Annotated in this window: 105 protein-coding genes and 1 pseudogene (1 of these 106 only partly in view); 69 read left to right on the top strand and 37 right to left on the bottom strand. The window is 62.8% G+C overall.

Going from position 1 to position 114,040, the window contains the following annotated elements:
• Positions 1-403 (bottom strand): annotated as a pseudogene (locus tag NFJ07_RS02140) (HNH endonuclease signature motif containing protein); the annotation flags it as partial.
• Positions 404-456: 53 nt separating this feature from the next.
• On the bottom strand, positions 457-660 hold the full coding sequence (locus tag NFJ07_RS02135) for a hypothetical protein (protein ID WP_442865266.1): 204 nt from the start codon (positions 658-660) through the stop codon (positions 457-459).
• A gap of 235 nt (positions 661-895) precedes the next feature.
• Between NFJ07_RS02135 and NFJ07_RS02130 the strand changes: the two genes are divergently transcribed.
• Entirely contained in the window at positions 896-1,480 is a 585-nt protein-coding gene (locus NFJ07_RS02130; RefSeq protein WP_269992136.1) for a dihydrofolate reductase family protein, read from the top strand.
• Between the two features lie 140 nt (positions 1,481-1,620).
• Here NFJ07_RS02130 and NFJ07_RS02125 read toward each other — a convergent pair whose 3' ends face one another.
• From NFJ07_RS02125 to NFJ07_RS02115, 3 genes are all read right to left on the bottom strand, one after another.
• Positions 1,621-1,887 (bottom strand): CUE domain-containing protein, encoded by a 267-nt coding sequence (locus NFJ07_RS02125; protein ID WP_269992135.1) that lies wholly within the window; start codon positions 1,885-1,887, stop codon positions 1,621-1,623.
• Between the two features lie 142 nt (positions 1,888-2,029).
• Positions 2,030-2,182: a hypothetical protein gene (locus tag NFJ07_RS02120; RefSeq protein WP_269992134.1), complete on the bottom strand. Its 153-nt coding sequence runs from the start codon at positions 2,180-2,182 to the stop codon at positions 2,030-2,032.
• 407 nt (positions 2,183-2,589) lie between these two features.
• Entirely contained in the window at positions 2,590-3,291 is a 702-nt protein-coding gene (locus tag NFJ07_RS02115) for an acVLRF1 family peptidyl-tRNA hydrolase (protein WP_269992133.1), read from the bottom strand.
• A gap of 41 nt (positions 3,292-3,332) precedes the next feature.
• On the opposite strand from NFJ07_RS02115, the gene NFJ07_RS02110 reads away from it, so the two are divergent.
• The 27 genes from NFJ07_RS02110 to NFJ07_RS01980 all read left to right on the top strand — a co-directional run bounded on the left by NFJ07_RS02110 (position 3,333) and on the right by NFJ07_RS01980 (position 32,247).
• On the top strand, positions 3,333-4,817 hold the full coding sequence (locus NFJ07_RS02110) for a replication-associated recombination protein A (RefSeq protein WP_269992132.1): 1,485 nt from the start codon (positions 3,333-3,335) through the stop codon (positions 4,815-4,817).
• 170 nt (positions 4,818-4,987) lie between these two features.
• Complete coding sequence (gene rpsD / locus NFJ07_RS02105) at positions 4,988-5,608, top strand: 30S ribosomal protein S4 (RefSeq protein WP_028267147.1); 621 nt, start codon at positions 4,988-4,990, stop codon at positions 5,606-5,608.
• Between the two features lie 148 nt (positions 5,609-5,756).
• Entirely contained in the window at positions 5,757-6,131 is a 375-nt protein-coding gene (locus NFJ07_RS02100) for a DUF948 domain-containing protein (protein ID WP_269992129.1), read from the top strand.
• A gap of 58 nt (positions 6,132-6,189) precedes the next feature.
• Positions 6,190-6,402 carry a hypothetical protein gene (locus tag NFJ07_RS02095; RefSeq protein ID WP_269992153.1) on the top strand — a complete coding sequence of 71 codons (213 nt, stop codon included), beginning with the start codon at positions 6,190-6,192 and terminating at the stop codon, positions 6,400-6,402.
• A gap of 135 nt (positions 6,403-6,537) precedes the next feature.
• Complete coding sequence (gene alaS, locus NFJ07_RS02090) at positions 6,538-9,216, top strand: alanine--tRNA ligase (RefSeq protein ID WP_269992127.1); 2,679 nt, start codon at positions 6,538-6,540, stop codon at positions 9,214-9,216.
• A 2-nt stretch (positions 9,217-9,218) separates the two neighbouring features.
• The gene (gene ruvX, locus NFJ07_RS02085) at positions 9,219-9,809 is read left to right on the top strand and encodes a Holliday junction resolvase RuvX (RefSeq protein WP_269992126.1); all 591 of its coding nucleotides are present in this window, start codon (positions 9,219-9,221) and stop codon (positions 9,807-9,809) included.
• Positions 9,806-11,443 (top strand): endolytic transglycosylase MltG, encoded by a 1,638-nt coding sequence (mltG, locus tag NFJ07_RS02080; RefSeq protein ID WP_269992125.1) that lies wholly within the window; start codon positions 9,806-9,808, stop codon positions 11,441-11,443. The genes ruvX and mltG overlap by 4 nt, the downstream gene beginning before the upstream one ends.
• The gene (locus NFJ07_RS02075; RefSeq protein ID WP_269992124.1) at positions 11,440-12,348 is read left to right on the top strand and encodes a shikimate dehydrogenase; all 909 of its coding nucleotides are present in this window, start codon (positions 11,440-11,442) and stop codon (positions 12,346-12,348) included. Before mltG ends, NFJ07_RS02075 begins: the two co-directional genes overlap by 4 nt.
• Positions 12,349-12,374: 26 nt before the next feature.
• The gene (gene aroC, locus NFJ07_RS02070; protein ID WP_269992123.1) at positions 12,375-13,574 is read left to right on the top strand and encodes a chorismate synthase; all 1,200 of its coding nucleotides are present in this window, start codon (positions 12,375-12,377) and stop codon (positions 13,572-13,574) included.
• On the top strand, positions 13,574-14,140 hold the full coding sequence (locus NFJ07_RS02065) for a shikimate kinase (protein WP_269992122.1): 567 nt from the start codon (positions 13,574-13,576) through the stop codon (positions 14,138-14,140). Before aroC ends, NFJ07_RS02065 begins: the two co-directional genes overlap by 1 nt.
• Positions 14,137-15,228 carry a 3-dehydroquinate synthase gene (gene aroB, locus NFJ07_RS02060; protein ID WP_269992120.1) on the top strand — a complete coding sequence of 364 codons (1,092 nt, stop codon included), beginning with the start codon at positions 14,137-14,139 and terminating at the stop codon, positions 15,226-15,228. The genes NFJ07_RS02065 and aroB overlap by 4 nt, the downstream gene beginning before the upstream one ends.
• Positions 15,225-15,746 (top strand): tetratricopeptide repeat protein, encoded by a 522-nt coding sequence (locus NFJ07_RS02055; RefSeq protein WP_269992119.1) that lies wholly within the window; start codon positions 15,225-15,227, stop codon positions 15,744-15,746. The genes aroB and NFJ07_RS02055 overlap by 4 nt, the downstream gene beginning before the upstream one ends.
• A 167-nt stretch (positions 15,747-15,913) precedes the next feature.
• Entirely contained in the window at positions 15,914-16,477 is a 564-nt protein-coding gene (efp, locus tag NFJ07_RS02050; RefSeq protein WP_269992117.1) for an elongation factor P, read from the top strand.
• Positions 16,477-16,887 (top strand): transcription antitermination factor NusB, encoded by a 411-nt coding sequence (gene nusB / locus NFJ07_RS02045; RefSeq protein WP_269992115.1) that lies wholly within the window; start codon positions 16,477-16,479, stop codon positions 16,885-16,887. The genes efp and nusB overlap by 1 nt, the downstream gene beginning before the upstream one ends.
• Before the next feature lie 197 nt (positions 16,888-17,084).
• The gene (gene pyrR / locus NFJ07_RS02040; RefSeq protein WP_269992114.1) at positions 17,085-17,666 is read left to right on the top strand and encodes a bifunctional pyr operon transcriptional regulator/uracil phosphoribosyltransferase PyrR; all 582 of its coding nucleotides are present in this window, start codon (positions 17,085-17,087) and stop codon (positions 17,664-17,666) included.
• A complete protein-coding gene (locus NFJ07_RS02035; RefSeq protein WP_269992113.1) occupies positions 17,663-18,676 on the top strand; it encodes an aspartate carbamoyltransferase catalytic subunit in 1,014 nt (337 codons plus the stop codon). Before pyrR ends, NFJ07_RS02035 begins: the two co-directional genes overlap by 4 nt.
• On the top strand, positions 18,676-20,037 hold the full coding sequence (locus NFJ07_RS02030) for a dihydroorotase (protein WP_269992112.1): 1,362 nt from the start codon (positions 18,676-18,678) through the stop codon (positions 20,035-20,037). Before NFJ07_RS02035 ends, NFJ07_RS02030 begins: the two co-directional genes overlap by 1 nt.
• A complete protein-coding gene (locus NFJ07_RS02025) occupies positions 20,037-20,555 on the top strand; it encodes a PH-like domain-containing protein (RefSeq protein WP_269992111.1) in 519 nt (172 codons plus the stop codon). Before NFJ07_RS02030 ends, NFJ07_RS02025 begins: the two co-directional genes overlap by 1 nt.
• Entirely contained in the window at positions 20,536-21,825 is a 1,290-nt protein-coding gene (gene carA, locus NFJ07_RS02020) for a glutamine-hydrolyzing carbamoyl-phosphate synthase small subunit (RefSeq protein WP_269992110.1), read from the top strand. The genes NFJ07_RS02025 and carA overlap by 20 nt, the downstream gene beginning before the upstream one ends.
• The gene (gene carB, locus NFJ07_RS02015) at positions 21,825-25,145 is read left to right on the top strand and encodes a carbamoyl-phosphate synthase large subunit (RefSeq protein WP_269992109.1); all 3,321 of its coding nucleotides are present in this window, start codon (positions 21,825-21,827) and stop codon (positions 25,143-25,145) included. Before carA ends, carB begins: the two co-directional genes overlap by 1 nt.
• Positions 25,138-26,034: an orotidine-5'-phosphate decarboxylase gene (pyrF, locus tag NFJ07_RS02010; protein ID WP_269992108.1), complete on the top strand. Its 897-nt coding sequence runs from the start codon at positions 25,138-25,140 to the stop codon at positions 26,032-26,034. The genes carB and pyrF overlap by 8 nt, the downstream gene beginning before the upstream one ends.
• Positions 26,035-26,143: 109 nt before the next feature.
• A complete protein-coding gene (gene mihF / locus NFJ07_RS02005) occupies positions 26,144-26,470 on the top strand; it encodes an integration host factor, actinobacterial type (protein WP_269992107.1) in 327 nt (108 codons plus the stop codon).
• A gap of 21 nt (positions 26,471-26,491) precedes the next feature.
• Complete coding sequence (gmk, locus tag NFJ07_RS02000; protein ID WP_269992105.1) at positions 26,492-27,064, top strand: guanylate kinase; 573 nt, start codon at positions 26,492-26,494, stop codon at positions 27,062-27,064.
• A gap of 39 nt (positions 27,065-27,103) precedes the next feature.
• Positions 27,104-27,364: a DNA-directed RNA polymerase subunit omega gene (gene rpoZ / locus NFJ07_RS01995; RefSeq protein WP_078109003.1), complete on the top strand. Its 261-nt coding sequence runs from the start codon at positions 27,104-27,106 to the stop codon at positions 27,362-27,364.
• A 27-nt stretch (positions 27,365-27,391) separates the two neighbouring features.
• The gene (gene coaBC, locus NFJ07_RS01990) at positions 27,392-28,639 is read left to right on the top strand and encodes a bifunctional phosphopantothenoylcysteine decarboxylase/phosphopantothenate--cysteine ligase CoaBC (protein WP_269992101.1); all 1,248 of its coding nucleotides are present in this window, start codon (positions 27,392-27,394) and stop codon (positions 28,637-28,639) included.
• A 92-nt stretch (positions 28,640-28,731) separates the two neighbouring features.
• Positions 28,732-29,961, top strand: coding sequence for a methionine adenosyltransferase (gene metK, locus NFJ07_RS01985; RefSeq protein ID WP_269992100.1), 1,230 nt, complete (start codon positions 28,732-28,734; stop codon positions 29,959-29,961).
• A gap of 102 nt (positions 29,962-30,063) precedes the next feature.
• On the top strand, positions 30,064-32,247 hold the full coding sequence (locus NFJ07_RS01980; protein ID WP_269992098.1) for a primosomal protein N': 2,184 nt from the start codon (positions 30,064-30,066) through the stop codon (positions 32,245-32,247).
• On the opposite strand, the gene NFJ07_RS01975 is transcribed toward NFJ07_RS01980, so the two are convergent.
• The 4 genes from NFJ07_RS01975 to NFJ07_RS01960 are packed head-to-tail and all read right to left on the bottom strand — an operon-like array spanning position 32,244 to position 36,182.
• A complete protein-coding gene (locus NFJ07_RS01975) occupies positions 32,244-33,329 on the bottom strand; it encodes a glycosyltransferase family 4 protein (RefSeq protein ID WP_269992096.1) in 1,086 nt (361 codons plus the stop codon). The genes NFJ07_RS01980 and NFJ07_RS01975 overlap by 4 nt on opposite strands.
• On the bottom strand, positions 33,326-34,273 hold the full coding sequence (locus NFJ07_RS01970; protein ID WP_269992093.1) for an alpha/beta fold hydrolase: 948 nt from the start codon (positions 34,271-34,273) through the stop codon (positions 33,326-33,328). Before NFJ07_RS01970 ends, NFJ07_RS01975 begins: the two co-directional genes overlap by 4 nt.
• 10 nt (positions 34,274-34,283) lie before the next feature.
• On the bottom strand, positions 34,284-35,165 hold the full coding sequence (locus NFJ07_RS01965) for an aldo/keto reductase (RefSeq protein WP_269992091.1): 882 nt from the start codon (positions 35,163-35,165) through the stop codon (positions 34,284-34,286).
• A 54-nt stretch (positions 35,166-35,219) separates the two neighbouring features.
• Entirely contained in the window at positions 35,220-36,182 is a 963-nt protein-coding gene (locus NFJ07_RS01960) for a sugar-binding transcriptional regulator (protein ID WP_269992089.1), read from the bottom strand.
• A 124-nt stretch (positions 36,183-36,306) separates the two neighbouring features.
• Between NFJ07_RS01960 and NFJ07_RS01955 the strand changes: the two genes are divergently transcribed.
• From NFJ07_RS01955 to NFJ07_RS01925, 7 genes are all read left to right on the top strand, one after another.
• Positions 36,307-38,124, top strand: coding sequence for a glycerol-3-phosphate dehydrogenase/oxidase (locus tag NFJ07_RS01955; RefSeq protein WP_269992087.1), 1,818 nt, complete (start codon positions 36,307-36,309; stop codon positions 38,122-38,124).
• A gap of 174 nt (positions 38,125-38,298) precedes the next feature.
• Positions 38,299-39,048, top strand: coding sequence for an MIP/aquaporin family protein (locus NFJ07_RS01950; RefSeq protein ID WP_269992085.1), 750 nt, complete (start codon positions 38,299-38,301; stop codon positions 39,046-39,048).
• A gap of 59 nt (positions 39,049-39,107) precedes the next feature.
• Positions 39,108-40,622: a glycerol kinase GlpK gene (glpK, locus tag NFJ07_RS01945; protein ID WP_269992083.1), complete on the top strand. Its 1,515-nt coding sequence runs from the start codon at positions 39,108-39,110 to the stop codon at positions 40,620-40,622.
• 401 nt (positions 40,623-41,023) lie between these two features.
• Positions 41,024-43,552 carry a leucine--tRNA ligase gene (gene leuS, locus NFJ07_RS01940; protein ID WP_269992151.1) on the top strand — a complete coding sequence of 843 codons (2,529 nt, stop codon included), beginning with the start codon at positions 41,024-41,026 and terminating at the stop codon, positions 43,550-43,552.
• 57 nt (positions 43,553-43,609) lie between these two features.
• Positions 43,610-44,608, top strand: coding sequence for a DegV family protein (locus NFJ07_RS01935; protein ID WP_269992081.1), 999 nt, complete (start codon positions 43,610-43,612; stop codon positions 44,606-44,608).
• Positions 44,609-44,729: 121 nt separating this feature from the next.
• Complete coding sequence (locus NFJ07_RS01930; protein WP_269992080.1) at positions 44,730-46,556, top strand: HNH endonuclease signature motif containing protein; 1,827 nt, start codon at positions 44,730-44,732, stop codon at positions 46,554-46,556.
• Between the two features lie 263 nt (positions 46,557-46,819).
• Positions 46,820-47,155, top strand: coding sequence for a hypothetical protein (locus tag NFJ07_RS01925; protein WP_269992078.1), 336 nt, complete (start codon positions 46,820-46,822; stop codon positions 47,153-47,155).
• Here the strand turns inward: NFJ07_RS01925 and NFJ07_RS01920 are convergent.
• From NFJ07_RS01920 to NFJ07_RS01910, 3 genes are all read right to left on the bottom strand, one after another.
• Positions 47,145-47,633, bottom strand: coding sequence for a hypothetical protein (locus NFJ07_RS01920; protein ID WP_269992077.1), 489 nt, complete (start codon positions 47,631-47,633; stop codon positions 47,145-47,147). The two genes, NFJ07_RS01925 and NFJ07_RS01920, sit on opposite strands and share 11 nt — an antisense overlap.
• Positions 47,633-48,160, bottom strand: coding sequence for a hypothetical protein (locus tag NFJ07_RS01915; RefSeq protein WP_269992076.1), 528 nt, complete (start codon positions 48,158-48,160; stop codon positions 47,633-47,635). Before NFJ07_RS01915 ends, NFJ07_RS01920 begins: the two co-directional genes overlap by 1 nt.
• A 62-nt stretch (positions 48,161-48,222) precedes the next feature.
• The gene (locus NFJ07_RS01910; RefSeq protein WP_269992075.1) at positions 48,223-48,888 is read right to left on the bottom strand and encodes a hypothetical protein; all 666 of its coding nucleotides are present in this window, start codon (positions 48,886-48,888) and stop codon (positions 48,223-48,225) included.
• Between the two features lie 349 nt (positions 48,889-49,237).
• Between NFJ07_RS01910 and NFJ07_RS01905 the strand changes: the two genes are divergently transcribed.
• The 8 genes from NFJ07_RS01905 to NFJ07_RS01870 all read left to right on the top strand — a co-directional run bounded on the left by NFJ07_RS01905 (position 49,238) and on the right by NFJ07_RS01870 (position 56,581).
• Complete coding sequence (locus NFJ07_RS01905; RefSeq protein ID WP_269992074.1) at positions 49,238-49,612, top strand: hypothetical protein; 375 nt, start codon at positions 49,238-49,240, stop codon at positions 49,610-49,612.
• Between the two features lie 188 nt (positions 49,613-49,800).
• A complete protein-coding gene (locus NFJ07_RS01900) occupies positions 49,801-50,532 on the top strand; it encodes a hypothetical protein (RefSeq protein WP_269992073.1) in 732 nt (243 codons plus the stop codon).
• Between the two features lie 41 nt (positions 50,533-50,573).
• Positions 50,574-51,554 (top strand): hypothetical protein, encoded by a 981-nt coding sequence (locus NFJ07_RS01895; RefSeq protein ID WP_269992072.1) that lies wholly within the window; start codon positions 50,574-50,576, stop codon positions 51,552-51,554.
• On the top strand, positions 51,532-51,786 hold the full coding sequence (locus NFJ07_RS01890; protein ID WP_269992071.1) for a hypothetical protein: 255 nt from the start codon (positions 51,532-51,534) through the stop codon (positions 51,784-51,786). Before NFJ07_RS01895 ends, NFJ07_RS01890 begins: the two co-directional genes overlap by 23 nt.
• 489 nt (positions 51,787-52,275) lie before the next feature.
• Entirely contained in the window at positions 52,276-52,779 is a 504-nt protein-coding gene (locus NFJ07_RS01885) for a helix-hairpin-helix domain-containing protein (RefSeq protein ID WP_269992149.1), read from the top strand.
• A gap of 16 nt (positions 52,780-52,795) precedes the next feature.
• A complete protein-coding gene (locus NFJ07_RS01880; protein WP_269992069.1) occupies positions 52,796-54,487 on the top strand; it encodes a ComEC/Rec2 family competence protein in 1,692 nt (563 codons plus the stop codon).
• Between the two features lie 55 nt (positions 54,488-54,542).
• Entirely contained in the window at positions 54,543-55,559 is a 1,017-nt protein-coding gene (gene holA, locus NFJ07_RS01875; RefSeq protein ID WP_269992068.1) for a DNA polymerase III subunit delta, read from the top strand.
• A 458-nt stretch (positions 55,560-56,017) separates the two neighbouring features.
• Positions 56,018-56,581, top strand: a complete 564-nt coding sequence (locus NFJ07_RS01870; protein ID WP_269992067.1) for a hypothetical protein — start codon at positions 56,018-56,020, stop codon at positions 56,579-56,581.
• Positions 56,582-56,762: 181 nt separating this feature from the next.
• On the opposite strand, the gene rpsT is transcribed toward NFJ07_RS01870, so the two are convergent.
• Positions 56,763-57,023 (bottom strand): 30S ribosomal protein S20, encoded by a 261-nt coding sequence (rpsT, locus tag NFJ07_RS01865; RefSeq protein WP_269992066.1) that lies wholly within the window; start codon positions 57,021-57,023, stop codon positions 56,763-56,765.
• A 170-nt stretch (positions 57,024-57,193) separates the two neighbouring features.
• Positions 57,194-57,763: a type II toxin-antitoxin system PemK/MazF family toxin gene (locus tag NFJ07_RS01860; RefSeq protein ID WP_269992065.1), complete on the bottom strand. Its 570-nt coding sequence runs from the start codon at positions 57,761-57,763 to the stop codon at positions 57,194-57,196.
• 217 nt (positions 57,764-57,980) lie between these two features.
• On the opposite strand from NFJ07_RS01860, the gene lepA reads away from it, so the two are divergent.
• Together lepA and hemW are read left to right on the top strand one after the other, a co-directional pair.
• Positions 57,981-59,834, top strand: a complete 1,854-nt coding sequence (gene lepA, locus NFJ07_RS01855) for a translation elongation factor 4 (protein WP_269992064.1) — start codon at positions 57,981-57,983, stop codon at positions 59,832-59,834.
• 78 nt (positions 59,835-59,912) lie between these two features.
• Entirely contained in the window at positions 59,913-61,142 is a 1,230-nt protein-coding gene (gene hemW / locus NFJ07_RS01850) for a radical SAM family heme chaperone HemW (protein ID WP_269992062.1), read from the top strand.
• A gap of 40 nt (positions 61,143-61,182) precedes the next feature.
• Here the strand turns inward: hemW and NFJ07_RS01845 are convergent, their stop codons facing one another.
• Positions 61,183-61,596 (bottom strand): DUF4870 domain-containing protein, encoded by a 414-nt coding sequence (locus tag NFJ07_RS01845; protein ID WP_269992061.1) that lies wholly within the window; start codon positions 61,594-61,596, stop codon positions 61,183-61,185.
• Between the two features lie 102 nt (positions 61,597-61,698).
• The gene (locus tag NFJ07_RS01840; RefSeq protein ID WP_269992060.1) at positions 61,699-62,556 is read right to left on the bottom strand and encodes a DUF3097 family protein; all 858 of its coding nucleotides are present in this window, start codon (positions 62,554-62,556) and stop codon (positions 61,699-61,701) included.
• Between the two features lie 233 nt (positions 62,557-62,789).
• Here NFJ07_RS01840 and hrcA point away from each other — a divergent pair, with 233 nt between their 5' ends.
• The 3 genes from hrcA to NFJ07_RS01825 all read left to right on the top strand — a co-directional run bounded on the left by hrcA (position 62,790) and on the right by NFJ07_RS01825 (position 65,780).
• Positions 62,790-63,803, top strand: coding sequence for a heat-inducible transcriptional repressor HrcA (hrcA, locus tag NFJ07_RS01835; protein ID WP_269992059.1), 1,014 nt, complete (start codon positions 62,790-62,792; stop codon positions 63,801-63,803).
• A 67-nt stretch (positions 63,804-63,870) separates the two neighbouring features.
• Positions 63,871-65,001, top strand: coding sequence for a molecular chaperone DnaJ (gene dnaJ / locus NFJ07_RS01830; RefSeq protein ID WP_269992057.1), 1,131 nt, complete (start codon positions 63,871-63,873; stop codon positions 64,999-65,001).
• Between the two features lie 2 nt (positions 65,002-65,003).
• Positions 65,004-65,780, top strand: coding sequence for a 16S rRNA (uracil(1498)-N(3))-methyltransferase (locus tag NFJ07_RS01825; protein WP_269992056.1), 777 nt, complete (start codon positions 65,004-65,006; stop codon positions 65,778-65,780).
• A gap of 57 nt (positions 65,781-65,837) precedes the next feature.
• Here NFJ07_RS01825 and NFJ07_RS01820 read toward each other — a convergent pair whose 3' ends face one another.
• Complete coding sequence (locus NFJ07_RS01820) at positions 65,838-66,725, bottom strand: GerMN domain-containing protein (RefSeq protein ID WP_269992055.1); 888 nt, start codon at positions 66,723-66,725, stop codon at positions 65,838-65,840.
• Positions 66,726-67,146: 421 nt separating this feature from the next.
• Between NFJ07_RS01820 and NFJ07_RS01815 the strand changes: the two genes are divergently transcribed.
• From NFJ07_RS01815 to NFJ07_RS01795, 5 genes are all read left to right on the top strand, one after another.
• A complete protein-coding gene (locus NFJ07_RS01815; protein WP_269992054.1) occupies positions 67,147-68,235 on the top strand; it encodes a PhoH family protein in 1,089 nt (362 codons plus the stop codon).
• Positions 68,232-68,705, top strand: coding sequence for an rRNA maturation RNase YbeY (ybeY, locus tag NFJ07_RS01810; RefSeq protein WP_269992052.1), 474 nt, complete (start codon positions 68,232-68,234; stop codon positions 68,703-68,705). Before NFJ07_RS01815 ends, ybeY begins: the two co-directional genes overlap by 4 nt.
• Positions 68,702-70,033, top strand: coding sequence for a hemolysin family protein (locus NFJ07_RS01805; RefSeq protein WP_269992051.1), 1,332 nt, complete (start codon positions 68,702-68,704; stop codon positions 70,031-70,033). The genes ybeY and NFJ07_RS01805 overlap by 4 nt, the downstream gene beginning before the upstream one ends.
• The gene (era, locus tag NFJ07_RS01800) at positions 70,017-70,979 is read left to right on the top strand and encodes a GTPase Era (RefSeq protein WP_078105123.1); all 963 of its coding nucleotides are present in this window, start codon (positions 70,017-70,019) and stop codon (positions 70,977-70,979) included. Before NFJ07_RS01805 ends, era begins: the two co-directional genes overlap by 17 nt.
• Before the next feature lie 74 nt (positions 70,980-71,053).
• On the top strand, positions 71,054-72,631 hold the full coding sequence (locus NFJ07_RS01795; protein ID WP_269992047.1) for an LCP family protein: 1,578 nt from the start codon (positions 71,054-71,056) through the stop codon (positions 72,629-72,631).
• A 13-nt stretch (positions 72,632-72,644) separates the two neighbouring features.
• Here the strand turns inward: NFJ07_RS01795 and NFJ07_RS01790 are convergent, their stop codons facing one another.
• Entirely contained in the window at positions 72,645-74,633 is a 1,989-nt protein-coding gene (locus NFJ07_RS01790; RefSeq protein WP_442865265.1) for a M13 family metallopeptidase, read from the bottom strand.
• 215 nt (positions 74,634-74,848) lie between these two features.
• Between NFJ07_RS01790 and leuA the strand changes: the two genes are divergently transcribed.
• The 3 genes from leuA (at position 74,849) to NFJ07_RS01775 (ending at position 78,248) form a co-directional block, all read left to right on the top strand.
• Positions 74,849-76,588 carry a 2-isopropylmalate synthase gene (gene leuA, locus NFJ07_RS01785; protein ID WP_269992046.1) on the top strand — a complete coding sequence of 580 codons (1,740 nt, stop codon included), beginning with the start codon at positions 74,849-74,851 and terminating at the stop codon, positions 76,586-76,588.
• Between the two features lie 83 nt (positions 76,589-76,671).
• Complete coding sequence (gene recO, locus NFJ07_RS01780; protein ID WP_269992044.1) at positions 76,672-77,427, top strand: DNA repair protein RecO; 756 nt, start codon at positions 76,672-76,674, stop codon at positions 77,425-77,427.
• Between the two features lie 2 nt (positions 77,428-77,429).
• Positions 77,430-78,248: an isoprenyl transferase gene (locus NFJ07_RS01775; protein WP_269992042.1), complete on the top strand. Its 819-nt coding sequence runs from the start codon at positions 77,430-77,432 to the stop codon at positions 78,246-78,248.
• A 38-nt stretch (positions 78,249-78,286) separates the two neighbouring features.
• Here NFJ07_RS01775 and NFJ07_RS01770 read toward each other — a convergent pair whose 3' ends face one another.
• From NFJ07_RS01770 to NFJ07_RS01760, 3 genes are read right to left on the bottom strand one after another with little or no spacing between them, the layout of a single operon-like run.
• Positions 78,287-79,360 (bottom strand): alpha/beta hydrolase, encoded by a 1,074-nt coding sequence (locus NFJ07_RS01770; protein WP_269992041.1) that lies wholly within the window; start codon positions 79,358-79,360, stop codon positions 78,287-78,289.
• Positions 79,357-80,403, bottom strand: coding sequence for an alpha/beta hydrolase (locus NFJ07_RS01765; RefSeq protein ID WP_269992040.1), 1,047 nt, complete (start codon positions 80,401-80,403; stop codon positions 79,357-79,359). Before NFJ07_RS01765 ends, NFJ07_RS01770 begins: the two co-directional genes overlap by 4 nt.
• A 9-nt stretch (positions 80,404-80,412) precedes the next feature.
• On the bottom strand, positions 80,413-82,095 hold the full coding sequence (locus tag NFJ07_RS01760; protein WP_269992038.1) for an FAD-binding dehydrogenase: 1,683 nt from the start codon (positions 82,093-82,095) through the stop codon (positions 80,413-80,415).
• A gap of 68 nt (positions 82,096-82,163) precedes the next feature.
• On the opposite strand from NFJ07_RS01760, the gene NFJ07_RS01755 reads away from it, so the two are divergent.
• Positions 82,164-83,231, top strand: a complete 1,068-nt coding sequence (locus NFJ07_RS01755; RefSeq protein WP_269992036.1) for a quinone-dependent dihydroorotate dehydrogenase — start codon at positions 82,164-82,166, stop codon at positions 83,229-83,231.
• Positions 83,232-83,362: 131 nt separating this feature from the next.
• Here the strand turns inward: NFJ07_RS01755 and NFJ07_RS01750 are convergent, their stop codons facing one another.
• Entirely contained in the window at positions 83,363-83,956 is a 594-nt protein-coding gene (locus NFJ07_RS01750; protein WP_269992034.1) for a DUF3043 domain-containing protein, read from the bottom strand.
• A 121-nt stretch (positions 83,957-84,077) separates the two neighbouring features.
• On the opposite strand from NFJ07_RS01750, the gene NFJ07_RS01745 reads away from it, so the two are divergent.
• The 5 genes from NFJ07_RS01745 to NFJ07_RS01725 all read left to right on the top strand — a co-directional run bounded on the left by NFJ07_RS01745 (position 84,078) and on the right by NFJ07_RS01725 (position 89,243).
• Positions 84,078-85,505 carry a dipeptidase gene (locus NFJ07_RS01745; RefSeq protein ID WP_269992032.1) on the top strand — a complete coding sequence of 476 codons (1,428 nt, stop codon included), beginning with the start codon at positions 84,078-84,080 and terminating at the stop codon, positions 85,503-85,505.
• Between the two features lie 169 nt (positions 85,506-85,674).
• Complete coding sequence (locus NFJ07_RS01740) at positions 85,675-86,061, top strand: HesB/IscA family protein (RefSeq protein ID WP_059390004.1); 387 nt, start codon at positions 85,675-85,677, stop codon at positions 86,059-86,061.
• A 182-nt stretch (positions 86,062-86,243) separates the two neighbouring features.
• On the top strand, positions 86,244-87,116 hold the full coding sequence (gene ctaC / locus NFJ07_RS01735; protein WP_269992029.1) for an aa3-type cytochrome oxidase subunit II: 873 nt from the start codon (positions 86,244-86,246) through the stop codon (positions 87,114-87,116).
• 10 nt (positions 87,117-87,126) lie between these two features.
• Positions 87,127-88,845 (top strand): aa3-type cytochrome oxidase subunit I, encoded by a 1,719-nt coding sequence (gene ctaD, locus NFJ07_RS01730; protein ID WP_269992028.1) that lies wholly within the window; start codon positions 87,127-87,129, stop codon positions 88,843-88,845.
• A complete protein-coding gene (locus tag NFJ07_RS01725; protein WP_269992027.1) occupies positions 88,842-89,243 on the top strand; it encodes a cytochrome c oxidase subunit 4 in 402 nt (133 codons plus the stop codon). Before ctaD ends, NFJ07_RS01725 begins: the two co-directional genes overlap by 4 nt.
• 103 nt (positions 89,244-89,346) lie before the next feature.
• On the opposite strand, the gene NFJ07_RS01720 is transcribed toward NFJ07_RS01725, so the two are convergent.
• Positions 89,347-89,640 (bottom strand): HPr family phosphocarrier protein, encoded by a 294-nt coding sequence (locus NFJ07_RS01720; RefSeq protein ID WP_269992026.1) that lies wholly within the window; start codon positions 89,638-89,640, stop codon positions 89,347-89,349.
• A gap of 164 nt (positions 89,641-89,804) precedes the next feature.
• Between NFJ07_RS01720 and NFJ07_RS01715 the strand changes: the two genes are divergently transcribed.
• Positions 89,805-90,596 (top strand): GntR family transcriptional regulator, encoded by a 792-nt coding sequence (locus tag NFJ07_RS01715; RefSeq protein WP_269992024.1) that lies wholly within the window; start codon positions 89,805-89,807, stop codon positions 90,594-90,596.
• 95 nt (positions 90,597-90,691) lie between these two features.
• Here NFJ07_RS01715 and qcrB read toward each other — a convergent pair whose 3' ends face one another.
• The 4 genes from qcrB to ctaE form a co-directional block, all read right to left on the bottom strand.
• On the bottom strand, positions 90,692-92,365 hold the full coding sequence (gene qcrB / locus NFJ07_RS01710) for a cytochrome bc1 complex cytochrome b subunit (protein ID WP_269992023.1): 1,674 nt from the start codon (positions 92,363-92,365) through the stop codon (positions 90,692-90,694).
• On the bottom strand, positions 92,343-93,413 hold the full coding sequence (qcrA, locus tag NFJ07_RS01705; RefSeq protein WP_269992022.1) for a cytochrome bc1 complex Rieske iron-sulfur subunit: 1,071 nt from the start codon (positions 93,411-93,413) through the stop codon (positions 92,343-92,345). Before qcrA ends, qcrB begins: the two co-directional genes overlap by 23 nt.
• A 99-nt stretch (positions 93,414-93,512) precedes the next feature.
• Positions 93,513-94,301, bottom strand: a complete 789-nt coding sequence (gene qcrC, locus NFJ07_RS01700) for a cytochrome bc1 complex diheme cytochrome c subunit (protein WP_269992021.1) — start codon at positions 94,299-94,301, stop codon at positions 93,513-93,515.
• An 87-nt stretch (positions 94,302-94,388) separates the two neighbouring features.
• Complete coding sequence (ctaE, locus tag NFJ07_RS01695) at positions 94,389-95,027, bottom strand: aa3-type cytochrome oxidase subunit III (RefSeq protein ID WP_269992019.1); 639 nt, start codon at positions 95,025-95,027, stop codon at positions 94,389-94,391.
• A 148-nt stretch (positions 95,028-95,175) separates the two neighbouring features.
• Here ctaE and trpD point away from each other — a divergent pair, with 148 nt between their 5' ends.
• On the top strand, positions 95,176-96,234 hold the full coding sequence (gene trpD / locus NFJ07_RS01690; RefSeq protein WP_269992018.1) for an anthranilate phosphoribosyltransferase: 1,059 nt from the start codon (positions 95,176-95,178) through the stop codon (positions 96,232-96,234).
• A gap of 23 nt (positions 96,235-96,257) precedes the next feature.
• Here the strand turns inward: trpD and NFJ07_RS01685 are convergent, their stop codons facing one another.
• Positions 96,258-96,539, bottom strand: a complete 282-nt coding sequence (locus NFJ07_RS01685) for an Lrp/AsnC family transcriptional regulator (RefSeq protein WP_269992017.1) — start codon at positions 96,537-96,539, stop codon at positions 96,258-96,260.
• A 61-nt stretch (positions 96,540-96,600) separates the two neighbouring features.
• Positions 96,601-96,999, bottom strand: coding sequence for a DUF3054 domain-containing protein (locus NFJ07_RS01680; protein WP_269992015.1), 399 nt, complete (start codon positions 96,997-96,999; stop codon positions 96,601-96,603).
• A gap of 153 nt (positions 97,000-97,152) precedes the next feature.
• On the opposite strand from NFJ07_RS01680, the gene NFJ07_RS01675 reads away from it, so the two are divergent.
• On the top strand, positions 97,153-97,527 hold the full coding sequence (locus tag NFJ07_RS01675; RefSeq protein ID WP_269992014.1) for a VOC family protein: 375 nt from the start codon (positions 97,153-97,155) through the stop codon (positions 97,525-97,527).
• 118 nt (positions 97,528-97,645) lie between these two features.
• Positions 97,646-98,065: a VOC family protein gene (locus NFJ07_RS01670; RefSeq protein ID WP_269992012.1), complete on the top strand. Its 420-nt coding sequence runs from the start codon at positions 97,646-97,648 to the stop codon at positions 98,063-98,065.
• Between the two features lie 61 nt (positions 98,066-98,126).
• On the opposite strand, the gene NFJ07_RS01665 is transcribed toward NFJ07_RS01670, so the two are convergent.
• Complete coding sequence (locus NFJ07_RS01665) at positions 98,127-99,653, bottom strand: LCP family protein (RefSeq protein ID WP_442865268.1); 1,527 nt, start codon at positions 99,651-99,653, stop codon at positions 98,127-98,129.
• A 118-nt stretch (positions 99,654-99,771) separates the two neighbouring features.
• Between NFJ07_RS01665 and NFJ07_RS01660 the strand changes: the two genes are divergently transcribed.
• The 3 genes from NFJ07_RS01660 (at position 99,772) to NFJ07_RS01650 (ending at position 105,396) form a co-directional block, all read left to right on the top strand.
• Entirely contained in the window at positions 99,772-100,404 is a 633-nt protein-coding gene (locus NFJ07_RS01660; protein ID WP_269992011.1) for a LysE family translocator, read from the top strand.
• A gap of 79 nt (positions 100,405-100,483) precedes the next feature.
• On the top strand, positions 100,484-102,574 hold the full coding sequence (locus tag NFJ07_RS01655) for an Ig-like domain-containing protein (RefSeq protein WP_269992010.1): 2,091 nt from the start codon (positions 100,484-100,486) through the stop codon (positions 102,572-102,574).
• A 20-nt stretch (positions 102,575-102,594) separates the two neighbouring features.
• The gene (locus NFJ07_RS01650) at positions 102,595-105,396 is read left to right on the top strand and encodes a LuxR family transcriptional regulator (RefSeq protein WP_269992009.1); all 2,802 of its coding nucleotides are present in this window, start codon (positions 102,595-102,597) and stop codon (positions 105,394-105,396) included.
• A 56-nt stretch (positions 105,397-105,452) separates the two neighbouring features.
• On the opposite strand, the gene NFJ07_RS01645 is transcribed toward NFJ07_RS01650, so the two are convergent.
• From NFJ07_RS01645 to NFJ07_RS01615, 7 genes are all read right to left on the bottom strand, one after another.
• Positions 105,453-107,075 carry an ABC transporter permease gene (locus tag NFJ07_RS01645; RefSeq protein WP_269992008.1) on the bottom strand — a complete coding sequence of 541 codons (1,623 nt, stop codon included), beginning with the start codon at positions 107,073-107,075 and terminating at the stop codon, positions 105,453-105,455.
• On the bottom strand, positions 107,072-108,058 hold the full coding sequence (locus NFJ07_RS01640) for an ABC transporter ATP-binding protein (RefSeq protein ID WP_269992007.1): 987 nt from the start codon (positions 108,056-108,058) through the stop codon (positions 107,072-107,074). Before NFJ07_RS01640 ends, NFJ07_RS01645 begins: the two co-directional genes overlap by 4 nt.
• A gap of 139 nt (positions 108,059-108,197) precedes the next feature.
• A complete protein-coding gene (locus tag NFJ07_RS01635; RefSeq protein WP_269992006.1) occupies positions 108,198-108,881 on the bottom strand; it encodes an alpha/beta fold hydrolase in 684 nt (227 codons plus the stop codon).
• 78 nt (positions 108,882-108,959) lie between these two features.
• Positions 108,960-111,692: a helix-turn-helix transcriptional regulator gene (locus NFJ07_RS01630; protein ID WP_269992005.1), complete on the bottom strand. Its 2,733-nt coding sequence runs from the start codon at positions 111,690-111,692 to the stop codon at positions 108,960-108,962.
• Between the two features lie 129 nt (positions 111,693-111,821).
• Positions 111,822-113,300 carry an MFS transporter gene (locus NFJ07_RS01625; RefSeq protein ID WP_269992003.1) on the bottom strand — a complete coding sequence of 493 codons (1,479 nt, stop codon included), beginning with the start codon at positions 113,298-113,300 and terminating at the stop codon, positions 111,822-111,824.
• Positions 113,297-113,863: a cysteine hydrolase family protein gene (locus tag NFJ07_RS01620; protein WP_269992001.1), complete on the bottom strand. Its 567-nt coding sequence runs from the start codon at positions 113,861-113,863 to the stop codon at positions 113,297-113,299. The genes NFJ07_RS01625 and NFJ07_RS01620 overlap by 4 nt, the downstream gene beginning before the upstream one ends.
• Positions 113,864-113,868: 5 nt before the next feature.
• Positions 113,869-114,040 carry the end of a MarR family winged helix-turn-helix transcriptional regulator gene (locus NFJ07_RS01615; RefSeq protein ID WP_269992000.1) on the bottom strand. 278 nt of this gene lie beyond the right edge of the window, so 172 of the gene's 450 nt are visible here — the last part of the coding sequence; its start codon lies beyond the right edge, outside the window; it ends in the stop codon at positions 113,869-113,871.

Here is a 114,040-nt window from a genome sequence, read left to right as displayed (position 1 = left end):
GGAGGGCCGCGGCGGTTCGTTCGCTGATGGTCAGGACGCAGGCGACCTCGGCGACCAGGGCAAGCTCCTGGGCGGTGGCTTCGGCCGGTGATGCCACCGGCGGTGCGAGGAGCGTGGCTGCCTGGACGTAGTGCGCGGCTAGCTCCGCTTTCAGCGCGGCGGTCCGGGCTTCCAGCCGGGCGACTTCGGCGAGGCCGTCCAGGCAACCGTCGGCCAGGCTCCGCAGTGGATCGGTGCTTTCGGAGGAACCAGCGTCTGCCCGGAAGTCAGCGTCTTGCGGGGAATCGGGGCCGGGCTGATCGAAGCGGTCCGCGCCGGTGAAGGCGGCAAGCACGGCAACGGACGCGGCAATGGCCTCCACGGCCGCCTTGCTATCCGCGCTCCAAGCTGTCCTTCGATCCATGCAAACAGCATCTCAGGAGGCACCGACAATTTAGTGCAGCTGCTCGGGCAGCCTCACATCGATCCCCGCCGGGTGACCGATTTGCTGCTGATACCTTGCGAAAGCTCCGCCTCCAGCTCGCTAATGCTGGGCAGAATTGAAGCGAATTCCGGCAGCGACCCCGCGATCTCAGCTTCCCATTCCGCGATGCCAACGGGCTTGTTGAACCCGCGGAGGGCGTATTCGGCCACAACATTGCTCTTGGTCTTGCACAGCAACAGTCCGATGGTTGGCTGGTCGTCGTCGTGCGGGGGCTCGGCGACATCGACATGGCCGAGGACGCGGTCGCCGACGCCTTCACGACCGGACTGTCCGGCATCCCATCTGCGCCCGGCCCGGTGATGACGGGCGAGGAAAAAAAATTCGGGTGCAGGTGTCGATTTGGCCGGTCCTCATTCGTGTAGGGGGTGACCGGGTCGCAGAGAGCGGTCCGCAGAAGTAAGGGAGCATGTCATGCGTCAGATCAATGCCGCGTTGTCCATCACCCTCGACGGAGTCATCCAAGGCCTGGGCCGTCCGGACGAGGACACCCGTGGTGGCTTCACCCACGGGGGCTGGGGCGGCAAGTACAACGACGAGGTCATGGGCCGTGAGATGGGCAAGGGCATGGCCAAGCCCACGGACATGCTATTCGGACACCGGACCTGGACCGACTTCATCACCGCCTGGGGCATGCGTACCGACGACAACCCGTTCACCGCGCACATGAACGCAGCCACGAAGTACGTTGTGTCCAGGACGCTGGAGAACGCCGATGCCTGGCAGAACTCCATCCTATTGTCCGGCGAGGCCACCGAGACGGTGGCTAAGCTCAAGGCCGAGCCGGGCAACGATCTGACGATCATCGGCTGCGCGTCGCTGGTCCGCTCCCTGCACGCCGCGGGCCTCATCGACAACTACACGCTGCTGATCCACCCGCTCACCATGGGTACCGGGACGCGGCTGTTCGACGGCCCCGCGCCGATGACTAAGTTCGAGCTCACCGACTCCGTCCCCACAACCAAGGGCGTGATCATCGCCCGCTACACCCGCCGTTAGCGGAGGATGGTTTCGGTGCACCCTTATGCCCCGGAGCAATGCTTCCGATAACGCGTCCCGCTCCTCCGCAGTCCTGACAAGCAGATGCAGCCCGGACACGCGCGGAAATTGTCCTTAAAACGGCAGCCGCACTCCGGCAACTACGGCCTATCGACGGTTTGCTGCTTCCCGACCAGGACGGATGAGGAACCGCCGGACGCTTGGATTTCGGCAGCCATTTTGGTGAGGCGCTTCTTGGCTGCGTGCTCAACCAGGAGGGGTACATAGTCCCGGATCGGGCCACCGTTCAAGTTCCCGTGTTCTTCAGCAACCACTGTTTCGATGTCCGAGCGTGACATGTCGGGGAACCGCTCGGCCAGGTTGTTGATAACAGCCACAAGGGCCCGTGCTTCGTCTTCCCTCGTCATGGGCTAAGTGTCCAATCCGGCGGTGGGGAGGTCAACAAAATGACGGCGTTAGTCGAGGACGGTCGGGGGAAGGTCTTATTCCTGCCCCCGGGTGCCAGCTCCCGGCGGGCTCGTTCGATGACGTCATCTCCGAACAGGGTGTTCATATGGTCATTCCTTCGAACGTGAATGCCTCGTCGCGGAAGCGCCAGATGTTGTTGTGGCCGAACGGTCCCGTCAGATCGAAAAGGACGCCGGGTCCTGCGAGATCCAGCAATTTTGGGGAGGCAAGGCATGGGAAAGCAATCGTCTGCACAGCTTTCCATTCCGTCGATTGGGTAAGCCGTCGAGCCATTTGCGCCCATCCTAGGGGTGTTCCCACAACGACTCAGAGAGGGTTGGCTCGGTGCTGCGAACCTGCGGGCAGGGCGGAGCCAGGATGCCGCCGATTCGGGCCAGTCGACGGTGTTCAGTTTGTCTCCGCCTGTTGCAGTCCAGGCCAGGGCGACGATAATTTCTATCTCTGCTGGCGACGTTAGTGGGGTGATATTGTCATCCGATGCGGCGGCATGTGTGATCGCGTCGCCGATACGGGGAGATCGCGCACTATTTGTTTCTTTCAACGTCGTTCGTTCTTCCAGGTGAGGTATTTCTCGGGCAGGCAGCTCCCGCAGGGACGGTAGCCCGCCGCGATTGCGGTGGCTTCGTCGGCGCTGCGGTCGACTAAAGCGGATCGGTGACCTCGATCCGCACGGCACAGGCATCCGCCGCAGCCTTGCGAAGTACGGTTGCGTTGGGGTCGGCGACTGCCAGGAACGCCAGCCGCTTCCGCGCTGCGTACTCCTTCAACGCCGATTCTTCCAGGACGGCCGCGGAGAGTGCGGCGTCTCCGCCCAGAACGAGATATTCAATACCGTGTCCGGCGAACACCCCGGCGGCATATCCGGCCACGGCTTCCGTCAGCGCATTGGCTTGGTTCTCCCGACGCCGGGCAAAGCGCTGCTGCGAGGATCCCCCCGCGGCCGAGCGCGACTGCACGTAGCGGGAACCCGATTTGGATGCAGTCACTTTGCCGCCGCTCACGACCCCCACGGCGTAGCCGCCCCGGCGGACCAGGATGATTCCGAGCCGCCGTTCCTGTGAAGCAAGCGACGCCAAGCGCTCAACCGTGCTTGTGCCCCTACCGGGTCTTCCGTCCACGGGCCAAGGGGCTCTCAGCAGCGCCAAGGCGCCGTCCGCCGCCCGTAAAAGCGTGCCGTCAGCCGCCCGCAGAAGCGTGCCGCCGTCGTCGGGCTCTTCCTGAACGGCGCCATGGCTCGCGGCGAAGCGCTCCACCCAGCCGATCAACCGCGGTCCAGGGATGAAAGCGGTGCGCCCCGCTCCAGGGGGCTGCTTTTCGCTGGGGCCGGATGGCCGGGTCTCCACGTCGATGTCTCCTTCGCTGGATTCATGAGTAGCCTATCCATGTGGAAGATCTCTTTGGTGCCGACGCGGACAACGACGACGACGCCGGCAGCCAGGCGGCGGATTCGGACCGTTCCAGTGATGGACGTGCGGGCACAGTACGTCCGGCGTCGCCGCGGAGCCCTTTGGCTGTCCGCATGAGGCCCCGGACGCTCGACGACGTTGTGGGCCAGCAGCATTTGCTGGGCCAAGGCTCTCCTTTGCGGCAGCTCGCCGCAGGGGCCGACGCCGCCGGTCCTGCGGGTCCGAGCTCGGTCATCTTGTGGGGACCCCCGGGCACGGGCAAGACGACGCTCGCGCACGTCATCGCCCGCGGACCGGGCCGGAAGTTCGTTGAACTGTCCGCTATTACTGCGGGCGTCAAGGATGTCCGCCTGGTCATGGAAAATGCCTTGACCGCCCGGGATCTCTACCGGACCACTACCGTGCTGTTCCTCGATGAGATCCACCGTTTCAACAAAGCCCAACAGGATGCCCTCCTTCCTGGAGTCGAGAAGGGCTGGGTGGTCCTGGTCGCGGCCACCACGGAAAACCCCTCCTTCTCGGTGGTCTCGCCGCTGCTTTCGCGCTCGTTGTTGCTTACCCTCAAGCCGCTCACCGACCGTGACATCGAGGGGCTACTGCAACGGGCCGTTGCCGACGCCCGCGGCCTGGCAGGGGGAGTGGAGCTCACCCCGGAAGCCCTCGAACACTTGGTCCGATTGTCCGGGGGAGATGCCCGCCGTGCGCTGACGGCCCTTGAGGCCGCTGCGGGGGTGGCCTACGGAGACCGCAACAACGACGGCGGCGACCCTTCCGAAGACGCTTCCAGAGAGGAAGGGCTCGCGGGCGACGGCGCCCCCGAGGCTCCGGTCGTCGTCGAGCTCCGCCATACCGAGCGGGCCCTGGATGTGGCCGCCGTTCGATACGACCGCGCCGGCGACCAGCACTACGACGTCGCCAGTGCGTTCATCAAGTCGATCCGCGGCTCAGATGTCGACGCGGCCCTCCACTACCTGGCCCGCATGCTCGAAGCCGGCGAGGACCCGCGCTTCGTGGCCCGCCGGATCGTCATTTCGGCTGCCGAGGACATCGGTATGGCAGATCCCACGGCGCTGCAGACCGCCGTCGCCGCGGCCCAGGCAGTGCAGTTGATCGGCATGCCCGAGGGCCGTATCATCCTCGCCGAAGCCGTGGTGCATCTGGCGACGGCGCCCAAGTCCAATGCCGCCTATATGGGCATCAACAAGGCCATCGCCGATGTGCGTGCAGGGATGGGGATAGGGATTCCGGCGCACTTGCGGGATGCGCACTACCAGGGAGCGAAAGGCCTTGGCCACGGCCAAGGCTACAAGTACGCCCACGATGCTCCGCATGGCGTGGCCACCCAGCAGTACGCGCCGGATGATTTGGTCGGCAGGGACTACTACGAGCCCACGGCAAACGGTGCTGAACGGGATATTGCTCCCAGGCTCGAGCGGCTACGCAGGATCATCCGGGGCAAGTAGGCGTCATGGTAGGCTAGATGCTTGTCTGGCAAGGCACAGGCGCGCAATCCATCAAAATCCAGGTTTCGATGCTGTGCCCTGCGCCCCGTAGCAAAAGGCAGCGGTTGGCCGATGCTCTCCCTCATGGAGGCCAGTAACACTGACACACCGCAGATATTGGAAGGACACAAGTGGCTAACAACACTCGTGCTCGCCGTACCGCACGCCTTTCGCGTGCACTCGGCATCGCTCTGACTCCCAAGGCCGCCAAGTACATGGAGCGCCGTCCGTACGGCCCCGGTGAGCATGGCCGTGCCCGCAAGAAGCAGGACTCTGACTACGCTGTACGTCTGCGCGAAAAGCAGCGTCTGCGCGCCCAGTACGGCATCCGCGAAGCCCAGATGACCCGTGCCTTCGAAGAAGCACGCCGCACCAAGGGCCTCACCGGTGAAAACCTGATCGAACTGCTCGAAATGCGTCTCGACGCCCTCGTGCTGCGTGCTGGCTTTGCCCGCACCATCGCCCAGGCCCGCCAGCTGGTTGTGCACCGCCACATCCTCGTTGACGGCATCCGCGTGGACCGCCCGTCGTTCCGCGTTGCTGAGGGCCAGCTCATCCACGTTCACAGCCGCAGCGAAGTCATGGCTCCGTTCCAGGTTGCAGCTGCCGGTGCACACGTCCTGAACGTCGTTCCGGCTTACCTGGACGTCAAGATTGACGCCCTGCAGGCACGCCTGGTTCGTCGCCCGAAGCGCTCTGAGGTCCCCGTGACCTGCGAAGAGCAGCTCGTGGTCGAATTCTACGCTCGCTAATTTCCAGCAGGCGCATACAAAGAAGCCCGTGGCACGCGCCGCGGGCTTTTTTGTATGTAAGGTACTTGGGGAAGCCACGCCGGGGGTGCCGTGTAGAACCACATGGCGTACCAACCGCAACGCAACAAATGCTAGGAGATGAGTGTCCATGACTGGTGGCGATATTGCAGGCCTGATCGCGGCCGGAGTTTTCGCGCTCCTTGTGGTGCTGTTGGCTGTGCCGATCCTCAAACTCGGGCGCGTCTTCGATGAAGTCCGCACCTCCATCCGCTCCTTGAGTGACGGGGCGACGCCCCTGATGGACGAGGTCACGGCGACGGTTTCCACCACAAACCAGCAGCTTAAAAAGGTGGATGGCATCACCTCCAACGTTTCCGACGCCTCCGCCAACATCTCTGCCTTGTCCTCGCTGGTAGCCGCAACGGTCGGTTCGCCGCTCATCAAGGTGGCAGCGTTTAGCTACGGCGTGCGCTCGGCTTTTGCCGCCCGCCGCAAATCGGGCAGCGGCCGCCGCAGCCGCTGAATCCGTTCGTAAGTCAAGGCCTTCGTATGTCAGGAACACTGTGAAAAGAATTGTCTGGATGGGGATCGGCGTGGCAATCGGAGTCATCGCCTTCCGCAAGATCACCCAAGCACAGGCCAATATTGGTCCCGACGGCCTGAACCGCGCCGTAGCGCGGCTGGCCGACGGCGTGTACGACTTCGCCGACGCCGTGCGCGCCGGAATGAATGAACGCGAAGTCGACCTCAAGGCCGCGCTCGGCATTGTGGAGTCCGACGCCGGAAGCCGTTAGCGGCCGCGGTACAACTTGCCGCGGTTCGCCCAAGCGGCCGTCAACAGGGCAGAATTAGAAGCTGCGGCAATGGCAGATGCCAGAACCGCGCACAAACTCATGTGCAGTGAATTGAGAAGGGTAAGTAATCAGCTAATGAAGTCGCAGGAGATCACCAAACGCTGGGTGGACTTTTTTGTCAGCAAGGGCCATACCGCCGTTCCCTCAGCGTCGCTCGTATCCAGCGACCCCTCCCTGCTCTTCACTGTGGCCGGCATGGTTCCCTTCATTCCTTACCTGACTGCCCGCGAGGAGCCGCCCTTCAAGCGCGCCACGAGTGTCCAGAAGGTCATCCGTACCGGCGACATCGAGGAAGTGGGCAAGACCGCCCGCCACGGGACGTTCTTCCAGATGTGCGGCAACTTCTCCTTCGGGGATTACTTCAAGGAAGACGCCATCAAGTTCGCCTTCGAGTTGCTCACCAAGAGCGTCGACGACGGCGGCTACGGGCTCGACGTTGAGCGTCTCTGGGTGACGGTCTACGAAGAGGACGACGAAGCCAAGGAACTCTGGCTCAAGAACACCGGCATTCCCTCCGAGCGCATCCAGCGCATGGGCAAAGCCGACAACTACTGGTCCACGGGCCAGCCGGGCCCGGCCGGCCCCTGCTCGGAGATTTACTACGACCGCGGTCCGTCGTACGGCGCTGAGGGTGGTCCCATCGCGGACGAAACACGCTACGTCGAGATCTGGAACCTTGTGTTCATGCAGTACCAGATCGAGAACGTCCGCTCGAAGGTGGACTTCGACATCGTCGGCGAGCTGCCCAAGAAGAACATCGACACAGGGCTCGGCATGGAGCGCCTCGCGATGATCCTGCAGGACGTCGACAACATGTACGAGACGGACCAGGTCCGTCCCGTCATCGACAAGGCGTCTGCGCTCTCGGGCAAGGAATACACCTCTGCCGAGTCCGCTGACGACCCGCACCATACGGACGATGTCCGCATGCGCGTTGTGGCCGACCACATCCGTTCCGCGCTTATGCTGATTTCCGACGGCGTGTCCCCCTCCAACGAAGGCCGCGGCTACGTCCTGCGCCGGCTCATCCGCCGTGCCGTCCGCGCCATGCGCCTCCTCGGGGTCGAAGAAGCTTGCCTCCCGCAATTGCTTCCGGCTTCCCGCGACGCCATGAAGGGCGTTTACCCCATCGTGGAGACCGACTTCGACCGCATCAGCCGCATCGCCTATGCCGAAGAAAAAGCCTTCCTGCGAACCATCGCCTCCGGCACCGCGCGCCTTGAGGAAGCCGTGGAGCTCTCCAAGGCCGCCGGAAAGCCGCTGTCCGGCGAAGATGCCTTCGCCCTGCACGACACCTACGGATTCCCGATCGATCTGACCCTCGAAATGGCCGAGGAAGCCGGCCTGAAGGTTGATGAAGCAGAATTCCGCAGCCTCATGCTTGAACAGCGCCAGCGCGCCCAGGCAGATGCCAAGTCCAAGAAGGGTGGACACGCCGATGTCTCAGCCTTCCAGGAGCTCCTGGCCGAGGGCGAGACCGTCTTTACCGGCTACAGCGAGCTGGAAGGCGAGGCCCGTGTTCGTGGCATCGTCAGCTCGGGCCGGCGTGTTGCCCACGCTTCAACGGGCGACGAAATCGAACTCGTGTTGAACGAGACGCCGTTTTACGCTGAGGCCGGTGGCCAGTCCGCCGACAAGGGCCTCATCACCGGTGACGGATTCGTCGTCGAGGTCCTCGACGTCCAGCGCCCCGTGAAGGGCCTGAGCGTCCACAAGGCGATCGTCCGCGAAGGCGAGATCGCCTCGGACGCTTTGGTGCGCGCCGCCGTCGACCGCGAACGCCGCCACGCCGCAGAGCAGGCTCACACGGGCACGCACATCGTGCACGCCGCCCTGCACCAGATCCTCGGCCCGGAAGCCACCCAGCGTGGATCCTTCAACAAGGCCGGTTACCTGCGCTTCGACTTCGCCTGGGGCGAAGGGCTGAGTGTTGCCACGAAGTCCGAGATCGAAGAGGTCTCGAACATCGCCATCCGCAACAACTTCCAAGTGGACACCAAGGTCATGGGCCTCGCAGAGGCGAAGGCACTCGGCGCCATGGCCCTGTTCGGCGAGAACTACGGTAGCGAAGTCCGCGTTGTGGAGATCGACGGCGCGTGGTCCCGCGAACTTTGCGGCGGCACCCATGTGGCCAACACTTCCCTCATCGGGAGCCTGTCGCTTCTCGGCGAACAGTCTGTCGGATCGGGAAACCGCCGCGTGGAAGCCTTCGTCGGCCTTGACGCCTTCCGGCATCTCGCAGCCGAGCGCGCCCTGGTCACCGAGCTCACGGAGATGCTTAAGGTCCCGTCGGGCCAGTTGGCAGACCGGATCTCCAGCACCCTGGCCAAGCTCAAGGCGACGGAGAAGGAACTCGACCGCCTCCGCAAGGAACAGCTGACCGCAGCGGCTGCGAACCTCGTTGCCACGGCCCGGGATGCCGCGGGCGTCCGGGTGGTGGCGCACGACGCCGGCCAGGTCGGGGGAGCGGACGACCTCCGCAGCCTAGCCATGGACCTCCGCAACCGGCTTGGCTCCGACGCTTCCACGGTTGCCGTGGCCGGTGTCAGCAACGACCGTCCCGTCATCATCGTGGCCACCAACGAGGCCGCGCGTGAAGCGGGCGTCAAAGCAGGCGCCCTCGTCCGGGTGGCTGCAGGAATCCTCGGTGGTGGCGGCGGCGGCAAGGACGATGTCGCCCAAGGCGGCGGAACCGACGCCGCGAAGATCGCACCGGCCCTTGCGGCCGTTGTGGACGCGATCGCCAAGCGCTGATTTTGGAGGCGATTGCGAGCAACGACGACTACCCCCGGGGCATCAAACTGGGGGTAGACGTCGGCACCGTCCGCGTGGGAGTTGCCATCTGCGATCCGGACGGGATCCTGGCCACGCCGTTCAAGACGGTGAGCCGGGACGCCAAGAAGAATTCCGACATCGGGGTCATTGTCCGGCAGGTCGCGGAGCTCGGCGTAGTCCAGATCTTCGTCGGGCTGCCGCGCACCATGAAGGGTGAGGAACACGCGTCTGCGGTCATGGCTACCGACTACGCGGAGTTGCTGGCAGCCCACTTGAATCGCCGTGGACTCGACGTTCCAGTCAACATGGTGGACGAGCGGCTCAGTACCGTGACGGCCCACCGCAATCTCCATGAAGCTGGCATGAGCAGCAAGGATCATCGTAAAGTAGTGGATCAGGTTGCCGCTGCCGGAATTCTGCAGCACGCGATCGACATGCAAAAAGCCAGAGGTGCGGATGTGGGCAGGCGCGTGCAGGCGCCGATGCCATCCCAACACATTGACGGTGCCAGTGCGCCGCTGCCGGCCTCCGGCATTGATCCACACTCTCCAACGAGGGGAAGACAATTGTGAGCCCGGTCAACAACGACCCCTCCAACGACGGAGCAGTAGACCGTACCCGGCCTCTGACTCGTCGTGAAATCCGTGCCAGGGAACGCTTCCTGGAGACGCAGAACCAGGAGGTATTGCCACCACCTGTGCCTGTCCACTTTGAACCCGTCGCAGTCCCGAAGCCGCAGCCCGCATATGTCCCGGACTATGCTCCGGCGGCCCCGGAAACGAGCACCCACGCTGGCCTCTACGAGGACGGTGTTCAGAGCGAAACGGTTCAGCCCGAAGCGGACCTGCAGGAGCACGGTGCTTCGCCTGAAGAGGCTCAGCACCCTGACACACCGCTGCCCTTCGACGCTGCTCACTATGACGCCGTGCACCCTGACACCGCGGAGCACGACGCCGCACACCAGCACGATGCTTTGCACGATGAGGCTGTTCACAGCTACGACGTCGCACACGGTGACGAGTTCCACGAGCTGCACGCCCATGACGAAGGTTTTGAGCACCACGATCCCCACTTCGACTACGAAGTCCACGACGAGCACGAGCCCCATGAACTCATGGCGGCCGCCACGCCCGTGCCAAAGGCATCGAAGAAGGTCCGCAGGCGTCGTCGTCTTCTCGCGCTCCTGCTCACCCTCACGGTATTCGTCGCTGCGGTCACCATTGGCGCGCAGTTCCTGAAGCCATTGCTCGGCATGGACAAGGTCAGCGACTACCCTGGCCCCGGTACGGGTTCCGTCACTGTCACCGTTGCCCCTGGTTCCGGCCCCAAACTGGTCGCGACCAACCTTCAGAGCCAGCACGTCATCGCCAACGCCGACTCTTTCCTGGCGGCATTCACAGCCGCCGGTGGTGAACTCTCACCGGGTGATTTCACCTTCCGTACGGAAATGAACAACTCCGATGCGGTGAATGTGCTCCTCGGCAAGGATTCCTCCAAGGTCATGTACTTCGCGCTGAGTGCGGGATTGCGCATCGGTGAATCCCTTGATGCGATCGCCAAGGGTTCGGGCATACCTTTGTCCGACTTAAAGGCCCTCAGCGACTCACCGGCCCAGTTCGGCGTCCCGGCCCCGGCAAAGAACCTCGAAGGCTTCCTGGCACCGGGGGAGTACCGATTCCCCCTTGGAACCTCGGCGAAGGACATCCTCCAGAAGCTCGTCACGGCCACCACCGACGAGCTCAAGGCCCAGGGCGTCACGGATCCCGCCAAGCAGTACCAAACCATCACGGTGGCCAGCATCGTGCAGGCTGAAGGTGGCCAGGCCGACTACGGCAACGTGGCTGGTGCCATCTTCAACAGGCTCAAGCCGGGCAACACCGAGACGAACGGGCTCATCCAGTCGGATGCCACCGTTACCTACGGCCTGGGTACCAAGACCCTCCACCTGACCGATGCCCAGAAGGCTGACAAGAGCAACCCCTACAACACGTACGCCAACGTAGGCCTTCCGGTTGGCCCTATTGGTTCACCCGGCAAGACGGCCATCGATGCAGCCGCCAAGCCGACAGCCAACACTTACCTCTACTGGGTGACCATCAACCTCGACACCAAGGAAACCAAGTTCTCCAGCACGCTGGCAGAACACCTCAAGTACGTTGACCAATACAACGCGTGGTGTGCGGCCAACGCGGGACGGTGCGTGTGAGTAGACGTGCTGCCGTCCTGGGGCACCCCATCAGTCACTCGAAGTCACCAGCACTCCATCGCGCCGCGTACGCGAAGCTTGGGCTCGACATCGAATACTCGGCGATCGACGTAACAGTTGAGCGGCTCCCGGCCTTCATGGCGGGCCTTGAGGCCGGGGACAACTGGTGCGGTTTGTCCGTCACCATGCCCCTCAAAACCGCAATGGTGGACGAAGTCGACGAGGTCCGAGGGGCCGGCGCGCACTTGGGTGTCATCAACACGGTAGCGTTTGAAGCCACCGAGCAGGGCGTGCGGAGGGTCGGCCACAACACGGATGTGGCCGGCATCGTTGAAGCCGTAAGGAATGCAGGAGTAACGGAGCGGCCGAACTCCGCGATTCTTGGCGGCGGCGGGACATCCGCAGCTGCTATTGCGGCGCTCCGGGAGCTCGGTTCGAAACACGTTGACGTCTTCGTGCGCGACGCCGGACGGGCCGCCGAGGCGAAAGCCGCGGCAGCCGCCGTCGGGCTTTCCATTCACCTCCGGCCGCTGGCCGAAGCTGCTGAAGGCATGGCAGGGGCCGGTCTGGTGATCTCCACGCTTCCGCCGCGGGCGGCGGACGGCATTGCAGCGCAGCTCGAGCTGCTTCCCGACGGCGACAAGCTTCCGGACGATGACAGGCCTCCCAACGGCGACAGGCTTCCCGACGATGTCTGGGGTGTCCTGCTCGACGTCGCCTACGATCCTTGGCCCAGCCGCATTGCCGAAGCATGGCATTCGCGGGGCGGAGTGGTGGTTCCGGGGCTGGAGATGTTGCTCTATCAAGCCGTGGAACAAATCCGTTTGTTTTCCGGAGCTGACGTCACCGCCGATGTCATAGATGTGATGTGTGACTCAGTCGGGCTTCCCCGGCGGGTCTACTAAGGGCCTTACATGGCAGGATTGGATATATGTTGCGTTGGTTGACTGCCGGTGAATCCCATGGCCCGGCACTGCTCGGAATTGTTGAAGGCGTCCCCGCCGGTGTGGAACTCACCAGCGGGGAAATCCGTGACGCCTTGGCGCGTCGCCGTCTCGGCTACGGCCGCGGCGCCCGGATGAAGTTCGAGCAGGACGAAGTAAGCATCCTTGGTGGCGTCAGGCACGGCGTGACGCAGGGCGGCCCCGTCGCCATCCAAATCGGCAACACCGAATGGCCCAAATGGGAGCAGATCATGTCTGCCGACCCGGTAGACCCCGCGGTTCTCGCAGACCAAGCCCGCAACGCGCCGTTGACTCGTCCGCGTCCCGGCCATGCAGACTTCACGGGCATGCAGAAATACGGATTCCCTGAGGCCCGCCCTGTCCTGGAACGCGCCAGCGCCCGGGAAACCGCCACGCGTGTCGCGTTGGGTACCGTAGCATCGCAATTCCTGAAGCAGCTTGGCATCGAGCTCGTGAGCCACACCGTTTCCATCGCGAGTGTGACCGTGCCCGAGGGCCGTCCGCTACCCGTCCCGTCCGACGTTCTGGCCCTCGACGCCGATCCTTTGCGTTGCTTCGATCGGGAGACCTCGGACGCCATGGTGGCCGAGGTCGACGCGGCACACAAGGAAGGCGAGACTCTCGGTGGTGTAGTCGAAGTTTTGGCCTACGGTCTTCCGCCGGGACTTGGAAGCTACGTGCACTGGGACCGTCGCCTCGACTCCCGCCTGGCTGCTGCCCTGATGGGCATCCAGGCGATCAAGGGCGTCGAAGTGGGCGATGGCTTCCTGACCGCGGCCCGCCGTGGCTCCGCCGCGCACGATGAAATCGTCAAGGATGAGACCGGCCGGATCGTCCGCAAGACCAACCGTGCCGGCGGCATTGAAGGTGGCATGAGTATCGGCGAAGTCCTGCGTGTCCGCGCCGCCATGAAGCCCATCGCCACCGTCCCGCGCGCATTGAAGACCATTGACGTCAGCACCGGTGAGCCCGCCAAGGCGCACCACCAGCGCTCCGACGTCTGTGCCGTTCCGGCGGCGGGTGTCGTGGCCGAGGCCATGGTGGCCCTCGTGTTGGCCGAGGCTGTTGCTGAGAAGTTCGGCGGTGACTCCGTCGCTGAGACCGCCCGGAACCTTCGGGGTTACCTGGACAGCATCCCGGCAACCCTGGACTCGGTTGGCCACTAGTGGTCCGCGGTAGCTCGGGCGCCGGGTACGGGCGCGCGATCGCTTTGGTCGGGCCGATGGCCGTCGGTAAGTCTGTCATTGGCCAGCAGCTCGCCCAGCAATTGGGCGTGCCGTTCGTGGACACGGACGCCGTCATCGTTGAGCACCACGGCACTATTGCGGATATTTTCGCCGGTCGTGGAGAACATGCTTTCCGGGAAATCGAAGCCAGGACGGTGGCACGCGCCGTTGAAGCTGCGAACATCAACGGTGCGGTGGTTTCGCTTGGTGGCGGCGCGGTGCTCGATTCCGGCACGCAGCAGCTGCTGGGTGACTGCACCGTGATCTATCTCGAATGCGACGCGGAGACGGTCGCTGAGCGCATCGCGCGCAACACTGGGCGGCCACTCCTGGCCGGCGACGCCATGGCCCGCTGGGAAACACTTTTTGATGCCCGGCGTCCTGTCTATGAACGCCTTGCAGACATCATCGTCGACGTCCGGTCCGGAACCGTGGCGGAAATCGCCCTCCACGTGGAGGAAAGACTGCGTGAACACGCGGCCTTGAAAGAGGAAGTGCAAAAGTGAGCAACGAAGCAACTGTCATCAAGGTCACTGGCCAGTCCGCCAACGAGAACTACGACGTCGTCGTCGGGCGCGGCCTCTTGGAGACCCTTCCCGCGAAGCTTGGGGAACGGGTCAAGCGGGTCCTGGTGGTCCACCCGCGCGCCTTGCGCCTTACGGGCGATACGGTCCGTGCCGAACTTGAGGCTGCCGGATTCACCGCCCTCACTGCCGAGATCCCTGACGCGGAAGAAGGCAAACACATCCAGGTTGCCGCCTTCTGCTGGCAGGTGCTTGGCCAGAACGACTTCACCCGCTCCGACGCCATCGTGGCGGTCGGCGGCGGCGCGGTCACCGACCTCGCCGGATTCGTCGCCGCAACCTGGCTGCGCGGCGTCAAGGTCATCCACATGCCCACGAGCCTCCTCGGCATGGTGGACGCGTCGGTAGGCGGCAAGACCGGCATCAACACGGCGGAAGGCAAGAACCTGGTCGGTTCCTTCCACCCGCCCGCGGCTGTCCTCGCGGACCTGGACACGCTCCAGACGCTGCCGAAGAACGAGCTGATCTCCGGAATGGCAGAGGTCATCAAGTGCGGCTTCATTGCTGATCCCGCCATCCTGGAACTCGTCGAAAACAAGCCGGAGGAAGTCACCGATCCAGGCTCGGCGGTGCTCCGGGAGCTCATCGAACGTGCCATTGCCGTCAAAGCGAAGGTGGTTTCCGAAGACCTCAAGGAATCCGGCCTCCGCGAAATCCTCAACTACGGGCATACGCTCGGCCACGCGATCGAACTCGTGGAACGCTACTCGTGGCGGCATGGCGCAGCGGTTTCGGTCGGCATGATGTTCGCCGCTGAGCTCGCCCGCAGCGTCGGCCGGCTTTCCGACGTCGACGCCGACAGGCACCGCACCATCCTTGAGGGACTCGGGTTGCCGGTCACTTACCGCCGGGACCGCTGGCAGGGCCTGCTCGACGGCATGCGCCGTGACAAGAAGTCCCGCGGAGACCTCTTGCGTTTCGTGGTGCTCGACGGCGTAGCCAAGCCCGGAATCCTGGACGTTCCGGACACCTCGTTGCTCTTCGCTGCCTACCAGGAGATTGCATCATGACCACCGAGACCTTCAACACCATCAGTGATTGGCCCACTGGCGGATTTCCCGGGGTGCGCACCAACCCGGAGACGCTCCTGCCGGCCATCGTCAACGATGAAGCCATGCAGTCCGCACTGGCGGAGTCCAGCGATCCCGCTGACCGCATCATGGCGCTCATGCTCGAAGGCCACCCGGGAGAAGCCGCCGAGTTGTTGGCCGAGGCGCGCTACAACGATCCCGAGTCGTTTAAATTGCGGATCTTCGAGGCCGAACTGCACCGAGCCACCAACCGCTTTGACCGTGCCGTTGAGCTCTTCCGCCAGCTACTGGGCGAAGTTCACGGAACCGCCAAGGAACCGATCGTCCACCAGTATTTGGGGCGGGCCTATTTTGTGGCCGGCAATCCTGTCGCCGCGGCAGAGTCGTTTACCAAAGCCTTGGACTTGCGCGTCGCCCTGGCAGCTGACGCTTCCCTGATCTACTCCTCTGCCGTGGCCCTGCAACGCGCCCGGAACGTCCTCGAGCTCGCCTCCTGACAAGGGCGCGGCAGGCATGCCGCATTTTGCCGGTAGAATGGACTTTGGATTTTTGATAAATACGCGCTGGCGGCCGTCAAGGCATGCCTGCTTGGCATAGTCGGCTGGAAGCTAAACCAGTAGCTAAAGCGGTAGCTAGCACCAGTGAGAGAAACCAGAGGATACTAGTGGCAACCACAAATGACATCAAGAACGGAACCGTGCTGAAGCTCGAGGGCCAGCTCTGGAACATCATTGAGTTCCAGCACGTCAAGCCGGGCAAGGGCGGCGCGTTCGTGCGCACCAAGATGCGCAACGTCATGTCAGGCAAGGTGGTCGACAAGACCTTCAACGCCGGCCTCAAGATCGAGACCGCCACGGTTGACCGCCGCGACTACCAGTACCTGTACCAGGACGGCGCGGACTTCGTGTTCATGGACACCCAGGACTTCGACCAGATCACGGTTTCCGGTGCCACGGTAGGCGACGCCACCAACTTCATGCTGGAAAACCAGATGGTCAACATCGCCATCCACGAGGGCAACCCGCTCTACATCGAACTGCCGCCGAGCGTTGTCCTCGAAATCACCTACACCGAGCCGGGCCTGCAGGGCGACCGCTCCTCCGCTGGAACCAAGCCAGCCACCCTTGAGACCGGCTACGAGATCCAGGTGCCGCTGTTCGTTGAGAACAACACCAAGGTCAAGGTCGACACCCGCGACGGCAGCTACCTGGGCCGGGTCAACGACTAGTGAGCGCCCGTGGTAAGGCCCGTAACAGGGCCCTCGAAGTACTCTTCGAGGCGGAGCAGCGTTCCGCCTCCGCTTTCGAGGTCTTGAAGGCCCGCCGGGAAATGACCGACCTCGTGGTCAACCCGTACACGGTGGACATCGTGGAGGGCGTGGTTGCCATGCAGCCCACCATCGACGAGTTCCTGCAGACCTACGCCCAGGGTTGGACCCTGGAGCGGATGCCGGCGGTCGATCGCATCATCCTGCGGATCGGCGCTTGGGAACTGCTCTACAACGACGACGTCCCGGACGGCGTGGCAGTGAGCGAAGCGGTGGCACTGGCCAAGGTCATGTCCACCGATGAATCTCCCGCGTTCATCAACGGTCTCCTCGGACGGTTGCAGGCGCTGAAGCCTTCCCTGCTCGCTTAGGCGGCATTGAAAGCCTACGAAGGGCCGGTGCCACAGGAAACTGTGGGCACCGGCCCTTCGATTTACCGGGGTGTGAGCTAAAACGCATCGCCCTGGTCCTGAGCGCGTCTGCCGAAGGTCGCCCCTGTGGTAATTTTGAAGAGCAAATGTTCCTTTTTTAATTCCGTCCCGTGAGGCGGGGAAAGGGGAGACGAGCGATGACTGAAGTCACTGCGCCGGTGCCGTCCCGGGTTGTTCTCAACCACGCGGATATTGACCGTGCGCTCACTCGTATCGCCCACGAGATCCTCGAAGCCAACAAGGGTTCCCAGGATCTGGTTCTTTTGGGCATCCCACGCCGCGGTTATCCGCTGGCCGTGCGGCTGGCAGACAAGATCGCCGCCGCGGATCCATCCGTCAACGCCTCCGCGATTGTCGGTCAGCTGGACGTCACCATGTTCCGTGACGATCTTTCCCACCAGCCCGCCAGGCCTCCTTACCCCACCAAGCTGCCGTTGTCCGGCATCGACAACAAGGTTGTTGTCCTTATCGATGACGTCCTGTACTCGGGCCGCACCATCCGGGCGGCCCTCGACGCCATCATCGACCTCGGCAGGCCACGCATCGTCCGCCTGGCAGTCCTCGTGGACCGTGGGCACCGCGAGCTGCCGATCCGCGCGGACCACGTCGGCAAGAACCTGCCCACCTCTTCCTCGGAAAAGGTCCGGGTCCATCTGGAAGAACTCGATTCGGTGGACGGTCAGCCCATCAATGAAGTAGTGATCGAGGCCGGCGCATGAAACACCTGCTCTCCACCGAGAACCTGAGTGCAGCGGACGCCATCCGGATCCTGGACACCGCCGAAGAGATGGCTGCCGTGGGGGATCGCGAAGTCAAGAAGCTGCCCGCACTGCGTGGCCGCACCGTGGTCAACCTTTTCTTCGAGGACTCCACCCGCACCCGTATTTCCTTCGAGGCTGCGGCAAAGCGGCTCTCCGCCGACGTCATCAACTTCGCTGCCAAGGGTTCCTCGGTTTCGAAAGGCGAGTCCCTCAAGGACACCGCGCAAACCCTCGCAGCCATGGGGGCCGATGCGGTAGTTATCCGGCACTGGGCTTCAGGGGCGCCACACCGCCTCGCTGCCACCGACTGGATCGACGCGGCCGTCATCAACGCGGGGGACGGCACCCATGAACACCCCACGCAGGCTCTCCTGGACGCGTTCACGATGCGCCGCCACTGGTCCAAGTTGCACGGCTCGGCGTCCACGGGCGCAGACCTCACGGGCATGCGCGTCGCCATCGCCGGCGACGTCCTGCACTCCCGCGTCGCCCGTTCCAACGTGTGGCTCCTGCGCACCCTTGGTGCGGAAGTAACGCTCGTGGCACCGCCCACTTTGCTGCCGATCGGCGTCGAACACTGGCCTTGCAAGGTCAGTTACAACCTCGACGAGACCCTTGAGGCCGGAGTGGACGCCATGATGATGCTGCGCGTCCAAGGTGAGCGCATGAACGCATCCTTCTTCCCCTCCACCCGTGAGTATTCGCGACGCTGGGGCTTCGACGATGCCCGCCTCCACGCCCTCGATGAACTCGGGCTCAAGGACACCATCATCATGCACCCCGGCCCCATGAACCGGGGACTGGAGATTTCTTCCGCCGCCGCTGATTCGCCGCGCTCCACCGTCCTGGCCCAGGTCCGGAACGGCGTGTCGGTCCGGATGGCCGCGCTGTACCTGCTGCTCTCGGGGGATTCCCGTGAAGCCGCCCCCATGCCGGGCACCGCCCGTTCCGCTAAGGAGAGCAACTGATGACCGAGACCGCAACAGGGACAGCAACGGGTACCTATTTGATCCGCGGCGCGGCCATCCTGGGTGGCGACGCCGAGGACCTGCTGATCCGCGACGGCGTCATCGCTGAGCGCGGCACCGGCCTTTCCGCCGAAGGTGCCACCGTGATCGAGGCAGCGGGCCTCGTGGCACTTCCCGGCATGGTCGACATCCACACCCACTTGCGTGAACCTGGCCGCGAGGACGCGGAGACCGTTGAAACCGGTACCCGCGCCGCGGCCCTTGGCGGCTACACCGCGGTCCACGCCATGGCCAACAGCAACCCGGTGGCGGACACCGCCGGCGTCGTCGAGCAGGTCCACAGCCTGGGCCGAGCTTCCGGTTGGGTAGACGTGCGCCCGGTGGGTGCCGTCACGGTCGGACTCGCCGGCGAGCAGCTCGCGGAACTCGGCGCCATGGCAGACTCCCGCGCCCAAGTCCGGGTCTTCTCCGACGACGGCATCTGCGTCCACGACCCCGTGCTGATGCGCCGCGCCCTGGAGTACGTCAAGGCGTTCGACGGCGTCGTTGCCCAGCACGCGCAGGAACCGCGCCTCACCGCGGGCGCCCAGATGAACGAGGGCACCGTCTCCGCGGTTCTCGGCCTTGCCGGGTGGCCTGCGGTCGCCGAAGAGAGCATCATCGCCCGGGACGTCCTCCTGGCCCAGCACGTCGGCTCCCGCCTGCACGTGTGCCACGTATCCACCGCCGGCTCGGTGGAAATCGTCCGTTGGGCCAAGGAACGGGGAATCAACGTCACCGCCGAGGTCACGCCCCACCACTTGTTGCTCACCGACGAACTGGTTCGCAGCTACGACCCCGTCTACAAAGTCAACCCGCCCCTGCGCACCGACGCGGATGTCCAGGCGCTCCGTGCCGGGCTCGCCGACGGCACCATCGACGTCGTGGGCACGGACCACGCCCCGCATCCGAGCGAGCACAAAGAGTGCGAGTGGGCCCAGGCGGCCATGGGCATGACGGGACTGGAGACTGCCTTGTCGGTAGTCCAGGAAACCATGATCGAAACCGGGCTCATGACGTGGGCCGACTTCGCCCGCGTCACGTCCACGGTGCCCGCGGCCATTGGCCGCGTCGCAGATCAGGGACGTCCGCTCGAGGCCGGCGAGCCCGCGAACGTGATCCTCGTGGACACGGCTGCCCGGTGGACAGTGGATCCGCATAAGATGGCGACCATGGGCCGGAACTCACCCTTTGCGGGCAAAGAGCTGCCAGGCGCCGTCGTCGCCACCTTCTTCAAGGGCCACCCGACCGTACTGGACGGCAAGCTCAACACGCCGTACCGCTACGCAGCGGATCCCGCCGCCGCTGGCAGCAGCAAATAATGGACAAGATTGCTTCCCTGCTCATCGTTGTGGTCCTTGCCGCGGTCGCGGCCGGACTCATTGCGATAGGTTGGCGCAGCAGGCTCAAGCGGCAGGCCGGCCTCGGGCAGCTTCCGGAAGTGCCTGAAAGGCTCAGCCCGGCGGGCATTGTGGCTGAAGGCCAGTATGTAGCCACGACGACGGCGGGAGATTGGCTTGACCGGGTCGCCGTCCACGGGCTTGGCTTCCGCGGAAACGCGGAAATGAGCGTCCATCCGGAAGGCGTCCTCTTCGACCGGAAGGGGACTGCACCATTGTTCGTTCCGGCGGACGCCGTGACCGATTGCGGCAGCGCCAACGGCATGGCAGGCAAGTTCGTAGAGAAGGATGGACTCGTGGTCTTGAGCTGGATGCTCGGAGAACACGAGCTCGACACCGGATTCAGGACCAGGCACGCCGCCGACAAGCAACCGCTCCTCGAAGCACTTCAAGAATTGATCTCTGCAGCCCCCCAGGCAGATGCCGATAGTGGAAAGTAACAAAGTGACGGATAGCAATGCAGTAGCAGGCACAGTGACAGGCAATACCAACCCAGCAGAGTCTTCCGTGGCAGTGCTGGTCCTCGAAGACGGCCGCACGTTCCGCGGCCGGAGCTACGGCGCCACGGGCGTGGCCCTGGGCGAGGCGGTCTTTGCCACCGGCATGACCGGCTACCAGGAAACCATCACGGACCCCTCCTACGCCCGCCAGCTGGTGGTCCAGACGGCTCCGCACATCGGGAACACCGGCGTGAACAAGGAAGACGCCGAATCCCGCCGCATCTGGGTGGCCGGCTACGTGGTCCGCGACGCCGCGCGACGCCCCTCGAACTGGCGCTCAGAGCGCAGTCTTGACGAAGAGCTCGTTGAACAGGGCATCGTCGGCATCCAGGCCGTGGACACCCGCGCCATCACCCGGCACCTGCGCGAGCACAAGACCATGCGCGCAGGAATCTTCTCCGGCGAGGCAGCCAAGGCCACCGACAAGGAGCTCCTGGACACCGTCCTGGCCAGCGCTCCCATGGAGGGCGCCCGCTTGGCCGAAGAAGTGAGCATCGACGAGGCATACGTCGTCGAACCCGCGGACCATGGCTGGGACGGCGAGCCGAAATTCAGCATCGCCGCGATCGACCTTGGCATCAAGGCGATGACCCCGGTCCGCTTCGCCGAACGCGGCGTCCGCGTCCACGTCCTGCCGGCGACCGCAACGCTCGAAGACGTCAAGGCAGTCAACCCCGACGGCTTCTTCATGTCCAACGGCCCTGGCGACCCCGCCACCGCAGATGCCCAGGTGAAACTGCTTCGCTCTGTACTCGATGAGAAGATGCCGTACTTCGGAATCTGCTTCGGCAACCAGATCCTGGGCCGCGCCCTCGGCTTCGGTACGTACAAGCTCAAGTACGGCCACCGCGGCATCAACCAGCCGGTGATGGACCGCCGCACCGGCAAAGTCGAAATCACGTCGCAGAACCACGGCTTCGCCGTCGACGCTCCCATGAACGGCGCCACGATGGCTCCGGAAGAGCGCTTCGGCCGCGTCGAGGTCAGCCACGTGAGCCTCAACGACGACGTCGTCGAAGGACTTGCCTGCCTCGACATCCCGGCCTTCTCGGTTCAATACCACCCCGAAGCCGCAGCCGGACCGCACGACGCCGCCTACCTCTTCGACCGCTTCATCGACCTGATGGAAAGCACGAAGAACGGCCAGGAAGCCGTGCAGGCCACCGACACTCAGACATCGAACTCCGCGAAGAACGAGGACACCAAGTAATGCCAAAGCGTACAGATCTCAAGAGCGTCCTCGTTATCGGTTCCGGCCCGATCGTCATCGGCCAGGCGGCCGAATTCGACTACTCCGGAACGCAGGCCCTGCGGGTACTCAAAGAGGAGGGCCTGCGCGTCATCCTCGTGAACTCCAACCCGGCCACCATCATGACGGACCCCGAGTTCGCCGATGCCACCTACGTCGAGCCCATCACGCCCGAGGTGGTTGAAAAGATCATCGCCAAGGAGCGCCCGGACGCCATCCTGCCCACCCTGGGTGGACAGACGGCCCTCAACACGGCCATCGCCCTGGACAAGAACGGCGTGCTCGAGAAGTACAACGTCGAACTCATCGGTGCCAACATTGCTGCGATCGAACTCGGCGAGGACCGCGAAAAGTTCAAGGGCGTCGTGGAACGCTGCGGCGCCGAGTCGGCCCGCAGCCACATCATCCACACCATGGATGAAGCTCTGACCGCGGCGGAAGACCTCGGCTACCCGATGGTTGTCCGTCCGTCCTTCACCATGGGCGGCCTGGGCTCCGGGCTTGCGTACAACGAAGACGACCTGCGCCGCATCGTTGGCCAGGGCCTGCAGTACAGCCCCACCTCCGAGGTCCTGCTGGAAGAGAGCATCCTCGGCTGGAAAGAGTACGAGCTGGAGATGATGCGCGACAAGAACGACAACGTCGTTGTTGTCTGCTCCATCGAGAACTTCGATCCGGTGGGTGTCCACACGGGCGACTCCATCACCGTTGCCCCGGCCCTGACCCTGACCGACCGCGAGTACCAGCGGCTGCGCGATATCTCCATCGCCGTCATCCGCGAAGTCGGCGTCGACACCGGTGGCTGCAACATCCAGTTCGCCATCGAACCGGACACGGGACGCGTCGTCGTCATCGAAATGAACCCGCGTGTTTCGCGTTCCTCGGCGCTGGCCTCCAAGGCCACCGGCTTCGCGATCGCCAAGATCGCCACCAAGCTCTCCTTGGGTTACACCCTGGACGAAATCCCCAACGACATCACGCAGAAGACGCCGGCATCGTTTGAGCCGACGCTCGACTACGTCGTCGTCAAGGTTCCGCGTTTCGCGTTCGAGAAGTTCCCGGCCGCGGACAACACGCTGACCACCACCATGAAGTCCGTCGGTGAAGCGATGGCCATGGGCCGCAACTTCACGGAGGCCCTGCAGAAGGCCCTTCGTTCCCTTGAGCAGAAGGGCTCGCAGCTGGACTTCAGCCACGTGCCCGAATGGGAAGTTCCGGAGCTCATCGAAAAGTCCAAGCGCCCGACGACGGACCGGCTCCACCAGGTGCAGCGCGCCCTGCTCGGCGGTGCTTCGGTTGAGGACCTCTATGCGGCCACCAAGATCGATCCGTGGTTCCTGGACCAGCTGCAGCTGCTCAACGAGATGTCCCACGAGATCCGCAAGGCCGGCGCCCTGACGGAAGACATGCTCCGCAACGCCAAGCGCCACGGCTTCTCGGATGAGCAGATCGGCTCGCTGACCCACAACCCGGAGGCCGTTGTCCGCGGCGTGCGGCAGGCCCTGGGCATCCGTCCGGTCTACAAGACCGTGGACACCTGTGCCGCCGAATTCGCCGCGTACACCCCCTACCACTACTCGTCATATGACGAAGAGGACGAGGTCGGCCTGCACTCCAAGCCGTCCGTCATCATCCTGGGTTCGGGCCCCAACCGCATCGGCCAGGGCATCGAGTTCGACTACTCGTGCGTCCACGCCTCCATGGCGTTGCGCAAGGCCGGCTACGAGACCGTCATGGTCAACTGCAACCCGGAAACCGTGTCCACGGACTACGACGTGTCCACGCGCCTCTACTTCGAACCGTTGACACTGGAGGACGTCCTCGAAGTCATCGCGGCAGAGGAGCGCACGGGCGGCGTCATGGGCGTGTTCGTGCAGCTCGGCGGGCAAACCCCGCTCAAGCTCGCACAGCAGCTGGCAGACGCCGGTGTGCCGATCCTGGGTACGTCCCCGGAAGCCATCGACCTTGCCGAGCACCGAGGCATGTTCTCCCGCGTCCTTGACCGGGCCGGTCTGATCGCCCCGAAGAACGGCACCGCCGTTTCCTTCGAGGACGCCAAGAAGATCGCGGACGAAATCGGCTACCCGGTCCTCGTCCGTCCGTCCTACGTACTGGGCGGCCGCGGCATGGAAATCGTCTACGACGAAGCCAACCTCTCGCGCTACATCGCCAACGCCACGGAAATCACCCCGGACCACCCGGTGCTGATCGACCGCTTCCTCGAGGACGCCGTCGAAATCGACGTCGACGCGCTTTTCGATGGTACGGACATGTACCTCGGCGGCATCATGGAGCACATCGAGGAAGCCGGCATCCACTCCGGTGACTCCGCATGCGTCCTGCCTCCGATCACCCTCGGCAGCAACGTGATCGAACGCGTCCGCACCGCCACCCGGGCCATCGCTGAAGGCGTAGGCGTCCGTGGCCTCATCAACATCCAGTTCGCGCTGGCTTCCGACGTGCTCTATGTGCTGGAGGCCAACCCGCGCGCTTCCCGCACGGTTCCGTTCGTCTCCAAGGCAACGGGCGTGCAGATGGCCAAGGCTGCGGCCCTGATCGGTACGGGCGTCACCATCAACCAGCTGCGCAGCGCCTACAAGATGCTGCCGGAGACGGGCGACGGTTCAACCCTGCCGCTCGACGCGCCTGTCGCGGTGAAGGAAGCCGTGCTGCCGTTCAGCCGTTTCCGGACTCCGGAAGGCAAGGTAGTGGACTCACTGCTTGGCCCGGAAATGCGCTCCACCGGTGAGGTCATGGGCATCGACAAGCACTTCGACACCGCCTTCGCCAAGAGCCAGGCCGCAGCCAACAACGCGCTGCCCACCGAAGGCAAGGTCTTCGTCTCTGTCGCCAACCGCGACAAGCGCTCGGTGATCATGGGCGTCAAGCGCCTGTCCGATCTCGGTTTCGAGATTGTCTCCACGGGCGGCACCGCGGATGTCCTGCGCCGCAACGGCATCCAGGCCACCCCGGTCCGCAAGGTCGCAGAAGGCAGCAGCGCCGAAGGCGAAGGAACCATCGCGGACCTCATCATCGCCGGCGAGATCGACATGGTCTTCAACACGCCCTCCGGAGGCGAAGCCCGCAGCGACGGCTACGAACTCCGCGCGGCCGCGACGTCCATCGGCATCCCTTGCATCACCACTGTTGCGGAGTTCAACGCCGCCGTTCAGGCGATCGAGGCACTGCGCACCTACGAGTGGTCGGTGACGAGCCTGCAGGAGCACGCCGCGGCGCTGCTGGCGTCAACGCAGTCGGCGCAGGATGCAGTCAATGCCTGAGTCTGTTGCAGCAGGGCAGTCGGGAAGGGAGCCGTTCGGTTCCCGCCTGGCTGCCGCCATGGCCGCCCGCGGTCCCTTGTGCGTCGGCATTGACCCGCACCCGGGGCTCTTGGCGGACTGGGGATTGAACGACGACGTCGCCGGCCTGGAGCGTTTTTCGCTCACCGTCGTGGAGGCCGTGGCGACGCTCGCTGCCGCGGTAAAGCCGCAGGTGGCGCTCTATGAGCGTCACGGCTCCGCAGGCATGGCGGTCTTGGAACGGACCCTTGCGGCCGCATCCGATGCCGGAGTCTTGAGTATCGCCGACGCCAAACGCGGAGACATCGGCTCCACGATGGCGGCTTACGCCGACGCCTGGCTTCGGGATGGTTCCGCCTTGGCAGCAGACTCTGTGACGCTCAGCCCGTATCTCGGCTTCGAGTCGCTGCGTCCGGCGCTCGACCTCGCAGCCGAGTCTGGCCGTGGTGTTTTCGTGCTCGCCCTGACGTCCAACCCCGAGGGCAAGTCCGTGCAGCATGTTGGCGGTTCGGAATCGGTGGCTCGGCGGATCGCCGAGGCCGCGGCCGAGGAGAACCGCCGCTATTCCGGCACTCTGGGTTCGGGGGGCAGGGGGCCTCTGGGCCTGGGCTCAGTCGGTCTCGTGGTGGGTGCCACGATCGGCGGTGCCCTCGTGGAACTTGGACTGGACCTCGAAGCCGTTCACGGGCCCATCCTGGCGCCCGGGCTGGGTGCGCAAGGAGCAACACCGGCGGATCTGCGTGCCACTTTCGGCGCAGCATTCCCGGCGGTCCTGGCGACGTCGAGCCGCGGAATCCTCGCGGCTGGTCCAACGATTGCCGGACTGCGTTCCGCCACTGAGGCCACCCGCGACGGCTTGCTGGAAGGCTGAGCCCGATCTTGGTGGGTCCAATGCATTGCGCTCTGTACTGACCACGCGATAACTTCGGGATCAGTCCAATCCGCTGCGCACTCGATGCCGGCCAAAGGGGGATGTGTCAGTGACCTTAAAGGCTTTGTCACCAGAGGAACGTTCTGATGCCTTGGAAAAGGCCGCGAGAGCCCGGGCAAGACGGGCTCTCGCGAAGGAACAGCTCAGGACGGGTGAACTCAGTATTGCCCGGCTGATCAAGTCGGCGCAGACTGACGAGGCTATCGCACGCATGCGTGTTTCCGAGCTGATCGAGGCCGTTCCGGGCGTTGGCCCGGTCCGGGCCGCGGCCATCATGGCGGAGATTGGAATCGCCCCTTCACGCAGGCTTAGGGGCCTGGGAATTCACCAGTCCCGGTCGCTGATAGATTTTATGGAAGACAAATACAGCGTATAAAGCCTCTCCACGAAGGACGATGTGAGCAAGAATCCGGGACTGACCGTCCTCGCAGGCCCCACTGCCGTTGGCAAGGGAACAGTATCCACGTATATCCGGGACAATTACCCCGAGGTCTGGCTGTCAGTTTCAGCCACCACCCGTGCGCCGCGGCCCGGGGAGAAGGACGGTGTCCATTACTTCTTCAAGTCCACCGAAGAATTCGATGCGCTTGTTGACGATGGCCAGTTGCTGGAGTGGGCCGTCGTCCACGGCAAGAACCGCTACGGCACGCTGCGGAGCACCGTGGACGCTGCCATCGCCGAAGGCAGGTCCGTGCTGTTGGAGATCGATTTGCAGGGCGCCCGCCAAGTCAAGGCGGCAGTTCCGGACGCCAACTTCGTCTTCCTCGCTCCGCCCAGTTGGGACGAAATGGTCCGCCGCTTGGTAGGACGCGGCACTGAAACCCCGGAGGAACAGCAGCGACGGCTGGAAACCGCTAAACTGGAACTTGCCGCTGAACCGGAGTTTGACCACACCGTCATCAATGACGACGTACGCCGGGCAGCGGACGAGCTTGTTTCACTCATGGGGCTTACCCCGCACCAGCGCTAAGCGCTAGCACTTGTCAGCCCGCTAGAATTTGGAGATTTCGTGTCCACGAACCTTGAAGGCATCATCAACCCGCCGATCGATTCGCTGCTTGCTGCTGCCGATTCGAAGTACGGCCTGGTGATTTTCGGCGCCAAGCGCGCGCGCCAGATCAACGCCTACTACGCCCAGCTGCACGAGGGCCTCTTCGAGTACGTTGGCCCGCTGGTCGACACGAAGCTGAACGAGAAGTCGCTTTCCATCGCCCTGCGCGAGATCAACGAAGGCCTGCTGGTTTCCACTCCCATCGAGCCCGCAGAGTAAAACAGACTGCCTGTTGACGGAGGTCACGTGCGCATAGTCCTCGGAGTCGGGGGAGGGATTGCAGCCTACAAGGTTGCATCGCTCCTCCGGCTTTTTACTGAAGCCGGACACAATGTCACGGTCATTCCCACGGAGGCCGCCAGCCGGTTTGTCGGCGTGGCTACGTGGGAGGCGCTCTCGGGCAATCCGGTGAGCAACAGCGTCTTTGACGACGTGGAGAAGGTCAACCACGTCCGTCTCGGTCATGAGGCGGACCTCATCGTGGTCGCTCCGGCAACTGCCGACCTGCTGGCCAAGGCTGCAACCGGCCAAGCGGGGGATCTGCTTACCAACACACTCCTCATGGCCCATGGCCCGGTGCTTTTCGCTCCCGCAATGCACACCGAAATGTGGCAGAACCAAGCCACCCAGGCCAATGTGGAAACACTGCGCAGCCGGGGCATCACCGTCTTGGAACCCGCAGTCGGCCGGCTGACCGGCGCGGACTCCGGGCCAGGCAGGCTGCCCGAGCCGGAGGCGATCTTCTCAGCTGCTATGGCTTTGGTCGACGCATCCGCGCCCTCAACCCGGATCGTTGGCCCCAAACCCCTGGCCGGACGTACCATCACGATTTCCGCTGGCGGCACCAGGGAAGCCCTGGATCCGGTCCGATTCCTGGGGAACAGGTCTTCCGGCAAACAGGGTGTCGCGCTGGCCGCCGCGGCACTTGACGCAGGCGCCCATGTCAGGTTCCTCGCTGCCCACATGGACGTCCAGGCGCCCGCCGGCGTCGAACTGATCCAGGTTGAATCCGCTTTGGAGCTCCGTGATGCCGCGCTGGAAGCCGCCGTCGGCTCCGACGTCGTGATCATGGCCGCGGCCGTCGCGGATTTCCGCCCTGCCGACGTTTCAGATACGAAAATCAAGAAGGTCAACGGCAACGACGCCCCCGTTGTGCGCCTCGTGCAGAACCCGGACATCCTGCATGAGCTGGTGGTGCGCCGCGACGCAGAGGCATCCACGCAGTTGATCGTCGGATTTGCAGCCGAAACCGGGGACGAGGACGGCAACGTCCTGGAGCACGCCACCGCCAAGCTCAAACGCAAAGGCTGTGACCTTTTGGTGGTCAACCAGGTCGGCGTCGGGCGCGTGTTCGGCCAGGACCAGAATTCTGTGATCATTCTCTCCGGCCATGGCGCGGCGCCGCAGTCGGCGGCAGGTTCCAAATCCGACGTCGCCGCCGCCGTCATTGACCGCATCGGCACCGAACTGAGCCGCGTACACCCGGCCACCTAGCCAACGGGTGAGGCTCATTCCTTAGCTGGTCCATCCTTAGCATAGGGACATACGGCGGAAGCCGGCCGCCCCCAACCGAGTAAGGTAGTCGAGTGACTTTACCGCTGCACCATGAATCCCACGGCACCCCGTCCAAGCTCCGGCTCTTCACCTCGGAGTCGGTTACGGAAGGGCACCCAGACAAGATCTGCGACCAGATCAGTGACGCCATCCTCGATGCGCTCCTGGCAGCAGACCCTGAGTCGCGCGTGGCTGTTGAAACCATGGCCACCACCGGCCTGGTGCACGTAGCCGGTGAAGTCACTACGGATGCGTATGTCGAAATTCCGCAGATCGTCCGCGAGACCATCCTCGGAATAGGTTACGACTCGTCAGCCAACGGTTTCGACGGTGCCCGTTGCGGGGTGTCTGTCTCCATCGGACAGCAGTCCAACGACATCGCCGGGGGCGTCTTCAATTCGCTCGAAGCCCGCGAAGGCCGCCAGGAGGACGACTACGACCTCCAGGGTGCCGGTGACCAGGGCATCATGTTCGGCTACGCGAGCGATGAGACCCCCTCCTACATGCCGACGCCCATTTGGCTCGCCCACAGGCTCTCCGAGCGTCTCACCGAAGTCCGCAAGAGCGGCGAACTGGCCTACTTGCGCCCTGATGGCAAGACCCAGGTGACGGTCGGATACGACCGCGACCGCCCGGTTTCCGTTGAAACGGTGGTCATTTCCAGCCAGCACGCCGAAGGAACCCACCTCGATCGCTTGCGCGCCGATCTCGCCTCGCACGTGATCGACCCCGTCCTGGCTGTGTCCAACCTGGATATCTCCCACGTCGCGAATATCCTGAACCCTGCCGGCGCCTTCGTCATCGGCGGTCCCGTCGGCGACGCCGGGCTGACAGGCCGCAAGATCATCGTTGACACTTACGGCGGAATGGCCCGCCACGGCGGCGGCGCCTTCTCCGGCAAGGATCCGTCGAAGGTGGACCGTTCGGCGGCCTACGCGATGCGCTGGGTAGCGAAGAACGTCGTAGCCGCAGGGTTGGCCAAGCGGGCCGAAATCCAGATCGCCTACGCGATCGGGCAGGCGCGTCCGGTGGGCACCTACGTCGAAACCTTCGGCACAGAAACTGTTGACCCGGCCAAGATCAGCGAAGCGATTGCGGAGATCTTCGACCTCCGTCCGCGCGCCATCATCGACGCTCTCGACCTTAAGCGCCCCATCTACGCCAAGACCGCGGCGCATGGCCACTTCGGCCGCGACGACCCCGATTTCACGTGGGAACGATTGGACCGCGTGGACGAACTGAAGGAATTCTTCAACGCCTGACTTGGCTGCTCCAGCCGGGGCCTGATCCGCTAGCGCCGGAATTGTCGGTGGTGCCTGCTTGGATTGACCCAAGGCAGCCGGCACTCCAGGGAGGTGTGAAGCATGAGCGATGGTTCGCTGTTTCCGTTTGCCATGCCGTTGCCTTCGCCGTCACATCAGCCGTCCTTGTTGCAAGGCTTCCCCTCGCGCGGGAGCGACGCCGCAGGGCCACCCCTCGCGGCGAGCAATCCGGTAGCACGGGTCTTGATCGAATCATCCTTGCCGCATCTGGACAGGCCTTTTGACTACAGCGTCCCGGCCGATTTGGAGGGGACCGCCCTTGCAGGCGTCCGGGTCAAAGTCCGCTTCAGCGGCCAGGAACTCAACGGCTATGTGCTGGAGCGCGTGGAATCGTCGGAGGCCGGGCATGCACTGACTCCGCTTCTCAAGGTGGTTTCACCCGTCCCGGTACTGACTCCGGCGTTGCTGGGGCTTAGCTCAAGTGTCGCGGCCCGCTACGCCGGGACGCTAAGCGATGTCCTCCGCACCGCCATTCCGCCACGCGTCGCGCGGCTGGAGAAGCAGCTCCTGTCCGGTGATCCCCTTCTGGACGAGCCGGAACAGCCAGCCGCCCCGGACAAGCCGGACAAGCACGGCGTGTCCGCCCAGCGTTCCGGATCCCAGGGCACCGGATCCCAGGGCACCGCGTCGCCGGCGCAAGCGGCGTGGGCATCCTACGCCAACGGAGCGCCTTACTTGCAGCACTTGGCCGGGGGTGGCTCACCACGTGCAGTCTTGACTGCAACGCAGGGTTTTGGAACTGCCGGCTGGCCCGAGCTTGTGGCGTCTGCGGTGGCGGCAGTCCGCTCCTCAGGGCGGGGCGCCGTCGTTGTCGTTCCCGACTACCGAGACCTCGACCGCATGGAAGCGGCGCTGCGCGCTGTCCTGCCGCCAGGGGACGTCGCGCGGTTGACGGCCGACGACGGCCAGACACCTCGGTACCGAAGCTACCTTCGGCTCCTCAGCGGGGCCGCAAAGGTGGCAGTCGGCACGCGCTCCGCGGCGTACGCCCCGGTGCAGGACCTCGGATTGGTGGTGTGCTGGGACGACGGCGACGACCTCCACATTGACCAGCGCGCTCCTTACGCCCACACCAGGGAAATCCTGCTCTTGCGTTCGGAACAGGAATCTGCGGCGTGCCTCATGGCCGCGCATAGCCGGAGCACCGAACTCCAGCGACTGGTGGAAGGGGGTTGGGCCGTGCCAGTGGAAGCTCCTCGGCCGGTGGTCCGTGCCAGCACGCCCCGGGTGCTCAATACAGCTGACAGCTTCGAGCAGGAACGCGACCCCCTGGCAAAGATTGCACGCTTGCCAGGCGCCGCCTGGCGGGCCGCCAAAGAGGGACTGGAACGCGGACCTGTCCTGGTGCAGGTGGCCCGGGCCGGCTACGCCCCATCCCTTGTCTGCGAGGATTGCCGCGAATCCGCCAAGTGCAACAACTGCCAGGGCCCGCTCGCAATCGCCGGACAATCGGCCCTGCCGCAATGCCGCTGGTGCTCCACCCCTGCCCCGGAGTGGCGTTGCCGTCATTGCGGCGGCGGCCGCCTTCGCAGGGGGGCCGCCGGTGTGCTGCGGACCGCGGAAGAACTGGGCAGGGCTTTTCCAGGCAAGGCCGTCGTGACGTCTTCGGGAGACCAGGTCAAGGCGACGGTGTCAGATGCCCATGCACTGGTAGTGGCGACAGTGGGCGCTGAGCCAATCGCAAACGGTGGCTACGCGGCGGCGCTGCTCCTGGACGGCAATTCGCTCCTGCGCAGGGAAAACCTGCGCGCCGGTGAGGACACCGTGCGGCGATGGTTCAACGCGGCAGCCCTCGTGCGGCCCGCGAATGAAGGCGGGCTCGTAGTCATCACTGCAGACGACACCGCCGCGACCGGTGCCCTGTTGCGCTGGGACCCTGCGGGATACGCCTCCCGCGAACTGGCACTGCGGCAGGAACTCCAGTTACCGCCCGCCGTGCGGATCGCGTCAGTGACGGGCAAGCGGGCCGACGTCGTGCACTTCACCGAAAGCCTGGCCAATAGCATCCAGCTCCGCACCGCGGGTCCCGCACCGGTCTCCCTCACTCTGTCTGCCCAGCGCTCAATGGATCAGGACGGCGACCCGGACGTCCGGACGCTGTTCTTCATTCCCTATGCACAAGCTGCTGTTGCCACCCGCTCCATGCGGGCAGTCAAAGCTGCCAGTGCGGCCAAGCGCACGTCAGGACCGGTGCAATTGCGGCTCGACGGCGTCGACGTCCTCTAGCGCCGCTTGCGGCTGCGCATCGCAACGATCTCTTCGGCCACGGCCAGCAGTTGGCGGGCCGATTCGTCCCAGTTGAAGTCGGCCGCGCGTTCCACACCACGGCGTGAGCGCGCCTGCCACAATTCCCCATCTTCAAGGGCCTTGACTGCCGCGGCAAATTCACTCGGCGATTCGGGGTGCACATAGCTCACGGCATCCCCGCCGACCTCGCGGAAAATGGGGGTGTCGCTGGCGATCACGGGAGTGCCAAGTGCCATCGCCTCGACCAGGGGCAGCCCGTAACCTTCCGCCCTGGACAAACTGACGAGTGCGGTGGCCCGGGCAAGGATGGAATCGTATTCGGCATCCGTGACGCCGTTGTGGAACTCGACCCGCGCACCCGGCGGGACCAAGGGCTCCAGCTCGGCGCGGCGCTGGGGGGTGATCCTGCTCAGCAGATGCAGCGCAAATCCGGGCAATTCGGCCATTCCCTGGATCATGGTCTCCACATTTTTGTAGGGCATGAACGAGCCCATGTAGAGCAGGGACTTCTCGGCACCGGCTGCGGGATCGCGCGGCGTCTGGCCTGGCTGTGGTGCGTTGCCCACGATCCGGACCGGGCGGCGGGTCAAATTGAACTTCGCCATAAGTGACTCGGTGGTGTGGCTGATGGTGGCAACGATGTCGGCCCGGTTGAGAAGCAAGCGCTGCGGCCAATAAGCCTTGTGGTAGAGCCGCCAGAGCAGCCGCACGGGCGCCGGAAGGAAGCCAGGAGGGGCCGGGTGCTCATAGTAGATGAGGTCGTGCAGGGTCAGGACCAGCCCGTACTTGCGGCCCCAGGTTCCCATGGTCTGCATGGGGCAAACCACAACATCGGCCTCGAGCTTATTGACCTCGCGCGCCACGAACAGTTCGCGGGGGGACAGCGGGCTGCTGATCTGAACGTAGGGGACGTCCGGGAGGAGCGCCAACTGGCGCTTGTCGCTGATGAGCATCGTGACATCCGCGATCTTGGACGTCGCCGCTATGAGGCTCGACCCGTAGCGGCTGATCCCGTCATGATGGTCCGTGCGGGTGAAGCGGGCATCAATGACGATTTTCACGCGGGGTGTTCCTCCAGGAAGCTGCGGATGGCGGCGGCGGCCGGCGCCGGTGTCTCGTAATGGATCAAATGCCCGACGTCGGGAATCACTTCCAGCGCGCCGTCGGGCAGCATCTCCAACAGCTTGTGCTGGTCCCGGAGCAAGGCGATCTCGTCTTTCTCGCCGGCCACCAACAACACGGGGAGGTCCAGCTGCCCGGCAACTTCTGCCACATGGCTGGACACCGAAGCCCGGAAGGACTCCAGAAGGCTCGCGCGGTCAGCGAAGGCGGAGAAGTATGCATCGTGCTGGCCGTGGACAAAGGCCCGGAGTTCCTTGTCCCGCGTCTTGGCCATCGCGGCGCTCATGACGCGGACAATCAGGCGGCTGCGCAAGACGGCGAGTCCCAGCCGGCGCGGGAGCCTGGCGGAGACCTGGTAGTACAGGACTGCCAATTTGGTCATGAGGCCTTTGGGGCCCTCGAGCGCGGGAGCGGCGATGGGATTGACCAGGATCAGCGGACGGATGGCGCCCGGGTTCGAGGCAGCGAAGTGGCTGGCAACGATGGATCCGAAGGAGTGCCCCAAGAGGACCGTGTCCGGTCCAAGACCCAGGGCCGCCATGAAACCGGTGATGAACTTCCCATAGCGTTCCACTGTGTGGGGGTCTCCGGCGAAAGGCTCCGAGCTGCCAAAGCCGGGAAGGTCCGGCATGATGACCCGCATTTCCGGCAGGTGGTCTACTACACGGAGCAGGCCGTGGTGGTCGCCGCGGAAGCCATGGATGACGAGTATGGTCCGCGTCGCCGCGGTCGCCTTGACCGGTTCGTAGCACCAATAGGCGACGTTACTGCCGTCGAGGTCGATGTCCGAGGCGCTCGTCCGGGAGGCCAAGGCCTTGCTGAAGAACTCCCGTGGGGAGGCTGGTGCGGGTTCGGGGGAGTGGTTGGTGTCCACTTGTTCCATTCGGCGGGTCCTAGTTGACGTTGTCCGGGTGTGACCCGGTGCGGTGGTGGCGTTCGAGGGCGGCCAAGCCGTCCATGTCGTCGGCGTCTAGCTCGAAGCTGAAGACATTGAAGTTCTCCTGGATGCGTCCCGCGGTACTCGCTTTGGGAATCACGATATTTCCCAGCTGGAGGTGCCAGCGGATGATGATTTGCGCAGGCGTCTTTCCATATTTGTCGGCGAGCGCCCGGACGGCCGGATCCTGAAGGACCTGGCCGCGGCCCAACGGGCTCCACGCTTCGGTGCGGATGCGTAACTGCTCGTGGAGGGTCCGGAGCCGGGTCTGCTGCAACCATGGGTGCAGTTCAATCTGGTTCACCGCCGGAACCACTTCGGCTTTTTGCATGAGTGCTTCGAGATGGGCCGGCTGGAAGTTGGAGACTCCGATCGCGCGCACCCGGCCCTCGCGGTACAGGGTTTCCATGGCCCGGTAGCTTTCCTGGAACAGTCCGCGCCCTGCGCAGGGCCAGTGGATCAGGTACAGGTCGACGTAGTCGAGGCCGAGGTTGGCCATGGAGGAATCGAAGGCGCGGAGCGTGGAGTCGTAGCCGTGGTCATCGTTCCAGAGCTTCGTGGTGACAAAGACGTCTTCGCGGGAGAGGCCGTGTGTGCCCTCCCCGGAGCCTCCCGTGTTGCTGTCCACGCCGGGCGGGGGTATGACCGCGCTGCCGATGCCGCGGCCGACCCCGGTCTCATTGCCATACATGGCGGCTGTATCGAAGTGTCGGTAGCCGGCGCCTAGCGCAGTGGCGACCAAAGATGTGGCATCCGCAGGTGGCACCTTGTAGAGCCCGAACCCCAACTGGTCAATCAAGACACCGTTGTTGAGACTGAGCCTAGGCGAGGGTTTCATAGCCAAGACTCTACCTACCTCGGTGCCGGGAATGTTTCAGGGTCGTTCAATTATTCAGGAAGGGCTGCCGAAACTGACCAGGTGCTTCGCCGTTGCCTCGTCCAGGATCAGATCCGTTGCCAGCCCCGCTTCGAGTGCTCCGCGCAGTCCGTTGATCTTGGATGCACCCGAGACGACGCAGATGCGGCGACGGACCTGCCTTAGTTGCTCGTGGCTTGGGCCGGTGGACCGCTCGTTGAGGGTGATGCCGTCGGAGGAGCCGTCGGAGCGGAAGAAGACGGTGGCAACATCGCCTACGACGTCCGAGCTGGCCAGTAGATTCAGGTCTGTTTCATCGAGGTAGCCACCCGCGTAAACGTGGCTGGGGTAATCCGAATGCACCGACCCAACACCGAAGATGGCGATGCTCATCCTGGCTTGGAGGTCGAGCACGCGTTGGACGCTGCGCTCATTCCACATAGCGGTCTTCGTGGACGCGTGGTCGAAGAAGGCGGGCACCGGGAACTGTTCCACCCGCGCGCCATAGGCGATGCCGAAGCGGCGCATGATGTCGCTCGCGTAGGTGATGCCGGTGGTGTGCATGTTGCCGGCGCCGTTGAGCTGCACAATAGTGCTGCCGTGCGTGATCTTGCGGGTCAGGTGCCTGCTGACGGCGCTAATGGTCGCACCCCAGGCCACTCCGATGATGGCGTTGGAATCGACCAGGGGACCAATGGTCCGCGCGGCCTGCGTCGCCACCCGATCAAGGGTCTCCGCCTCGTTCAAGGTGTCCAGGACAGGTACCACATGCACATCGACGCCGTAGTGGCTGCGTATCATGCGCTCCAGTTCCGGGGCGGAATCCAGAGGACTGCGGATCTGGATCTGGACCAGTCCCGACTCGCGGGCCGAGGACAGCAAGCGGGAGACCGTTGAACGCGAGGTCCGAAGTTCGCGGGCAATGGCGTCCATGGTGAGGTCCTGGAGGTAGTACATCTGCGCTGCCCGGAGGGCCTCTGAATGTCGTGATCGTGGCATCTCAGTTCCGTTCTGCACGTTTGTGCAAATAGCTTGATTTCATTTTCCATTCTTTCGAAGAATAGTTGTGCAAGGTGCGACGTCAAGTGATGCAGCGCACACACCAAAGCCCAAGGGAGCAGTTTTGGGATACACCAGCAATTCCGGTTCCGCAGCAGGATCACCACGTCGGACCTCGGTTTCCGCGCTTCGCGAACGGCCGCAAGCCCAGGTGCTGATAGTCGGAGGCGGCATCAACGGCGTCGGAACATTCCGTGATTTGGCGTTGCAAGGCGTGGACGTCGCCCTCGTGGAACGCGGCGACTACTGCCAGGGCGCCAGCGGAGCCTCATCCCACATGATCCACGGCGGCATCCGCTACCTCGAGAACGGCGAATTCCGCCTCGTTCGGGAATCGGTGGTCGAGCGCAACCGGCTTTTGAAGATCGCTCCCCATTACGTCAAGCCGCTGCAGACAACCATCCCGATCTTCAGCACCTTCTCCGGGATACTTTCCGCCCCCACACGCTTCCTCACGCATAAGCAAGGCAAGCCGAAAGAACGCGGCGCCTTCCTCATCAAGCTCGGACTGAGCATGTACGACTTTTTCTCCCGCGACGGCGGCAGCGTTCCCCGCCATCAGTTCCGTGGCAGGGAGAAGGCCTTGGCCGAGTTGCCGAGCCTGCACCCCGGTATCAAATACGCTGCCACCTACTTTGACGCGTCCGTGCATAACCCGGAGCGCCTGACGCTCGATGTGCTGCAGGACGGCGAAAAGGCGGGTATCGGAAGTGGCTTGCCGGGCGGCAGCGCCCGAGCCAGCAACTACGTCTCCCTGATCTCAATGGACTCCGCCTCGACAGACTCAGCTGGCGCTGTTTTGCTGCGCGATGAACTGACGGGCGGGGAATTCAGATTCCAGGCCGACGTGATCGTCAACACCACAGGCGCGTGGGTGGACCTCACCAACGAGGCAATGGGCGCCACGAGCCGTTTCATGGGAGGAACCAAGGGCTCCCACGTTGTCCTGGATCACCCGGAACTGCTCGCAGCGTGCGGTGGCCGGGAGATCTTCTTCGAACACACGGATGGGCGGATCGTGCTCATCTACCCGATGGGCGACCGCGTCCTGGTGGGCACCACCGACGTCGACGCCGACATGGCCCGGGATGCCGTGTGCACCGAAGCCGAGATTGACTACTTCTTCGACCTCGTCGGACACGTCTTCCCCTCCATCAAGGTTGAGCGCAGCCACATCGTCTACAGCTTCGCCGGCGTCCGACCGCTTCCGCGCCACGACGATACCCAGCCGGGCTTCGTGTCACGCGACTACCGCATCGAGCGAAGTGAGCGGGAAGCCTCCGGTACTGCAGCCGCCCAAGGTGGCAGGGCCGCCGTCGTACTTTCATTGATCGGCGGAAAGTGGACCACTTTCCGGGCCCTCGCCGAACACCTCAGCAACGACGTCCTCCGTGAGCTGGGCATGGAACGGAAGGTCTCGACGGCGAAACTCGCCATCGGAGGCGGCTTGGGGTTCCCGAACAGTGAAGACGGAGTCCAAGACTGGGTCAAGAAGCACATGGCTCAGGCCAATGGGAAACGGGGTCTCGGTGCCGACCGGGTCAGCGGCTTGCTGACCCGCTATGGCACCCGCGCCGAGGAAGTCCTTGCTTACCTCAATGCAGGCGAGGACCGGAAACTACGCTCCACGAACGAGCTCAGCGTCCGGGAGCTTGAGTTCATGGCCGCCAACGAACAAATCGGGCACCTCGTGGATGTCCTTATCCGCCGCACCTCGCTGGCCTTCCGCGGCCTCGTCACGGGGGAACTCCTCAACGAAATCGCCGAAGTGCTCGCCAAGCAGCTTGCCTGGGATGCAGCGAAGCGTGACGCGGAAATCCAACACGCACAGGAGGTGCTTCTGCGTTTTCATGGCGTGACTGTTCACAGCCTCGTCGCATGAACGTAATGTACGTCACATCAGCTTGATTGTTCCGGCCAAGAAGCCTGGACACAAGGGTTGCGGTGCTCCGCTCGGTCAGGGAGGACCGCAACCGGGACGGCGCTGAAAGACGCCGGCCCAACGGCCCCCACAAAACCTGCAGGGCTGACAACAGAAGAAAATGAGGAGTCAAAGATGTCTCTCGGAATTGTTTTCCTTTCCGAAGTGTTCGGAACCGGAATGCTCACCCTCCTTGGCTGTGGCGTTGTGGCAAACGTCGCGCTGAAGGGCACAAAGGGTAACAACGGCGGGTTCCTGATGGTGAATTTTGGCTGGGGCATCGCAGTGTTTGCCGGCGTATACGTGGCGGCCATGTCTGGCGCGCACCTGAACCCGGCCGTCACGCTTGGTCTCCTGGTTGATGGAAAGGCCGAGTTCGCCCCCGGGGTAGCCGTGAGTGCGGCCTCCACGTTCACCTACTTCGGTGGAGAACTGACCGGCGCCTTCCTTGGCGCCGTCTTCGCGTGGCTCGCCCACAAGCAGCACTTCGACGCCGAGCCACTGGCAGCCAGCAAACTCGCCGTCTTCTCCACGGGCCCGGCAATCCGCTCCTACCCGTGGAACGTCGTCACCGAAGTCATCGCCACGTTCGTGCTGGTCTTCGTGATCCTGACCTTCGGCGGCACCCCTTCCGGCTTGGGGCCGCTCGCGGTTGCATTGCTCGTCGTCGGCATCGGCGCGTCCCTCGGCGGCCCGACAGGCTATGCGATCAACCCGGCCCGTGACCTCGGTCCGCGTATCGCCCACGCCATTCTGCCAATCAAGGGCAAGGGCTCCAGCGACTGGGCCTACGCCTGGGTTCCGGTGGTCGGCCCGCTCCTGGGCGGAACCATCGCGGGCCTCGTCGCCCACTCAGTGCCGATCATGGCAACCATCGCCAAGTAGTTCATCGCTCAGACACTTATCCAGCATCCACTCCAAAGTAACCAGACAAGGACGTCAAAATGTCGCAATACGTAATCGCCATCGACCAGGGAACCACCAGCACGCGCGCCATCGTTTTCGACCACTCGGGAAACATCGTTTCCTCGGGGCAGATGGAACACGAGCAGATCTTCCCGCAGGCCGGATGGGTGGAGCACAACCCGATCGAAATCTGGGACAACACCCGTGAGGTCATCGGCTCTGCACTCTCCAAGGCCAACCTGACCCGGCACGACATCGCCGCGGTCGGTATCACGAACCAGCGCGAAACCACGGTCGTATGGGACAAGAACACGGGCGAGCCCATCTACAACGCCATCGTCTGGCAGGACACGCGCACACAGCCAATCGTGGACGAACTGGCCAGCGACGGCGGCCAGGACCGCTTCAAGCAGAAGGTCGGCCTGCCCTTGGCCACCTACTTCTCCGGAACCAAGATCAAGTGGATTTTGGACAATGTTGAAGGCGCGCGGGCCAAGGCTGAAACCGGGGACCTCATCTTCGGCAACACCGACTGCTGGGTCCTGTGGAACCTGACAGGCGGAGTCGACGGCGGAGTCCACGCCACGGACGTCACCAACGCTTCACGCACCATGTTCATGGACCTGGACACGCTGGCCTGGGACCAGGAGATCCTGGACATCTTCGGAGTTCCGGCATCCATGATGCCGGCAATCAAATCCTCGTCGGAGGTCTATGGCGCAGTCCACACCTCCCAGCTGCTGCGCGAAGTGCCCGTCGCAGGCATCCTGGGCGATCAGCAGGCGGCAACCTTCGGCCAGGCTGCGTTCCAAGCGGGCGAAGCCAAGAACACCTACGGCACCGGTTGCTTCCTGATCTTCAACACGGGCGAGGAGATCGTCCACTCGAAGAACGGACTGCTGACCACACTGGGCTACAAGCTCGGCGACGCCAAACCGCACTACGCGCTCGAAGGTTCCATCGCCGTCACGGGTTCGCTGATCCAGTGGCTCCGCGACAACCTCGGTTTGATCTCTTCGGCACCAGAGGTGGAGACCCTAGCCGAATCCGTGGAGGACAACGGGGGCGTGTACATCGTTCCGGCCTTCTCCGGACTGTTCGCCCCGTATTGGCGCGGCGACGCCCGCGGAGCCATCGTGGGCCTTACGCGCTTCGTCAACAAGGGCCACATCGCCCGCGCTGCCCTGGAGGCCACAGCCTTCCAGACCCGCGAAGTGCTCGACGCCGTCAACGCGGACTCGGGCGTTCCGCTGACCGAGTTGAAGGTCGACGGCGGAATGGTCGCCAATGAGGCGCTCATGCAGTTCCAGGCGGACATCCTGGGCGTGCCCGTGGTCCGTCCGAAGGTCGTGGAAACCACGGCCCTGGGTGCCGCCTACGCGGCAGGCCTCGCCGTCGGCTTCTGGAAGGACCTTGGCGAACTCAGCTCAAACTGGGGCGAGGACAAGCGCTGGGAGCCGCAGCTTGCGGCCGAAGAGCAGGAGCGGCAGATGCGCCTGTGGAAGAAGGCTGTGACCAAGTCCATGGATTGGGTAGACGAGGACGTTAAGTAGGCGACGCTTACTGTTCGCGCCACACCTAGACTGGGGCCGCCTCGCCTGTTTCGAGGGGGCGGCCCCTGCCCCGCCCGCTTCGCGGTGCCCACCACACCCTGGCGAGGGGCCACCCCCTCGAAACGCGGGTCACTCACCACCGGCGAACGGCGGCTTCCCTCAAACTCCCACCCACTCGCAGCGCCCTTTTGGGTGTTTTATACAAACACGCAACAAGGACGGTAAGGTGGCTTTATGCGTGCGATCCTTCTGCTTAGCTAGCCGCCCGGTGAACGTCGATATCTAAACCATCGCGAACCGAGCGGCCGCCCCTCCTTGCCGAGGGGCTTTTGTGTGTCCGGGACCTTCCGGGACCCGGAGCAGGAGGCAAAACCGTCATGGAAGAACAGAAGAGGGCAGCAGTGAGCGTTCAGCCGGAGACAGAAACCGGAGCACAGTCAACAGTGGCAGGCGAGACGCCCGAGGAGGGTGTCTACAGCTTCGCCTCGATGGAGGCAAGGTGGCCGCAGGTCTGGGAAGACCTTAAAGTCTTCACTCCTGTTGACGACGGCTCCCGCGAGCGGCGCTATGTCCTGGACATGTTCCCCTACCCTTCAGGCGACCTCCACATGGGCCACGCTGAGGCTTTCGCGATGGGCGACGTCGTGGCGCGGTACCTCCGCCAGAAGGGTTTCGACGTCCTGCACCCCATCGGCTGGGACTCCTTCGGCCTGCCGGCAGAGAATGCCGCCATCAAGCGCAACGCCCACCCCAGCGAGTGGACGTACGCCAACATCGATACGCAGGCCGCATCGTTCAAGCGTTACGCGATCTCTGCCGATTGGTCCCGCCGGCTGCACACTTCGGACCCGGAGTACTACCGCTGGACGCAATGGCTGTTCAAGCGCTTCTACGAGCGCGGGCTTGCCTACCGCAAGGATTCCCCGGTCAACTGGTGTCCGAAGGACTTGACCGTTCTGGCGAACGAACAGGTAGTCAACGGCGCGTGCGAACGCTGCGGGACGCCCGTCACGAAGAAGTCCCTGAACCAGTGGTACTTCAAGATCACCGACTACGCCGACCGTTTGCTGGACGATATGTCCGAGCTCCAGGGGCACTGGCCCGAGCGGGTTCTGGCAATGCAGCGCAACTGGATCGGCCGCTCCGAGGGCGCACACGTTCGGTTCGCGATCGAAGCCACCGACGGCCGCGCAGAGCGCGAAGTCACTGTCTTCACCACCCGTCCGGACACCCTGTACGGGGCAACGTTCTTCGTCGTCGCCGCGGACGCGCACCTGGCCCTGGACCTGGTCACGCCCGAACACCACGACTCGCTCATGGCCTACCGCGAAAAGGTCAAGGCCCTGTCGGACATCGAGCGCCAGTCCACTGAACGCGAGAAGACCGGTGTGTTCACCGGCCGGTACGCCGTCAACCCGCTCAACGGTGAAAAACTTCCTGTGTGGGCAGCCGACTACGTGCTCGCCGACTACGGCACGGGCGCCATCATGGCAGTACCCGCGCACGATCAGCGCGACCTCGACTTCGCCCGCGCCTTTGACCTGCCGGTGCGTCCGGTACTGAACACCGGCGGGGAAGACCCGGCGGAGACCGGCATCGCGACCGCCGGCGAGGGCACCTTGATGAACTCCGGCGAACTGGACGGCTTGTCCAAGGCCGAGGCCATCCCCGCAGCCATCGACATCCTGGAGAAGTTGGGCACAGGGGAGAAGTTCGTCAACTTCCGCCTGCGCGACTGGCTCCTGAGCCGCCAGCGCTTCTGGGGTACCCCGATCCCCATCATCCACTGCGCCGAATGCGGCGAGGTTCCGGTGCCGGACGATCAACTGCCAGTGACCCTGCCTGAAAACCTGCGCGGAGAGGCGCTGTCCCCGAGGGGTACGTCTCCTCTCGCCTCGGCGCTGGAATGGGTCAACGTCGAGTGCCCGAACTGCGGACGGGCCGCCCAGCGCGACACGGACACCATGGACACGTTTGTTGACTCGTCCTGGTACTTCCTGCGCTTCGTTTCCCCGCACTACACCGAGGGACCGTTCGATCCGGCCAAGATCAACGACTGGATGCCGGTCGGCCAGTACGTGGGCGGCGTGGAGCACGCCATCCTGCACTTGCTCTACGCCCGCTTCTTCACCAAGGTCATCCACGACATGGGCCTGCTCGCAGCGGACGAGCCCTTCAGCGCCCTGCTCAACCAGGGACAGGTCCTCAACGGCGGCAAGGCCATGAGCAAGTCCCTCGGCAACGGCGTGGATCTTGGCGAGCAACTGGACAAGTTCGGTGTAGATGCGGTCCGCTTGACGATGGTCTTTGCCTCCCCGCCCGAGGACGACGTTGACTGGGCAGATGTCTCGCCGTCCGGCTCCGCAAAGTTCCTTGCCCGCGCCTGGCGCCTTGGCCAGGACGTCGCGAGTGAGCCCGGCGTCGACGTCTCCACTGGTGACCGCGCGCTGCGCACCGTCACACACAGGACCATCGCCGACGCAGCTGAGCTGTTGGACAACAACAAGTTCAACGTCGTGGTGGCCAAGCTGATGGAGCTGGTCAACGCGACCCGCAAAACCATCGACTCCGGTGCCGGTGGCGCAGACCCCGCCGTCCGTGAAGCCACCGAAGCCGTGGCAATCATCCTGAGCCTCTTCGCGCCGTACACGGCCGAGGACCTGTGGAACCAGTTGGGCCACCCGGCCTCCGTGGCGAACGCCGGCTGGCCCTCCCACGATCCGTCGCTTCTCGTCCACGACACCGTGACGGCCGTCGTGCAGGTCCAGGGCAAGGTTCGTGACCGCTTGGACGTCTCGCCGGACATCAGTGAGGACGCCCTGCGCGAGCTCGCCTTGGCCAGCGAAAACGTGCAGCGGGCGCTCGATGGCCGCGGCATCCGCACCGTGATCGTGCGCGCGCCTAAACTGGTCAACATCGTCCCGGCATAGCCGGGAAACGGCCGCCGGTGCTTGCCGGCGGCCGGCCACCAGCTCCAGGAGGCTCCCTTGACGGACCGCGAACCACCCGCATGGTTGTGGCTCAAGGAACGTTTGGCCCGCCTACGCCAGTCCACGACGCCGGGCCGGGCCGGAACTGAGCCGGTGCCGGTCGCCGTGCGCACCGCCGTCGTGACCGACTCGGCAGCCGCACTCCCGGCCGAATGGGTCAAGGCGTTCGTTGCCGACGGCCGCCTCGCCGTCGTGCCGATGCCTGTCCTGGTGGGCGAGGAGATCTACGGCGAGGGTGAGGACGACATCACCCAGACGCTCGCGCTGGCCCTGGCGGCGGGAGCGTCGGTGAAGACTTCACGGCCTTCACCGGGCCAGTTCGAACAGGCTTATCTCGCCGCCCAGGATCGGGGTTTCGAAGCCGTCGTCTCCATCCACATTTCCGCAGGACTGTCCGGCACCGCCGATGCCGCCCGGATGGCCGCACAGCGCGTCTCGATCCCCGTCGAAGTCATTGACTCCCGCACCGTGGGGATGGCGCAAGGCATGGGCGTCCAAAGCGCTCTGGTTGCCGCCGCAGACGGCCGTTCGGCAGCCGAAGTCCGTCACTTTGCCGAGGAGCGATTGGGCCGCACGAAGGTCTACTTCTATGTGCCGAGCCTTGAGCAGCTCCGGCGCGGCGGCCGAATCGGCGCTGCCGCGTCCTTGCTCGGGGCCATGCTGTCCATCAAACCGATCCTCGCGGTCGACGACGGAAAGATCGTGCCGCTCGAGAAGGTGCGCTCGGCTGCCAAGGCTGTTGCCCGGCTCGAAGAAATCGTTGCTGCGGATGTCAATTCCCGGCCTGCAGGACAATCGCGGCTCGCCGTGCATCACTTTGGAAACCTTGCAGAGGCAGAGCGGCTCGCGGCCCGGCTTGGAGAGAACTGCCCCGGTTGCCCGCCTGCACAGATCAGCGCCCTGCCTGCCGTTCTGGCAGCCCACGCCGGACTAGGCGTCTTAGCGGTTGTCGTCGGCGAAAGCAGTACTCCTGGTGCCGCGGCGCTCATCTCTTAAGGCGGGGGCCACAACGAGTCAGGCGAACACCGCGATGCGGGGCCACGCGTATCCGCAGGCGAGCTGAGGTCCTTGCGGGCGACGGCCCTATTTTGTCGCACCCTCCTGGCAGAGTGTTTCTATGGAAGCGATCGGATACTTCGACACCCGGCAGGGCCGTATTGGCCCTGGCCGGTTCGTGGTATCCCGTAAGGCCCGGGCGCCGCGGTTTGTCGGGGTTCCGGGCCGTCTGGCGGTGGTTGCTTCGCGAGTTGATCACCGTGCTCCGAGGCGGGGTTGGGGTAGTTCGCTGGCGGAGGTGCGGTGTTTTGCGGAAACAGCAGTCGACGACGTCGGGCGGCTGGGTTTCCAGGAGGTCGTGGCGTTCGCGTCCGGGGTGGAGGAGCTCTCGAGGGCGGTGGAATACCTCCAGCTGGTCGCCGCTTCGGGGCTGGACCGGGTTCGCGGCGAGGAAGGCGGGAAACCGGCCGCGTCGGCGGGCTGGACGACGGGCTGGGCCGCTGCTGCGGATACCGGTTCCGGCATGGGCTGGACATCCGACACCACGGCAGGCCACACGGACGCGCAGGCTGGGGCCTCCGGCCCGGTGCAGGACGCCGGCGTGTCCGGCGGCGGGACCGTCAACGGTGAGGCGGGTGCGGCTTCTTCCGTGCGGGGAACGGGGAGTGCCCGTGGCGGGGAGTTCAGGTCAACGGCCGAGCATCTGCGTTCGTTGCTGCGGATCAGTGCCGCCGAGGCCAGGCGCCGGCTCGTCCTGGCCCGGGAACTGCTGCCGGGCCGCGGCCTCACCGGACAAGCGATCCCTCCCCGGTACGAGGAAACCGGCGCGGCGCTGGCGTCCGGGGTGATCGGGTCCCGCCCGGCCGGGATCATCACGATGGCCTTGGAGAAGGTCCGTCCGCTGTGCAGCCCGGAGAAGGCGGTGGAGATGGAACACGCCCTGGCCCGCACCGCGGAGGAAAGTGATCAGGATTTCCTGGCCAGGGTTGCCCGGCGCTGGGTCGACGCGATCGACCAGGACGGCCCGGAACCCTCCGAAGAATCCCTCCGCTACCATCAGGGCGCGTTCCTACGCCGTCCCAGGCACGGCCTGGCGCATCTGGAGATCTTCGCCACCACCGAGCAGTACGAACACCTGCTCACCGTCATGAACACCGCCACCAACCCCCGAACCCGCACACCCCAGGGCACCGGCGCCGGCGGGGACGGAAACGAAAGCCCTGCGGATCAGGCCGGTGGAAACAATCCGGACCGTGGAGACAATCCGGACGATGGAAACGAGCCGGACGGGGGAAACGAGCTGCTGGACCGGAGGTCGAGGCCGCAGAAGCTCCTGGACGGTTTGATCGGCGCCTGCAAGCTCGCCCTCGCCACCGGGTCCCTGCCCGCCACCGGCGGCCACCGCCCGCAGATCATGGCCACCATCGACCACCGCGAACTCTTCACCCAATACAGCCGGCATTCCCAGTCCGGGCAACCTTCACAGTCCGGCCGGGCCGCCCTCTTCGGCCAACCTCGGCCAGGCCTGGGCACCGGGTCCTTCACGTTCACCGGGCCCGTCCCGGCCGCCACCTTGCGCAAACTCGCCTGCGACGCGGACATTATCCCCGTGGTCCTGGGCGGCGAGGGCCAGGTCCTGGACATCGGCCGGGCTTCAAGGGTCTTCCCGGCCCACCTCCGCAAGGCCATCACGGCGAGGGACAAAGGCTGCGCTTTCCCCGGGTGCACCATGCCGGCCCCGTGGTGCGAGGCCCACCACATCGAGTACTGGTCCCGGGGTGGACCGACCAGCACCGTTAACGGGACGTTGCTCTGTAGCCATCACCATCACCTGATCCACAAGGAAGACTGTCAGATCCAGGTCCGCAACGGGATCCCCTGGTTCATCCCGCCACCCCACACCGACCCGCACCAAAAACCCCGAAGAAACCACTACTTCCAGATATGAGTCCTGAGTGGGTCGTGTTCTGCGGCCACTGATCCTCCACAGGCACTCTGCGGCGGGCCTGTCCACATAGCGCCGCTCCAGGCTGCTGCTGTGGGTTCGGACGTTCTAGTCTCGTGGATATGCCACGTAGGAACCGAGCCTCACCCGCGGATGATGCTGCGAGTGCCGCCCGGCTCCGATTCGTTGCTCGTCTTGCGCCACCGTTGGACCACGACGCCGACGCTCAGCCTGGCCACGTCAACAAAACGGAGTCTCTGCTTCCATTGCAGGCCTTGATCGGTTGCGGCTGGACCGGGAAGCTTGAGGACTGGTTAGCTCACCTCCCCGCCAAGCCCATTGAAACAGATAGCGTTGAGGCGTTCGTGACTAAATGGTTTGTCGGGGGAGACGACCAAGACGTTGAGATGAAGCGCGACCTTGAAGCCCTAATAGCAACAGCCGAACGGCAATCAATAATCGACAGCTACGAATATCTACTTGAGCAAGCTAGTGCAACGGACGCTCTAGGCCAGCTGACCGCACCGTGGCTCATCGATAAGATACGCAACGACATACAGGCGCTCAAACGAGCCCTGAGAGAAGGCACGGCTACCAAGTAGTCTTGACCCATTTCAAGTTCGAGATCGCGCCGCCGCCTCGTCGCAGGAAGCCATCAATGCTGCGGTTCCAAAAATGGCCGGAATTGTCTCGGAACCAAACGAATGGATAACCGTTTTCGCGGAGGACATCTTCACTGGCTTCCGTTGTAAAGATGACCTCTTCACCGGGTATTACGACTTCCTCGCTTCCGAGCACACGGCCCCTTTTGGGGCCATGATTGTAGTAGTAGGTGACGCCGTAGATTGGCTCGTCGCTCATGTTCTTGATGATGTATTCAGCGTTGGGAACCGTCCCAGGGGGCTCGTAAACAGAGACTTTGACAGGTTTCACGTAGTACGCCACTTTGCGGGCCTGGGAGAAACGCCGAACCGCTGCATCTCTACGGATGACGTAGAAGGTGGCGAAGAACGCAGACCCGGTAATTACAGCTGAAGCCCACTGGCCAACCGTGCCCCAGATCGAAGGGTTGAAGTCCATCAGGCGTCAGCCTCCGTGAGCTCTTCGACGCCCAAATCGTGCGGGATCAGTCGCTCCAGAGTCGTGTATTTCTCAATGAAGGTTCTGTAGGCACCACCGTAGGCGGCGTCGCGAGCATTGGCATCTGAGTTTGGCTCAGTAGCCTGCGCGATTGCGGTGATCCCGTTCATCACGTCTATGGCGGCATCGTAGATGTGCCTGGGAGCAAGGATGAGAAGTTCATCGCTGTTGAGGACTACAAGCTCTTTTATCTGCACTATTTTGTTGACGTCGTTCGTGTGGATGATGGCAAGGGCTTTTTGGGCGCTGGACGACTGAGCGAGAAATTCGGCGTAGCATTTGACCTTGCGATCCCTGAGCCACTGCATGTGCCCCTGATTTCGGTCGAGCTCGGCCTGGACCTTCACCGCCTCGATAGTTGTCTTGGTGTTCTTGCGATTGAACCACCCGGCGATGCCTGCACCACCAAAGCCGGCCAGGACCGCCGCGGCGCCAGTGGCGATTGTGCGTATTGTTTCCCCATCCATGGGGACAGTGTGTCAGAAAGCTTCCGAGATCCCTTTCAGACCTGCCGAGCATGATTTTCCGGCTACTTCCAGGCACCCTGCCGAATTCCGTGGACCAACACAGCGATCGTCATAACGATGCTGAAGGCAGTGAGTGGCACTCCAAGCCACGCCACGGCCGCAAGTTCCTGGGGAACGCCACTTAGAAGGATGCCCAGGCCGATAATGGGTAACCCGAACGCGTCGATTTGCGCACTCTTTTCTTCACTGATGTCGATCCGCGTGTGCAGCATACGCCTAGTCTCATCGATGTCGGCTGAAAGCTGGGCGAGTATTTGGTCGTGAACATTCAGTCGGCCACCCAGTTCAGACTTCATGTCCGTCAATTCTGCCTTGAGTCCTTCGATGCGGCCGCGGAGTATTTCGATCCGGTGGTCTAGCGGCGAGTCCGGCCCCCACATCAGCTCAGCAGTGAGGCTGTCTCTACCGGTAAGGTGAGATTCCATGGTCACTGTGGCATTGTGGGCTGGCTGCGGCACACGTCGGAGGAATACCTTCTGAATCCACAGCCAAAGACCGCGCACAAGCCGTCGTGTGCCGTCCGGTGACGTCAGAATGGCTCCCGCCAGGGCGACACCAATACCAGTCCACTTGATCAGTTCTTCTAACAGGAGAGCATCCATACCGGCATTCTGCCAGAAGCCGCTGGCAATGCTTTGCAATCTATTCGGCCGTTCGTCAAACGGCATTTTTCACAGGCATTAGGGCTGCTGTGGGAACCCGGTCAGAAAGACTCTGTTATGACACATATTCCGCTTTCGTGGAGAATTTTAGCGTGACGTCGCACATTATATGGTGGGCGACGTAAAATGCGACCCATAGAAAGGGCCTGTGGATAAAGAGGTTTACAAATGTATACCCATCATTCATGGTGCGTGCATGGTCCGTGAAAACCGCACTTTCAAACAAATATCAGTTCATACGCTGCTGTCGGGTAAGGTACTTCCCGATCAAAATCTGTCGTTAAATGCCTGGCTGACAGTCAGGGTGGTGAGGTCCAAGAATCCCTTGCCCGATAGCAGCGTATGAACCCGTCTGATGAGTGCTCCAGCTCTGACCGGGGCAAGTTACACCGTCACCATCAAGGACGCCGACGGCTTCACCATCTACTCGAAGGCGAGCCTCACGCCCAACGCGCTCACGAGCGCGGTCTACATCACTCTGTCCATAGTTTTGGGCGAGTTTGCCGCCTTGCGAGCTATCATGCGGGGTTCTGGCAATGAGATAGAACTAGAATTCGCATTTGCAGCCATCGCTGGTTGTTTGCTGTTGATAACGATCGAAATGATGAGTCCACTTGTACACAAGCTGTCCCGGCGGGCGGGAGATCGACTGCTTCTGTCCTTAGCTAGCCTGTGGGTGGCCCTTGGAATATACGCAATATTGATCAGTAGTGGAGTGTTGCCGCTGTAGGTGGCTACCAAGCTTCGCGGGCAACACGTCGGTAGTCTCCGTCAATTCGAAGACGCCGGCCTTGGGCCAGGCGGTAGCCGCGGGTTCCATCCCGGTCGCAAGGGTGGCCGCGCAAGTCACCACTTTTACGCCTCCCACCAGGGGACATGTTGCGAGGAAGTGTAGGAATGCTCTAGTAGGCTCATCTCGTGCATGAACTGGAAAACTGGGTAAATACCAACTCTGCCTGGATTGGCATCGTAACCGGCGTTGTCGGCATACCTCTGGCGTTTCTAGTCCCATGGTGGATGCGCGCCACGATCAAGCCGGTATGGCAATTGCGTAGTCAAACACCCCTCCTCATGGCTGGAAGTAACGCGCCGTTCGTAAGGGTTACGAATCGTCAGGGTTTGGAAACCCGGTGGCCGTTCCTCAGTGTGATCCGGTTTGGTAATCGCGGGAAAGGCGAGCTCAAGGCTGAAGCCTACGACGGTCCGGTGAGGGTCACGTTCGAAGGTAGGATTGTCGGCGTTGCAATCTATGATCCGTTGGAAATCCGGACGGAAACAGAGTATGAATTCGACGCCAATGTACTTACGTTCAAACCATTTCTTTTAAGACGAGATGAATGGTTTGAAATGCAAGTACTCACAGACGGCAAGCCTGCGATGCCAGAACTCAAGGTGCGCGTTTCGGGACACAAGGCAGACGTTGTGGAGGTTTTCAAGCAGCGCTATGAGTTATGGCGTTTTGTCCAATTCTTTGGCATAATTATGGCTTTTTCTTCTTTCATCATCGGTAGAATGTCTGGCTCAGAGGGCGCCGTTTTCGTAGGCGACAGCGGATTCTGGATTTTCATGGGGCTTTGCATATTTGCGGGTTTTCGCAAAATGAAGGCTCCCCGGTGGCGGAATGAACCCAAAGTCAAGTACTGGAAGTAAAGGTATTGCGACCTCTCCATCGTTGCCGCATTATGTGAGCAATGGCAACCACTCTACAAGCTGATTCATTCGCACCGGCCAATATCAAAGAGCAGGCTGCTTTGGATGCGGATGTAGCGGCAGGGGCCACAACTCTCATCCTCAAAGACAACCAGGGCCTCACAGTCGGCGACATTCTCTACATTGGAGCCCTCGCCCAGGAGCCTTGCGGGAAGGCAGTCATCCAGTCACTCGCCGGAACTACCGGCGTCACGCTGGGGGCCGGTCTGGGCTTCGCCCACAAGCGATTTGAGCCGGTTACAGCCGTTCTAGGCGATCAAGTGCATTTCTATCGGGCTTCCAACGTCGACGGTACTGTGCCGGCTGACAGCGCGTTTGCAGTCATCCTCTCGCCGGCTGATATCGATCCAGACCAGACGTCGACGTACCGCGTCGACTCCACGGGTGGCAGCGGCTATTGGTACAAAGTGCTCAACTATAACTCCAGTGCTGCGGCCGATGTCACGAATCTGGCTGATGTGGATGCTTTCCGGGGTTCAGACTTCCCGCACTATGCCTCGCTATCTGAGATCAGGAGTCGTGCTGGATTCGCAAAGAACGTGAATCTCAGCGACGGGCGGATTGATCTGCAACGCAGAGCGGCAGAGTCGGAGATCCACGGCGCCCTGGTATCTCGGTACACGGTGCCATTCGCCAAGCCCATTCCCGGGCTTATTCATCACATCACCGTCGACCTCGCCGCCGGGCTATTGCTCATCGACCAGTACGGGACGCTCAACGATCGTTGCAGCAAGGGTGGCGCTGCCCGGGTGAAGGACAGGGCGCAAGTGACGCAGCTACAGGCGTGCGCCACGAGCGTAGTGGACGTGACGGGGACGGCGCTGGCTGAATCAACGCCTTCCGCTTTCAGCAACCTCTACGATCTGACGACCCACAGCGGCATTCTGACGGCGACAGTGAGCGGATCTTCCGCATGGGTGACTTCGGGAACCGGTTCTGATGGGGCTGAATCTCAGGATTGAAGTCACAGGCGACAAGGAAACGGTCGCTCGCCTTGCGAAGATCGGGGAGAGCCTGGACCGGATGCCTGAAGCAATGCAGGAGACCGGCCAATATCTGCGGGATTTCTTTGCTGGTGAAGTCTTCGCTTCCCAGGGTGGCGCGATCGGCATGCCCTGGCCCCGGTTGAGCCTAGGTACAGAAGCCGAGAAGGCTAAAAGGCATGCGGGCCGGCTAGGCAAGTTCGCCCACTGATCCTCCACAGGCACTCTGCGGCGGGCCTGTCCACATAGCGCCGCTCCGGGCTGCTGCTGCGGGTTCGGACGTTCTAGTCTCGTGGATATGCCACGTAGGAACCGAGCCTCACCCGCGGACGATGCCGCGAGTGCTGCCCGGCTCCGATTCATTGTTCGTCTTGCACCACCTTTGGACCACGAGGCTGCCGCACAGCCGAGCCACGACAACAAACCGGAACCATTACTTCCATTGCACAACTTGATGACATCCGGCTCGGGCATGTCCGATCCGGGGGAGCAGTCAGGCTCCAAAGACCTGTCCGAAGAGGCCGGATCTCCATCGCGGCTTCGGTGGCGTACGCCATGGCGCGTAGCCGTGTTGTTGGCTTTGCCTTGTTTGTTGCTGGTGTTGTGGTTCTTCTGGCAGTCCTGGTCCGGGCAGCCGACGATTGAGCCCCTCGTCCGAAGTTCACATGCGGGAGAAACGCCAGGAGGAGGCACGGGAAGTATAAAAGGCGGTGCCAACGAGGCTCCGGAACCGCACGATCGAGCCCAGTTACTTACAGTCCACGTTGCGGGTGCGGTGAAGAATCCCGGGATTGTCAGGGTGCCCTCCGGTGCGCGGGTATTTGATGCGATCTCCGCTGCTGGTGGTGCGGATGCCGCAGCCCAGCTGGACAGTCTCAATCTTGCCGCCTTGGTGGAGGACTCCGCGAAGATCCACGTTCCGCGGACGGGAGAGGTGGCTCAGTCACAGATTGTTGGGCCCGTTGGCGGTGCTCCAACAGCCGGTAGCACAGGAGCCTTGACCTCTGCCGGTGGCAAAATCAATCTCAACACCGCAACCGCTGAGGAACTCGACACCTTGCCGAAGGTCGGTCCCGTCCTGGCCAAGCGCATCGTCGAATGGCGGCAGCAACACGGCCCGTTCGCTTCCGTGGAGGACCTCGATGCAGTGGATGGGGTCGGCCCGAAGATGATGGAAACCCTTCTGCCATTGGTGACGGTTTAGGGTGCGTGGAGTCAAGGTGAGCCCGGGCCGCGTAGATCTTCGGCTGGCCCCGTCTGCGATTGTCGCCTGGGCTGTTTCCCTTGCGGCCGCCTATCTACCTTCGCTGTGGACCGCAGTTTTGTGCGTGGCTTTGGCGGTCGCCGCCTGTCTTCTTCTCACCGGTCGGGCCGTCGCCCGGAAGCGCCCGAGGACGCTTCCCGCCACGTTGGCCGTTGCATGCTTGTTTGGCGCGGCTGTGGCTGCCCATGCTGCAATGGATGCCGGACCGCGGCAAGACAGCCCGGTTGCCGAGGCTGCGACGTCGCGGGACTCCGTTGTCATCCACGTGCGGGTTGTGGGAGATCCGCTCGAACTGGGCACCGACTCACGAGGAGCGGGACGGTGGGCCGTTCCTGCCGAAGTAATTGACATTGCGGCCGACGGAAAGTTGATCACTTCCCATGCAAGGGTCTTGCTCACGGGCGGAGAGGGTTGGGACCGGGTTGTGCCGGGCCAAAAGGTGAGAACCGCCGGAAAGCTGAAGCCGGCGAAAGCAGGGCAGGTGGAGGCGGGCGTCCTCGCGGCCGCTACACCGCCCATGCAGCCGGATGTTCGACGCACTCAAGACTCGCAACCTAGGCCGGAAGCACCTGGCAACATCCCTCAAGGAGGTCCGGCGCAACTGAAAAGACAATTCAACACTGCCGCCGAATGGTTGCCGGGCGACGCCGCCGGACTCCTACCTGGAATGGTCACCGGCGATACCACCGGCTTGGACGAAAGCCTGGAAGCGGCGATGAAAACCACCGGCACCACCCACCTCACGGCCGTGAGTGGCGCAAATTGCAGCCTGATTCTTGGCGGTCTGGTGCTCTTGGCCAGGAGCCTGCGGCTTGCCAGGGGAGTCGCGGCAATAGTGGCCCTTGTTGGCTTGGCGGCCTTTGTCATGATGGTGGGACCAGACGCGAGCGTCCTGAGGGCTGCAGTCATGGGTGCTATCGGTCTCACTGCACTTAGTGGTGGTCGGCAGGGCCGGAGCCTGGGCTTTCTGTGCCTTGCCGTGACTGGCTTGCTCATTTTGGATCCGTCACTTGGTACGAGCATCGGATTTCTCTTGTCTGTCCTCTCCACCCTGGGAATTGTCCTGTTGGCACGTCCCATCGCGTCCTGGGCTCCAGCGTGGGTGCCTTCCTGGCTGGCCTCCGCCGTTGCCGTCCCCTTGGCCGCGCAGCTTCTGTGCGGCCCGGTCATTGTGGCCTTGCAACCGCAGTTCTCCAGCTATGCACTGCTGACCAATATCGCAGTTGCTCCGTTTGTCGCGCCCGTGACGATCCTGGGGACCATCGCGGTTCCTCTCGTTCCGTTGCTTCCCTGGCTTGCGATTGTTCCCGTAGCCATTGCCGGGACGAGCGCGGGAGCAGTGGCTGCCATAGCCAGGTTTTTCTCAGCACTTCCAGGAGCGGCCCTGCCGTGGCCGGAAGGTCCCGCGGGAATCGCCACCATGATGCTGTGGTCTGTTGTGACCATCCTGCTGGTGTGGCTTGTCCTGCATCCAGCGTGGGTAGGCTCCGCGGTACTGTCGTTACACCGCCGCTTGGTGTTCCTGATCGCCGCTGCGGAGGCAGATGTCTGCCGCCGTTGGATCAAGGACCATTCCGCGGGCGGGCGGGCGCGCGGGCGCGCGGACACCGGGCAACGGGGCTGCGGCATTGACGATCACCACGCGTAACGCCGGACGTGGGAGACTGGGATTGAAGCAAAAATCCTTCTGGAAGGAAGCAACATTGGCTGCTGCCCAGGTCTCCAAGGCTAAAACCTCCGCGGCAAACACCGCCAGCTGGCGGGACGTTACCCCGTCCGCGGTAGTGCTTATCACCGGTCCTGAGGAGTACCTCGGAATCCGTGCCATGGATCGGATCCGCACGCAGGTGCGGGCCGCGGCACCGGAAGTGGAAATCAGCAAGCTCAATGCCGGAAGCTACGAGACCGGGTCCCTCGCAATGGCGGTCACGCCGTCGCTCTTCGATGAGGCCAAACTCATCGAGATCGAGGGCCTCGAATCGATGACCGATGCCTTCCTCGCCGATGCCTTGAAATACATAGCCCAACCGGAGAACGACGTCGTGTTGGTCCTTCGCCACGGCGGCGGGGTGCGGGGAAAGAAGCTTCTGGACGCCATCAAGTCCTCCGGATGGCCGGTGGTGGACTGCCAGCCCTTGAAGAAGGACGCCGAGAAAACAGCATTCGTCGTCTCGGAATTCAAGGCAGGCGGCCGACGCATCGAAGCGGAAGCTGTCCAAGCCCTCGTGAATGCGGTCGGCGCCAGCCTCTCCGAGCTCGCTGCGGCTTGCAACCAGCTCATCGCGGACGCCACTACCGCGGTCGACGCCGCCACCGTGGAGCGGTACTACGGCGGCCGCGTGGAAGCCACGGCATTCAAGGTTGCGGACGCGGCCATGGCCGGCAACGGGCCGCAGGCCCTGTCCAGCCTCCGGCATGCCATTGCCACCGGGGTTGACCCGGTGCCGCTGGTAGCCGCCCTTGCCGCGAAGCTACGCACCCTTGCCAAGGTAGCTGGAGCCCAGGGATCGTCAGCCCAGATCGCCAAGCAGCTTGGCATGCAGCCATGGCTCGTGGAACAGGCGCAGCGAGACGTCCGGCGTTGGACTCCTGAAGGCCTGATCCGTTCCATCCAGGTCACGGCTGAAGCGGATGCCCAGGTAAAGGGCCTCTCACGGGATCCCGTGTACGCGGTAGAGCACGCCGTAACCGTCATTTCCAACTCGGCCCGGGGCCGCTAAGCTCGCCCATGATACCCAAGTCGTCGGGCGCTACGCGAAATTCTTGGGGACGCCCGAATACACGGGTCGCTGGTCCATTTACGCGTCGTGAGCCGGACCCCGAAGTCCTAAATACCCTGATGCCGGAACCCGGCGCGTCGCCCGCATAACACTCATAGGCGGCCGGGCTACGCACTCAATTCCGCGGCAATCACTACTCAATTTCGGGGCAATCACCACTCAAATTCAGGCCAACGGCCGCCGCGGCAGTCTTTTTGACCGTAGATTTCCCTGTGGGGGAGTCCTTCCTCCGGATGCCGCGCCCGACGTGTTTGCCCTTTGAGATGCCGGACGTGTGACTGTGCTTTGGGGACAAGGCGGGCTCTGGGACCGACCAAGTCATCTTGGCCCCAGACGCCTTCTACATCCTGGCGGCCCTTGCCGAGTGGGCCGAACACGCACTACTTGAAAGGTAAGTAATGACCTCCGCGAGTCCAAAGACGTCCGATCAGCCCACACCGCAGAGCCTGAAGAAGATCAACCCTGCCTGGATCATCTTCCTCCTGCTCGCCTACACTGCTGCTGCCCAATTCGCGGTGCGATCGGGCATTGACCGACTCGTCACAGAAAATGCCGAACACAACCAGTTTTCGAGCCAAGAAGTGCTCCTCACTTTCCTTCGCGTAGGCGTCATTGTCTGGAGTATTCTGGCATCGTTTCTGCAAGCCCTCGTACTGAGGCTTATGTACAAATGCATCGTCAAAGGACTTGGCCCCACCCTTGGAGCAAGCTGGTTTTGGGTTCTTCTAGGTCAAATCCCATTCATGGCCACAGTCCTGATCATGGGACTGTTTCTCCAGCCCGAAGCGATCGGTCTGCTCGGTCAAGCCTGGGTGCGTATCCTATTCGGCACCATCGCAGCGGCCATCTACGTTGCAGCTGCCAAGAGAATATTTGGTGCGCCGAACGGGCGCCTTGCGATTCTCTTTGTCATCATCGCCATCATAAACTCAGTCCTGCTCGTCTCAGGTAACTCCGCGTGACCCTAAGCTCACGCGCGGCACCCAGACTGTTGGGCGACACGCACAATTCCGGGCGACGCCGGAATTCCGTTGTCGCTGGTCCATTTGCGCGTCGTGAGTCGGGCGCACGAATCTTAAATACCTGAGGCCGGCACCCAATGGGTGCCGGCCTCACGTTCAGCTCAGTCGAACTGGAAAAACCTTAGAGTGCGTTGACCTTTTTGGAGATCGCCGACTTGCGGTTTGCAGCGTTGTTCTTGTGAATAACGCCCTTGCTGACAGCCTTATCCAGCTTCCGGCCGGCAGCAACAAGAGCCTTTGCAGCGGCATCCTTGTCCGTGGACTCAACGGCGGTGTTGACGGCGCGGATGGCCGTCTTCAGCTCAGACTTGACAGCGTTGTTACGCAGGCGAGCCTTCTCGTTGGTGAGGATGCGCTTCTTCTGGGACTTGATATTAGCCACGTGTGTGAACTCTCTTTTTAATGCGGAAATGGTCTAGAGGGTTTTCAGGTTGGCCATCGACTGAGCGGCGTGGGGATGCCTATGGCAGCCAACCATGAGTGGCCGTCGACCTGCACGGACACACAGCCATAAATATTATCAGACTCGGCGCTTTTCCGGGGATTTGCCGTCTATGCCGTGTCGTGTTGCCCGTTGAGCCGACGCGCCACCAGTTGGAAAGTGCGCTTGTCCAGGACGGCACCCTCGCGCCTGACGTCAGCCGGGTTAACGCGTACCACCCGGTCCACCTTGACCTCGCTGGGCCGGCCTTGGGGGTCCCAGGCGCCAGTGCCGATGTCGACGTAGTCGTCTGAACGGCGGCCGTTGTCGTGATCCTTGCTGGTCAGCATCAGTCCCAGCAGCCATCCGCCGTCGTGCCCTATCAAAAGGACCGGCCGATCCTTGCCCTGGGAATAGTCCTCTTCGTAGGGAACCCAGGACCACACGATCTCTCCGGGGTCCGGTTTGCCGTCGGGATTGGGGGAGTACCTCGGAGACACGGCGCCCCGGAAGTCGCCCGGATACGGGCGGGAGAGCTGCCCGACGCCGGTACTTGCGTTCCGGGTCCGGCTCGCCTTCGCCGCGGCCCCGCCTTTCGGGGGCTGGCGAGGGGGTGTGCCGGCCGGGGCTCCGATGATCCGTCGAAGGTAGCCCAGGGAGCCTTTGAGGAGTCTGCCAAGCAAGTGTGTGTCCGATGCCATGGAACCACCGTACTTTCCCTTGCCGCGCCGCGTCACACAAAACGCGTCGCACACCAGTCGCTCACATACGTCGCTCACATTGCAACGGCGCCTGATCACAGTGCACAACCGGCGTCATGTTCATGGGAGACTATTAGTTCAGATATGCGGCATCGGCCGGAATGGTCCAGACCAGTCCGGAGTCCGGCCGTGTGAGTATCGACAGTAAGGACCCTGCGTGTCTCCCATGGCCCGCACCGCACCGGTGCCCGCCGCGACAGATCCGGCCATCATCCGGAACTTCTGCATCATCGCCCACATCGACCACGGTAAATCCACCTTGGCCGACCGCATGTTGCAGTACACCGGCGTCGTTAAGTCCCGCGACATGAAGGCCCAGTATCTGGACCGCATGGATATCGAACGCGAACGTGGCATCACTATCAAGTCCCAGGCTGTCCGCATGCCCTGGGAACTTGACGGCACCAGCTACGCCCTGAACATGATCGATACCCCTGGCCACGTTGACTTCACCTATGAGGTTTCCCGTTCCCTTGCGGCCTGTGAAGGTGCAGTCCTCTTGGTGGACGCCGCGCAAGGCATCGAGGCCCAGACCCTGGCCAACCTCTACCTGGCGATGGAAAACAACCTCAGCATCATTCCGGTGCTCAACAAGATCGACCTCCCGGCCGCCCAGCCCGAAAAGTACGCGGCGGAACTTGCCAACCTGATCGGCGGCGATCCCGAGGACGTGCTGCGCGTATCCGGCAAGACCGGTGTTGGCGTCGAGGCCCTCCTGGACAAGATCGTCCGCGATCTTCCAGCTCCTGTCGGCGACCCCAACGCACCGGCCCGCGCCATGATCTTCGACTCCGTGTATGACACATATCGCGGCGTGGTCACCTACGTCCGCGTCGTGGACGGCATGCTGCACCCGCGCGAACGGATCCAGATGATGTCCACCCGCGCCACCCACGAGCTCCTGGAAATCGGTGTCAGCTCTCCGGAACCCACTCCCTCCAAGGGGCTGGGCGTCGGCGAAGTAGGCTACTTGATTACCGGCGTGAAGGACGTCCGCCAGTCCAAGGTCGGCGACACCGTGACCAACCTGGCCAAGCCCGCTGCGGAATCCCTCGCCGGTTACGCCGATGCCAAGCCCATGGTCTTCTCCGGCTTGTATCCCTTGGACGGCACTGACTATCCCGTGCTCCGGGATGCCCTCGAGAAGCTGATGCTCAACGACGCAGCGCTCGTTTACGAACCGGAGACGTCTGCCGCCCTGGGCTTCGGTTTCCGCGTGGGCTTCCTGGGCCTGCTGCACTTGGAAATCACGCGTGAGCGCCTTGAGCGCGAGTACAACCTCGACCTGATCTCCACCGCTCCCAACGTGGAGTACGAGGTCACGCTGGAGGACAAGCGGGTCATCCATGTCACCAACCCCAGCGAATACCCCACTGGCAAGATCTCTGAGGTCCGCGAACCGATGGTGTCGGCCACCATTCTGGCGCCCAATGAGTTTGTGGGCGCAATCATGGAGCTGTGCCAGAGCCGCCGCGGCATCATGGGCGGCATGGACTACCTCTCCGAAGACCGGGTGGAAATCCGGTATCGCCTGCCGCTGGCCGAGATCGTTTTCGACTTCTTCGACATCCTCAAGTCCAAGACCCGCGGCTACGGTTCGCTGGACTGGAAGGCCGACGGCGAGCAAGTTGCCGACCTGGTCAAGGTGGACATCATGCTCCAAGGTGAGCAGGTTGACGCATTCAGCGCCATCACCCACCGTGACAAGGCCTACGCCTACGGCGTCATGATGACAGGCAAGCTGCGCGAGCTCATTCCCCGCCAGCAGTTCGAGGTGCCTATCCAGGCCGCCATCGGCTCGCGAATCATTGCCCGTGAGAGCATCCGCGCCATCCGCAAGGACGTCCTTGCCAAGTGCTACGGCGGTGACATCACCCGTAAGCGCAAACTTCTGGAAAAGCAGAAGGAAGGCAAGAAGCGCATGAAGATGGTGGGCCGCGTGGAAGTTCCACAGGAAGCGTTCATCGCAGCCCTCACCACCGACGAATCCAAGGACAAGGCCAAGAAGTAATGCGGCTGTTCGCCCGGAACACTGCGGGACAGGCGCGCGCTGTAGCCGCGCCCACAGGACGGGCTCGAGAGGAATTCCGTGCCTAGCGTTCTTCCGCTCGGGGATCCGGCACCTGCGGACGGCATCCTGCCGCCGCAGGTGCTTGACGGCGTCGATTCACGCAAATTTGGACTGTATGTCCACATACCTTTCTGTGCCGTGCGTTGCGGATACTGCGATTTCAACACCTACACCGCCACCGAGCTTGGCGGCGGTGCCTCCCAGGACGCCTACGCGTCTACTGCCATTTCGGAAGTGGAGTTCGCCGTCCGGGCGATGGAGGCCTCCGGGCTGCCGCAGCGGCCCCTGAGCACGGTGTTCTTCGGCGGCGGCACACCGACGCTGCTGCCCGCTGAAGATCTCGCACGCATCCTGACGGCCGCCGTCGGGCATTGGGGTCTGGAACCGGGAGCCGAAGTCACCACTGAAGCGAACCCGGACTCGGTGACGCCGGAGTCGCTCCAACTGCTCGCCGACGCCGGCTTTACGCGGATTTCCTTTGGCATGCAGTCGGCGGTCCCGCACGTGCTCAAAGTCCTGGACCGTACGCATACTCCCAGCCGGGTCCCCTTGGTGGTCCAGTGGGCGCGCGACGCCGGCCTTGCCGTGAGCCTCGACCTCATCTACGGCACTCCCGGTGAGTCGATGGCCGATTGGCAGACTTCCTTGGAGACTGCCTTGTCCTATGGTCCGGACCACATCAGCGCCTATGCACTGATCGTGGAAGAAGGCACCAAGCTCGCGGCACAGATCCGGCGCGGAGAAGTTCCCGGAATCGACGACGACGATCACGCCGCCAAGTACGAACTCGCCGATCAGCTGATCAGCGCCGCCGGGCTGGACTGGTACGAGGTCAGCAATTGGTCCCGCACACCCGAGCAGGCGTGCAAACACAACCTTGCCTACTGGCGGGGAGATGATTGGTGGGGCATCGGACCCGGCGCGCATTCCCATATGGGCGGCGTCCGCTGGTGGAACGTCAAGCACCCCACCGCCTATGCCAACCGGCTCGGTAGCGGGGTGTCACCCGCCGCTGGACGCGAAACGCTCGACGCCGGAACCCGGGAAGTGGAACGCATCATGCTGGAGGCGCGCCTCGGCACCGGGCTTCAGGTAGATGCCCTCGACAAGGTGGGCCGCCACGCTGTCGCAGGCCTCATTGCCGACGGCCTGGTTGAGCCTGGAGCGGCCTTCCAAGGACGGTTGGTCCTGACGCTCAAGGGCCGGCTACTCGCAGATGCCGTGGTCCGCCGAATCCTTCCGGACTAGCGTCCGCGCGGGAACCGGCATAGGCGCCCGCGAAGACCGGCTACTTAATCCAGCGCAGGTTGAAGCGGTAGCGGTGCGGCTGTCCGTGGTTGACGCGGATTCCGGCTGACACCGAGAAGCAGGTCACCGCGACCCAGATCGCGGTGGCCAGAACCGCGAACAGGTTTCCCACCACCGGGAGCAAGACGAGGATGTTGGCGAGCACTGCGGCAATCGTCGGCGGCAAAGTGAAGTTCAGGGCTTCCTTGGATTCCTGTGCCGTGAACGGGCCACGTTCGCGGAAGATCAGGTAGATCAGGAGCGAAGGCACGCAGCCAAGGATCCCGCCGAAGTGCGCCAGCGTTGCCCACTGCCGGTCTTCCGAGGCGGTCAAAGGCAGCGCATTGGCAGGAACGCCGTGGTACTGGGACTGGCCCGAGGCGCCGTCCCGATCGTCAGGAGCGTTGTCTGCCACAGTTTCTTCCTTCGAGTATCTATCGGTGCAGTGTTGCTGTCCCAGAATACTTGCTCGGCGCGCGATCAGCCGACCAACTACCGTTCCCGAAGCAGGTAATCATCAGGGAACGGTCAGGAAATCAATCACTTCTTCCACTCGACCCAGCAAAGAGGCCTCCAAATCGGCGTAGCTGTGGACGGCGCCAAGAAGCTTCTGCCAGCCCAGTCCCACGTCTTCGGCCGTCTCATGGGGCCAGCCGAACGACCTCAGGATGCCGGTCTTCCAATCCGTGCCGCGCGCGATGGTTGGCCATTGCTCTATCCCCAACACCTTGGGGCGGATTGCCTGCCAGACGTCCACATAGGGGTGTCCTACGATCAGGACATTTCCCGCGGCGCCCGGCAGCGTCATGGCGTCGGCAGCAATCCGCGACTCTTTCGAATCCCGCACCAAGTGGTCCACCAGGATCCCGAGCCGGCGGCCGGGGCCGGGGGAGAATTCGGCAATGGCCGCCTTGAGATCGTCCACGCCGTGCAAGGGCTCGACGACGATGCCCTCCACCCGGAGATCATCTCCCCATACCTTTTCCACAAGTTCGGCGTCGTGCTTGCCTTCCACCCAGATCCGGCTTGCCTTGGCCACTTGGGTTCGCTGGCCGGCCACACGGACGGATCCTGACGCCGTCCTGGCTGGCTGCGCCGCGCCCTTGGCAGCGGCCGGGCGTGGGGCCGGCGGCAGGAGCTTCACTGCTTGTCCTTCCAGCAGGAAACCGAAGCCGAGCCGGAACGATTTGCTCTTTCCCCGCCGATCCTCAAGCACCACAATGTGCATGCCTCCGGATTTTTCCACCCTGGTCACGGCCCCGACCCAACCGGACTGCACGTCCTCGAGAACCATCCCGCGTTCAACGGGCACCTCAGGCAGCTGCCGTTTGGCGGGCGAGGAGAGGTCTTGCGGGCCCCAATTGTCGTAAGACACGGTCTTCACACCACTTTGCGCTAGGGGATCGGTCACGGTCCTTGGCATTCCGCAGGACCGCGCGGGAATCATGTTCGCCGCGAGCGGTACCAATGCTAACAACGAGGTGGCTCATACTAGACTTGTTAGCACTTGGGCATGTTGAGTGCTAACCGTTGAAATACCAAGTTGTTGAAAAACCACGTTGTTGAGTACTTGATCGTTCAGTACCGGCTGTTGAATGGAGGTGGGCAGTGAGCGAACCACGCAAGCTTGAAGTGTTACGCGCCATCGTGGAGGACTACGTTCACTCCCGCGAGCCCGTCGGTTCCAAAGCCTTGGTCGAACGGCACCATTTGGGAGTGTCGAGCGCCACCATTCGCAATGACATGGCCCTCTTGGAAGAAGAAGGCCTCATTGCAGCACCGCACACCAGTGCGGGCCGCATCCCTACGGATAAGGGCTACCGCCTGTTCGTCGACCGTATTTCCGAGGTCAAACCGCTTTCGGCTGCCGAGCGCCGGGCCATCCACTCGTTGCTTGAGGGTCCCGACGACGTCGAGGACATCCTTGAGCGCACCGTCCGGCTCCTCTCCCAACTGACCAACCAGGTCGCCGTCGTACAGTATCCGCACCTGAGCCGCGCGCGCGTCCGTCACATTGAGTTCGTCCTTCTGGCACCGCGCCAGGTCTTGGTCGTGTTGATCGCCGATTCGGGCAAGGTTGAACAGGGCGTTGTGCACGCAGCGGCGGATGCCACTGACGAAGAGCTCACGGCCTTGAGAGCGCGATTCCTTGGAAGCATTGCCGGCTCCCAGCTCGACCTCATGCCGCAGGTCCTGCCCTCGGTGGTTGCCTTGTGCCCGCCGGCGCTTCGGAACCTTGCAGGCGCCCTTGCCCACGGCCTGCAAAGGCTTGCCGACCGGAGCCGCGACGAACGCATGGTCATGGCAGGCACGGCAAACCTGGCCCGCTCCAACGTGGACTTCCCGCTTAGCATCGGTCCGGTCCTCGAAGCGCTCGAGGAGCAGGTGGTCATGTTGCGGCTGTTGTCGGACATGGCGGAGGACCCCCGGGGCGTGACGGTCAGCATCGGCCGCGAAAATCCCTATGACGGCCTCTCCGAGGCTTCGGTGGTTGCCACGGGCTACGGTCCGGGCAGCAGCGCCAAGATCGGCATTCTTGGACCCACCCGCATGGACTACCCCAACACCATGGCGGCCGTCCGTGCCGTCGCACGCTACCTTTCCCGCATTCTGGGCGGCTGACAGCCTCGCTGGAAACTGCCTCGCAGGAAACGCATTGTAACCGTTTAACAAGGAAGAGATACCGACTTTGAGCAGTCACTATGACGTTCTGGGCGTCTCGTCGGAAGCAACCGGCGAGGAGATCAAGAAGGCCTACCGCAAGCTCGCACGTAAGCTGCACCCCGATGTGAACCCCGGGGCCGGCGCCGCCGAGGAATTCAAAGCCGTGACCCACGCCTACGAGGTCCTCTCCGACGCCCAGAAGCGCCGCGTCTATGACGCTACCGGCAACGAGAACGGGACCGACAACGGTTTCGGCGGAGGCTACGCGGGCCAGGGATTCGCCTTCCAGGACATCTTCGACACCTTCTTCGGTGGAGGAGGCGGCGGCATGCAGGGCCCCGCATCACGCATGCGGCGCGGGCAGGACGCCCTGATCAGTGTCCGCATCGACTTGCGCGAGGCGGTCTTCGGTGTCAACAAGAAGCTTGAGGTGGACACCGCTGTCATCTGTCCCACGTGCGAAGGCTCGTGCTGCCGTGCGGGCACCCACCCGGAGCGCTGCGACATCTGTGGCGGCTCGGGTCAAGTCCAGCGGGCTGTCCGCTCGATTCTCGGCCAGGTCATGACCGCCGCACCGTGTGGATCGTGCGAAGGTTTCGGCTCGATCATCAAGGATCCTTGTAATGAGTGCAACGGCCAGGGCCGCATCCGCAGCCGCCGTTCGCTGACCGTCAAGGTGCCAGGCGGCGTCGCTACTGGAACCCGCATCCAGTTGTCGTCGCAGGGCGAAGCAGGTCCCGCCGGCGGGCCTCCCGGCGACCTCTACGTGGAGATCCGGGTCAATAGCGATTCCACCTATATACGTGAAGGCGACGACCTTCACGCAACGCTGAGCGTTCCCATGACTGCCGCGGCATTGGGCACCGAGCTGCAGCTTGAGACTTTCGACGGCCTCCAGGAGATCGACGTCAAGTCCGGCACGCAGGCGGGCGAAGTCATCACCCTGCGGGGACTGGGAGTCACCCATCTCCGCGGCTACGGCCGGGGAGACCTGAAGGTGCATCTGCACGTTGAAACTCCTGGCAAGCTCGACGCCGCGCAGGAAGACTTGCTTCGCCAACTGGCCAAATTGCGGGGAGAGCAGTTCACCGAGGGCAAGCTCGTGGCCAGTGGCGGTATGTTCGCGAAGCTGCGGGACAAGCTCGGTAACCTGTAGCGGTGAGCAACCCCGTATTCTTCACAGCAGCTGGAACGCTTGACGGGCTCGGCCCTGGTGACACTTTCGTGCTCGACGGCGCCGAAGCCAGGCATGCTGTCACCGTCAAGCGCCTGGAAATCGGTGAAGCCGTCGATATCGCCGACGGTGCCGGAAAACGGCTCACGGGCACCGTGACCGAATCCGGGCAAGGAACCTTGACAGTCCTTGCCTCCGCTGTCCAGGAGGAGCCTCAACCGACCGTGCGGCTCGTGTTGGTCCAGGCCCTCGCGAAGGGCGACAGGGACGAGCTTGCCGTCGAGACGGCAACGGAACTCGGGATTGACGCCGTCGTCCCCTGGCAGGCGGAACGCTCGATCGTCCGTTGGAAGGGCGACCGGGCTGCCAAGGCCCACGCGAAGTGGCAATCCGTGGCCACCGCAGCCGCCAAGCAAGCGCGGCGCGCTTGGATTCCCGAGGTGCGTGCCGCCGTCGACGGCTCCGGCCTGGCTGCGGCCGTTGCCTCGGCCGACCTGGCGATCATCCTGCACGAGGACGCAAAACGCCCGCTCCGGGATGTTCTGGAGAAGTGGCGGGGTGAATTTTCTGGCGGGGACGCCGGAGCGGGACGGGAAGTCCTGCTCATCGTCGGTCCGGAGGGTGGCATTTCACCGCGCGAAGTGACCAAGCTCAGCGACGTCGGCGCCGTCACCGCGCTCTTGGGCCACCACGTGCTTCGCTCGTCGACGGCGGGTCCTGCCGCCGTCGTGCTGGCCAGTGACATTCTGGGGCGCTGGTAGGAGGACCGCTGTTATGGCGGCGCGCTCCACGCGTTGCTCGGGTGCCCGCGTTCCTGATTAGCGAACGTTGAAAGAACGGGTATCCGTAGCGACGTCGGCGCCGTCGGGGCCAATCAGGGAAACCCGCAGCTCATAGCGGCCCGCTCCGAGCCCCACTGTCAGGCTGAAGGCTCCGCCTTGTCCCGGAACGGTCGAAGCGGTGGTCTGCCCGGCAAGGTAGGACGACTTGTCGCCGTTTGAGTTCTCGCGAAGGATTTGCCAATGCAGTTTCTTCGAAGGGTCCGTGCTGCGCCCGTTGAACTTGACCGGACCGGCAGGCAAGGTCAGATCCTCCTGCGGGTCAATGATCCATACGGGTGCCACCATGGTTGCGTCGCGGACCATCGCATCACCTAGCTTGACCTGTCCGAATGCCATGTAGTCCGTGTGCCCGTCCACCAGGATGGTCACCCTGATCTGCTGTCCGGCATCGATCAGGCCTGAACTCGCAGCCGCAGCGGTAGCCGTATAGACGAGTTGCTGGACCGCTCGTTGCGCCATTCCGGCGTCGAGATTGGAATTGAATGCGTCGCGGGAAACATCGACCGTGACCACGTTCTTGCCGGAAATCGACGTCGCCAGGCTGCTCGGGTTTTGCCACGGCGTGAAGAAATCGTGATCCAACGGCTTCTGGGACATCATGATCCGCAGGGCCGTGGTGATGGGGTTCTCGTTGCCTGGGTTGTCACGGAACTCGCGGTACAGGAAGGTATCCGTGTCGCTGCGCCCGATCCAATACACGGGGATCTTGTTTGAGGCCTGGGTTGTTTCGAGCGGAGCATTGCTGTCAGGGGCCGCCTGCAGGGCGACTGTCGGGGTTGGGATGGGCGTCGTGGATCCCTGTCCGGTGCGGTCGGCAATACAACCCGACAGGAACAAGGCAGCCGTCAAGGCGGTCACAAGCATGGCGGAACGTTTCCGTATGCGTGTGCCGTGTGGAGTGCCGGCTGGCCTGGTGATGGTGGATTCCTGCTCGTGTTCGGCCGCTGTGGTGCGGGGGAGTCATGCGCCCGGTGACCGGGTACAGGGCATTTTTGCCCATAAATCAGCTTGTCATAGTCTCACGGGCACCGGCTGGCGTTTCGATACTCCGGCGGGCAACTGCAATGCGATTGATACGAGGTCGATGCGGAGTTGATACCAAAGCGGTAGGAATCGGCTGCCTGCAGCCCGGCCCGGCATGGCCCGGAGCCACCCCGGAGACTGGCTGGCGTAGGATTGAAAGCAATCCGAGGCCCGCGATCGTGCGCCCATCCAGCAAACGGACATCGGAGCAAATCGATGGACATAACCAAGCCGGAGGAGCACAGGCCGCAAGGCCAGCACTATGACAGAATCATTGAACGGGCGGCCCAAGGCCGGCAGCGTTGACACAGGTCCGGCCGAGTTCCCACACTCTGTCCCGGGCGCCCGGACGGAAGTTGTCATATTCGACAACTCGGATCAGATGGTTCAGACCCTTGGCAGCCATGACGAGGCGTTGCGCTACATCGAAGCCCAGTTCCCCGGCGTCGACTTTCATGTGCGAGGCAACGAGCTCTCTTTCAGCGGACCGTCAAGCGATGTTCCCCGGATCATGCGGCTTCTGGAAGAAGTCCGCGGCCTGGTCGGCAAGGGGACAGTCATCACCCCGGACGTGCTCCAGCAGCTCGTTTCCCTGTTGCGCAGCCAGTCCCTGCACAACCCCGTGGAAATCCTGACCCACAATATTCTTTCGAGCCGCGGACGCACCATTCGCCCCAAAACGCTGAACCAAAAGAGCTACGTTGACGCTATTGACGACAACACGGTGATCTTCGGGATCGGGCCTGCGGGCACCGGCAAAACCTATCTCGCCGTGGCGAAGGCCGTTCAGGCGCTGCAGCTCAAGGAAGTCAGCCGCATCATCCTGACGAGGCCGGCCGTCGAAGCGGGAGAGCGTCTCGGCTTCCTGCCGGGGACCCTGAGCGACAAGATCGACCCTTATCTGCGGCCTTTGTACGACGCCTTGCACGACATGATGGACCCGGAGTCGATCCCGCGGCTCATGGCTGCCGGGACCATCGAGGTAGCACCGCTTGCGTACATGCGCGGCCGCACGCTCAACGACGCGTTCATCATCCTTGACGAAGCCCAGAACACCACCGCGGAACAGATGAAGATGTTCCTGACGCGGCTTGGCTTCGGATCCAAGATGGTTGTCACGGGGGATATTACCCAGGTGGATCTGCCCTTCGGCGCCACCTCCGGGCTGCGCATCGTCGAGGAAATCCTCAGCGGGATAGACGACGTGAACTTTACGATGTTGGACGCGTCCGACGTCGTCAGGCACCGTTTGGTCGCCGACATCGTGATCGCGTACAGCAAATGGGATGAAAAGCAACGGGTGCGTGTCCAGCACACACCCGTCCACGACAAACGGGGAGAACACAGATGAGCATCGAGGTCAACAACGAGTCCGGCGTCCAGGTGGACGAGGCCCAATTGGTGACGCTTTCGCGCTTCATCTTCGAGCGGCTCTACATTCACCCCCAAGCCGAACTATCCATCCTCCTGGTGGATGAACCGGCCATGGAAAAGCTCCACATCGAGCTCATGGACGAACCGGGCGCTACCGATGTCCTGTCTGTTCCCATGGATGAGTTGACGCCGGGCACGCCAGGCAAGCCGACACCCCAGGGCATGCTGGGTGACATCGCTATCTGCCCGCAAGTGGCCGAGGTACAAGCGCGCAACGCCGGTCATTCAACGCAGGATGAAATGCTCCTGCTCTGCACGCACGGAATCCTTCACCTGCTTGGTTTCGACCACGCCGAGCCGGAGGAAAAAGAAGAGATGTTCGGCCTGCAGCGTGAGCTGCTGTCCGCGTTCCTCGGCAAGGACGCCCCCCTGGAGACCATGCAGTGACCTCACTCATCCTGGTCGGGATGGCGTTGGTGTTCCTCAGTTTCGTCGCCCTGCTGACCGCGGCTGAGGCTGCCTTCACCTTCCTGCCGCGGCACGACGCGGAGCAAGCCATCGTCAGGAGCCGGGGGAATTCGCTTCGCAGTATCCTCGCCCACCCTGTTGCGCACATTCGCGCGCTGCGATTCTGGCGGGTCTGGTTCGAGATGGCCGCAGCGGTGGCCGTCGCCATCGTCATGCATAGTCTCCTTGAGAACGTTTGGCTTGCCGGGTTGGCGGCGACGGGCATCCTGGCAGTCATTGGCTTCGTCCTGGTAGGCGTCTCGCCTCGCCAACTCGGACGCGCCCACTCAGGCGGCGTGGTTCGGTACTCGGCCCCGCTCATCCGGTTCCTGTGCTGGATCCTGGGACCCATTCCCGGATGGCTGGTGGCGATCGGCAGCGTGGTGGCACCCGGTGCGCCCAGTGGCGATGAAGCCTTCTTCAGCGAGGAAGAATTCCGTGAACTCGTCGACAGGGCTACGGAATCCGACATGATCGAGGACAGCGAGGCCGAACTCATCCAGTCGGTCTTCGACTTCGGCGACACCCTGGTCCGCTCGGTGATGGTCCCTCGAACGGACATTGTGAGCATCGAGTCCGGATCCAGCCTGCAGCAGGCCATGGCCCTGTTCCTGCGCTCCGGGTACTCAAGGATTCCCGTTATTGGCGAGAATGCTGACCAGATCCGCGGCATTCTCTATTTGAAGGACGTTGCTGCCGCATTGCACCGCCCGGAACAGCCATCAGTGCGTCAGGACGTTGATGCCATAGCCCGGGAGGCACGTTTCGTTCCCGAATCTAAGCCTGTCAGCGACCTCCTTAGCGAGCTTCAGCAAGAGTCCACGCACGTGGCTGTAGTCATTGACGAATATGGCGGCACAGCCGGACTGGTGACGCTGGAGGACCTCATTGAGGAAATCGTGGGGGAGATCGTGGATGAGTACGACTCCACCGATGTGGAGGTCACTGACTTGGGTGATGGCACGTACCGCGTCAGTTCACGGATGAGCATCGACGACCTCGGCGAACTTTTCGATATTGACCTCGACGACGACGAAGTGGACACAGTGGGCGGCCTCCTGGCCAAGACCCTGGGCAAAGTGCCGATCGTAGGCAGCGCGGTGGAGGTGGATGGGATCTCCTTGAAAGCCGATAGGCTGGAAGGCCGGCGAAACCGGGTCAGCCATATCATTGCGGCAGCCATTCCAAAAGAAGACACTGACCTTGAAGACCTTCTCGACGAGGCCGACACAAAGCAACAGGGAGTTCCACGTGAGCAAGCACAATAAGAAGTTCGACGCCGATCAGGACTTCGGCGGCTTCCACGCAGGTTTCTCGGTTCTTGTGGGCCGTCCCAATGCCGGCAAGTCCACCCTCACCAACGCTTTGGTTGGCCAGAAGGTGGCCATCACCTCGGCAAAGCCGCAGACCACGAGGCACACGATCCGCGGCATTGTCCATCGGGAGGACGCCCAACTCATCCTCGTGGACACTCCGGGCCTGCACCGCCCGCGCACCCTTCTTGGCAAGAGGCTCAACGATCTCGTCGCGGACACCCTCTCCGAAGTGGATGCCATTGGCTTTTGCTTGCCCGCCAACGAGAAGATCGGTCCGGGCGACAAGTACATTGCTGCCCAGCTCGCCGCCGTCGGACGCAAGCCCATCATCGCGCTTGTCACCAAAACCGACCTGGTGGACCGTCAGGCTTTGACCGAGCAGCTCCTGGCTGTCGCTGCGTTGGGCCGCGAGGTCCTCGGCGAACAAGGCTGGGCTGATATCGTTCCGGTCTCAGCGACCGACGGCTTCCAGGTCAGCACGGTTGCCGACGTCCTCATCGGGCACATGCCTCCTTCTCCGCCGCTCTACCCGGATGGTGAACTCACGGATGAACCGGAGGCTGTCATGGTGGCCGAACTTATCCGGGAAGCAGCTTTGGAGGGCGTCCGCGACGAACTTCCGCACTCCCTGGCCGTGGTGGTGGAGGAAATCCTGCCCCGTGAAGGGCGCTCCGAAGACAACCCGCTCCTGGACGTGCGGGTCAACCTGTACGTTGAGCGCCCGTCCCAGAAGGCCATCATCATCGGCAAGGCCGGAAGCCGGCTGCGCGAGGTCGGAACGAACGCCCGCAAGGGGATTGAGGCCCTCTTGGGAACCAAGATCTACCTCGACCTGCACGTGAAAGTGGCCAAGGACTGGCAACGCGATCCGAAGCAACTCGTGAAGCTGGGATTCTAACCGCTGGGGAATTTCCCAGATTGGGCCCGTAAAATGGTCCGAATCCCATTTTCCGAGGAAAGGTTGAGCGAGTAGTGCGACGTCGCGATGCACGCGTACAGGAGCCCGGCGCCGTTGGTCCCCGCGGCGCTGCACGCCACGGGGAAGCGCCCGGCACCCCCCGCCACATGAATGCTCCGAAGAGGCTCCCACTCTGGCTCAAGATCAGCGCAGCGACGGTGTCTGTCCTATTGGTTGCCGGTGTCGCCTTCGCCGCCTACTGGGTTATCCGCTTGCAGTCGAACATCAGCAAAGCACCTTTGTCGGCGGGCGCACCCAGAACCGAGGCCGCCGCAAACGATGCCACCGACCGCTTGCAGATCCTCATCCTCGGATCGGACACGCGCGACGGGAAGAACTCGCAATACGGTTCGGCGCAGGACTCCACAGGCTATGGCCAGTCAGATGTCATGATGCTGCTGGACATTTCAGCGGACAACAAGAGAGTGAGCCTCACCAGCTTTCCCCGCGATCTCCTCGTGAATGTCCCGGCATGCACTGATCCCAAAACGAATACCGTCTATCAGCCCCATTCCAACGTCATGATCAACTCGGCCATGGCAGAAGCCGGGATCGGTTGCGCCGTAGACACAGTGAACAAGCTCACGGGACTGCAAATCGATCACTTCATGATGGCCGACTTCAACGCCGTCAAGGAGCTGTCCAACGCCGTAGGCGGAGTTGACGTGTGCGTCAGCGATGCGGTCTACGACCCCGACTCCGGACTCCGGCTCCCCAAGGGCACGTCGAAAGTCCAGGGGGAGCAGGCCCTGTCTTTCCTTCGGACCCGTCACGGTTTTGGCGATGGAAGTGACCTCGGCCGCATCCAGGCGCAACAGGGATTCCTCTCTTCGCTGACCCGGAAGATCAAGTCTGACGGCACGTTGAGCAATCCGCAGAGCCTGCTGTCCATCGCCGATGCTGTGACAAAGAACCTGACCGTGGATGAGGGCCTGGCGTCCGTCCAGTCCCTCCTGACCATCGGGAGCCGCCTCAAGGACGTTGACTTGTCCAAGGTCGCGTTCGTTTCGGTTCCCACCCAGCCAGCCGCCGTCGACCCCAACAGGCTCGAATTGGTTCAACCGCAGGCCACTCAGCTGTTTGCCGCCATGCGCGCGAACCTGGACCTGACCACCCCGGGGGCCACGGCCGCTCCATCGGCCAGTCCCTCGCCTGCGGCATCGGGCGCCCCGTCCAGCGGCGCGGCGTCAACGCCGAGCGCTCCCGCTGTTCCCGCCTATGACAAAGCCCTTCAGCCAGTGACCGTTGCCGACGGAACAGGCATCGCATCCCGCGGCCAGGAGGTCGCCGCCGCTTTGGTTGGCGGCGGATTCACGAAATCCGCACACTTCCTTGCGGCCACTGTCCCCAAGACCGTTGTCTACTACGGGGCCGGCTATGCCGACGTTGCGCCGGATGTCGCGAGTCTCTTGGGAATCCCGGCCTCGCAAATCGAACCATCCAACGGTGTTGTCGGAGTCCAGGTCTACATCGGCAGTGACTTCGATTCCGGGACCAAGTACGGAGTTGCCTCCGTACCGTCCGACGTCGTCAAGCAGACAGCAGGCGACGTGAAATGCCAGGCGGTCAACCCGGCACTCATCGCGAGGTAGCTGTTGCTGCTAGCTACCAGATACTGACGCGGTCCTCCGGCGACAGCCACATCCCGTCCCCGGTTTCCACGGCGAACGCCTCATGGAACGAGTCCAGGTTCTTGGCGATGGCATTGGTCCGGAACTCGTTGGGGGAGTGCGGGTCCGTAGCGACGCGCCGGATGGCTTCCTCAGGACGGATGACCTGGCGCCAGCCGGCAGCCCAGGACATGAAGAAGCGTTGCTGACCGCTAAGGCCTTCAAGAACGGGCGGTTCCGCACCGTCAAGGCTCAGGAGGTAAGCCTTGTAGGCGATGGTCAGCCCACCCAGATCGCCGATGTTTTCGCCGAGCGTGAGCTTCCCGTTGACCTTGTGCTCCGGAGCGGCATAGGGGGCAAGAGCATCAAATTGGGCCACGAGCTTCGCCGCCAGTCCTTCAAAAGCCTTGCGGTCTTCCTCGCTCCACCAATTCCGCAGCGCTCCGCTTCCATCGAACTGGGAGCCTTGGTCGTCGAAGCCATGGCCGATTTCGTGGCCGATGATGGCGCCGATGCCCCCGTAGTTGACCGCATCGTCAGCCTCCGCCGTGAAGAAAGGGGGTTGCAGGATGGCAGCAGGGAAGACAATCTCGTTCAACATCGGGTGGTAATACGCGTTGACGGTCTGCGGGGTCATGAGCCACTTGTCGAGATCGACCGGCTTGCCGATCTCATCGAGGTGGCGGTCGACGTCGGCGTTGTGCGCCCTCTCGACGTTCCCCAAAAGGTCAGTCGGGTCAATGTCGACGGCGGAATAGTCTATCCACTTGTCCGGGAAACCAATCTTGGGCCGGAAGGCCTCAAGCTTTTTCAGCGCTTCCGCCTTAGTGTCCTCGCCCATCCAGTCGAGCGCTGTGATGCTTTGGCGATAAGCCTCAATCAGTTTGGCAACCAGCGTCTGCATCCTGGCCTTGTAACCCTCGGGGAAGTGGCGCTCCACGTAGATCTGGCCTACCGCCTCGCCAAGGGCGGCTTCGACGACGGCGACGCCGCGCTTCCAGCGGTCCTTGTTCTGTGGAGTGCCACTCAGGGTGGTGCCGTAGAAATCGAAATTTGCGTCCACGAACGCCGACGAAAGATAGGGGGCGGCAGCATTGAGGACACGCAGGGCCAGCCACTCTTGCCACGTGGCAAGAGACTCGGACTCGACAAGGGCGGAGGCACCGGTGAAGAAATCAGGAGTGCTTACCACCAGCTCGGTGACTTTGTCTCCCTCAATCCGGGCCGAATCGAACCATGCGTCAAGGTACGGGAACAGTTCACGGCCCTCCTCCGCAGTCTTGAGGTTGTAGGTCTTCTGCGGATCGCGAAGGGTGACATTGTCCCAGTGGTGCGAGGCAAGGGCTTTTTCAAGGGCGACAACGCGCGCGCCGGCACCGTCGGCGTCGGGAATGCCTGCCAAGCCGAAGAGTTTGGCGACGTATTTCGCATAGGCGCTGACAATAGCTTCGAACTTTTCGTCCCGGTAGTAGGACTCGTCGGGAAGGCCTAGGCCGCCCTGGCCGATGTACAGCAGGACCCGGTCCGGGTTCCCGGCGTCGGGAGCAGGATAGATGGAGAAGAGGCCGGAAACATCCGAGCGGAACAGCCGTCCGGTCAGGGCAACCACTTCGGCCGGCGAAGCAGTGGCAAAGACCTCCGCGAGCCGTGCGCGGATAGGTTCCATCCCCTTGGCCTCGGTGGCATCCTCGTCCATGAAGCTGTTGTAGAGCTCGCCTACTTTGCGTTCGATGCCGCTGGCCTCCTCGCCCTTTGCGGCAGCTTCCTCGATGATCGCCTTGACTGCCAGTTCAGCGCCATCCCGCAGCGCGGTGAACGTTCCCTCAAGCGGGCGGTCGTCAGGGATGACCGTCGATTTCAGCCACGCCCCATTGACGTGCTGGTAAAGGTCGTCCTGCGGCCTAACGCTTTCATCGATGTTGGACAGTGTGATCCCCGACTGTGGCACAAGAACTCCTTCGGACGACGAGCGGAGCCGGCTCATTACCGTTCCCGCGTCTGCATAGTGGACGTTGCTTCTGGTATTGCATTGTCATCATACGCACCCGTGTTACTGTGAAATGGTGCGTGCAGGAATGCTTCTCCTTAGCTGCCGCGGCGGGGCCTCGAAGGCGATCATTCGCTAGGCCAACCCTCGCTGCGGAGTTAGCTATGCCCGGCCAATCTTCCATCAAAGATTAAGAGAAAAGGCCCCAAGTCATGCGCAACGCACAAAAGCCCTCCGGAATGCCCACTCATCGGTACCTGCCTTTCCAGGACCAGATCAGTGTCGAGCTGCCGGACCGCACCTGGCCGGACAAGGTCATCACCAAGGCTCCGCGCTGGTGCGCTGTGGACCTGCGTGACGGCAACCAAGCCCTGATCGACCCCATGAGCCCGGCCCGCAAGCTGAAAATGTTCCAGCTGCTGGTCAAGATGGGCTACAAGGAAATCGAAGTCGGCTTCCCGTCCGCGTCACAGACCGACTTCGACTTCGTACGGCAGCTCATCGAAGGCGGCCACATTCCGGATGACGTCTCCATCCAGGTCCTGACCCAGGCGCGTGAGCACCTGATCGAGCGCACCTACGAATCCCTCGTGGGCGCGAAGCAGGCAATCGTCCACCTGTATAACTCCACGTCGGTCCTGCAGCGCCGCGTCGTGTTCAACCAGGACGAGGACGGCATCCTGGACATCGCCCTCCAGGGTGCCCGCTTGTGCAAGAAGTACGAGGAAACCCTCGCGGACACCCACATCACGTACGAGTATTCGCCGGAGTCCTTTACCGGAACCGAGCTCGAATACGCTGCGCGCGTTTGCAACGCAATCGCTGATGTTTTCGAAGCATCCGCGGACAAGCAGGTCATTATCAACCTGCCCGCCACCGTGGAAATGGCCACACCCAATGTCTACGCCGACTCCATCGAATGGATGCACCGGAACCTGCATCCGCGTGACGGCATCATCATCTCCCTCCACCCGCACAACGATCGCGGCACTGGCGTTGCCGCCGCAGAGTTGGGCTACCTGGCCGGCGCCGACCGCATCGAAGGCTGCTTGTTCGGCAATGGCGAGCGTACCGGCAACGTTGACCTGGTAACCCTGGGCCTGAACATGTTCGTTCAGGGCGTCGATCCGATGATCGACTTCTCGGACATCGACGAGGTCCGTCGGACCGTGGAGTACTGCAACCAGCTGCCCGTCCCCGAGCGTTCCCCGTATGGCGGCGATCTGGTGTTCACGGCATTTTCCGGTTCCCACCAGGACGCCATCAAGAAGGGTTTCGAAGCCCTCGAAAAGGACGCTGCTGCCGCCGGCAAGGCCGTGGACGACTTCACCTGGCAGGTTCCGTACCTGCCTATCGATCCCAAGGACCTGGGCCGCAGCTACGAGGCAGTCATCCGCGTCAACTCCCAGTCCGGTAAGGGCGGAGTGGCGTACTTGCTCAAGAACGAGCACAGCCTGGACCTGCCGCGCCGCGCACAAATCGAATTCTCCGGCGTCATCCAGCACCGCACCGATACTGTGGGCGGCGAAGTCAGCGGAGCCCAGCTGTGGGCAATGTTCCAGGACGAGTACCTGCCGGCCAGCACGGCCGACGGCCAGTGGGGACGCTATTCGCTGGGTTCCATCCGGACCGAAACCGATGAATCCGGCGAGCTTACCCTGCATGCAGCCCTGCGTGTTGACGGCACGGTAGTTCAGCGAACCGGCACGGGCAACGGACCGATCGCGGCCATGCTGGACATCTTGCGTCAAGACGGCGTGGACGTCCGCGTCCTGGACTACACGGAACATGCCCTTTCCGAAGGCGGCAGCGCCACCGCGGCAGCGTATGTGGAATGCGCCGTTGGCGAGCGGGTCCTCTGGGGCGTCGGCATCGATCCCAACACGAGCACCGCGGCGCTCAAGGCAGTCATCTCTGCCGTCAACCGTGCCATTAGGGCTGTCCGGGCATAGCCATTTGCCGTGCGGCGCCGTCAACACGGCGCCGCACGGCTTCGCCGGACCCGAGAAGGCCCGGTGTGGTGCGAAGATTAACTGTGGCCAATCCTTCTTCGTTTGCAGCGCGGTCCTATCGGGACGATGCCGTAGTGCTGCGGACCCACAAGCTGGGTGAAGCGGATCGCATCATCACCCTGCTGACAAAGCACCACGGACAAGTAAGGGCAGTTGCCAAAGGCGTCCGACGGACTAGCAGCAGGTTCGGGGCCCGGCTGGAGCCGTTCATGGTGGCGGACCTGCAACTCGTTTCCGGCCGCACGCTGGACATTGTCACCCAGGCTGTCGCCAAGGGAGCCTACGGGAGCGCGATCGCCGCCGATTACTCCCGGTACACCGTCGCTGCTGCCATGACGGAAACGGCAGAAAAGTTGACGGACGCCGACGCCGATTCGGGAACCGCCCAATACAACCTGCTCGTCGGGGCGCTTGCCGCGTTGAGCCGTTCCGATCACCCGCCGGAACTCATTCTTGACTCCTACCTGCTCCGCGCTTTGGCAACCGGCGGGTGGGCGCCCAGTTTCACGGATTGCGCCCGCTGCGGGGCGAGCGGTCCGCACACAGCTTTCTCCGCTCCCTTGGGCGGAATGATCTGCAACGACTGCCGCCCGCCTGGTTCGCCGGCACCCGCTCCCGAAACCGTCGTTTTGCTGGGCGCGCTGCTGACTGGGGACTGGGCTACTGCGGATATGTCCGAAAGCCTGCATCGCCGCGAGGCCGCCGGATTGGTGGCGAGTTACCTGCAATGGCATCTTGAACGAGCATTGAAGTCCCTCAAACATGTGGAGCGAAGCTGAAAGTGGCACTGGGAAAAAAGAAGACGGCAACGGCGCGGACCACTCCGGTGAGGGCCCCCTACCAACATCCCTCAGGCGCCAGGCCGCCAGCCATCCCTGCCGAACTGGTACCGCGGCACGTGGCAATCGTCATGGATGGTAACGGCCGCTGGGCGAACCAACGAGGCCTGCCGCGCATCGAGGGTCACAAGGCCGGGGAGCCGGCCCTGCTGGATGTGATGGCAGGTGCGATCGAACTAGGCATCAAGTACGTCAGTGTCTACGCTTTCTCCACCGAAAACTGGCGCCGTTCTCCTGAAGAAGTGCGCTTTCTCATGGGATTTAACAAGGACGTGCTACGTCGACAGCGCAACCAGCTCGATGAATGGGGAGTGCGGATTCGCTGGGCAGGGCGGCGGCCCAAGCTGTGGGGTTCCGTCATCAAGGAGCTGGAGGAAGCCGAGGAGTACACGCGCGGCAACGACACGTGCACCTTGACCATGTGTGTTAACTACGGCGGCCGCGCCGAGATCGCCGATGCCGTGGCGGCGATTGCCCAGGATGTTGCTGATGGCCGCCTCAAGCCCGGCGCCGTCACCGAGAAGACCATCCAGAAGTACCTCGATGAACCGGATCTTCCGGATGTGGACCTGTTCCTGCGGAGCTCTGGTGAGCAGCGGCTCTCGAACTTCCTCTTGTGGCAATCCGCCTACGCGGAATTCGTTTTCATGGATACGCTGTGGCCCGACGTCGACCGCAGGACTTTGTGGGACGCCGTCGAGATCTATGCGAAACGCGACCGCCGCTACGGAGGCGCCGTAGACGCTGCGGCACCCCGCTGAGCGCGGCACCAAATTGGCACAAGCGTGCCGCGAAACGCTCAGTCCGGATAGGAAGCCAACCAGATAGCCACGTCCCTGTAGGCCTGCTGCCGGACCGTACGCCTCGACAGGAACACATCGTGAAGCGCACCCGGATAGCGGAATACCGCCGTCCGGCGCCCGAGGCCCAGGGCTCGGCGAGCCGTCTGTTCGACGTCGATCACGGCGTCGACGCGCATAAGCTCCGCGGTCCACTCAGCTTGGATGCGTGTCCGGCCGGAAAGCAGCACGAGCACCGGTGCGTCGATATTGAGTTTGCGTTCGACGGCGGCGTGGCCCGCCAGGACTGCTTTTGTCCACCCTGCCCGGATCGGGAAGGAAGCTCGCGGCCTCCATTCCGGATCAAGGGTCCATTCGCCGTGGGCCAAGTTGCTCACGCTTTCCCAGTAGGCCGGCATCTCCGGGAAACGGAAAGGTCGCTTGGGGTCGGTGCGTGCAAACGGCTCCACCACGTGCATCGCGATGCTGCGGATCAGGCTGCTGCCTTGGAGCTCAAGCCACGGAGAATTCAACGTCAGGGTGGCTATGCGGCCCGGATTCCGGTCAGCCCAGAGCGCCGCGATCAGGCCGCCCAGGGAATGGGCCAGCATGTGGACGGTAGGTGCCTCCGCGCTACCCGTCAGCTCAGCAATATCCTGGTGGATGGCATGCAGGGCGGCGTCGAGGTCTTCGTCATAGACAGACAGGTCCGTGGTGTAGCCGGGAGTCTGGCCCGGCCGCAGGCTCCGCCCGAACTTGCGCAGGTCAAGGGCATAGAAACGGAACCCGGAGGCGCCCAGGAACTCGGCCAGTTCCGTCTGCATGAAGTAGTCGGCCCAGCCGTGGAGATACAGCACCACCCTCGGTGGCCCCTGGGTGGCGGGAACGTCGCTCCGGCGTCGGCGTCGAGTGAATGCCGTCAAGGCATCCAGAAGTCCGTGCGGCACGGACTGTGCGGCCACCGGGCGGACATGTCGGACGAGGGTAGCGCAGACCGGCCCCTCTTCGTCGGGTGGAAGTTCCAGTTCCAAGGCCTCGAATCCACCGCCCAGAAAGTCCCGTTGCCATACCGGCAAGCCCAACTCAGTGGTCATGGCATTTCCCCCGATTGTCCAAACTCGTGGCCTGCCGGTGGTTCTGTCCCCGTCCCATTGGTGATGTACCCGTGAATCCAACGCGCAAGCCTGTCATAGGCATCGGCGCGCACCGGACCGGCCGACAGGAATACATCGTGCAGGCCGCCATCCACCCGTTCCAGGGTGACGGTCCGGCCAAGGGTCATGGCACGGACGGCCATCGTGTTGACGTCCAGGACGGCGTCCGAATGCCGCATGGATTCCTGCCAGATCATGCCGTTGGCGCTCGCTCCGGAAATCAGGACCAGGATCGGGATGTCTATTCTCAGCCCGCGGGCTACCCTCGTGTGGCCGCTGAGGACCGCGCTGAGCCAACCGGCCCGCATGGGGAAGGCCAAGGGTGGGCGGTATTTGTCATCGAGGAGCCATTCGCCTTCGGCCGAGCTGCTGATGCTGCGGTAATAGAAGCCGCGTTCGGGCAAGCGCAGGATTGTCGTGGGCCGGAACCGTGCGAGCGGCTTCACCATGGTCTGCGCGGCGCGACGGACTACGGAACTTCCGTGCATTTCAAGCCACGGGCTATTGAGTACGAGGAACTGGACAGAGCCGGGGTGGCCACTGGCCCACAAAGCGGCCACGAGGCCCCCGGTGGAATGCCCCATGAGGGTCAACGAGCCGGGCCCCTGACCTAGCTGATCCGCCGATCGGATCATATCGATGGCTTTGCTGATTTCGGCGTCGTAGTCGTTGAGGTGCTCAACGTAACCGCCAGGCCTGTCCGCTTGCAGGCTGCGGCCATGGTTGTGCATGTCCAACGCGTAGAAATGGAAGCCCTGTCCCGTCCAAAACTCCGCCAGGGCGACATTGAAAAAGTAATCGCTCCATCCGTGCAGGAACAGGACCGACCGGTTGGCCGACGGGGTAGAACCACCTGGGCTGCCCGCGCCCTGGCGTGGGACATGACGGACCAGCGTTGCGCGCCGGACAACTCCATCAGGCCCGGCGGCCTCGAATGCGCAACTTTCGAAGTCCGCACCGAGGATATCGGTCTGCCACTCCATGGGAACAGCTTAGACACTCGCCGCGGCATCGCGCCCGGCTGCGCGACCGGAGAACAGGCACCCGCCAAGGAACGTTCCTTCCAATGCCCGGTAGCCATGGATTCCTCCGCCGCCGAAGCCGGCAGCCTCGCCCGCCGCATACAAGCCCGCGATGGGAACTCCGGACTCGTCCACGACGCGTGAACGAAGATCTGTTTGAAGTCCGCCGAGGCTCTTGCGCGTCAGGACGGAGAGCCGGACAGCCAGGAGTGGACCGTGTTTCGGGTCGGTGAGCCGGTGCGGAGGGGCCACGCGCATGATCTTGTCGGTGGCGAAACGCCGGGCCGCCCGGATCGCGGCGAGTTGTGGATCCTTGCCCAACCCGCTCGCCACTTGGAGGTCCCGGCCGTGGATGAGTGAAGCGAGCCGGCCGGGATCTATCAGCGCTGAACCTGTCAGCGAGTTCATTTTCGCAGCGAGCTCGGCGGCCGTTGCGGCTTGCAGGAAATCCACGCCACGGTCCAGGAAGAGGCGCAATGGAGAATCGGTGCCGGGATTGAGCCTTGAAACCAGGAGACTGATGTCCTTGTCAGTGAGGTCCGGGTTCTGTTCCGAGCCTGAGAGGGCGAATTCCTTCAGCGCGATGGTGCGGTTGCACACGAACCAGGAATGTCCGTGTCCGCTCGCCAGGATATGCCTGAGGGCGCCCAGCGAGTCGAAGCCAGGAAACAACGGGGCGGGCAACTGCTGTCCTGTCGCGTCAATCCACAGCGACGACGGACCGGGCAGTATCCGGATGCCGTGCAAAGGCCACACGGGGGAGTGGTTGTGGATGCCTTCGGGGTAGTGCCACATGCGGTCGCCATTGATGAGCCTTCCGCCGGCGGCTGCAGCAGCCGCAAGGAACTCGCCGTCGACGGATGCGGGTACACCGCTCAGCAGGTGTTCCGGCGCGCTACCGTCGGGCCATTGCCTCCGTACCGTGGCATGGTTCCCGCCGATTCCGCCGGTGGTCACGATAATCGCTCCCGCGGTCGCCTCAAAGCGCCCGACGACGGTCCTCGGCGACGCTTCGCCGCGTGCGGCTCCGGACGCCTCAAGAATCTCGCCGCCCACCCCGGTGACGCGGCCCGCCGTCGTCGTAATTTCCGTGGCGCGATGCCGAAAGTGGAGGGATATCCTTCCGCGAGCCACGCCCTCGTTCACTTTTGCCAGGAACGGTTGCACGACGCCGGGTCCCGTGCCCCACGTGACGTGGAACCGCGGGACCGTGTTGCCGTGGCCTTGGGGACCATAGCCGCCCCGTTCGGCCCACTGCACCAGCGGAAAGAGCCGCACGCCAAGGGAGCCCAGCCACCGGCGCTTCTCTCCGGCAGCAAAATCCACGTACGCTTCCGCCCAACGCCGGGCCCAGGAGTCTTCCGGCCGGTCAAAAGCCGCGGACGCCAGCCAGTCGCTCAAGGCAAGCTCGGGACTGTCCTTGACACCCAACCTCCGCTGCTCCGGAGAGTTGACCAGGAACAATCCACCGAAAGACCAATGTGCCTGGCCGCCCACCGAGGCAGGAGGCTCCTGGTCCAGGACAACAACCCGTTTGCCGTCGGCGTAGGCTTGGGCGGCGGCAACCAGCCCCGACAGTCCCGCCCCAATGACAACGACATCGGCTTCGATAATTGCCTGGGAGTGAACTCCATCACGTGGATTGCTCGGCATTCGTACATGCTACCGTCCGGTAACCGCCCTGGTTTGGTGCGCGACCCGTAAACCGGAAAACTAGGAACATGCGCGTTTACCCCACATTCTTCAAGTTGGCCTTCTCCTGGATGGATGCCGAAAAAGCCCACAAGATCGGCTTCCAGGCGATCCGCTTTGCACACCGCTCAGGTGCAGGACGCGTTCTAGCCAAAATCACGGCTCCGCACCCCTCCCTGCGCACGGAGGCTTTCGGGCTGGCGTTCCCGTCTCCGTTTGGCCTTGCGGCCGGCTTCGACAAGGAGGGCCACGGAATCGAGGCCCTCGCGGAACTGGGCTTCGGCCACGTGGAAGTAGGCACCATCACGGGCCAGGCGCAGCCGGGCAATGAGAAGCCACGGCTTTTCCGCCTGATCGAGGACAGGGCCGTGATCAACCGCATGGGCTTCAACAACGATGGCGCAGCGGCCGTGGCCCCGCGGCTCAAGGCTGCGCGGGCGGCATTGCAGCGGACGCATTCAGGCGTTCGTCCGGTGATCGGAGTCAACATCGGCAAGACCAAGGTTGTTGAGCTCGACGACGCAGTTGAGGACTATTTGGTCAGCGCCCGCAGCCTGGCACCCGCCGCCGACTACCTGGTGGTCAATGTCAGCTCTCCCAACACTCCGGGACTGCGCCTGCTCCAGAACGTCGAAACGCTTCGCCCCCTGCTGCGCGCCGTCGGAGACGCCGCAGACGAATCCGCCGGCCGCCACGTGCCGCTGCTCGTCAAGATCGCACCGGATCTGAGTGACGAAGACATTGACGACGTCGCCCGCCTCGCCTTGGACCTCAAGCTCGACGGGATCATTGCCACAAACACCACCATCGGCCGGGAAGGCTTGGTTTCCGAACCGCGCAAAGTGGACGCGTGCGGCGCCGGCGGACTCTCCGGTGCGCCGCTCAAGGAGCGTTCGCTCGAGGTACTGCGCCGGCTGAAGGCCGCAGTGGGGGAGGGGCTGGTGCTCATCGCGGTTGGCGGAGTGCAGTCCGCGGCAGACGTCCAGGAGCGGCTCGACGCCGGCGCGACCCTCGTGCAGGGCTATACGGCATTCCTCTACGAAGGTCCGTTCTGGGCCGCCGGCATCAACAAGGCCTTGGCCAAACGGCGCAGTTAAGCGTCGCCGCTAAGCAGGGAGTCGATAGCAGGGACCAGAACCGCCAAGTGCGGACAAGCAAAAAGACCCTGGAACAACTGTTCCAGGGTCTTTTTGCTTCGTCGGACTCTCGTCCTTGGCGATTGGGGGGCTTAAGCGGGGTACTGGCCCCGCTGCACCTGCGGCTTCGGCAGGCGCAGGCGACGGAATTGAAGGGAACGCATGCTGCCGTACCAGACGGTGCCACGCTCGACGTCGCCGAACTTCAGCGTCAAGCCCTTGCGCAACTTGCGGGAAAGGATGAACACATCCGCGAAGACCGCGAGGAACATGACCCAGAACCCGATCAAGATATAGCTCAGTACGTTGCTTCCCGACGGAATGACAAAGGAGATGACCACGAACAGCAGGGCACCGAACATCAAGTACTCACCCAGGCTGAAACGGGCATCGACATAGTCGCGCGCAAAACGCTTCTGGGGTCCCTTGTCCCGCAGCGGCAGGTACTTTTCATCCCCGGTGTCGAGGGCCTGGCGCATTTTCTGGCGCTGATCCTGCACGGCGACGCGCTCGGCTTCTTTCGAGGCCTTGCGGTCCGTTGGCACCAGGGGCCGCTTGCGGGCTGCTTCCTGTTCCTTGCGCTTGGGCGTGGGAGCGCCCTTGCCAGCGCCTTTCGCGGCGGCATCGGCGGCAAGCTGGTCTATTGAGTCTTGAGCGCTCGGCTCATCCTTTTTACGTCCAAACACCACTACAGAATACCCCGCAGGAACCACGCCAAAGTCGACGTGACATGCGGCCCTGCGATTGAGCCCGCCACGCCGCCTGGTCCGGTTCCCCAGCACCACTCCCAGCGGTAGTCTTTTCGCCATGACTTCAATGAATGCGGAGATCCCGCAGACCCTTTCCGGCGGCTCCAGCACAATCAATGTTGATGCGCTCAAGTCCTCGATCGATGCTTCTTTTGACGAAACCATGGCTCGTTTGAAAGCCCTGGTCGCTATCCCGGGAATCGCCTGGCCTAGCTTTGACCCGGCGGAGCTGGAGCGGAGCGCCGAAGCTGTTGCGGCCTTGGTCCGCGAGTCGGGCTTCCACGACGTACAGATCCTGCGCTGCGACAAGGCCGATGGGACCCCCGGAGGCCCTGCTATTGTTGCGCGCCGCGTCGCCGCGCCGGGCAAGGCGACGATCCTGCTCTACGCGCACCACGATGTGCAACCGCCGGGCGACGTGACCTTGTGGGACTCCGAGCCTTTCGTCGCCGAGGAACGCGAGGGCCGCCTATTTGGCCGTGGTGCAGCCGACGACAAAGCGGGAATCATGGCCCATCTGGCTTCTTATGCCGCTGTAACCCAAGTACTGGGAGACGATTTCGGCCTTGGAGTCACCCTGTTCTTCGAGGGCGAAGAAGAGGCCGGCTCGCCGACGTTCCGCACTTTCCTCGAAACGCACCGCGACCTCCTCGAGGCGAACGTCATCGTCGTCGCGGATTCAAGCAACTGGAAAGTCGGCGTTCCCGCCCTGACAACCAGTCTGCGCGGCTTGGTGGACGGCACCTTCGAAGTGCGGGTCTTGGATCACGCCGTGCACTCCGGCATGTTCGGTGGTCCTGTACTGGATGCGCCGACCCTTCTGTCCCGGCTTATCGCCACCCTGCACGACGACGACGGCAACGTGGCAATCGAAGGCTTGGTGGCCAGGGATGACGTAGTAGAGGACGTGGACGAGGAACAGTACCGCGCCGACGCCTCGGTGCTCGACGGTGTACGGCTCGCTGGCAGCGGAAGCATCGCTTCGAGGCTCTGGACCAAGCCCGCCTTGTCCATCATCGGCATCGACGCACCCGCTGTCGACGTCGCATCCAACACGCTGCTCCCCGCTGCGCGGGCAAAGTTCAGCCTGCGCTTGGCTCCCGGACAAGATCCGGATGCGGCCATGGACGCAGTGGGAAGGCACTTGGAGGCGAACGCGCCCTTCGGAGCGAAGGTGACTTTCGTGCCGGGGGAGCGGGGCAACGCCTTCTCCACCGACACCGGATCGGCTGCGGCCCGAATCGCGATGTGGGCTCTGGGTGAAGCCTGGGGTGTGCCGGCTGTTGAGATGGGGATCGGTGGATCCATACCGTTCATCGCGGACCTGACCGAAACCTATCCCGAGGTCCAGATCCTGGTGACTGGTGTCGAGGACCCGGATTCCCGGGCCCACAGCGCCAACGAGTCGCTTCATATCGGGGATTTCCGCAACGCTGTGCTGGCTGAGGCCCTGATGCTGGCCCGCCTGAACTCGGAAGGCCTCTGAGCCCCACACGTGCAACAACCGGGAACAAGGTAACGGTTCCCGCAGTTACGTTAGGAGTTATAGCTATGCGGTGGCTCGACGTAGCATGTAGCTATAACCCGCACGTATTTGGGTAAGGGCAGGCAGCGCGAAGGCGCAGCCGCCAAGAGCGTCATAAGAAGGTAGGCCAATGAGCACTGCAACGAACGAAAACAGCACCGGAGCGCAGCTCGCAGGCGGCGAGCTCCCTGAGCACGAGGTCAAGTTGACCGATGTCGCCGCAGGCAAAGTCCGGAGCCTTCTCGAACAAGAAGGCCGCACGGACTTGCGGCTCCGCGTCGCTGTTCAGCCGGGCGGCTGCTCGGGCCTGATCTACCAGCTCTACTTCGACGAGCGTCTGCTCGACGGCGATGCCGTCCGCGACTACGACGGCGTCGAAGTGGTTGTCGACAAAATGAGCGTGCCTTACCTGAGCGGTGCCAGCATCGACTTCGAAGACACGATCTCCAAGCAGGGGTTCACCATCGACAACCCCAACGCCGGCGGGTCTTGCGCCTGCGGCGATTCGTTCCACTAACCCGGGCATTCGCGGACTGTTGGCCCAGTTCAGGAACGGATTGAACCCGTCCCGACGCACTGGGCCAGCATGTCGGCGAAAACCGCTTGGTAGCGGTAAGCTCTACATCGGGTAGTAAAACTTTAGTGTGCCCGGTGGGCCTTCCGCCTGCCGGGCTGCAGCAACAAGAGGAAGGGCCGTCTGTGAGTTCGCAGAACCGAACCGGCAGCCGACGCATAAAGATCACCTCGATCACTGGCTTGGCACTAGCCGGCGCGTTGGTTTTGACCGGATGTTCACCAGAGGTAGAAAAAGGCTGGTTGCCCACGGAGCGTGGTACAACCAGCAACACCGATCGGATCATGGACCTCTGGGTCAACTCATGGATCGCCGCCCTCGTAGTCGGCATTATTACTTGGGGCCTGCTGGTCTGGTGCATCATCGCCTACCGCCGCCGCAAGGGCACCACGGGTTTCCCGAAGCAGCTTAGCTACAACCTCCCTCTGGAGGTCTTTTATTTGACCATTCCGCTGTTCATGGTGCTGGTGTTCTTCTACTTCACCAACCAGGACCAGCAGGCGATTGATGATCGCTCCAAGCCGGCCGACGTCACCATTGACGTCCGCGGCAAGCAATGGGCCTGGGACTTCAACTACGTCAAGGGCTCTGTCATCACCGATGACCTCCACGAGGCAGGCGTCCAGGCACAACTCACGGGCAACCTGATCGATTTGAATCAGCTGCCGACGTTGTACCTCCCGGTCAACAAGTCCGTTGACCTTGAGCTGAACTCGCGCGACGTCATCCACTCTTTCTGGGTTCCGGCCTTCCTGCAGAAGCGCGACGTGATTCCCGGCAAGACCAACTACATCAGGTTGACCCCCACCAAGGAGGGCACCTACGACGGCAAGTGCGCCGAACTTTGCGGTGAATACCACTCTGAGATGTTGTTCCGCGTGAAGGTCGTTTCCGAGGCCGAGTTCCAGGCACACATGGATCAGCTTCGCCAGAGCGGCAACACCGGTCTTCTCGATTCGAAGTACGACCGCAACCCGAACTTGAACGCAAAGAATTAAGGGACGCGACGTGGCTACTTACACTCAATCAGCCGGAGTCCTCGAGGCTCCCGTAGTACCGAAGTCCAAGGGACGTATCGTCGTCAACTGGATCACCTCCACGGACCACAAGACCATCGGGTACATGTACCTGATCGCGTCCTTCGTGTTCTTCTGCCTAGGCGGCGTTATGGCGCTGCTGATGCGTGCGGAGCTCTTCGAGCCCGGCATGCAGATCCTGCAGACCAAGGAACAGTACAACCAGCTCTTCACGATGCACGGCACTGTCATGCTTTTGATGTTTGCGACGCCGCTCTTCGCCGGCTTCGCAAACGTGGTCATGCCGCTGCAGATCGGCGCCCCCGATGTTGCCTTCCCGCGACTGAACGCGCTGGCCTTCTGGTTCTTCCTCTTCGGCTCCACCATCGCCGTGTCCGGCTTCATCACCCCGCAGGGCGCTGCCTCCTTCGGCTGGTTCGCTTATGCGCCGTTGTCAGACACGACGTTCACCCCGGGCGTCGGTGGTGACCTTTGGGTCTTCGGCCTGGCGTTGTCCGGCTTCGGAACAATCCTGGGTGCGGTCAACTTCATCACCACGATCATCTGCATGCGAGCTCCGGGCATGACGATGTGGCGCATGCCGATCTTCACCTGGAACACCCTGGTTACGGCCATCCTGGTCCTCATGGCGTTCCCGCCACTCGCCGCCGCGCTTTTTGCCCTCGGCGCTGACCGCCGCTTCGGCGCCCATATATTCGATCCGGAGAACGGCGGCGCTGTCCTGTGGCAGCACCTGTTCTGGTTCTTCGGCCACCCCGAGGTGTACATCATTGCGCTGCCGTTCTTCGGCATTGTCTCGGAGATCTTCCCGGTCTTCAGCCGCAAACCGATCTTCGGCTACAAGGGCCTCGTCTACGCAACCATCGCCATTGCTGCCCTGTCGGTGACCGTGTGGGCACACCACATGTACGTCACCGGATCCGTGCTGCTGCCGTTCTTCTCCTTCATGACGATGCTGATCGCGGTCCCTACAGGCGTGAAGTTCTTCAACTGGATCGGCACCCTGTGGCAAGGCTCGATTACCTTCGAGACGCCTATGCTCTGGAGCATCGGCTTCCTGGTCACCTTCCTCTTCGGCGGCCTGACCGGCATCATCCTGGCCTCCCCGCCGCTTGACTTCCACGTTTCGGACTCCTACTTCGTCGTGGCGCACTTCCACTACGTGGTCTTCGGCACCGTGGTATTCGCGATGTTCGCAGGCTTCTACTTCTGGTGGCCCAAGTGGACCGGCAAGATGCTCAACGAACGGCTTGGCAAGATCCACTTCTGGCTCCTGTTCCTGGGTTTCCACGGCACCTTCCTGATCCAGCACTGGCTCGGCGTAGAGGGCATGCCCCGCCGTTACGCTGACTACTTGCCGCAGGACGGCTTCACCTGGATGAACCAGTTCTCCACGATTTCGTCCTTCGTGCTCGGCGCCTCGCTCCTGCCGTTCTTCTGGAATGTCTACATCACGTGGCGCAGCAACAAGAAGGTCGAAGTAGACGATCCTTGGGGCTTTGGTGCCTCGCTGGAGTGGGCTACATCTTGCCCGCCGCCGCGCCACAACTTCACCTCGCTGCCCCGCATTCGTTCCGAACGTCCTGCCTTGGACCTTCACCACCCGGAACTCGCTCAGCACCACACTGCCCTGAGCCCTGAGCCGGCAGCAAAGGTGCTCGGCAACGCTGATCAGAAGGACGCGAAATGAAAATCGAATCATGGATTTTTGGAGCCGGGAGTTTCTTCTTCGTACCGGTGGCGCTGGTCTATGGTTGGCTGAACAACTGGGATGAGTGGGTTGGCACCCTCGGCATCCTCCTGGTCGGTGGCCTGGCAGGCATGATCGGCGCTTACCTCGGTTTCACGGGCAGGCGCGTCGGCCTGCGTCCGGAAGACCGTCCGGACGCCGAGATCCACGAAGGCGCCGGCGAGCAGGGACACTTCAGTCCCTGGAGCTGGTGGCCGCTGGTGCTTGGCTTGTCCTGTGCCGGTGGGTTCCTTGGCCTGGCTGTAGGTTTCTGGATCACGTTCGTCGCTGCCGGCCTTGCTGTCGTAGCCCTGGTCGGTTGGGTGTTCGAATACAGCCGTGGAGACCACGCGCACTAGAAGTTCTTGAACAACGACGGCGGGCCCCACCAATTGGTGGGGCCCGCCGTCGTTGTCGTATCCGGAAGACACGCGGAAGCTATGTCCTCATCACATCTGTCCTTCAGGGACCTTCTACGGCCTCCAGGACGGCCGAAAGGGCTGCCAAGGCATCGTTGACCTCGTCAAGCGTGCGGCCAGCTTGTAGCGCTTCTCCGTCGACCGATAGGACCACCTCGCAGCCGTGGCCGAAATCTTCGGTCATGACCTCAAGCAAAGACCGGGCATCCACCGATTGCTGGCCGGGCTTACGGATCGTCACTGGAAGGCCCGTGTCCGTCACCGCCCGCACGAACACGGCGGCAGCCCGTGCATGGAGGCCGATCTCTGCGGCGACGATGGCTTTGTGCTCGGGCAAACCGGCTCCTTTGACTCTGACGGCCAGATGCCGACTACGATTTTGATCCCTACAAGCGTAGCGCCGCCCAGGGAGGGCCTGATGCGCATTGGCCACCTGGTCTAGACCTGCGGGTGGATTGCCCTACGCTTGATTCATGGAAGATTTCATGGCCTGGAACCGCCATGCCTGCTGAAGCAGCACGTATCGCTGGGGAGATCGACCGCAAGAGCGGCACTCCCATCTATGTTCAACTGCGCGAGATCCTGCGTAGCTACATCTCGGAGTCCTGCAAGCCCGGTGCGGCGTTGCCGTCTGAGCGGGATCTCTCTGAACGATTCGGACTTGCCAGGATGACGGTACGGCAAGCCATTGATGCCCTTGTCGGCGAGGAAGTCATTGAACGTGTGGTTGGACTGGGAACTTTCGTCCGCAAACCGAAGCTGGACCTCCAAGTGAAGCTCACGTCATACAGCGAGGAGATGCAACGCCGTGGCATGGTTCCGGCAGCCAAAGTTCTGAGCTTTGAACAAATCGCCGCGAGTGCCTTCCTGGCGCGGGAACTCCAGCTGGAGGAGGGGACTCCCTTGGTTCGCTTCAGACGGCTCCTGCTCGCCGACAATGAGCCTATGAGCGTGGATGAGAACTTCATCCCTGCCCATCGCGTGCCAGGTCTTTTGGACGGGGCTCCTCCCACATCCCTGTACAACGTGCTGAGTGAAAAGTACGGACTGGTGATGGAGTGGGGCGAGGACATGATTGAAGCAACGGCAGCTTCGCCGTCAACAGCGCGGCTATTGAACGTGGATGTTGGAACTCCGTTGCTCAAGATTCAGCGCCACGCTTTCGTTGCCCGAGCCATGGTGGACTACTCCGTGTCGTACTACCGTGCTGACCGGTACAAGTTGTGGGTCCCGTTGCAGCGTCCGGGCGTTCGGTCCACCCGAAGCCAATCCACGGGATACCGCACCCACTAGCTCAAAGCCAGAGAACCGGCCGCCTGAAAGCCCGAACAATGAGAGAAGGCCCCGTCCATGTGGACGGGGCCTTCTCTCATTGCTAATTGTGGGAGCTAGTGGCTAAGGCTCTTGTGCTCTTCGCCGGACTCGATGGCCTCGTGGTGGCCGTGTCCGTGCGCAGCTTCAAGCTCGGCCGGCGTTGCCGGAGCCACACGGTCTTCGAAGAACCACTTGGACAATGCCGCGCGGCGCTTCTCCTTCGGGGTGACCACGCCGTTCTCGTTCGGCTCGGCGGCCGACGGGGAAGGCGACTCGAAGCCCACAAGCTTGTAGTGCTTGTAGTCGTCCAGCGGTGCGTGTACCTCGATGAACTCACCGTGCGGCAGGCGCACGATGCGCCCCGTTTCGCGGCCGTGCAAAGCGATTTCACGGTCCTTGCGCTGCAGCGCAAGGGCCACGCGCTTGGTCACCATGAAGGCGATGATCGGGCCGATGAAGAAGAGCGTGCGCAGCCAGTATGTGACGTCGTTCAGGGCAACGTGGAAGTGCGTTGCAATGAGGTCCGAGCCCGCGGCGGCCCACATGACGCAGTACCAGGTGAAGCCTGCGACCCCGATGGCGGTGCGGGTGGGAGCGTTGCGGGGACGGTCGAGGACATGGTGTTCGCGGTCGTCCTTGGTGATCCAGCGTTCGATCCACGGGTACGTGAAAAGCACCGTGAAAATAATGCCTGCGGGAACCAAGGCGGGCAGCAGCACATTCAGTGTCAGCACATGGCCGAAGATGATGTATTCGAAGTGGAAGTCGTTGACAACGCCAGGCATGAGTCGCAGCGCGCCATCGACGAAGCCGATGTACCAGTCAGGCTGTGTACCGGCAGACACGGGGGAGGGGTCGTATGGCCCGTAGTTCCAGATCGGGTTGATAGTGAACATCGCAGCCATGAGCGCGACGACACCGAACACGATGAAGAAGAAGCCGCCGGCCTTTGCAGCGTAAACCGGACCCAGGGGGTACCCGACGACGTTGCCGTCGTTGCGACCCGGGCCAGGGTACTGCGTGTGCTTGTGCACAACCACCATGAAGAGGTGGATGACGATCATCAACAGAATCATTGCCGGCACCAGCAGGATGTGCAGCACGTACAGGCGGCCGATGATGGCTGTTCCCGGGAACTCACCACCGAAGAGGAAGAACGAGATGTACGTTCCGATCACCGGGATGGACTTGATGACACCATCGATGATTCTCAGGCCGTTACCGGAGAGCAGGTCATCGGGAAGCGAGTATCCCGTGAAGCCTTCAGCCATGGCCAGGATGAGCAGGACGCCGCCCACCACCCAGTTCATTTCACGCGGCTTGCGGAAGGCACCCGTGAAGAACACGCGCAGCATGTGTACGCCAAGCGATGCCACGAACAGCAAAGCCGCCCAGTGGTGGACCTGGCGGAAGAACAAGCCACCGCGAATGTCGAAGGAAATGTTCAGCGACGAGTTGTACGCGACGGACATTTCGACATTGGTCAGCGGGGTGTATGAACCCGAGTAGTGGGTCTCAGCCATGGACGGGTCAAAGAAGAAGGTCAGGAACGTACCCGACATCAGGAGGATGACGAAGGAATACAGCGCCACCTCACCGAACATGAAGGACCAGTGGTCGGGGAAGACCTTCCGGCCGAATTCGCGCAGGATTCCGGAGCCGCCGACGCGCTGGTCAACGAAGTCCGTGATACGGCCGACTTTGGTCTCAGGTACGAAGGGGACTTCAGCTGTTGATGAGGCGCTCATGCTCGTCACGCTCCCAGTAACTCGGTCCTACAGGTTCTTTGAAATCGCTCGTGGCTACAAGGTAGCCCTCAGCGTCCACCGCGATGGGCAGCTGGGGGAGCGGACGGCTGGCGGGGCCGAAGATAACCTTGCATTCCTTGGTGAGGTCGAAGGTTGACTGGTGGCACGGGCACAGCAGGTGGTGCGTTTGCTGCTCATAAAGAGCAACGGGGCAACCCACGTGGGTGCAGATCTTGGAGTAGGCAACGATTCCGTTGTAGCTCCAGGTTTCACGGCCCTTGGAGATCGTCAAGTCATCCGGGTTGAGGCGCATGAGCAAAACGACGGCCTTGGCCTTCGCGTTGAGCTTGCCCTCCTGGAGTTCGTTGAGGCCTTCCGGGATCACGTGGAATGCGGAACCGATGGTGACGTCCGATGCCTTGATCGGAGTTCCGTCGGGGTCGCGGGTGAGGCGCTTGAGCTTGCCGTCCTGAGGTGCCCACATGGTGTGTGCGAGCTTGTCGTCCGGGCGGGGACCAAGATCACCAAATACGGCCAAGGCCGGGAGGGGCGCCAGTGCGACAGCACCCAGAAGGGTGTTGCGGATCAGCGGGCGACGCTTGATGCCGGTTTCCTCGACGATGTCCTCGACGATTCGTACGGCTGCTTGGCGGTCTTCCTCGGTGCGGATGGCGTGGCGCTCTTCCGATACCTCGTGGTCCGGCATGAGGGCCTTGGCCCAGTGCACGATGCCGGTACCGATGCCGAGCATCGCAAACGCGGTGCCAAGGCCAAGCAACAGATTTTGGTTTCGGATCGTTGCGATCGATCCATCTGTATGCAGATCGATGGCAAAGTACGACACCAGGAAGATCACCGTACCGATGACGGAGATGCCAAACAGAATGGCTACCTGTCGCTCGGCTCGCTTAGCGGCTCTCGGGTCCGTGTCAGCCAGGCGCAAACGGTGCGGAGGAAGCCCAGGATCCTGGAACTTCTCCACAACATTCTGACCAGCCGTAGCTACGGTGCCCGAGTGGTTCGGACTGCCGTCACTATGGTTGCCCATAATTCGCCTCATCCTTCTCTCGTTGTCCCGGCCGTAACCGGGTTAATGTTCAATTCAAAACTGCTGTGGGGACAGCAGAAGCTCTTGTAGTGCGCTGGCCTAGGACGTGCGCGACGTCAGCCAGATAGTGAAGGCGATGATGACGCCGAGGCCTGCAACCCAGACGAAGAGACCTTCGGAAACCGGACCCAGGGATCCGAGGTCGGCGCCACCCGGCGAACCGTTGGCTTCGATCGTCTTGAGGAAGGTGATGATGTCGCGCTTGCCCTCAGGAGAGATGTTGGCGTCGTTGAAGACAGGCATGTTCTGCGGACCAGTGGCCATGGCTTCGTAGATGTGCTGGCCCGTGACGCCGGCCAATGCCGGAGCGAACTTTCCACGGGTCAAGGCACCGCCAGCCGCTGCGGCGTTGTGGCACATCGCGCAGTTCACGCGGAAGAGCTCGCCACCTTTGGCGGCATCTCCCTTTTCGTCAAGCAATGATGCATCGGGAATGGCCGGGCCAGCGCCGAGCGAGGCGACGTAAGCCGCCAGCTGCTGCGTCTGCTGGTCGTTGAACTGCCGCGGCTTTTCCTGGGCCTGGGGTCCGTTCATCTGCATGGGCATACGGCCGGTGCCAACCTGGAAGTCAACTGCAGCAGCGCCCACGCCGACCAGCGAGGGGGCGTCCTTGGTTCCGCTGGCGCCCATGCCGTGGCAGGTGGCGCAGTTGGCCGCAAAGAGCTTGCCGCCTTCTTGTGCGTCGCTGGCGCTGAAGGTAGTGGTGTCTGCCTTCGCCTGGTTGACCGTTGTGGCAACGGCGTAAAGCCCACCAGTGACGAGGAGTCCCATCAGCAGCAGCGCAATGGCTGCCAGTGGATGACGTCGCTTCTGCGAGAGTGCCTTCACGTGGTGGTTCCTTTATTCGATCCTGCGTCGGCTCCGCGAGCCGCTTCTTTAAAATTCATCCTCTTGTGGACAAGAGTCAGTGCCGGGCTACTTCAGGACGTAGATGACCAGGAAGAGGCCAATCCACACAACATCCACGAAGTGCCAGTAGTACGAGGTGACGATTGCTGAGGTCGCTTCAAAGTGTCCGAACTTCTTGGCGGCGTACGCACGGCCAATGATGAACAGGAAGGCGATGAGGCCACCGATGACGTGGAGGCCGTGGAAGCCGGTTGTCATGTAGAACGAGGAACCGTAGGCGTTGGCCGAGAGCGTAACGTGCTCGGACACAAGCATTGCGTATTCGGTGGTCTGACCGGCAACGAAGAAGGCGCCCATGATGAACGTCAGGATGAACCATTCGTTCATGCCCCAGCGGGTGAGCTGAAACACACCACCTCGACGGCGCGGCTCAAGTCGCTCGGCAGCGAAGACGCCCATCTGGCAAGTAAAGGAACTTGACACAAGGACGATCGTGTTTACAAGCGCAAACGGGAAGTTGAGCTTGCCGGTTTCTTCCGCCCACAACGCACCTGACGTGGAGCGCAGCGTGAAGTACATGGCGAAGAGACCGGCGAAGAACATCAACTCACTGGAAAGCCACACAACGGTTCCAACGGAAACCAAATTGGGGCGATTCAGCGTCGGGTGCGCCGGGGTACTGGGGGCATGGGTCGCAGATGTCACAAGGACATTATGTCTGTAAAAGTCCGGACTTCCCAATGCGAACCGCCATTTGGGGAGACTTTTTCTACAAACACGCGAATTCGCGCGGAAAAGTTCCCGACGTCGTTCGCATTGGTCATAGAGCAGGGTGGATCGATAGCATCAAGTGGTGACTTCACAGGCATCTGCACAGCAGGCAAGCAACTCGTGGCCCGGACTCATCTCCGCATTGATCAAGGGGCACGACCTCTCGGTCGAGAACACGGCATGGGCCATGAACACGATCATGTCCGGGGAAGCCGCCCCTTCCCAGATTGCCGGTTTCCTGGTTGCCCTGCGCGCCAAAGGGGAAACGGTGGATGAAGTCACAGGACTGGTCGAGGCGATGCTGTCAAACGCTAATCCCCTGAGCATTCCGGGCGAAAAGCTTGACATCGTGGGCACCGGCGGCGATCAACTCAACACCGTCAACATCTCTACGATGGCCGCCCTTGTGGCAGCGGGCGCGGGAGCGCGCGTCGTAAAACACGGGAACCGGGCGGCATCGTCGTCGTCGGGCTCCGCTGATGTCCTGGAAGCCCTGGGCGTCAGGCTCGACTTGCCGATTGAGCGCGTAGCCAGCAACGCCGAAGAGGCAGGAATTACCTTTTGTTTCGCCCAGGTGTTCCACCCGTCATTCCGGCATACCGGTGTTGTGCGGGCGGAACTTGGTGTACCCACGGCATTCAACTTCCTGGGACCAATGACCAACCCGGCCCATGTCCAGGCTTCAGCCGTAGGTGTTGCCAACGCCACCATGGCTCCCCTGATCGCCGGGGTCTTGGCGCGTCGGGGGAGTCGCGGACTGGTGTTCCGCGGGGAAGACGGCCTCGATGAACTCACCACCACAGGTCCATCCACGGTGTGGGAAATCAGGAACGGGCAAGTCACCGAGCAGCGGTTCTCGCCAGCAGATCTTGGGATCGCTGCGGCGACCGTCGCCGATCTTCGAGGCGGCAACGCCGGGGCGAATGCCGCCGTCGTACGCGAAATACTTGACGGGAAACCGGGCCCGGTCCGGGATGCCGTATTGCTCAATGCCGCCGCAGGCTTGGTGGCCTTCGACACTGCTGCCGACGGACCGTTCCTGGACCGAATGAAGTCGGCCTGGCTGCTGACTGCGGAATCCATTGATTCAGGAGCAGCTACCCGGGTCCTCGACACGTGGGTCGGACTCAGCCAAAGGTAGGCGAGGCCCCAGGACCCCGGCGGTTACTGCTCGAAGCCCAGCGAAAAAGCGGCATCCAGGTCATGCTGGGAGTAAGCGCGGAAGGCGATGTGCGTGGTGGTGTGAACCACTGCGGGAATCTTGGAGAGTTTGTCGGCGATGACGTCGGCCAATTCCTCATGCTTCGCCACGCGCGCCACGGCAATAAGGTCCCATTCACCTGTGACGGAGTAGACCTCGCTGATCCCTTGGATGGCGGAGATCTCCTCGGCCGTCTCCGGGATACGTGAAGCGTCGGTCTTGATCAGGACAAAAGCGGTGATCACTGGGGGCAGCCTTTCCGAAGTGCAGCAGTGGACGTAGCAAGCCTAGTGCATCGGCGGGTGCTTAGGACTGGCGACTCCGACGACGGACCCGCACCACGAGGGCGATCACAGCGCGGTAGCCAAGCAGCAGGATCGCCAGGCTGATGAGGGCGACAATAATGAACGCGATCACCACGGTCTGTCCGGTGGCCACACGCAGAAGCATGCCCCCGGCCACGGTTCCAATCCACACGGCGACGCCGGCAGGCCAGGTCCGGAAGGGTGCCCGCCAGACCTTCACGGCGAGCCAGCCGATCGCCGCGCCCGCAAGAAACGGCCAGGCCGTGGAAAAGACCCCGGTCAGGACGTCAGCGCGCTGGTGCGCGTCGCGGCCGATGGCCGCGAAAACAAGAATGAGAATGGCGTCGGCCAGTCCGGCGATGAGGGCAGTGCGGACCAGGGTCGATTTTGCAGCAGGCATGGAAACGACACTATCCCGCACTGATGCCGAACTCGAACCGAGGGTCCCGCACCTTGTACCAAAGAGGTGCCACCCGACTCTTGAACCAGCACCGTGGACTGCGGAAGATGTGGCTACCACACTTGAAGCGACGCCAATTCCGGGAGGTAAAACATGAAGTTGATCCAAGTTGCCCAGCGGGCGGTGGACCTCAACAGGGCATCGGCGTTCTACTCGCGGCTGCTGGGCAGTGAACCGACCGGAAAATTCGATCCTCCCGGCTTGCTCTTCTTCGATCTCGACGGCGTCCGGCTTCTCCTGGATCGAGGCGCTCCGTCGTCGCTGATCTACCTCGACGTAGCCAATCTCCGGCCGTGTGTTGAAGAACTCCGCGCCTCAGGATCAAAGATCGTCCAGGAACCACAATTGATCTACAGCCACGTCGACGGGAGCCTCGGACCAGCTGGAACCGATGAATGGATGGCCTTCATAGAGGACAGCGAGGGCAACACAGTGGGCCTGGTTGGCCGCGAGGCAAGCGGAAGCTAGGAGGCGGGACAGCCGCCGTCGGGCAAGAATAAATTGGCTGTGGATGGTCCCGGCCGGCGCTGTTAGCATGACGAAAAGGCAGCTGATCGCGCTGCCCCAAACACTGAGGAGCCATGTAATGACCACGAACCTCAACCCCTACATCAGCTTTCGGGACAACGCCAAGGAGGCCATGGCCTTCTACCAGTCGGTCTTCGGAGGCGAGCTGACCCAAAGCACCTTCGCGGAGTTCCACGCGAGCGAAGACCCCGCCGAAAGCGACAAGATCATGCACGCGGCTCTCAAGACAGACAACGGATTGCTGCTGATGGCCGCAGACACCCCCAACAGCATGGATTACAGCCCGGGAAACAACATCTCGGTGTCGCTCAGCGGCGACGACGAAGCAGAACTTCGGGGCTACTGGGACGGACTAGCCGATGGCGGGACGGTCACCGTGCCGATGGAGAAGGCGCCGTGGGGGGACATTTTCGGAATGCTGACTGACAGGTTCGGCATTGCCTGGCTGGTCAACGTTTCGGGAGAGCAGCCTCAGTAACACGACAACGAAAAGCGCCCTCCGCCGCGCAATGCGGGACGGAGGGCGCTCTGCCTTCCGGCTATCCGGCCGGATTGGTTGTCTGGCAGGTCTGGTCTTGGGCGGTCTGAGCAACCACATCGTTGGGCTTGGGGGCCGGAAGTGTCGGCTTGTCCCCGGTGGCGAAGTCCTGCCCGGCGTAGAGCTGGACTCCCTGGACACTTGCTACCTGCTGCACACTCGTCGCCGGCAACCCGAACATCGCGGCGACGTCGGCGGCAACATCGGCAAAGCCTGCACCGTAGTAGACCATTGTCTGTGGCCTGGCATCGGCTTGGATCTTGGCCAGTTTCGTGAATCCTCCGGCGGAGAGAAGCGATCCGATCTCCTGGCTCCTGCCGGTCACGCCCGTTCCATTGGCGACGGTGATCGGTTGAAGCGCCTTGTTGTATACGGCTTTCGGAGCTTCCGTGGATGGAGCAGGGGAGGCCGCGGCGCTGGCTGCGGGCTGGCTGAGGTCGGCACTCTTTGTCAGGGCAGCAAAGAAGTTGCCCGCCGCCGGTTGGTCGAGGTCGAGCCGGTTGGGATCGGATGCGGCCGGGACGTTGGGCACGGTGATGAAGTTGACCTTGGCCGGGTCAATGTTCTTGAGCCTGCCGGCGATGGTCAACAGGGCCGGAACCGAAGCGAGTCCACTGTCAACAGTGAGGTTTTGGGTCACCGTATCAGCGATACTCAGCATCTTCTGGGGGTTTCCCAGCGTTCCATCAGCCTTGAGCTTCCGTACGAGGGAACCAAGGAACGATTGCTGGGCCTTGATCCGTCCAAGGTCCCCGCCGTCGGTGAATGCATGGCGGGTGCGCAGGAAGGCCAGGGCCTGGTCGCCTTCCACCTGCGAGGTGCCCTTGGGCAAATGCAGCCCGGAGTCGGGGTCGTTGACTGCAGAGCTCACGCAGACGTCGACGCCGCCGACGGCCTTGGAAAGCTCGGTCACGGCGTTGAAGTCGGCCATCATGAAGTGGTCAACCTCCAAACCCGTGAGCTTGTTGACAGTGTCAACAGCGCAGCCGATGCCGGCCTCAGCCATCGCACTGTTGATCATGGCATTTTGACGTTCGGGGTATTGCTTTCCGGTTTTGCTGTCAGTACAGGCCGGAACGTCGACCAACAAGTCCCGGGGGAGGCTGATGACGTTGACATGGTTGTTGTCCGCGGAAATATCCAGCAACATCATGACGTCGGATTGGCCGTAGCCGGAGGATTGGTCGGTGGTGCCGAACTGCCCGTTCTTCCCACTCCTGGTGTCAGTTCCCAGAATCAGGATTTGAAGCCGGTCCTTGCTGTCGTCCACCGGCCCTTCGGTCCTGACGCCTCCGGCGCCGAGTGCGGATGATGAGATGTTGGACTGAAGGCGCCATACCCAATACCCTCCGAACGCGATGACTGCGATCAGCAAGACAGCCACCGCGGCGCTGGTGATTTTGAACCAGCGAGGTGCACGGCGGAAGCTGAACCGCCGGCTGCGGGCAGCCAGTTTTCCCTGGCCCGGGTAGGCAACAGGGGGTGACTGGCCCGACTCCGGGCTGGGTGCATCGGGGCGAGTGACCAAAAGGGAACTACCTCTCCAGGGGAAATACGGACGGCCCCATTGTAGCTGGGGGCTCTGGGAAGGCTCGGTGAGGCCCCCGGTACCCAGTGGAGATGCCACGCAATGATTCAATGGGAACATGACTCTGAGTTCACTTGCGGCGTTCGTCGGGTTGTGCGCGATTTTGGCCCTCACTCCAGGCCCCGACTCCTTCCTTGTCCTCAGGTACAGCCTGTCAAACGTCAAGGCTGGCCTCTCAGCGGGTCTCGGTTCCTCGCTCGGCAGCATCTTTTGGGCAGGGCTTGTCGGCATTGGTTTGGCGGCCCTTCTGGAGCAATCGGCCGAGGCCTACAGGGTAGTGAAGATCATCGGTGGCCTGTATCTGATTTACCTGGGGATCAGCGCCTTTATCCACAGCCGGCGCGGGCAGCCCACTCGCCAGGAAGAGGACGTCCCTGGGACGGGCCCCAAACTGCGCTCAAGCTTCTTCGCAGGACTTGTTTCGTGCATGCTCAACCCCAAAGTTGGACTGTTTTTCCTCGCTGTGGTGCCCCAGTTCCTACCTCCGGGGGACGCATCGCTTGGACTGACGATGATGCTCGGAGTCATCGACTTCGCAATTTCGATGCTCTACCTCGGAGTCCTGTCTTTGGTGGCAACCAAGGCCGTTCTCTGGCTGAAGAGGCCATCTGTGACGAAAGCACTCGAACGGACCTCCGCCGCGATCCTTACGGCACTTGGCCTGGGAACCGCGGTTTCGGCGAACAGCTGAGAGAGATCACCTATTCGTTGTGAATAGTATTTGATCGCGCGGGAGGGACCGGCAGCGTCCCGTACCTAGTGTTCCCGGTATGAGGTCTCCTTCAGTACGCCGCAAGCCGTTGGCTGCGCAATTATCCATCTTCCTGCTCGCGGGCGCCGTCGGAGCTCTAGGGCTCAGCGCACCTCCCGCACAAGCTGCGTCAACAGCTGCTTTCGTCGTTCCGGATCCAACTCCCACCAAACTAAACTTCGCCAACGTCAATGGAGACACATGGATCGTGCCGGCCGGTGTGCGCTCCATCGATGTCCGAGCCTGGGGCTCCGCCGGCGGCGGGGGCGGACCAATAAATATTCCTGGCACGGGTTTTGTTGTGAGCAATGATGGTCCTGGCGGAGCAGGGGCCGACATTCGCGCCACTCTGCAGGTGACGCCCGGCCAGACACTGAAGATTTATGCTTCAATACCTGGCGGAGGAACAGGATCGCGACATAACCCAGGTGGCGGTGGACTAGGTTTCATTCGCGGAGGTTCAGGCGGTACCGGATCCCTCGCTGGATCTGCGGGTGGCGGTGGCGGCGGCGCGAGTGCGGTAGTGAACGGGCAAGGGACGCCGCTCGTTGTCGCCGCCGGCGGGGGCGGAGGCGCAGGCCACGGGGCTGCTTTCGTGAATTGCAACGGCGGTGCAGGCGGTGCCGCCAACCAGAATGGCCAGTCGGCCGACGGTTGGTGTGCGGGCGGGGCACCTGGCGCTGACGCCGGAGTAGTCGGGCCTAACGGCGCATCGGGAACCAGCGGTGGCGGAGCCGGCAGCTCGTCCAGCGGCGGCGGAGGAGGCGGTGGCGGAGCCGGTTGGCTAAGTGGTTCGGGTGCTCTTGGCAGCCGCGTAGGCGGCGCCGGAGGCGGTGGCGGTGGCGGTGGTAGCAGCTACGTTGACCCCACTGCGAGCAACGTGATCAAGGGCTACAACGCGGGTAGCGGCTCGGTCAGCATCTGGTACACCCCCGACTACGCCACAACGACCAGCGTTGTGGCGACGACGAATCCTTCCGTCTTCGGCACGCCCGGCGGCTACGTCGCAACAGTCGTCAACTCCGACCTTGGCAGTGTGGTTCCAAGCGGCGAGGTTGCAGTCACGGATAATACAGGCCTGGAGCTGGCAACAGCTCCTGTCGACGCCGCTGGAACTGCCAACATCAGTGCAATCGACCTACCCGCGGGTTCCCACGACCTCACATTCAGTTACCGGCCACGCGGTACTGATACCTACAGATTGCAGTCCTCCACGGCATCCCTGACCCAACTCGTGCAGCCCCTCTCAACGCGGATCGTCAATACGACGGTTTCCGCCGAGCTGCTGAGCAAGCCCGCTACGATAACGGGCACGGTGTCTGCTGACATGGCCGCGGCGATCGCGAAGCACGCGACTGCTTCGAGCGCTTCTTCTCCTGCGGTGCCCACGGGGCACGTGACGTTGAGTTTGAACGGCAACGTTCTCGGAACGGCGCCGCTGGATTCACAAGGTGACTTCACCACGGGCATCCCCTGGGTTGAGGGCAACCGCAACGTTCAACTCAGCTACGACGGCGACACCAACTTCAGGCCCGCGGAACCGGTCACGGTTCAAGTGAACGCCGCGCGGGCCCGACCGACCGTCCTCCTTGCTCCCTCGTCAACTTCCCTCTTCGAAGGCCGAACCGTGGACGTATGGGTAAACATAACGGCGAGCAGTTCGCTTCCGGTGCAGCCTGGCGGATCCATCATTTTGACAGTTGACGATCAGGTCCATCTGCCTGCGGTGACCCTGGTCTCCGGCTCGGCCACTGTCACCCTTCCGGCGCTGTCCACGGGGACCCACGAAATAAAAGTGGACTACTCAGGCGACACATATTTCCTGCCCGCTTCGGGAACGCCGGCTTCGGTTGCCGTGATTGCTCCGGTCGCGCCCACCGTCCCGGCGGCAGCACCCGGCGCGCCGAGCTCGGCGTCGTCCACAGTGGTCTTGCCCGCCGCATCGACGGCGGCATTTGGCAACCTGGCATACACCGGGTCCAACGGTCCGGTTTTTGCCGAATTGGCACTCGGGGCGGTTGCCGCGCTCATTCTGGGTTTGTTCTTCCGGCTCTGGAGCCGACCCCGAAACATTGGCGGACCCCGCGGCCCGCAGGGAAGAAATGGGTGATCTGCCCATAATATGGCGGCATGACGTCTCGCACGGTCGTACATCCCGCACTATCAAACGATGACACTCCCGCCGCTGTACTGAAACGCACACGCCAGTACCGCGGCGGGATTGTTGTGCTCACCGGGATTCAGGGGATCGGAAAAACGACGTGGTGCTTTCAGCTCATGGACGCTCTGAGGCGGTCAAACGTGGTGGCGTGCAGTGCGGACACTTTTGAAAGTACACTTCCGCTCTCCTTTGTTGACAAGCTCCTGGTAGCTTTAGGCCGTCGTGAGGTCGAACCCCTCTCGGATCCCGTCATTGCCGCCCGCCAATTATTGTCTGCGCTAGCTTCACGGCCCAAGAACATTAGTTGCATTGTCATAGACAATGCCCAATGGATAGATGAACGCTCCGCCAAGGCCCTGCGTTTCGTGCTGCAGAGACTCGCGGACGACAGGATCACAGTGGTCTTGGCAGGTGTTGCAGGAGCCGGTACCGCCGCCATCGATCAGATGGTGGGTGATGACCTGTCCTGGCGCTTCATCAAACGGATCACCTTGGAACCACTGAGTCCTGAACAGGTCCAGGACTACGTGGCGCGCGTCTGGGATCGAACGATGTCGGCGCGTGCGGCGGAACGGCTTCGAGGGAGCACCGGAGGTACTCCCTTGTTGATCAACGCCGCAATGGAGCATGCCGCCCGGCCCGAACATTCCGCCCAGAACCCCTGGCCCGATGCGGTGCCGTACATCGCCCCAGGAAACAATCCCTTTGCCGCCATGCTCAACGCATTGGAGCTTGGACCTGCCCGATCCGTCGTCGAGTTTGTGTGTGTCAGCCGCGACCCGATTGAACAAGAACGCGTGCAGCGGATTGGCGACGCTTTGAATGAACCAACGGATGTCGCGGCGGCACTGGCGAGCGGGCTTGTCCGGGGCACGCGGCTCGGGCAAACCGTGCAATTGCGCCCGTTTCATGATCTGCTCGCTGTCGGGGTGCGGGACAACCTCCAGAGCCACCGCTTGTCTTCCATCCATCGCGCAATTGCAGGCGAAGTCGATGATCCGAGACTTGCCTTGCAGCATCGATTGCATGTGCAGGAGCCAGGGACGGCCGGACTTTACGCTGAAGTGGCCTCCGGCGTCGATCAAGCATTGGCCGATGGCCAGCCGGAACTCGCGTTGCAATACCTACGCTCTGCGATGGACAGGTTCAGCGGAAGCCGCCGGGACGACTGCATCATCGAAGCCTGTCTTGTTGCGTCCGTCCACTATTCCATTGCCGAAGTGATGGACCTTCTGCCTCAAGTGCAATCCATGCGACCCGGCGTGGTGCGGGACTTCGCGCTTTTGCAGTTGCTTCAAATGAGGCCGGACCTGGACCGTGTCGGCCAATTTGCCGAAGAGCTGATCGCGAAAGAACTGAACCACCCTGACGAAGCCCTGCTGCGGGCCCACATTTCGTTGGCGATAGTCGTCTCACGGATGGTCTCCGACGATAAGTCCTCCACCGCCGTCGCTGTCGCCCAGGCGCACCGATACCTGGAGCAGCTGAGCCAGTCCAATGGGGCAGTCCAGGACCCCCGGCTTCGGCACCTGCCCTCGGGAACGGATCTGGCCCTGCAATTCGACGGATTCAATCTCATCGGCGCCAGCGGCACCCAGGATCCCGAGCTGATCTCCAAAGCCTTCGCCTCGCTCAGTGCACGGATAGCCGGCGCGAACGACAGTCCTGCACTTGCCGACGCACTGACCTGCCGAGCGGGCTTCCTCAGCGTGACTGGTGGCATCGAGGCGGCCACGGCAGATCTGGAGCGAGCCATGGAGGTCTCCGCTTCCACCGGGGTGGGCCTGGCAATCGGGCACACCAGGGTCGTGCTTGCATACTGCTATTTCCTGCTGGGAAGGGTGCAGGAAATGTTGACTGTGGTCCGCACGGCACAATTGCTTTCTTTGGATGTCAGCGACGTCTCCTCCCGCCCCCTCGTTTTCTCGATGTCCGCGGTCCTCGAGGCAGTACAGGGCCGTTCGGAATCATACGAAGCTGCGTTGCGCCGCGCGGAAGAAGTCCGGATCAGTGAATACGACACCTTTGGAGTCGAACTCAGTGGCCTTGCAAGGGTCGAACGCGCCCGTTCCTTGGCTGAATGGCAACAGCAGCTTGAAGCATCCGAAGCGATCACCTCGGCCACGCCGTCGATGCACAGCTACAGGATTGACGCCTTGGCTGGATTAGGTCGTGCGGAGGAAGCGGACAGGTTGTTGCAAGCTTGCAAGGAAATGAGCGGTCGCGGATGGTGGCCGGTGTATGGCTCCCTTGACTGGTTGGAAGGCAGGGTCAGCGAAGCGTATGGACTTTTCAGCGAGGCGGCCAGGTTCTATCGGCTCGCGGCGAAGGAATCACGCTTCCCTCTGTCGCAGGGCATTGCCCACCTCGATCTTGGCCGGCTGCTCGTCTCGGCGGGAAACACGAAAGCCGGTGCCACCGCCCTGAGGGGCGCGGTGCGGATCTTCCTCGCACTCGGTGCGGCGCCGTACCTCAGCCGCGCGATGAAGTTGCTCGACGAGCTGAGCGACAGGCCCGGCAATCCATACCTACAGGCATTCGAGTCACTGACTGGACGGGAACGGGAAATCGCCTTCTTTGCCGCACGAGGCATGACCAATAAGGAAATCGCCGCGCAGCTATTTGTTTCGCCCGCTACCGTGAACTTTCATATTCGGAATGTTCTGGCCAAACTTGATCTCCGCTCTCGCCGCGAACTCCGCCAGCTGTTCACCGCCGGTTTTGAAGGCTCCGTTTCTGATCATCGCGACGCTTCTCCCATTCGGTCATGAGTTCGGGAAGCCGTGCGTCCAGGAATCTGTAGAAACTCGCCATTTCGTCCTCAGCGCTAAGCCGTGTTCAGTTCGCGCCGTTTCATGCCCACTGTCGCCAAAATGGCGACCACCACCGCGATGCACAGCATCCAGACCCCTCCGCTCCAGTCCGTGGACGTGCCGATCGGCACGGGAGAGTGGGTGAACGGCGATATGTCGCGGATCCATTCCGGCATTCCCACGAGCCCGCCGAATAGCCCAAATACTGTTCCGAGGCCCAGCAAGGTCCAACCCAGGCCAACCGTCCACCCAGGCAGTGCGACGAACACCAGTGCGAGCACGCTGAGGTAAAGCAGTGCCGCGGGTAGCTGCGCGGCGGCCGCAGCGAAGGAGTCGCCGATGCGCGCAGAGGTATCGCCGACGGCGACGGCGCTGAGCCCCGAGGCAGCCGCGCCGCTGAGAAGCACCAGCACGATGGAAACGGTGCCCACTGTCAGATAGCCAATCAGCCACCTGGCTCGTGATACTCGCGTAGCGAGCACTTGCTCAGCTGTTCCCGCAACCTCTTCCTGACGCATCCTGATGATGACCTGGGTTGCGCAGGCGGCCGCAAGCACCCCGACCATCACGAAAATCGCAGAGATAAAGAGCTGGACCAACGAGCCTGTGCCTCCTGGAATGAGGCCTTCCATGACCTTCTCCACCGTCGGGTCTGCCGTTGCCGCGCCGGCGACCGCATGAGCAAGGCTGCCCGTGAGCAGGCCTCCGAATGCGCTGCCAACGCACCAACCAACAACCGTGGGCCATTGCAGTCGCCATGCGAGACCGAGTGAACTGGACAGGGAGTTACGGGCAGCCACGCGGCCGAGGCGGCCCGCGAGCAAGCTGGCACCACTGTCGCGTTGTGCCTGAAGTACGAAGACCAGCGAGAGAAATGCGGCAGTGAGCGCCAGGTTGAGCAGCAGGGGAGTAAGAGTGTTCGCGTCATAGGCGAGCGTTTGCTGGCCCCAGCCGATTGGCGAGATCCAGCTCCACCATGCCACCGTCATATGGAGGTGGTCGGCGGAAGGGGTGCCGAGGGCGTCGCCGATGCCACGGATGACGTATGCGGCTGTGACCGCAGCCGCGGCCACGCCGTTCGCGCCGCGGGAGGTGCGCATGAGTTGGGCGGCGAATAGTCCGACGGCGAGGAAGGTGAGTCCGACGGCGGCCGTCGCGCAGCCAGCGACGAACGACCCCTTGGCGTCCAGTCCACCGGCAATGAAGGCGAGCGCCACGAAGAGCCCGTTGACAACGTTGACGAGAGCGCCGAATACGATCGTGGCCACGGTAGGCAAGGTTCGGCCGGCCGGAGTCGCGGCGAGGAGTTCGGCCCTTCCGGACTCCTCCTCGGCCCGCGAGTGCCGCACCGACAGGAAAGTGTTCATGAGGCCGGCGAGCACCGCGATGAACGTGAAGATTTCGAAGAAGACGAATTGATCAAGTCCGCCTCCCTCAGGTGTTCCTCGAAGCATCAGGATGCTCGGGTTGGCGACGGCGAGTTGCAGGATATTCTGGCGTCCCGCGGGGTCGCCGTACGTCTTTTCCACCGCGGAGACAGAGAAGAGAGCCAGCAGCGCTATGCCGAAAATCCAGATCAGCAACTGCAAGCGGTCGCGCCGTATTCGCTGAAGGAGCAACGTGACCAAAGTGTTCATCGCAAGCTCGCCACCTTGGCTGCTTCCCGACGTCGGGCCTTGCGTGAGGGACTCCGTGCGAGCGATGCTTCAGCCGGATTGAGCTCGTCGCCGTAGTGCCGTAGGAACAGTTCCTCGAGCGACGGCGGAGCGACCCTCAGGCCTTTGACGTCGAGTTCCGTAAGCGCGGGCAGCAGGGACGAAATCTTGTCACTGTCCACTGTGAAGCGGGCACGACCGTTGACAAGGGCTAGGTCATGGACGGATGGAATGCGGGCAATGTCGGCCTCCGTCAGCCCGTTGCGTGCGAAGGACACCTCGGTTCGAGTCAGGTGGCGTAGCTCGGCGAGGGTTCCGGTTTCCACCGTCTTGCCGGCGCGGATGATGGTCACCCGGTCGCAGAGTTGCTCGACTTCGGAAAGGATATGGCTGGAGAGAAGTATCGTGCTGCCCAGCGAAGCCGCTCGCCTGATCTCCTGGTTGAAGACGCCTTCCATGAGCGGATCGAGTCCGCTGGTGGGTTCATCGAGGATGTACACGTCGGCCGGCGACGCAAATGCGGCTACCAAGGCTACTTTCTGGCGATTGCCTTTCGAATAGGACCGGCCCTTCTTGGACGGGTCCAACTGGAAGACTTCAATCAGCCGGGCCTTGCGCTCGGCGTATGCCGCTTTATCGTCGGTGCCACCGCGCAAGCGGCTGAGCAGGTCGATCGCCTCGCCACCGGAGAGGTTGGGCCACAGGCTGACATCGCCCGGCACGTACGCAATGCGCTTGTGCAGTTCCACCGCGTCGTTCCACGGGTCCTGACCAAAGACTGTCGCGTTGCCGCCGCTGGCCCGGGCAAGACCAAGCAACACCAGGATGGTGGTGGACTTGCCAGCACCGTTTGGGCCAAGGAATCCATGCACCTCCCCGGCGTCGACAGAGAGGTCGAGTCCGTCGAGTGCGCGAACCCGTCCATAGCGTTTCTCAAGACCATGGGCCTCAATTACTGTGTTCATATTTCGCCCGCTACGCTCGATTCACAAATTTGTGAATGTTCTTAACGGAACCTTAATGCGTGGCGCGAACGGTCGCACCGCCACGCGGCGCACAAGAGGCCGGTGGCGGTGCTTGGTTCGGCTCTGCGCCTGGTCCAGCTCAGCCGACCGAGGAAGCAGCTTTCCTGATCACGTCGGCGACCACCTTCGGCCGCGACACATAGACGGCGTGGCTTCCCGGAGTCTCGCTGACCGTTGCGCCTATCCGCTCTGCCATGCTGGCCTGCGCCACCGGCGGGATCATTTTGTCCTCGGTGACGTGTAGGTACCAGCTGGGCTTCACCCGCCAGGCGGCTGAGGAAATGACTCCGCCGAGCGCTTCCAGGCCCCACGGGACTTGCGAGTCGGCCAAGAATGCCGCTTGCTCAGGGGTGACGTCGCCAGCGAAGGACTCATGGAACTTATCGCGGTCGAGAAGGAGGAATCCGTCGACGGGAGGCAGGATGGGTGGCTGGGGGCCGTCAGCGGGGAATGTCTCAAGCAAAGAGTTCACGGACTCACCCTGGTCCGGCGCGAACGCCGTGATGTAGACGAGCGCCGATACCTTTTCGTGATTGCCCGCTTCGGTGACGACGGCTCCGCCGTACGAATGACCTACTAGAACGACAGGCCCATTCGCTTTGTCAATCACTTGCCGGGTGGTTGACGTGTCGTCAGCGAGGGACTTTGTGGGGTTCTGCACGACGCACACGTCGAAGCCATCTGCGCTCAGCTCGTCGTACACACCCCGCCAGCCTGATCCGTCGACGAATCCACCGTGAACGAGAACGATCGTTGGTTTCATGCTTTGCTCCTAACAGTGTTGGACAGGAGCAACGCTAGACTTCCGGTTGCGCGTGGTAATCCGTCAATTGACGTACATTCAAGGACGTAGATTGCTCGGCTCGGCCGAGAGGGCGTCACGCAAGCCGGCACGCGTCGAGATCCCGAGTTTTGAGAAGGTATGCGAAAGATGAGTGGAAACGGTTCGCGGCGACAGGAAGAGCGATTCGGCGATTTGTTTGTTTGAGAGTCCCGTCGCCGCGAGGTCAGCAACTGCAGATTCCTGCGGGGTTAGCGCGGAGGAGCGCACCCCAGGTGCGCCAAGTGTGCGAAGTTCCCGGTCGGCGCGCAGGGCCCACGCATTGGCACCTAGCTGTAGAAACATCTTCTTCGCTTCGCCGAGTTGCATCTTGGCGGCGGTGCGTTCCCGCCTACGTCGAAGCTGCTCTCCGAACAGCAGCCGGATCCGTGCGCGATCGAACCGCCAGCGCTCCCCGTCGGGGATGGCAAGAGCAGACTCGAACTTTTCCTTCCACTCCGGGCCTTCGTCCAGTAACCCGTGGGCGGCCAAGACGAGGGCACCCAACCGCGAGGAGTGGCCAGCGAGTTCCGTGCTTTCCATGACCCGCAGGTGCATGAGCGCCTGGGTCCTGCGGCCCGATCGCGCGCCTGCTTCAATGAGGTCGAAAGCCGACCAAATGGCGTGTGGGATGTACGCCGGAAGAATGCCTGGCGGGCTGATCGTCGCCGCGTGAGTGAAGGCTTCTTCGAATCGGCCGGCCGGCAAAGCCGTGAGGCACCGGATGTGCGACGAGTAATTCGCGAGGGCGACAAGTCGCCGGGGCGCCGCCCAGATGAGTAAGTCTTCGGCCGTGCTGTGAGCGAGCGTTTCCTCTCCACGAGCCGCCTGAACCAGCGCCAACAGGAACCTGGCCGGTGCAGCGGTCAGCGCATACCCGTGTTCTATCGAGAGATCCATACCTTCTTGGACCGCCAACTCCAGCGCGTCCCAGCTGCCGGTGAAATAGTCGTCATTGGCGAGCAGAAAGAGCGCCTGAATGGCGGGGGTGATTGCTTCCCCTCTGCGCCCGTCTTCGACAACTCGCCAGAGGGCATCGCGCATGCCTCCAAGGGAATCGATGTAGGCTCCAGCGGTGGCGAAACGCACTATGTGCAGCGGATCGGTAACGAATCGAAGACGATCTGTCGCGCGACGAAAACGCTCGATGACTGCTCCCTCCGCGTGAGCGGCATCAACGAAGAGTTCGATCTGAAACCGGAGTACTTCGGGCAGACTGCCTTCGGGTGACTCCTGAGCCAAGAGAGATTGCCAGAAGTCGCCATTGCCCCCGAAAAAGCCGACTAGAACGAGCGTGTATAGAGCTTCGACATAATCACGGCCGTCCGCATCCGGCGCTGAAGTTCCTGCTGATAGAGCGGCAAGCAAGAGTCTGCGTGCGGTTGCAACGTCCCCTTCGCTGTTGAGCAAGTTGTACGTCACAGCAATGACGGTCGCCAGCTGTGGTGGATGCGATTGGTTTCGAAGCGATTCGGCGAGCAGAGCTGGACTTTCACCGATTGCCCCGGCAATCGAAGATCCAAGGTATGCCGCGCGTGCCACTCGGCGCTCACGGTCGCTGACGGAAGGAGTCAATTCCGCAGCCTTTAGCATTGCAGCTGTTGCTCGCGTGCCGTCGCCAATTTCGATGAACCGCTGGGACACGTTCTCGAGAAGCGCCGCAACTTCCTCATCGGGGCCCGTTGCCGCTTGGCCGAGGTGCCAGGCCCGCCGTTCAGGTTCGTCCGCGAAGGCCTCGGCGAGTATTGCGTGCACGCGCCTGCGCTCCTCGTCCGTCGACCGCTCGAACACGGCCGAGCGAATCAGCGGGTGACGAAATTCCCAACGCCCGGAACGGGAGTTGAAATGCACTACGCCTGCGCGCTCCGCGGGGGAGAAGTCTTTGTGGCCAGCACTCGTCGGAATGCATCTTTCGATGGTCATCCTGTTCTCGGCTCCGGCGAGGACCACGAAGAGCAACATTTCACGCGTGTGTAGAGGCAGCGCCGACAGCCGGTCTTCGTAAAGAGATTTCAGCCGGTTCGTGAGCGGCAACATGCTGGGCAACGGCTGCGCACTGGGGTATTTGAGAGCTGCGGGGAGCTCCAGGAGTCCGAGTGGATTGCCAAGCGCTTCACCTTGGATCCGCCGTCGAACGCTTGCGGACAGAGCCGGAAAGCGATCGACGAGCAGAGCGTCCGCGGCATCGTCGTTTAGCGGAGGAACAAGAAGAGCTGGAAAGCCACTGCGGACGAAGACCCTGTCCTCGTCCAGTCGTGCTGCCACAAGGATCTTGGCCGATGCGTCGCGGAGACGGCGGCCAAGGTAGGTCAAAGTCATGGCGGAAAGCAGGTCCATCCACGGAGAGTCATCCACCATCAAGAGCAGGGAGTGCGATTTTGCGGCGGTCATTTGCAGGAGGGAAAGCACCGCGGCACCCGCAACCAGGAGGCCAGGCATCGCCCCGGTCCGAAGGCCGCAAATGATGCCGATCGCTTTCTGGTGGTCCGGGGCGAGCTGGGCGAGAGAGTCGATCAAAGGGAGCAACAGCTGATTGACAGTGCTGTACGGAAGTTCTGCTTCAAACTCGAGGGCCCGCGCGCGAAGCACTCGAGTGCCGTTCAGCGAGGCTCGATCGCCGATGAATTCAAGCAGGGCCGATTTTCCGACTCCGGGATCTCCACTGACGACGAGGAGGGAGTCCCTTCCAGATTCGTTAAGGAAGGCATCTAGCCCCTCAACCTGGACGTCCCGACCCTGCAACTTTGCTTCCATCAACCTGAATCTCCGACGCGCGGTCTTCACCTATGAGGAAAGGCTAAGAGACTAGCTGAAGCGTGACAAGGATGGCGTCCATTTGCTCGTGCTGGACGCCGTCGCGCGAGCGGCGCTGCGCCGTCGGGCTCAATGCTCGGCGGCGACGGCCGGAACGCTGCGGTCAAACACCGTCAGGACGACCATGGATGCACCGATGGCGACCAGAATCCAAGCCAAAGTGTGGAAACCCGCGTCGGTGGCGGACGGTCCGAAAGCGATGCCGATGAGGCTGGAGGATCCGATCGCGCCCAAGTACATTGACGTCCGCAGCAAGCCCGAGGCAACCGCGATCTCCGCAGCAGTCGTTTGCAGGTACAGCGCCGCCTGATTGGCAAAACTGCTAAAACCGTTGGTCAGGCCCAGCAGAAGGGTCATTCCGATCAGCAGCGCGACGCCGGAGCCGTGGTTTGCCAGCAGCATCACCCCCGCGGAGAGGGCCAAAGCGACGCCTGCGAGGATCAACGGCCAACGGACCCAGGCTCGACCCGAGACGACCCGCGCGACGACGATGCTCAGCAGGCTCAGCGGAATCAGAATCAGCCCTACCATCGCCGCGTTCAGCCCCATGCTTTGTTCCATCCACTGGCTGGCCCCGTACATCGAGGCATATGTGGCCAGTGCGGCCAGGATCGAACGCAGGTAGGTACGCTGCAGGGGTCCGTTCCTTCCCAGCATCCGGACGTCGATCAGCGGACTGCGCGCGTGCCGTTCCCGCAACAGCAGCGTCCCCGCCAGCACAACAGCCAGCACGGCAAGCCACCAGGCCGGCGTCGTCAGCGCCGAAAGGAACACCAGCAGCGAGATGATCGCACCAGCGAACAGGCCGATCCCCGGCAGGTCCAGCATTGTGAGCAGGCTGCCCAGGCCTTGCCTTTGAACCGGCGCGTCCTTTGCCACGCCGATCAAAGTGAAGGTGAAGGCCACAAGGGCCAGCGGTATGTTGACTGCGAACAGGGCCCGCCAGCCGAACGAGCCGGCCAGCACTCCACCAAGGGGCAAGCCGACGACGGCGGTCACTTGGGCGGCGATCGAAAAGTTGCCGAGGACGCGGCCCGGTACGCCGATGCCGGACTCGTCGGCTCGCCGGCGGACCAGCGCCATCGCCGTCGGGTAGCACGCTGAAGTCCCAATGCCGATGAGGGCCCGCGAAACGAGCAGCACGCCCAGGTTCGGAGCCAGCACTCCGACGACTCCAGCCAGCAGAAGGACGGCGACGCCGGAGAGGAATACGCGCCTGGGCCCGAAGAGGACCGAGAGTTTCCCCATGGTCGGTTGGGCCACTGCGCTGCATAGATACAGCACGGAGATGAGCCCGGCGGTGGCGCCCGGACTCGAGCGAAAGTCAGCCCCGATGCCCACCAGCGCGGTGGCGATCATCGAGCTGTTGATCGGGTTCAGGGTGGAGCCAAGCAGCAGCGGTGCTGTGAATCTCCAGCCCAGCGGGTTCGAGGGCTGATTTCTTTGCTCGGAAGCCGGAGCGCCGGCCGCGTTCCGCGGGGGAGTCAGCCCTCGGTTGCCCGTGCCAGCTGACGGACTCGATGGTAGGGCGGCGTCCCGCGCGGTCACGACCGGGTGGCTTCGAGCACGTCCAGGATTTCTTGCGTCGTTCCGGTCTCGCCCAGTCGGGGAAAAATCCTCGTGACGGAGTTTTCGTGGGCGGTCAAATTCAAATCGGTCATCGCGTCGAGGGCGAGGGTGACATTGAGGCAGGCTTCGTGGGCGCTCCGCGCGGTGGATTCCACCCCGATGCTGGTGGCGACACCGGTCAGCACCACCTGGGTTACACCAAGGTCTTCCAGGAGTGCGCCAAGGCCCGTGTTGGTGAAGGCTCCCCACGTCTTCTTCGTCACAAGGTGATCGCTTGGTTGCGGGTTCAGTTCAGGCAGCAGTTCGGCGAAATCGGCGGGGAACGCCCTTCCCGAGCCGCTGCTTTGATCTGTCCGGCCCGGAGCACCGCCGGTGACGTTGACCAGCACCACGGGCAGTCCGTAGCTACGGAATGCATCCGCCAGTGCCGCGGAATTCCGCACGATTGGCTCGAGTGGATGAGCTTTCGGGGCGGCAACTATTCCCTGCTGAAGGTCAACAATGATCAGGGCGGTCTGCGGGTCCAACGTGGTGATGGTCATGTGTATCACGGCTCCAAAAGGCGTTTGAGTAGGTGAATGGTGCCGGGCAACCGTTCCCGCTCGTCCGGCGTGAGTTTGGACTGGATGGTGCGGTAAAGCCAATCAGCCTTGGCAGCTCGGCTAGCGCTGATGCTCTCCCGGGCTTCAGTTGTGAGGGACAGGATCCTCTGACGGCCA

Origin of the sequence: Arthrobacter sp. B2a2-09, from assembly GCF_027587375.1 — a bacterium.
In the GTDB taxonomy this organism is placed as follows: domain Bacteria; phylum Actinomycetota; class Actinomycetes; order Actinomycetales; family Micrococcaceae; genus Arthrobacter.
The sequence above is the reverse complement of the archived record's forward strand: the minus strand, read 5'-3'. Positions and strand labels throughout refer to the sequence as shown.

Excerpts from the sequence above, each read along its gene's own strand:
- NFJ07_RS02130 (WP_269992136.1), top strand. The coding sequence starts at position 896 with ATGCGTCAGATCAATGCCGCGTTGTCCATCACCCTCGACGGAGTCATC.
- NFJ07_RS02125 (WP_269992135.1), bottom strand. The coding sequence starts at position 1,887 with ATGACGAGGGAAGACGAAGCACGGGCCCTTGTGGCTGTTATCAACAAC.
- NFJ07_RS02100 (WP_269992129.1), top strand. The coding sequence starts at position 5,757 with ATGACTGGTGGCGATATTGCAGGCCTGATCGCGGCCGGAGTTTTCGCG.
- NFJ07_RS02095 (WP_269992153.1), top strand. The coding sequence starts at position 6,190 with ATGGGGATCGGCGTGGCAATCGGAGTCATCGCCTTCCGCAAGATCACC.
- alaS (WP_269992127.1), top strand. The coding sequence starts at position 6,538 with ATGAAGTCGCAGGAGATCACCAAACGCTGGGTGGACTTTTTTGTCAGC.
- aroC (WP_269992123.1), top strand. The coding sequence starts at position 12,375 with ATGTTGCGTTGGTTGACTGCCGGTGAATCCCATGGCCCGGCACTGCTC.
- NFJ07_RS02055 (WP_269992119.1), top strand. The coding sequence starts at position 15,225 with ATGACCACCGAGACCTTCAACACCATCAGTGATTGGCCCACTGGCGGA.
- pyrR (WP_269992114.1), top strand. The coding sequence starts at position 17,085 with ATGACTGAAGTCACTGCGCCGGTGCCGTCCCGGGTTGTTCTCAACCAC.
- NFJ07_RS02035 (WP_269992113.1), top strand. The coding sequence starts at position 17,663 with ATGAAACACCTGCTCTCCACCGAGAACCTGAGTGCAGCGGACGCCATC.
- NFJ07_RS02030 (WP_269992112.1), top strand. The coding sequence starts at position 18,676 with ATGACCGAGACCGCAACAGGGACAGCAACGGGTACCTATTTGATCCGC.
- NFJ07_RS02025 (WP_269992111.1), top strand. The coding sequence starts at position 20,037 with ATGGACAAGATTGCTTCCCTGCTCATCGTTGTGGTCCTTGCCGCGGTC.
- carA (WP_269992110.1), top strand. The coding sequence starts at position 20,536 with ATGCCGATAGTGGAAAGTAACAAAGTGACGGATAGCAATGCAGTAGCA.
- carB (WP_269992109.1), top strand. The coding sequence starts at position 21,825 with ATGCCAAAGCGTACAGATCTCAAGAGCGTCCTCGTTATCGGTTCCGGC.
- pyrF (WP_269992108.1), top strand. The coding sequence starts at position 25,138 with ATGCCTGAGTCTGTTGCAGCAGGGCAGTCGGGAAGGGAGCCGTTCGGT.
- NFJ07_RS01980 (WP_269992098.1), top strand. The coding sequence starts at position 30,064 with ATGAGCGATGGTTCGCTGTTTCCGTTTGCCATGCCGTTGCCTTCGCCG.
- NFJ07_RS01970 (WP_269992093.1), bottom strand. The coding sequence starts at position 34,273 with ATGGAACAAGTGGACACCAACCACTCCCCCGAACCCGCACCAGCCTCC.
- NFJ07_RS01965 (WP_269992091.1), bottom strand. The coding sequence starts at position 35,165 with ATGAAACCCTCGCCTAGGCTCAGTCTCAACAACGGTGTCTTGATTGAC.
- NFJ07_RS01960 (WP_269992089.1), bottom strand. The coding sequence starts at position 36,182 with ATGCCACGATCACGACATTCAGAGGCCCTCCGGGCAGCGCAGATGTAC.
- NFJ07_RS01950 (WP_269992085.1), top strand. The coding sequence starts at position 38,299 with ATGTCTCTCGGAATTGTTTTCCTTTCCGAAGTGTTCGGAACCGGAATG.
- glpK (WP_269992083.1), top strand. The coding sequence starts at position 39,108 with ATGTCGCAATACGTAATCGCCATCGACCAGGGAACCACCAGCACGCGC.
- NFJ07_RS01930 (WP_269992080.1), top strand. The coding sequence starts at position 44,730 with ATGGAAGCGATCGGATACTTCGACACCCGGCAGGGCCGTATTGGCCCT.
- NFJ07_RS01920 (WP_269992077.1), bottom strand. The coding sequence starts at position 47,633 with ATGGACTTCAACCCTTCGATCTGGGGCACGGTTGGCCAGTGGGCTTCA.
- NFJ07_RS01915 (WP_269992076.1), bottom strand. The coding sequence starts at position 48,160 with ATGGATGGGGAAACAATACGCACAATCGCCACTGGCGCCGCGGCGGTC.
- NFJ07_RS01910 (WP_269992075.1), bottom strand. The coding sequence starts at position 48,888 with ATGCCGTTTGACGAACGGCCGAATAGATTGCAAAGCATTGCCAGCGGC.
- NFJ07_RS01905 (WP_269992074.1), top strand. The coding sequence starts at position 49,238 with ATGAGTGCTCCAGCTCTGACCGGGGCAAGTTACACCGTCACCATCAAG.
- NFJ07_RS01895 (WP_269992072.1), top strand. The coding sequence starts at position 50,574 with ATGGCAACCACTCTACAAGCTGATTCATTCGCACCGGCCAATATCAAA.
- NFJ07_RS01890 (WP_269992071.1), top strand. The coding sequence starts at position 51,532 with ATGGGGCTGAATCTCAGGATTGAAGTCACAGGCGACAAGGAAACGGTC.
- NFJ07_RS01870 (WP_269992067.1), top strand. The coding sequence starts at position 56,018 with ATGACCTCCGCGAGTCCAAAGACGTCCGATCAGCCCACACCGCAGAGC.
- NFJ07_RS01860 (WP_269992065.1), bottom strand. The coding sequence starts at position 57,763 with ATGGCATCGGACACACACTTGCTTGGCAGACTCCTCAAAGGCTCCCTG.
- NFJ07_RS01820 (WP_269992055.1), bottom strand. The coding sequence starts at position 66,725 with ATGCTTGTGACCGCCTTGACGGCTGCCTTGTTCCTGTCGGGTTGTATT.
- NFJ07_RS01815 (WP_269992054.1), top strand. The coding sequence starts at position 67,147 with ATGACAGAATCATTGAACGGGCGGCCCAAGGCCGGCAGCGTTGACACA.
- ybeY (WP_269992052.1), top strand. The coding sequence starts at position 68,232 with ATGAGCATCGAGGTCAACAACGAGTCCGGCGTCCAGGTGGACGAGGCC.
- NFJ07_RS01790 (WP_442865265.1), bottom strand. The coding sequence starts at position 74,633 with ATGAGCCGGCTCCGCTCGTCGTCCGAAGGAGTTCTTGTGCCACAGTCG.
- leuA (WP_269992046.1), top strand. The coding sequence starts at position 74,849 with ATGCGCAACGCACAAAAGCCCTCCGGAATGCCCACTCATCGGTACCTG.
- NFJ07_RS01770 (WP_269992041.1), bottom strand. The coding sequence starts at position 79,360 with ATGACCACTGAGTTGGGCTTGCCGGTATGGCAACGGGACTTTCTGGGC.
- NFJ07_RS01765 (WP_269992040.1), bottom strand. The coding sequence starts at position 80,403 with ATGGAGTGGCAGACCGATATCCTCGGTGCGGACTTCGAAAGTTGCGCA.
- NFJ07_RS01760 (WP_269992038.1), bottom strand. The coding sequence starts at position 82,095 with ATGCCGAGCAATCCACGTGATGGAGTTCACTCCCAGGCAATTATCGAA.
- NFJ07_RS01755 (WP_269992036.1), top strand. The coding sequence starts at position 82,164 with ATGCGCGTTTACCCCACATTCTTCAAGTTGGCCTTCTCCTGGATGGAT.
- NFJ07_RS01745 (WP_269992032.1), top strand. The coding sequence starts at position 84,078 with ATGACTTCAATGAATGCGGAGATCCCGCAGACCCTTTCCGGCGGCTCC.
- NFJ07_RS01740 (WP_059390004.1), top strand. The coding sequence starts at position 85,675 with ATGAGCACTGCAACGAACGAAAACAGCACCGGAGCGCAGCTCGCAGGC.
- NFJ07_RS01725 (WP_269992027.1), top strand. The coding sequence starts at position 88,842 with ATGAAAATCGAATCATGGATTTTTGGAGCCGGGAGTTTCTTCTTCGTA.
- NFJ07_RS01715 (WP_269992024.1), top strand. The coding sequence starts at position 89,805 with ATGCCTGCTGAAGCAGCACGTATCGCTGGGGAGATCGACCGCAAGAGC.
- qcrB (WP_269992023.1), bottom strand. The coding sequence starts at position 92,365 with ATGAGCGCCTCATCAACAGCTGAAGTCCCCTTCGTACCTGAGACCAAA.
- qcrA (WP_269992022.1), bottom strand. The coding sequence starts at position 93,413 with ATGGGCAACCATAGTGACGGCAGTCCGAACCACTCGGGCACCGTAGCT.
- NFJ07_RS01680 (WP_269992015.1), bottom strand. The coding sequence starts at position 96,999 with ATGCCTGCTGCAAAATCGACCCTGGTCCGCACTGCCCTCATCGCCGGA.
- NFJ07_RS01675 (WP_269992014.1), top strand. The coding sequence starts at position 97,153 with ATGAAGTTGATCCAAGTTGCCCAGCGGGCGGTGGACCTCAACAGGGCA.
- NFJ07_RS01670 (WP_269992012.1), top strand. The coding sequence starts at position 97,646 with ATGACCACGAACCTCAACCCCTACATCAGCTTTCGGGACAACGCCAAG.
- NFJ07_RS01660 (WP_269992011.1), top strand. The coding sequence starts at position 99,772 with ATGACTCTGAGTTCACTTGCGGCGTTCGTCGGGTTGTGCGCGATTTTG.
- NFJ07_RS01655 (WP_269992010.1), top strand. The coding sequence starts at position 100,484 with ATGAGGTCTCCTTCAGTACGCCGCAAGCCGTTGGCTGCGCAATTATCC.
- NFJ07_RS01650 (WP_269992009.1), top strand. The coding sequence starts at position 102,595 with ATGACGTCTCGCACGGTCGTACATCCCGCACTATCAAACGATGACACT.
- NFJ07_RS01645 (WP_269992008.1), bottom strand. The coding sequence starts at position 107,075 with ATGAACACTTTGGTCACGTTGCTCCTTCAGCGAATACGGCGCGACCGC.
- NFJ07_RS01640 (WP_269992007.1), bottom strand. The coding sequence starts at position 108,058 with ATGAACACAGTAATTGAGGCCCATGGTCTTGAGAAACGCTATGGACGG.
- NFJ07_RS01635 (WP_269992006.1), bottom strand. The coding sequence starts at position 108,881 with ATGAAACCAACGATCGTTCTCGTTCACGGTGGATTCGTCGACGGATCA.
- NFJ07_RS01630 (WP_269992005.1), bottom strand. The coding sequence starts at position 111,692 with ATGGAAGCAAAGTTGCAGGGTCGGGACGTCCAGGTTGAGGGGCTAGAT.
- NFJ07_RS01620 (WP_269992001.1), bottom strand. The coding sequence starts at position 113,863 with ATGACCATCACCACGTTGGACCCGCAGACCGCCCTGATCATTGTTGAC.